Source organism: Limimaricola cinnabarinus LL-001 (assembly GCF_000466965.1).
Classification (GTDB): Bacteria; Pseudomonadota; Alphaproteobacteria; order Rhodobacterales; family Rhodobacteraceae; genus Limimaricola; species Limimaricola cinnabarinus.
In genome coordinates this window covers 1-112684 of the sequence record NZ_BATB01000006.1, presented here as the reverse complement: position 1 = coordinate 112684, position 112684 = coordinate 1, and the positions used below count along the sequence as shown (strand labels likewise).

The 112684-nt window shown below is 67.6% G+C and carries 99 protein-coding genes, 2 tRNA genes, 14 pseudogenes and 1 riboswitch (1 of these 116 cut by a window edge); of the genes and pseudogenes, 41 read left to right on the top strand and 74 right to left on the bottom strand.

The annotated features are described in order from the left end of the window. Positions 1–1411 carry the 3' portion of an efflux RND transporter permease subunit gene (locus tag MBELCI_RS04215; RefSeq protein ID WP_021692910.1) on the top strand. Its footprint begins 1694 nt before the window's first position, so only the last 1411 of its 3105 coding nucleotides appear in the window; the start codon falls outside the window, past its left edge; it ends in the stop codon at positions 1409–1411. Between the two features lie 115 nt (positions 1412–1526). On the opposite strand, the gene MBELCI_RS04210 is transcribed toward MBELCI_RS04215, so the two are convergent. Then, positions 1527–1602 (bottom strand) — tRNA-Lys (locus tag MBELCI_RS04210). Between the two features lie 93 nt (positions 1603–1695). Between MBELCI_RS04210 and dapF the strand changes: the two genes are divergently transcribed. The 3 genes from dapF (at position 1696) to MBELCI_RS04195 (ending at position 4544) form a co-directional block, all read left to right on the top strand. Beyond that, positions 1696–2511 (top strand): diaminopimelate epimerase, encoded by an 816-nt coding sequence (gene dapF, locus MBELCI_RS04205; RefSeq protein WP_021692909.1) that lies wholly within the window; start codon positions 1696–1698, stop codon positions 2509–2511. Continuing rightward, the gene (gene mtaB / locus MBELCI_RS04200) at positions 2511–3770 is read left to right on the top strand and encodes a tRNA (N(6)-L-threonylcarbamoyladenosine(37)-C(2))-methylthiotransferase MtaB (protein WP_021692908.1); all 1260 of its coding nucleotides are present in this window, start codon (positions 2511–2513) and stop codon (positions 3768–3770) included. Before dapF ends, mtaB begins: the two co-directional genes overlap by 1 nt. A gap of 168 nt (positions 3771–3938) precedes the next feature. Continuing rightward, entirely contained in the window at positions 3939–4544 is a 606-nt protein-coding gene (locus MBELCI_RS04195; protein ID WP_021692907.1) for a glutathione S-transferase, read from the top strand. 75 nt (positions 4545–4619) lie between these two features. On the opposite strand, the gene MBELCI_RS04190 is transcribed toward MBELCI_RS04195, so the two are convergent. After that, positions 4620–5267, bottom strand: a complete 648-nt coding sequence (locus MBELCI_RS04190) for an outer membrane protein (protein WP_021692906.1) — start codon at positions 5265–5267, stop codon at positions 4620–4622. Positions 5268–5615: 348 nt separating this feature from the next. Here MBELCI_RS04190 and petA point away from each other — a divergent pair, with 348 nt between their 5' ends. The 3 genes from petA to MBELCI_RS04175 are packed head-to-tail and all read left to right on the top strand — an operon-like array spanning position 5616 to position 8388. Further along, the gene (gene petA, locus MBELCI_RS04185; protein WP_021692905.1) at positions 5616–6176 is read left to right on the top strand and encodes a ubiquinol-cytochrome c reductase iron-sulfur subunit; all 561 of its coding nucleotides are present in this window, start codon (positions 5616–5618) and stop codon (positions 6174–6176) included. An 11-nt stretch (positions 6177–6187) separates the two neighbouring features. Continuing rightward, positions 6188–7531 (top strand): cytochrome b, encoded by a 1344-nt coding sequence (locus MBELCI_RS04180; RefSeq protein ID WP_021692904.1) that lies wholly within the window; start codon positions 6188–6190, stop codon positions 7529–7531. A 14-nt stretch (positions 7532–7545) separates the two neighbouring features. Next, positions 7546–8388 carry a cytochrome c1 gene (locus MBELCI_RS04175; protein WP_021692903.1) on the top strand — a complete coding sequence of 281 codons (843 nt, stop codon included), beginning with the start codon at positions 7546–7548 and terminating at the stop codon, positions 8386–8388. A gap of 176 nt (positions 8389–8564) precedes the next feature. On the opposite strand, the gene MBELCI_RS04170 is transcribed toward MBELCI_RS04175, so the two are convergent. The 3 genes and pseudogenes from MBELCI_RS04170 to MBELCI_RS04160 form a co-directional block, all read right to left on the bottom strand. Then, entirely contained in the window at positions 8565–9260 is a 696-nt protein-coding gene (locus tag MBELCI_RS04170) for a thiamine ABC transporter ATP-binding protein (RefSeq protein ID WP_021692902.1), read from the bottom strand. Then, positions 9247–10781, bottom strand: a pseudogene (locus MBELCI_RS04165) (ABC transporter permease family protein). The gene MBELCI_RS04170 and the pseudogene MBELCI_RS04165 overlap by 14 nt, the downstream one beginning before the upstream one ends. Then, positions 10757–11743, bottom strand: a complete 987-nt coding sequence (locus MBELCI_RS04160; RefSeq protein ID WP_021692900.1) for a thiamine ABC transporter substrate-binding protein — start codon at positions 11741–11743, stop codon at positions 10757–10759. The pseudogene MBELCI_RS04165 and the gene MBELCI_RS04160 overlap by 25 nt, the downstream one beginning before the upstream one ends. Before the next feature lie 35 nt (positions 11744–11778). Beyond that, positions 11779–11877, bottom strand: a riboswitch (TPP riboswitch). A 94-nt stretch (positions 11878–11971) separates the two neighbouring features. Here MBELCI_RS04160 and aroC point away from each other — a divergent pair. After that, entirely contained in the window at positions 11972–13072 is a 1101-nt protein-coding gene (gene aroC, locus MBELCI_RS04155) for a chorismate synthase (protein WP_021692899.1), read from the top strand. 24 nt (positions 13073–13096) lie between these two features. Here the strand turns inward: aroC and MBELCI_RS22480 are convergent. The 6 genes and pseudogenes from MBELCI_RS22480 to MBELCI_RS04135 all read right to left on the bottom strand — a co-directional run. After that, positions 13097–13609, bottom strand: a pseudogene (locus MBELCI_RS22480) (SRPBCC family protein); the annotation flags it as partial. Further along, complete coding sequence (locus tag MBELCI_RS21230; RefSeq protein ID WP_200861249.1) at positions 13609–13965, bottom strand: PRC-barrel domain-containing protein; 357 nt, start codon at positions 13963–13965, stop codon at positions 13609–13611. The gene MBELCI_RS21230 and the pseudogene MBELCI_RS22480, both read right to left, overlap by 1 nt. Before the next feature lie 81 nt (positions 13966–14046). Further along, positions 14047–14913 (bottom strand): annotated as a pseudogene (locus MBELCI_RS04150) (DMT family transporter); the annotation flags it as partial. A gap of 107 nt (positions 14914–15020) precedes the next feature. Further along, positions 15021–15310, bottom strand: a pseudogene (locus tag MBELCI_RS19765) (HU family DNA-binding protein). A gap of 132 nt (positions 15311–15442) precedes the next feature. Then, positions 15443–16917: pseudogene (locus MBELCI_RS04140) on the bottom strand (AMP nucleosidase). 5 nt (positions 16918–16922) lie between these two features. Next, on the bottom strand, positions 16923–18722 hold the full coding sequence (locus MBELCI_RS04135) for an adenine deaminase (protein ID WP_021692896.1): 1800 nt from the start codon (positions 18720–18722) through the stop codon (positions 16923–16925). A 206-nt stretch (positions 18723–18928) separates the two neighbouring features. Between MBELCI_RS04135 and MBELCI_RS04130 the strand changes: the two genes are divergently transcribed. Genes MBELCI_RS04130 through MBELCI_RS04120 form a run of 3 tightly spaced genes read left to right on the top strand, consistent with a single transcriptional unit; the run spans position 18929 to position 21195 of the window. Then, entirely contained in the window at positions 18929–19909 is a 981-nt protein-coding gene (locus tag MBELCI_RS04130; protein ID WP_021692895.1) for a DNA topoisomerase IB, read from the top strand. Continuing rightward, entirely contained in the window at positions 19906–20316 is a 411-nt protein-coding gene (locus MBELCI_RS04125) for a DUF1810 domain-containing protein (RefSeq protein WP_021692894.1), read from the top strand. Before MBELCI_RS04130 ends, MBELCI_RS04125 begins: the two co-directional genes overlap by 4 nt. 24 nt (positions 20317–20340) lie before the next feature. Next, on the top strand, positions 20341–21195 hold the full coding sequence (locus MBELCI_RS04120; protein ID WP_021692893.1) for an SDR family oxidoreductase: 855 nt from the start codon (positions 20341–20343) through the stop codon (positions 21193–21195). Between the two features lie 51 nt (positions 21196–21246). On the opposite strand, the pseudogene dxs reads toward MBELCI_RS04120, so the two are convergent. From dxs to MBELCI_RS04090, 6 genes and pseudogenes are all read right to left on the bottom strand, one after another. After that, a pseudogene (gene dxs, locus MBELCI_RS04115) lies at positions 21247–23186 on the bottom strand (1-deoxy-D-xylulose-5-phosphate synthase). A 16-nt stretch (positions 23187–23202) separates the two neighbouring features. Then, entirely contained in the window at positions 23203–24069 is an 867-nt protein-coding gene (locus tag MBELCI_RS04110; RefSeq protein WP_021692891.1) for a polyprenyl synthetase family protein, read from the bottom strand. Beyond that, a complete protein-coding gene (locus MBELCI_RS04105; RefSeq protein ID WP_021692890.1) occupies positions 24062–24304 on the bottom strand; it encodes an exodeoxyribonuclease VII small subunit in 243 nt (80 codons plus the stop codon). The genes MBELCI_RS04110 and MBELCI_RS04105 overlap by 8 nt, the downstream gene beginning before the upstream one ends. Beyond that, entirely contained in the window at positions 24301–25227 is a 927-nt protein-coding gene (locus MBELCI_RS04100; protein WP_021692889.1) for a histone deacetylase family protein, read from the bottom strand. The genes MBELCI_RS04105 and MBELCI_RS04100 overlap by 4 nt, the downstream gene beginning before the upstream one ends. A gap of 95 nt (positions 25228–25322) precedes the next feature. Further along, complete coding sequence (locus MBELCI_RS04095) at positions 25323–26024, bottom strand: response regulator (protein ID WP_045319687.1); 702 nt, start codon at positions 26022–26024, stop codon at positions 25323–25325. Further along, positions 26024–26530: a MarR family winged helix-turn-helix transcriptional regulator gene (locus MBELCI_RS04090; protein WP_045319676.1), complete on the bottom strand. Its 507-nt coding sequence runs from the start codon at positions 26528–26530 to the stop codon at positions 26024–26026. Before MBELCI_RS04090 ends, MBELCI_RS04095 begins: the two co-directional genes overlap by 1 nt. A 154-nt stretch (positions 26531–26684) precedes the next feature. On the opposite strand from MBELCI_RS04090, the pseudogene MBELCI_RS04085 reads away from it, so the two are divergent. Continuing rightward, positions 26685–27553, top strand: a pseudogene (locus tag MBELCI_RS04085) (branched-chain amino acid aminotransferase). An 86-nt stretch (positions 27554–27639) separates the two neighbouring features. Beyond that, entirely contained in the window at positions 27640–28485 is an 846-nt protein-coding gene (locus tag MBELCI_RS04080) for a formate/nitrite transporter family protein (RefSeq protein WP_021692886.1), read from the top strand. On the opposite strand, the gene MBELCI_RS04075 is transcribed toward MBELCI_RS04080, so the two are convergent. The 12 genes and pseudogenes from MBELCI_RS04075 to MBELCI_RS04015 all read right to left on the bottom strand — a co-directional run bounded on the left by MBELCI_RS04075 (position 28482) and on the right by MBELCI_RS04015 (position 43930). Next, positions 28482–29456 (bottom strand): DMT family transporter, encoded by a 975-nt coding sequence (locus tag MBELCI_RS04075; RefSeq protein ID WP_021692885.1) that lies wholly within the window; start codon positions 29454–29456, stop codon positions 28482–28484. The two genes, MBELCI_RS04080 and MBELCI_RS04075, sit on opposite strands and share 4 nt — an antisense overlap. A gap of 234 nt (positions 29457–29690) precedes the next feature. Then, positions 29691–29876, bottom strand: coding sequence for a hypothetical protein (locus MBELCI_RS04070; protein ID WP_021692884.1), 186 nt, complete (start codon positions 29874–29876; stop codon positions 29691–29693). Positions 29877–29999: 123 nt separating this feature from the next. Then, complete coding sequence (locus tag MBELCI_RS04065) at positions 30000–31217, bottom strand: PQQ-dependent sugar dehydrogenase (protein WP_021692883.1); 1218 nt, start codon at positions 31215–31217, stop codon at positions 30000–30002. Positions 31218–31236: 19 nt separating this feature from the next. Next, a complete protein-coding gene (queG, locus tag MBELCI_RS04060; RefSeq protein ID WP_021692882.1) occupies positions 31237–32301 on the bottom strand; it encodes a tRNA epoxyqueuosine(34) reductase QueG in 1065 nt (354 codons plus the stop codon). 42 nt (positions 32302–32343) lie between these two features. Next, positions 32344–33030 carry an FtsZ-binding protein FzlA gene (gene fzlA / locus MBELCI_RS04055; RefSeq protein WP_045319675.1) on the bottom strand — a complete coding sequence of 229 codons (687 nt, stop codon included), beginning with the start codon at positions 33028–33030 and terminating at the stop codon, positions 32344–32346. Positions 33031–33077: 47 nt separating this feature from the next. Then, positions 33078–33844: pseudogene (gene mtgA, locus MBELCI_RS19760) on the bottom strand (monofunctional biosynthetic peptidoglycan transglycosylase). Positions 33845–33942: 98 nt separating this feature from the next. After that, entirely contained in the window at positions 33943–34947 is a 1005-nt protein-coding gene (locus MBELCI_RS04040; protein WP_021692879.1) for an alpha/beta fold hydrolase, read from the bottom strand. Positions 34948–35131: 184 nt separating this feature from the next. Then, positions 35132–39679 carry a glutamate synthase large subunit gene (gene gltB, locus MBELCI_RS04035; RefSeq protein WP_021692878.1) on the bottom strand — a complete coding sequence of 1516 codons (4548 nt, stop codon included), beginning with the start codon at positions 39677–39679 and terminating at the stop codon, positions 35132–35134. Continuing rightward, on the bottom strand, positions 39666–40385 hold the full coding sequence (locus MBELCI_RS04030) for a hypothetical protein (protein WP_021692877.1): 720 nt from the start codon (positions 40383–40385) through the stop codon (positions 39666–39668). Before MBELCI_RS04030 ends, gltB begins: the two co-directional genes overlap by 14 nt. Positions 40386–40524: 139 nt before the next feature. Then, a complete protein-coding gene (locus tag MBELCI_RS04025; protein ID WP_021692876.1) occupies positions 40525–41964 on the bottom strand; it encodes an NAD(P)-dependent oxidoreductase in 1440 nt (479 codons plus the stop codon). A 157-nt stretch (positions 41965–42121) separates the two neighbouring features. Continuing rightward, on the bottom strand, positions 42122–42928 hold the full coding sequence (locus MBELCI_RS04020) for an undecaprenyl-diphosphate phosphatase (RefSeq protein WP_021692875.1): 807 nt from the start codon (positions 42926–42928) through the stop codon (positions 42122–42124). Between the two features lie 18 nt (positions 42929–42946). Next, positions 42947–43930 carry a complex I NDUFA9 subunit family protein gene (locus MBELCI_RS04015; RefSeq protein WP_045319672.1) on the bottom strand — a complete coding sequence of 328 codons (984 nt, stop codon included), beginning with the start codon at positions 43928–43930 and terminating at the stop codon, positions 42947–42949. A 215-nt stretch (positions 43931–44145) separates the two neighbouring features. Here MBELCI_RS04015 and MBELCI_RS04010 point away from each other — a divergent pair. The 8 genes from MBELCI_RS04010 to MBELCI_RS03975 all read left to right on the top strand — a co-directional run bounded on the left by MBELCI_RS04010 (position 44146) and on the right by MBELCI_RS03975 (position 49020). After that, positions 44146–44232, top strand: a tRNA-Leu gene (locus MBELCI_RS04010). A gap of 31 nt (positions 44233–44263) precedes the next feature. Further along, entirely contained in the window at positions 44264–44875 is a 612-nt protein-coding gene (locus MBELCI_RS04005) for a ribonuclease D (RefSeq protein ID WP_021692873.1), read from the top strand. Further along, positions 44853–45857, top strand: coding sequence for a KpsF/GutQ family sugar-phosphate isomerase (locus tag MBELCI_RS04000; RefSeq protein ID WP_162833745.1), 1005 nt, complete (start codon positions 44853–44855; stop codon positions 45855–45857). Before MBELCI_RS04005 ends, MBELCI_RS04000 begins: the two co-directional genes overlap by 23 nt. Further along, a complete protein-coding gene (lptC, locus tag MBELCI_RS03995) occupies positions 45857–46462 on the top strand; it encodes an LPS export ABC transporter periplasmic protein LptC (protein ID WP_021692871.1) in 606 nt (201 codons plus the stop codon). Before MBELCI_RS04000 ends, lptC begins: the two co-directional genes overlap by 1 nt. Next, positions 46459–46944: an LptA/OstA family protein gene (locus MBELCI_RS03990; protein WP_021692870.1), complete on the top strand. Its 486-nt coding sequence runs from the start codon at positions 46459–46461 to the stop codon at positions 46942–46944. The genes lptC and MBELCI_RS03990 overlap by 4 nt, the downstream gene beginning before the upstream one ends. After that, positions 46941–47702, top strand: coding sequence for an LPS export ABC transporter ATP-binding protein (lptB, locus tag MBELCI_RS03985; protein ID WP_021692869.1), 762 nt, complete (start codon positions 46941–46943; stop codon positions 47700–47702). The genes MBELCI_RS03990 and lptB overlap by 4 nt, the downstream gene beginning before the upstream one ends. Positions 47703–47926: 224 nt before the next feature. After that, positions 47927–48502 carry a ribosome hibernation-promoting factor, HPF/YfiA family gene (gene hpf, locus MBELCI_RS03980; RefSeq protein ID WP_021692868.1) on the top strand — a complete coding sequence of 192 codons (576 nt, stop codon included), beginning with the start codon at positions 47927–47929 and terminating at the stop codon, positions 48500–48502. 53 nt (positions 48503–48555) lie between these two features. Next, positions 48556–49020 carry a PTS sugar transporter subunit IIA gene (locus MBELCI_RS03975; RefSeq protein ID WP_021692867.1) on the top strand — a complete coding sequence of 155 codons (465 nt, stop codon included), beginning with the start codon at positions 48556–48558 and terminating at the stop codon, positions 49018–49020. Positions 49021–49054: 34 nt separating this feature from the next. On the opposite strand, the pseudogene MBELCI_RS03970 reads toward MBELCI_RS03975, so the two are convergent. The 8 genes and pseudogenes from MBELCI_RS03970 to cysQ form a co-directional block, all read right to left on the bottom strand. Beyond that, a pseudogene (locus tag MBELCI_RS03970) lies at positions 49055–50475 on the bottom strand (nodulation protein NodH). Then, the gene (locus MBELCI_RS03965) at positions 50468–52174 is read right to left on the bottom strand and encodes a DUF5927 domain-containing protein (protein ID WP_021692865.1); all 1707 of its coding nucleotides are present in this window, start codon (positions 52172–52174) and stop codon (positions 50468–50470) included. The pseudogene MBELCI_RS03970 and the gene MBELCI_RS03965 overlap by 8 nt, the downstream one beginning before the upstream one ends. Further along, positions 52171–53181: a glycosyltransferase family 2 protein gene (locus tag MBELCI_RS03960; protein ID WP_021692864.1), complete on the bottom strand. Its 1011-nt coding sequence runs from the start codon at positions 53179–53181 to the stop codon at positions 52171–52173. Before MBELCI_RS03960 ends, MBELCI_RS03965 begins: the two co-directional genes overlap by 4 nt. Before the next feature lie 28 nt (positions 53182–53209). Next, the gene (locus tag MBELCI_RS03955; RefSeq protein ID WP_021692863.1) at positions 53210–54397 is read right to left on the bottom strand and encodes a glycosyltransferase family 4 protein; all 1188 of its coding nucleotides are present in this window, start codon (positions 54395–54397) and stop codon (positions 53210–53212) included. A 7-nt stretch (positions 54398–54404) separates the two neighbouring features. Further along, a complete protein-coding gene (gene galU / locus MBELCI_RS03950; RefSeq protein WP_021692862.1) occupies positions 54405–55298 on the bottom strand; it encodes a UTP--glucose-1-phosphate uridylyltransferase GalU in 894 nt (297 codons plus the stop codon). Positions 55299–55401: 103 nt separating this feature from the next. Then, on the bottom strand, positions 55402–56661 hold the full coding sequence (locus MBELCI_RS03945) for a glycosyltransferase family 2 protein (RefSeq protein WP_021692861.1): 1260 nt from the start codon (positions 56659–56661) through the stop codon (positions 55402–55404). Next, positions 56658–57461, bottom strand: a complete 804-nt coding sequence (locus MBELCI_RS03940; RefSeq protein WP_021692860.1) for a 3-deoxy-manno-octulosonate cytidylyltransferase — start codon at positions 57459–57461, stop codon at positions 56658–56660. The genes MBELCI_RS03945 and MBELCI_RS03940 overlap by 4 nt, the downstream gene beginning before the upstream one ends. Beyond that, positions 57461–58255: a 3'(2'),5'-bisphosphate nucleotidase CysQ gene (gene cysQ / locus MBELCI_RS03935; RefSeq protein ID WP_021692859.1), complete on the bottom strand. Its 795-nt coding sequence runs from the start codon at positions 58253–58255 to the stop codon at positions 57461–57463. Before cysQ ends, MBELCI_RS03940 begins: the two co-directional genes overlap by 1 nt. A 162-nt stretch (positions 58256–58417) precedes the next feature. On the opposite strand from cysQ, the gene MBELCI_RS03930 reads away from it, so the two are divergent. Next, entirely contained in the window at positions 58418–59239 is an 822-nt protein-coding gene (locus MBELCI_RS03930; protein ID WP_021692858.1) for an ABC transporter permease, read from the top strand. On the opposite strand, the gene MBELCI_RS03925 is transcribed toward MBELCI_RS03930, so the two are convergent. Beyond that, positions 59236–59844: an alpha-ketoglutarate-dependent dioxygenase AlkB family protein gene (locus tag MBELCI_RS03925; RefSeq protein ID WP_021692857.1), complete on the bottom strand. Its 609-nt coding sequence runs from the start codon at positions 59842–59844 to the stop codon at positions 59236–59238. The genes MBELCI_RS03930 and MBELCI_RS03925 overlap by 4 nt on opposite strands. A 199-nt stretch (positions 59845–60043) precedes the next feature. Between MBELCI_RS03925 and dnaK the strand changes: the two genes are divergently transcribed. The 3 genes from dnaK to radC all read left to right on the top strand — a co-directional run bounded on the left by dnaK (position 60044) and on the right by radC (position 64013). After that, a complete protein-coding gene (dnaK, locus tag MBELCI_RS03920) occupies positions 60044–61966 on the top strand; it encodes a molecular chaperone DnaK (RefSeq protein WP_021692856.1) in 1923 nt (640 codons plus the stop codon). A gap of 82 nt (positions 61967–62048) precedes the next feature. After that, complete coding sequence (gene dnaJ, locus MBELCI_RS03915; RefSeq protein WP_021692855.1) at positions 62049–63206, top strand: molecular chaperone DnaJ; 1158 nt, start codon at positions 62049–62051, stop codon at positions 63204–63206. Positions 63207–63251: 45 nt separating this feature from the next. Then, positions 63252–64013, top strand: coding sequence for a RadC family protein (radC, locus tag MBELCI_RS03910; protein ID WP_021692854.1), 762 nt, complete (start codon positions 63252–63254; stop codon positions 64011–64013). Between the two features lie 21 nt (positions 64014–64034). Here the strand turns inward: radC and MBELCI_RS03905 are convergent, their stop codons facing one another. The 4 genes and pseudogenes from MBELCI_RS03905 to secA all read right to left on the bottom strand — a co-directional run bounded on the left by MBELCI_RS03905 (position 64035) and on the right by secA (position 69505). After that, on the bottom strand, positions 64035–65654 hold the full coding sequence (locus tag MBELCI_RS03905; protein ID WP_021692853.1) for a phosphate ABC transporter substrate-binding/OmpA family protein: 1620 nt from the start codon (positions 65652–65654) through the stop codon (positions 64035–64037). Then, positions 65651–65920: a hypothetical protein gene (locus MBELCI_RS03900; RefSeq protein WP_021692852.1), complete on the bottom strand. Its 270-nt coding sequence runs from the start codon at positions 65918–65920 to the stop codon at positions 65651–65653. Before MBELCI_RS03900 ends, MBELCI_RS03905 begins: the two co-directional genes overlap by 4 nt. After that, a complete protein-coding gene (locus MBELCI_RS03895; RefSeq protein WP_021692851.1) occupies positions 65914–66561 on the bottom strand; it encodes a hypothetical protein in 648 nt (215 codons plus the stop codon). The genes MBELCI_RS03900 and MBELCI_RS03895 overlap by 7 nt, the downstream gene beginning before the upstream one ends. Before the next feature lie 128 nt (positions 66562–66689). Further along, positions 66690–69505 (bottom strand): annotated as a pseudogene (secA, locus tag MBELCI_RS03890) (preprotein translocase subunit SecA). Between the two features lie 185 nt (positions 69506–69690). On the opposite strand from secA, the gene MBELCI_RS03885 reads away from it, so the two are divergent. The 4 genes from MBELCI_RS03885 to MBELCI_RS21195 all read left to right on the top strand — a co-directional run bounded on the left by MBELCI_RS03885 (position 69691) and on the right by MBELCI_RS21195 (position 72434). Then, positions 69691–70533 carry a peptidylprolyl isomerase gene (locus tag MBELCI_RS03885; protein ID WP_021692849.1) on the top strand — a complete coding sequence of 281 codons (843 nt, stop codon included), beginning with the start codon at positions 69691–69693 and terminating at the stop codon, positions 70531–70533. A 2-nt stretch (positions 70534–70535) separates the two neighbouring features. Next, on the top strand, positions 70536–71753 hold the full coding sequence (argJ, locus tag MBELCI_RS03880; protein ID WP_021692848.1) for a bifunctional glutamate N-acetyltransferase/amino-acid acetyltransferase ArgJ: 1218 nt from the start codon (positions 70536–70538) through the stop codon (positions 71751–71753). Continuing rightward, positions 71750–72148 (top strand): (deoxy)nucleoside triphosphate pyrophosphohydrolase, encoded by a 399-nt coding sequence (locus tag MBELCI_RS03875; protein ID WP_021692847.1) that lies wholly within the window; start codon positions 71750–71752, stop codon positions 72146–72148. Before argJ ends, MBELCI_RS03875 begins: the two co-directional genes overlap by 4 nt. A gap of 142 nt (positions 72149–72290) precedes the next feature. Continuing rightward, positions 72291–72434, top strand: a complete 144-nt coding sequence (locus tag MBELCI_RS21195) for a hypothetical protein (RefSeq protein WP_021692846.1) — start codon at positions 72291–72293, stop codon at positions 72432–72434. 83 nt (positions 72435–72517) lie between these two features. Here the strand turns inward: MBELCI_RS21195 and MBELCI_RS03865 are convergent, their stop codons facing one another. From MBELCI_RS03865 to dps, 7 genes are all read right to left on the bottom strand, one after another. After that, on the bottom strand, positions 72518–73063 hold the full coding sequence (locus MBELCI_RS03865; RefSeq protein ID WP_045319670.1) for a P-loop NTPase family protein: 546 nt from the start codon (positions 73061–73063) through the stop codon (positions 72518–72520). Positions 73064–73167: 104 nt separating this feature from the next. Further along, entirely contained in the window at positions 73168–75678 is a 2511-nt protein-coding gene (infB, locus tag MBELCI_RS03860; protein WP_021692844.1) for a translation initiation factor IF-2, read from the bottom strand. Positions 75679–75683: 5 nt separating this feature from the next. Then, entirely contained in the window at positions 75684–76307 is a 624-nt protein-coding gene (locus tag MBELCI_RS03855; protein WP_021692843.1) for an RNA-binding protein, read from the bottom strand. An 8-nt stretch (positions 76308–76315) separates the two neighbouring features. Next, the gene (nusA, locus tag MBELCI_RS03850; protein WP_021692842.1) at positions 76316–77929 is read right to left on the bottom strand and encodes a transcription termination factor NusA; all 1614 of its coding nucleotides are present in this window, start codon (positions 77927–77929) and stop codon (positions 76316–76318) included. After that, positions 77929–78519: a ribosome maturation factor RimP gene (rimP, locus tag MBELCI_RS03845; protein WP_021692841.1), complete on the bottom strand. Its 591-nt coding sequence runs from the start codon at positions 78517–78519 to the stop codon at positions 77929–77931. Before rimP ends, nusA begins: the two co-directional genes overlap by 1 nt. 156 nt (positions 78520–78675) lie before the next feature. Then, positions 78676–79170: a DUF2165 family protein gene (locus MBELCI_RS03840; protein ID WP_021692840.1), complete on the bottom strand. Its 495-nt coding sequence runs from the start codon at positions 79168–79170 to the stop codon at positions 78676–78678. A gap of 239 nt (positions 79171–79409) precedes the next feature. Beyond that, positions 79410–79883 (bottom strand): DNA starvation/stationary phase protection protein Dps, encoded by a 474-nt coding sequence (gene dps / locus MBELCI_RS03835; RefSeq protein WP_021692839.1) that lies wholly within the window; start codon positions 79881–79883, stop codon positions 79410–79412. A 409-nt stretch (positions 79884–80292) separates the two neighbouring features. Between dps and MBELCI_RS03830 the strand changes: the two genes are divergently transcribed. Next, positions 80293–80541 (top strand): hypothetical protein, encoded by a 249-nt coding sequence (locus tag MBELCI_RS03830; RefSeq protein ID WP_021692838.1) that lies wholly within the window; start codon positions 80293–80295, stop codon positions 80539–80541. 182 nt (positions 80542–80723) lie between these two features. Here the strand turns inward: MBELCI_RS03830 and MBELCI_RS03825 are convergent, their stop codons facing one another. From MBELCI_RS03825 to MBELCI_RS03810, 4 genes and pseudogenes are all read right to left on the bottom strand, one after another. Beyond that, the gene (locus MBELCI_RS03825) at positions 80724–82268 is read right to left on the bottom strand and encodes an ABC transporter substrate-binding protein (protein ID WP_021692837.1); all 1545 of its coding nucleotides are present in this window, start codon (positions 82266–82268) and stop codon (positions 80724–80726) included. Positions 82269–82314: 46 nt separating this feature from the next. Then, the gene (locus MBELCI_RS03820; RefSeq protein WP_021692836.1) at positions 82315–83958 is read right to left on the bottom strand and encodes an ABC transporter ATP-binding protein; all 1644 of its coding nucleotides are present in this window, start codon (positions 83956–83958) and stop codon (positions 82315–82317) included. Continuing rightward, positions 83955–85127: an ABC transporter permease gene (locus MBELCI_RS03815; RefSeq protein WP_021692835.1), complete on the bottom strand. Its 1173-nt coding sequence runs from the start codon at positions 85125–85127 to the stop codon at positions 83955–83957. Before MBELCI_RS03815 ends, MBELCI_RS03820 begins: the two co-directional genes overlap by 4 nt. Next, positions 85124–86063 (bottom strand): annotated as a pseudogene (locus MBELCI_RS03810) (ABC transporter permease). The gene MBELCI_RS03815 and the pseudogene MBELCI_RS03810 overlap by 4 nt, the downstream one beginning before the upstream one ends. On the opposite strand from MBELCI_RS03810, the gene MBELCI_RS21460 reads away from it, so the two are divergent. Further along, the gene (locus MBELCI_RS21460; protein WP_235047564.1) at positions 85947–86186 is read left to right on the top strand and encodes a hypothetical protein; all 240 of its coding nucleotides are present in this window, start codon (positions 85947–85949) and stop codon (positions 86184–86186) included. The pseudogene MBELCI_RS03810 and the gene MBELCI_RS21460 overlap by 117 nt on opposite strands. Positions 86187–86244: 58 nt before the next feature. Here the strand turns inward: MBELCI_RS21460 and pip are convergent. Continuing rightward, positions 86245–87236 (bottom strand): annotated as a pseudogene (gene pip / locus MBELCI_RS03805) (prolyl aminopeptidase). Positions 87237–87300: 64 nt separating this feature from the next. Between pip and ubiG the strand changes: the two are divergent. After that, positions 87301–88068 carry a bifunctional 2-polyprenyl-6-hydroxyphenol methylase/3-demethylubiquinol 3-O-methyltransferase UbiG gene (ubiG, locus tag MBELCI_RS03800; protein ID WP_021692832.1) on the top strand — a complete coding sequence of 256 codons (768 nt, stop codon included), beginning with the start codon at positions 87301–87303 and terminating at the stop codon, positions 88066–88068. Between the two features lie 22 nt (positions 88069–88090). Here the strand turns inward: ubiG and MBELCI_RS03795 are convergent. The 4 genes and pseudogenes from MBELCI_RS03795 to MBELCI_RS03780 all read right to left on the bottom strand — a co-directional run bounded on the left by MBELCI_RS03795 (position 88091) and on the right by MBELCI_RS03780 (position 90385). Further along, positions 88091–88532 (bottom strand): annotated as a pseudogene (locus tag MBELCI_RS03795) (MarR family winged helix-turn-helix transcriptional regulator). Continuing rightward, positions 88529–89362, bottom strand: a complete 834-nt coding sequence (locus MBELCI_RS03790; protein ID WP_045319682.1) for a carbon-nitrogen hydrolase family protein — start codon at positions 89360–89362, stop codon at positions 88529–88531. Before MBELCI_RS03790 ends, MBELCI_RS03795 begins: the two are co-directional and overlap by 4 nt. Further along, a complete protein-coding gene (grxC, locus tag MBELCI_RS03785) occupies positions 89362–89631 on the bottom strand; it encodes a glutaredoxin 3 (protein WP_021692829.1) in 270 nt (89 codons plus the stop codon). The genes MBELCI_RS03790 and grxC overlap by 1 nt, the downstream gene beginning before the upstream one ends. Before the next feature lie 34 nt (positions 89632–89665). Then, a complete protein-coding gene (locus MBELCI_RS03780) occupies positions 89666–90385 on the bottom strand; it encodes a ComF family protein (RefSeq protein WP_045319669.1) in 720 nt (239 codons plus the stop codon). Here MBELCI_RS03780 and MBELCI_RS03775 point away from each other — a divergent pair. Together MBELCI_RS03775 and hemH are read left to right on the top strand one after the other, a co-directional pair. Then, positions 90384–91247 (top strand): methyltransferase domain-containing protein, encoded by an 864-nt coding sequence (locus MBELCI_RS03775; protein WP_021692827.1) that lies wholly within the window; start codon positions 90384–90386, stop codon positions 91245–91247. The genes MBELCI_RS03780 and MBELCI_RS03775 overlap by 2 nt on opposite strands. A 115-nt stretch (positions 91248–91362) precedes the next feature. Then, positions 91363–92412 (top strand): ferrochelatase, encoded by a 1050-nt coding sequence (gene hemH / locus MBELCI_RS03770; protein ID WP_021692826.1) that lies wholly within the window; start codon positions 91363–91365, stop codon positions 92410–92412. Positions 92413–92465: 53 nt separating this feature from the next. On the opposite strand, the gene MBELCI_RS03765 is transcribed toward hemH, so the two are convergent. Continuing rightward, positions 92466–93065 (bottom strand): L,D-transpeptidase, encoded by a 600-nt coding sequence (locus MBELCI_RS03765; RefSeq protein ID WP_021692825.1) that lies wholly within the window; start codon positions 93063–93065, stop codon positions 92466–92468. A gap of 164 nt (positions 93066–93229) precedes the next feature. Here MBELCI_RS03765 and dalA point away from each other — a divergent pair, with 164 nt between their 5' ends. Then, positions 93230–93739, top strand: coding sequence for a divisome-associated lipoprotein DalA (gene dalA, locus MBELCI_RS03760; RefSeq protein ID WP_021692824.1), 510 nt, complete (start codon positions 93230–93232; stop codon positions 93737–93739). Between the two features lie 105 nt (positions 93740–93844). Here the strand turns inward: dalA and MBELCI_RS03755 are convergent, their stop codons facing one another. From MBELCI_RS03755 to hslO, 8 genes and pseudogenes are all read right to left on the bottom strand, one after another. After that, positions 93845–94339 (bottom strand): L,D-transpeptidase family protein, encoded by a 495-nt coding sequence (locus tag MBELCI_RS03755; RefSeq protein ID WP_021692823.1) that lies wholly within the window; start codon positions 94337–94339, stop codon positions 93845–93847. 86 nt (positions 94340–94425) lie between these two features. After that, the gene (locus MBELCI_RS03750) at positions 94426–95589 is read right to left on the bottom strand and encodes a class I SAM-dependent RNA methyltransferase (protein WP_021692822.1); all 1164 of its coding nucleotides are present in this window, start codon (positions 95587–95589) and stop codon (positions 94426–94428) included. Further along, positions 95532–95675 carry a hypothetical protein gene (locus MBELCI_RS22470; protein ID WP_369385345.1) on the bottom strand — a complete coding sequence of 48 codons (144 nt, stop codon included), beginning with the start codon at positions 95673–95675 and terminating at the stop codon, positions 95532–95534. The genes MBELCI_RS03750 and MBELCI_RS22470 overlap by 58 nt, the downstream gene beginning before the upstream one ends. Before the next feature lie 11 nt (positions 95676–95686). Further along, entirely contained in the window at positions 95687–97519 is a 1833-nt protein-coding gene (locus MBELCI_RS03745) for an ABC transporter ATP-binding protein (protein WP_021692821.1), read from the bottom strand. Continuing rightward, positions 97516–99366: an ABC transporter ATP-binding protein gene (locus MBELCI_RS03740; protein ID WP_021692820.1), complete on the bottom strand. Its 1851-nt coding sequence runs from the start codon at positions 99364–99366 to the stop codon at positions 97516–97518. Before MBELCI_RS03740 ends, MBELCI_RS03745 begins: the two co-directional genes overlap by 4 nt. Before the next feature lie 81 nt (positions 99367–99447). Beyond that, a complete protein-coding gene (locus tag MBELCI_RS03735; protein WP_021692819.1) occupies positions 99448–100605 on the bottom strand; it encodes a CCA tRNA nucleotidyltransferase in 1158 nt (385 codons plus the stop codon). Beyond that, positions 100602–101236 (bottom strand): annotated as a pseudogene (locus MBELCI_RS03730) (CoA pyrophosphatase). Before MBELCI_RS03730 ends, MBELCI_RS03735 begins: the two are co-directional and overlap by 4 nt. Further along, on the bottom strand, positions 101199–102296 hold the full coding sequence (gene hslO / locus MBELCI_RS03725; protein ID WP_045319679.1) for an Hsp33 family molecular chaperone HslO: 1098 nt from the start codon (positions 102294–102296) through the stop codon (positions 101199–101201). The pseudogene MBELCI_RS03730 and the gene hslO overlap by 38 nt, the downstream one beginning before the upstream one ends. Positions 102297–102323: 27 nt before the next feature. On the opposite strand from hslO, the gene MBELCI_RS03720 reads away from it, so the two are divergent. From MBELCI_RS03720 to msrA, 3 genes are all read left to right on the top strand, one after another. Next, positions 102324–102812 (top strand): NUDIX domain-containing protein, encoded by a 489-nt coding sequence (locus MBELCI_RS03720; protein WP_021692816.1) that lies wholly within the window; start codon positions 102324–102326, stop codon positions 102810–102812. A 34-nt stretch (positions 102813–102846) separates the two neighbouring features. After that, positions 102847–104073 carry an argininosuccinate synthase gene (locus tag MBELCI_RS03715; protein ID WP_021692815.1) on the top strand — a complete coding sequence of 409 codons (1227 nt, stop codon included), beginning with the start codon at positions 102847–102849 and terminating at the stop codon, positions 104071–104073. A 163-nt stretch (positions 104074–104236) separates the two neighbouring features. After that, positions 104237–104875, top strand: a complete 639-nt coding sequence (msrA, locus tag MBELCI_RS03710) for a peptide-methionine (S)-S-oxide reductase MsrA (protein ID WP_021692814.1) — start codon at positions 104237–104239, stop codon at positions 104873–104875. A gap of 2 nt (positions 104876–104877) precedes the next feature. Here the strand turns inward: msrA and MBELCI_RS03705 are convergent, their stop codons facing one another. Beyond that, positions 104878–105471 (bottom strand): HD domain-containing protein, encoded by a 594-nt coding sequence (locus MBELCI_RS03705; protein ID WP_021692813.1) that lies wholly within the window; start codon positions 105469–105471, stop codon positions 104878–104880. Next, positions 105468–106418 (bottom strand): glycosyltransferase family 8 protein, encoded by a 951-nt coding sequence (locus MBELCI_RS03700; protein WP_021692812.1) that lies wholly within the window; start codon positions 106416–106418, stop codon positions 105468–105470. Before MBELCI_RS03700 ends, MBELCI_RS03705 begins: the two co-directional genes overlap by 4 nt. A gap of 144 nt (positions 106419–106562) precedes the next feature. Between MBELCI_RS03700 and ahcY the strand changes: the two genes are divergently transcribed. Next, positions 106563–107954, top strand: a complete 1392-nt coding sequence (gene ahcY, locus MBELCI_RS03695; RefSeq protein WP_021692811.1) for an adenosylhomocysteinase — start codon at positions 106563–106565, stop codon at positions 107952–107954. Between the two features lie 215 nt (positions 107955–108169). Here ahcY and MBELCI_RS03690 read toward each other — a convergent pair whose 3' ends face one another. Genes MBELCI_RS03690 through tsaD form a run of 5 tightly spaced genes read right to left on the bottom strand, consistent with a single transcriptional unit; the run spans position 108170 to position 111380 of the window. Further along, positions 108170–108565, bottom strand: coding sequence for a DUF1761 domain-containing protein (locus MBELCI_RS03690; RefSeq protein ID WP_021692810.1), 396 nt, complete (start codon positions 108563–108565; stop codon positions 108170–108172). A gap of 51 nt (positions 108566–108616) precedes the next feature. Then, entirely contained in the window at positions 108617–109042 is a 426-nt protein-coding gene (locus tag MBELCI_RS03685; protein ID WP_021692809.1) for an EVE domain-containing protein, read from the bottom strand. Further along, complete coding sequence (locus MBELCI_RS03680) at positions 109042–109314, bottom strand: YciI family protein (RefSeq protein ID WP_021692808.1); 273 nt, start codon at positions 109312–109314, stop codon at positions 109042–109044. Before MBELCI_RS03680 ends, MBELCI_RS03685 begins: the two co-directional genes overlap by 1 nt. Continuing rightward, complete coding sequence (locus tag MBELCI_RS03675) at positions 109311–110231, bottom strand: NAD(P)H-dependent glycerol-3-phosphate dehydrogenase (RefSeq protein WP_021692807.1); 921 nt, start codon at positions 110229–110231, stop codon at positions 109311–109313. The genes MBELCI_RS03680 and MBELCI_RS03675 overlap by 4 nt, the downstream gene beginning before the upstream one ends. Positions 110232–110288: 57 nt before the next feature. Continuing rightward, positions 110289–111380, bottom strand: coding sequence for a tRNA (adenosine(37)-N6)-threonylcarbamoyltransferase complex transferase subunit TsaD (gene tsaD / locus MBELCI_RS03670; protein WP_045319678.1), 1092 nt, complete (start codon positions 111378–111380; stop codon positions 110289–110291). A 165-nt stretch (positions 111381–111545) separates the two neighbouring features. On the opposite strand from tsaD, the gene MBELCI_RS03665 reads away from it, so the two are divergent. Both MBELCI_RS03665 and MBELCI_RS20935 read left to right on the top strand, forming a co-directional pair. Further along, complete coding sequence (locus MBELCI_RS03665) at positions 111546–112277, top strand: uroporphyrinogen-III synthase (RefSeq protein ID WP_021692805.1); 732 nt, start codon at positions 111546–111548, stop codon at positions 112275–112277. A gap of 86 nt (positions 112278–112363) precedes the next feature. Next, the coding region (locus MBELCI_RS20935; protein WP_439645917.1) for a hypothetical protein at positions 112364–112684 on the top strand (321 nt) is incomplete at its 3' end.

Sequence of the window (112684 nt, the reverse complement as noted above, 5' to 3'; positions counted from 1 at the left end):
GCAGACCGCCGACAGCCTCGACGAGGGCGTGGCGCAGGTCGAGACGGTCCTCGCCCCCTACCGCGCGGCGGGGGTGGTCGATCTGGTGCAGAGCCTGAGCGGGCGCGGCGGCGCAAACACGGCCTTCATCATCGTCAAGCTCGCCCCTTGGGAAGAACGCGCCACGGCGCAGGCCGAGGTGATGCGCGACCTTTCGGCCCGACTGTCGGGCATCCCCGGCCTCAATGCCCGCGTCATCGGCGGCAACAGCCTCGGGATTCGCGGCGCTTCGGGCAGCGGCTCTCTCGACGTGGCCGTGGCGAGCACCGACCGCGCCGCCCTGCCGGGTGCCGCCGAGGCGCTGCTCGCCGCGATGTTCGACGATCCGGCCTTTACCGCGCCGCAACTGGCCAGCGACGCATGGGAGCCGATGCTCGAAGTCAGTCTCGACCACGAGGCGCTGCGCGATCTGGGCCTCGACGAGGCCGCGGTTTCGGCCACCGTCAACGCGATGCTCGAAGGGGTGAGCGCGGGGCCGGTGTTCCTCGGCGGCGAGGAAATGGAGATCGAGATCGTCCCCGCCGGCCCTGCGATCAACGATCCCGGCGATCTGGCGGGGGTCTTCCTGCGCGCCGAGGATGGACGACACCTATCGCTCGGCAGCGTGGTCACACTCGACACGGTGGTCGCCCCCGCCGACCTCCTGCGCGAGGATTCGGCCCCGGCGCTAGAGCTTCAGGCCGGTCTGGGCGATGGCTACAGGCTGGCCGACGCGGTGGCGCGGCTCGAGACGCTGGCCGCCGAAACGCTGCCCGACGGCACCCGGCTGGTGCTCTTGGGCGAGGCGGCGGCGCTGGGCGAGACCACGCGCGGCTTCGCGATGGTCTTCGGCGCGGCCTTCGTGATCGTGTTGCTGGTCCTCGCAGCGCAGTTCGAAAGCTTCGGCAGCGCCATCGTGATCATGCTGACCGTGCCCTTCGGCCTTGCGGCGGCGGCACTGGCGATCGCGTTCACGGGTGGATCTCTCAACTATTACAGCCAGATCGGCCTCGTCCTCCTTGTCGGGGTGATGGCCAAGAACGGCATCCTGATCGTGGAGTTCGCCAACACGCAGCGCGCCTTGGGCCTCGAGCGCGAGGCGGCGATCCGCACGGCGCTGCGGCTGCGGCTGCGTCCGGTGATGATGACGATGATCTCGACCGTGCTGGGCGCGCTGCCGCTGGTTCTGTCGAGCGGCGCGGGCGCCGAGGCGCGCGCTGCCGTCGGTTGGGTGATCATCGGCGGGCTGGGCATGGCGACGCTGTTCACGCTGTTCCTGACGCCGGCGCTCTACACGCTCATCGCACGGTTCGGCCCCCGCCCCGGGATGCGGGCGCGGGAGGCCGATGACGAGCTGGCCATGGCCGAGCGTGCCGTGGCCAAAAGCGGGTAGGGCTTCGGGCTGCAGTGTGGAATAAAGGAAGAACGTTTCTATCTGACAGCATGCCGCGGCTGGGGAAGGCATGCGCTCCCGCCCCGTCCGCGATCGATGATCCTGGAGTGATCAGTGGTGAGCCGTGCAGGATTCGAACCTGCGACCCACTGATTAAAAGTCAGTTGCTCTACCAACTGAGCTAACGGCCCACTGGGCGGGTCTCTAAGGGGAGTGGCGGGGGGGTCAACCGCAAAATTACCCTTTCTCTGGATTAAGTTCGCTGGCTTTGCTATTGGCCCGCCATGCAGGAAAACACCCCCTCCGGCCTGCCGTTCATGAAGATGCACGGGCTTGGCAACGACTTCGTCGTGATCGACGCGCGCGGGCCCGTGACGGCCGTGACGCCCGACCTCGCGCGCGCCATCGCCGACCGGCATCGCGGCGTCGGCTTCGATCAGCTGGCGACGATCCACGCAGCCAAAGACGCGGATCTGCATCTCGTGTTCTGGAACGCCGACGGCTCGCAATCTGCGGCCTGCGGCAACGCCACGCGCTGCATTGCGGCGTGGGAGATGGCCCGCACGGGCAAACCCGCCCTCGACATCACCACCGAGCGTGGCCGCCTAGCCGCGCGCGATGCGGGCAATGGGTTGGTGGCGGTCAACATGGGCCAGCCGCAGCTGCGCTGGGACGAGATTCCGCTGGCGCGCGAGATGGACACGCTCACCCTGCCGATCGAGGGCGCGCCCACCGCCACCGGCATGGGCAACCCGCATTGCAGCTTCTTCGTGGACGACGTTTCTGCCATCGACATCGAGAGCTTCGGCGCGGCGCATGAGCATCATCCGCTCTACCCCGAGCGCACCAACGTACAGGTGGCGCAGGTCACGGGTCCCGACCGCATCCGCATGCGGGTCTGGGAGCGCGGCGCGGGGCTGACGCTGGCCTCCGGGTCCTCCTCCTGCGCCGTTGCCGTGGCGGCGGCGCGGCGGGGGCTGACGGGCCGGGCCGTCAGCATCGATCTCGACGGCGGCACGCTTCACATCGACTGGCGCGGGGACGGGGTCTGGATGACCGGTCCGACGGCGCATGTCTTCGACGGGGTCTGGAGGCTCTGATGGACCGAAAAGCACCGATCTTCGCCACCATGGGGTGTCGCCTCAACGCCTATGAGACCGAGGCGATGAAGGATCTCGCCACGCGCGCGGGCGTCGAGGACGCCGTGGTGGTCAACACCTGCGCCGTCACCGCCGAGGCCGTGCGCAAGGCGGGCCAAGAGATTCGCCGCCTGCGGCGCGAAAATCCGACCGCGAAGATCATCGTGACCGGCTGCGCCGCGCAGACCGACCCCAAGCGGTTCTCGGACATGGACGAGGTCGACCTCGTCATCGGCAACACCGAGAAGATGAACCCCGAGACATGGAAGGGCATGGCCCCCGACCTGATCGGCGTGACCGAGCCGGTGCAGGTCGACGACATCATGAGCGTGACCGAGACGGCCGGCCACCTGATCGACGGCTTCGGCAGCCGCAGCCGCGCCTATGTGCAGGTGCAGAACGGCTGCGACCACCGCTGCACATTCTGCATCATCCCCTATGGCCGGGGCAATTCGCGCTCGGTCCCGGCGGGCGTGGTGGTCGAACAGATCCGGCGGCTCGTGGATCGCGGCTATGAGGAGGTGGTGCTGACCGGCGTCGACCTGACCTCATGGGGGGCCGACCTGCCCGCCACGCCGCGGCTGGGCGATCTGGTGATGCGCATTCTCAAGCTGATCCCCGACCTGCCGCGCCTGCGCATCTCCTCGATCGATTCGATCGAGGTGGACGAGAACCTGATGCAGGCCATCGCCACCGAACCACGGCTGATGCCGCATCTGCATCTGAGCCTCCAGCATGGCGACGACCTGATCCTCAAGCGGATGAAGCGTCGCCACCTGCGCGACGACGCGATCCGCTTTGCCGAAGAGGCGCGGCGGCTGCGCCCCGACATGACCTTTGGCGCCGACATCATCGCCGGTTTCCCGACCGAAACCGAGGCGATGTTCGAGAACTCGCTCAGGCTGGTCGAGGAGTGCGACCTCACTTGGCTGCATGTCTTTCCCTACTCGCCGCGCCCCGGCACCCCGGCGGCGCGGATGCCGCAGGTCAGGGGGCCCGCAATCAAGGCGCGCGCGGCCCGGTTGCGGGCGGCGGGAGAGCGGGCGGCGCAGGCGCATCTCGCGGCACAGGTCGGCCGGATGCACCGCATCCTCATGGAAAGCCCGCGCATGGGGCGGACCGAGCATTTCGCCGAGGTTGATTTTGCCACCGACCAGCCCGAGGGCCGGATCGTCGAGGCGCGGATCACCGGGGTGGGCGGGAGCCGGCTGACCGCCTGAGCGCGGATCGCCTCGATCGGCGTCCGGCCCTCGCCCCATTCGTGGCAGTGCGAAACCACGCAGTTCGGAGAGCGGCGAAGGAGAGCCCCTCACCGATCTCCTCGCTGCGCCCCTTGCGGGCCGCGAAGGACACTGCTTGACTGCCCGGGGCCAACCGGAGTGTTCCACATGAAACTTCTCACCTCCCCCGCCTCGCCCTTTGCGCGCAAGGTTCGTGTGGTGCTGATCGAGACAGGTCAGGCCGATCAGGTCACGGAGATCGCCGCCGCGACCGACCCGCTTGGCGATCCGGTGGACGTGATCCACGCCAATCCCTTGGGCAAGATCCCCGCATTGGTGCGCGACGATGGCCCTGCGCTTTATGACAGCCGCGTCATCACCCGGTATCTCGACGCCCGCGCAGGGGCGCGCCTCTACCCCGAGGCCCGGATCTGGGAGGTTCTGACGCTCGAGGCGACCGCCGATGGGATCATGGACGCGGCGCTGTCGATGGTGCTCGAGACCCGTATCCGTGCGGAGACCGAACGCTCGGCAAAATGGGTCGAGGGACAATGGCGCAAGGTGGAACGCGGGCTGGATGCGATCGAGGCACGTTGGATCAGCCATCTCGAGGGTCAGATCGACATTGGCCAGATCGCCGTGGCCTGTGCGCTGGGCTATCTCGACCTGCGGCATGGCGGGCGCGACTGGCGCGCGGGACGACCGCAGCTCGCCGCATGGGCCGAGCGCTTCGCAGCCCGTGACAGCATGGTGAACACGGCCCCGCCTGCCTGAGGCGAAAGGACAAGACGTGGCAATCGGGGTGAGCAAGCTGGCCGAAGGCCGAGCCGGGCCTAGCCCCTTGCGGAATCAGAAGTTGAAGCTGACGCCGAGGTTGAGCGCGTTGGTGACGATGTCCGATTCCAGCGTGCCGCCCCCCAAGAGGTCGGCCTCGTTCTGCGAATAGGTGCCCTTGTACTCGCCGAAGACCGACATGCTGTCGGTGACGGAGTAGCTTGCCCCCGCCATCAGCGCGACCGCCGGGCCGGTAAGCTGGTACTCGTCTGTGCGGCCCTCGCCATCGTCATACTCGACCCGCGGCGCCGCGACACCGAAGCCGCCGCCCACATAGGGCGTCAGCCCGTAGGCGGCGTCGGGAAAGCGGCGATAGGCGTTCAATGTCAGGATGTTCAGCCCGTCGGTGAACTCCAACGTATCGAGCCCCTGTTCCGCGCGGGTTTCCGCGTCGGAATAGACCTTGGTATGGTTGAAATCGACACCGAAGCCGAGGTTGTTCTCGCGCCACCAGGTCGCGCGCAGGCCGTAATAGGGCGGCGCGTCGAAGGAGTTGCCCTCCCAGCCGGCGGTAAAATCGCGGTCGCTTGCGGTGCCGGGCCGGTCGACCGTGACGCCCGAATGCGGCGCGCCCTGCACGCCGCCATAGAAACTCAACTCGACCTCGGCATGCGCGAGGGCGGGAAGAAGGATCAGGATCAGCGAAGCGGCAAGGCGGGACATCGGATTGACTTTCGGTCGGACGGTGGCGGACAGGGATCGGCGGTACGGGGCAGGCGCAGCAGACTCGCGCCACTATCACCCGAATCTGGAGATCACAGATACAAACTCCAACAGGGAAACGTTTCAATTTTCCGTTGTCGCATTCCCGCAACGGCAGGCGGGTTTCTCCCCCTTGTCGGTGCGGGACCCAGACCTAGCTCGGCCCTCGGGTGCCCCGCCCTGCGCGGTATTGTCCGCTGGACGGGCGCGGGATTGATGGCTAAACAGCGCCAAAACGCCAAGCGGGTCACGGCCCGCGGTCTTTTGCCGTCCGGGCGACGCCGCCCCAGCCATACCGGAGATCAACCCGTGTCACACGCCGACGATCATCAGGGCACCCGCCGCGATTTTCTCTACTATGCCACCGCCGGCGCGGGGGCGGTCGTAGCCGGTGCCGCAGTCTGGCCGCTGGTCAACCAGATGAACCCCTCGGCCGACGTGCTGGCGCTCGCCTCGATCCGGGTGGACGTCTCGGGCGTCCAGCCGGGCACCCAGCTCACCGTGCTGTGGCAGGGCAAGCCGGTATTCATCCGCTCGCGCACCGAGGAGGAGATTGCCGCATCGCGCGAGGTCGATGTGGCCTCCCTGCCCGATCCGGTGGCCCAGAACGAGAACCTGAACGGCGCCGCCCTCGCGACCGACGAGAACCGCGCGCTGGACGAGACCGGCACATGGCTCGTGCAGATGGGCATCTGCACCCATCTGGGCTGCGTGCCGCTGGGCGAGCAGGGTGATTTCGGCGGCTGGTTCTGCCCCTGCCACGGGTCGCACTACGATACCGCCGGTCGCATCCGCAAAGGGCCCGCGCCGCGCAACCTGCCCATTCCCGTCGCCGAATTCGTCGACGAGACGACCATCAAGCTCGGCTGAGGAGACCCCTGATGTCCGGTATTCCGCACGATCATTACGAACCCAAGACAGGCGGCGAGCGCTGGCTCAACAACCGTCTGCCGGTCCTCGGCCTGCTCTATGACACGCTGATGATCCCGACGCCGAAGAACCTCAACTGGATGTGGATCTGGGGCATCGTCCTGACCTTCACGCTGGCGTTGCAAATCGTCACCGGCATCGTGCTGGTGATGCATTACACGCCGCATGTCGACATGGCCTTCTCGAGCGTCGAGAAGATCATGCGCGACGTGAATGGCGGCTTCATGCTGCGTTACTTGCACGCCAACGGCGCCTCGCTGTTCTTCGTCGCGGTCTATGCGCACATTTTCCGCAGCCTCTACTACGGCAACTACAAGTCGCCGCGCGAGGTGACCTGGATCATCGGCATCCTGATGTACCTGCTGATGATGGGCACCGCCTTCATGGGCTACGTTCTGCCCTGGGGTCAGATGTCGTTCCACGGCACGGCCGTGATCACCGGCCTGTTCGGCGCCATCCCCTTCGTGGGCGAAGCGATCCAGACCTGGCTTCTGGGTGCATCGGCCGTGGGCCAGCCCGCGCTGAACCGCTTCTTCTCGCTGCACTACCTGATGCCTTTCATTCTGGCGGGCCTGACCGTCGTACACATCTGGGCCTTCCACTCGACCGGCAACAACAACCCCACCGGGGTCGAGGTGCGCCGCACCTCGAAGGAAGAGGCCAAGCGCGACACCCTGCCCTTCTGGCCCTACTTCGTGATGAAGGACCTGTTCGCGCTGGCGATCGTGCTGATGATCTTCTTTGCGATCGTCGGCTTCATGCCGAACTACCTCGGCCACCCCGACAACTACATCGAGGCAAACCCGCTCGCGACCCCGGCGCATATCGTGCCCGAATGGTACTTCCTGCCCTTCTACGCGATCCTGCGCGCCTTCACCGCCGACGTCTGGGTCGTGATGTTCGCCGAATGGATCACCTTCGGCATCGTCGACGCCAAGTTCTTCGGCGTGCTGGCGATGTTCGGTGCCATCGCGGTGATCGCGCTCGCGCCGTGGCTCGACACCTCGTCGGTGCGCTCGGGCCGGTATCGCCCGATGTTCAAGTGGTGGTTCGCGCTGCTCGTGGTCGACTTCTTCGTCCTGATGTGGGGCGGCGCAATGCCGGCCGAAGGCATCTACCCCTACATCTCGCTGATCGGTGCGGCCTACTGGTTCGGCTACTTCCTCGTGATCCTGCCGCTTCTGGGCGTGATCGAGAAGCCGCTGCCGATGCCCGCGACGATCGAGGACGATTTCAACGCGCATTACGACCCCAAGACCGGCGGCACCCACACCGTCGTCAAGCCGGCCGAGTGAGAGAGGCAAGACTGATGTTGAAAACCGCCATCCTGGCCGCGATCGCGGCGATGGGCCTCGCCGGTACCGCTATCGCGGAGGCCGAGACGCACATCACGGATTACGACTTTTCCTACGAGGGTCCCTTCGGGGCCTTCGACCAGATGCAGCTGCAGCGCGGCCTACAGGTCTACACCGAGGTCTGCGCCGCCTGTCACGGCCTGAAATACGTCTCCTACCGCAACCTCGCGGATGAGGGCGGCCCCGGCCTGCCCGAGGATCAGGTCCGCGCCTATGCCGCGCAGTTCGAGACCTTCGACGAGGAGCTCGACGACTTCCGCCCGGCGACCCCGGCTGACAAGTTCCCCGAAAGCGCACTGCCCGAAGCGCCCGACCTGTCGCTGATGGCCAAGTCGCGCGCCGGTTTCCACGGCCCCTACGGATCGGGCCTGAACCAGCTCTTCAAAGGCATGGGTGGGCCGGAATACGTCGCTTCCCTGCTGACCGGCTACGAGGAGGCGCCCGCTTGCGCCCCCGAGGATTTCGCGGGCTACTACAACGTGGCCTTCGCCTCGGGCGGCTTCCCCGAGAGCTGTATCGACGACGAAGGCCACCACGAGGTGCCCGGCTCGTGGATCGCCATGCCGCCGCCGCTTCTGGGCGACGACGTGACCTACGAGGACGGCCACGAAGCCTCCGTCGTGGAAGAAGCGAAGGACGTGACCGCCTTCATGATGTGGACCGCCGAGCCCAAGATGATGGCGCGCAAGCAGGCCGGCTTTACCGGCGTGCTGTTCCTCGGCCTGCTCGCGGTGCTGCTCTACTTCACCAACAAGCGGATCTGGCACCGCGCCAAATACGGCCCCCGCGACAAGTGATCGCAAGGGCCTGACGGCAAGAGAGGGCGCTCTGGAAGGAGCGCCCTTTTTTCATGTCAGGACGCCAAAGAAGGGAAAGCTTTGCCCATCGGCGGCGCGCTGAAGCACGGCATGGCCTCGTCACCAATGCGCAAACATGTCCATTGGCCGTAACAGCGGTGTTCCCTGCGCGGGCCTCAGCGTCCCAGATAGGCCCTGAGAGCGGGCGGGGGATCGGCCAGAAGCGGACCCGCCGCCTGGGGCGGGGCGGCGCGGCCCGCATCCACCAGCACGATGTGACTGGCGATACGCGTGGCGTCCTCGGGCGCGTGGCTCACCATCAACACCGTCCTCCCCTCCCCCGCTAACACCTCGCGCGCGAGGTCGAGCATCTCGGCCCGCAGCCCCGGCCCGAGGGCCGCGAAGGGCTCGTCGAGCAGAACCAGCGCGCGGTCCATCAGCAGCACCCGCGCCAGCGCCGCGCGGCTTTGCTGCCCGCCCGAGAGAGCGGCAGGCTTGCGCGCGGCCATGCCGGTCAGGCCGACACGCTCCAGCACCGCGCCGATGGCGTGCCGCCGCGCCGCGTCGAGCCGACCGCGCGGGTCGAGACCCAGCGCGAGGTTGCGCTCCACCGTCAGGTGCGGAAACAGGTTGTTATCCTGAAACAGGATCGAGATCGGCCGACCCGCGGGGGCGATCGGCGTCAGGTCGCGCCCGTCCCAGACGACGCGACCCGCGCTCGGCGCGAGAAAGCCCGCGATGGTGGCGAGCAGCGTCGACTTGCCGCCACCCGACGGCCCCATGACCGCGCAGACCGCGCCGTCCTCCAGCGCCCAATCCGCGGAGAGCGAGAACTCACCCTGCCGAATCTCCAGCCCGTCAAGCCGCAGCATCGCCCCGCCCTCCGTGATCGAAGATCCAGAACAGCGCGAGGCTGAGCGCCAGAAGCACCAACGCCACCCCCGCCGCCTGCTCCATCCGGTAGGCCGACATCAGCCGCACCATCAATAGCGGCAGCGTCGCCTCGCCATCGCCAGCGAACAGCGCGATGACCCCGAGATCGCCCATCGACAGCGCCGCCGTCAGCCCGGCGGCAAAGCCCAAGGGGCGACGCAGGCGCGGCAGGATCAGCCAGCGCAGGCGCGCCCAGCCGGTGAGGCCTAGAGAGGTCGCGAGCCGCCCATGCGCCGCCTCGGCCTGTGCTGCGGCAGGGGCCAGAACCCGCGCTGCGAAGGGCAGCGCCATCGCAGCGTTCACCAGCCCCGTCACGAGCAGCGCCACGTCGCGCGGAGAAACCAGCGGGTAAAGCACGACGAACAGCCCCGTGCCCATCACGAGGCTGGACGCGGCAAGCGGCAGCAGCATCGACAACTGCGCCAGCGCGCCGCCGCGCAGCACCAGCGCCAGCGCCAGCACAAGCGTCAGCGCCGTCGCCCCCAGCGCCACCGAAACCGATCGCAGCGCCGCCGCCCAGATCCCGTCGGGAAGATCCAGCAGCCCCGGCACCCCGCGCACCACGATCATTGCGAGGGGCGCCATGAGGAACAGCGCAGCGAGCGCGATAGCCAAGGCATCGACGCTGCGCCCGCCCGGCTCGAACCGCTCGACCACCCGGTCGAGGCCCGTGCCCAGCGCATCGGGCGCGCCCGCCATGCGCACCAGCAGCGCGGCGGCGGCGCAGAGGCCGAACTGCACCATCGCCAGCACTGCGGCCCGACCCAGATCGAAGTCGAATCGCAGCGATTGGTAGATGGCAAGCTCGACCGTAGTGGCGCGCGGCCCGCCGCCCAGCGTCAGCGCCACCGCAAAGCTTGTCAGGCAGATGAGGAAGATGACCGCAAAAGCCCCCGGCGCCACCGCGCGCAGCATCGGTGCTTCCAGCAGCCGCCCTACCGGCGCCCCAAGAGAGGCGGCGAGGCGGAAGCGCTCGGCGGGAATCGCGATCCAGCCTGAAGGATCAACCGCACCGCCAGCGGCAGGTTGAAGAACACATGCGCCAACACCACCCCGTGCCAGCCATAGACCGACACCGGCCCGAGCCCCGCGAGACCCAGCGCGTCGTTGAGGAGGCCGCCGCGTCCGAACACGCCGATCAGCCCGATCACCGCGACGATGACCGGCAGGATGAACGGCGCGCCCAGAAACGTCACCAGAGCGCCGCGCCCAACGAAGCGCCGCCGCGCCAGCGCCCGCGCCACCGGCACGGCGAGCACGACCGACAGCGCCGCCGAAAGGGCGGCCTGCCAAATGGTGAACCAGATCGCCGAGAGATCGGCGGGGCCGAGCTGTAGGGCGAAGCCCGCGCGCCATGCCACCGCCGCCAGCGTGCCCAGCGTCAGCGTCAGCACCAGCCCGGCGGCGATCGCGCCGGGCCATCTCGCCCATGTACTTATTGCGACAGCCCCTGCCGCCATGCTTCGATCGCGGGGGCGCGCAGCGCGTCGGCCTCGGTCTCGGACAGCCAGATCGCCTTTTCGGGCATGGCGATGTCGCGGAAGGCTTCGGGCCATTCGGCTTCGGGCAGTGCCGAAGGATAGGACCAGTTCGAGGTCGGGATAAGTGATTGGAACGCCTCGCTGGTGACGAAGCGCATGAATTGCTGCGCCAGATCGGGATCGTCGGTGCCCTTGAGCTGGGCCGCCAGCTCGATCGTCATGTAATGCCCCTCCTCGAAGATCGCCGCCGACACGGTGTCGTCCTCCTCGGCGATCGCGTGGTAGGCGGGCGATGTGGTGTAGCTCAGCACCATGTCGACCTCGCCCTCGGTGAAGAGGCCGTAGGATTCGGACCAGCCTGGCGTGACGGTGGTGATCTTGGGCGCAAGCTCGGCCCACTTGGCCTCCGCTTCGTCGCCGAACACCTCCTCGGCCCAGAGCACCAGCGACAGACCCGAGACCGAGCTGCGCGGATCCTGGATGGCGATGCGCAGATCGTCGGGGGCGTTCACCAGCGCCTCGAAGCTGGCGGGCACCTCCTTGAGCGCCTCGTTATCGTAGACGAAGGCGAGGTAGGACCAGTCGAAGGGCAGGAAAACCTCGTCGTCCCACGCGATCGGCAGCGTCAGCGCGGAGGTGTCGACGCCATGCGGCGCGAACAGCCCGGTCTCGCGCGCCTTCCTCATCTCGGTCGAATCAAAACCGATGGCGACGTCGGCCTCCGTGCGCTCTCCTTCGAGCAGCAGCCGCGGCAGCAGATCGCCGGTCTGGTAATCGATCGTGCAGCCGCACTCGGCCTCGAAGGCCTCCTTGATCGCGGGGCCGGGGCCCCATTCGGAGCCGAAGTAGTCGGGGGCATAGACGGTGAGGGTCTTGTCCTGCGCGAGCGCCGGGGTGGCGGCGAGTGCGAGGGTAAGACCCGCGATCAGGCGATGGTGCATGGTCATCCTCCGATGCGGGCGAAGAGCAAGGAGGACGCCTGTCCCGAAACCTTCCCTCCGCCGGTGTGATCCGGTTCAGGTTCAACGGGTCCGCGCGACGCGCATCTCAGCCAGTGGCCCCCCGAGGTGGAGCGGACAGTAGGGCATCGGGGGCCATGCGCAAGCCCCCGGCCTTTCCCCCGCGTCCGCGCCGCGCTACACCGGCCCGGCCACAAGGAGAGCGCGCCCATGTCCCTCAACAGCTTCGGCCACCTGTTCCGCGTCACCACATGGGGCGAAAGCCACGGCCCCGCGCTCGGCGCCACGGTCGACGGTTGTCCGCCGGGGGTGGAGATCACCGAAGCCGACCTGCAGGTCTGGCTCGACAAGCGGCGTCCGGGCCAGAACAAGCATACCACGCAGCGGCGCGAACCCGACGCGGTGGAGATCCTGTCGGGCGTGTTCGAGGGCAGGTCTACAGGCACGCCGATCCAGCTGATGATCCGCAACACCGACCAGCGCTCCAAGGATTACGGCGACATCGCCGAGACCTTCCGCCCCGGCCATGCCGACATCGCCTATCACCTGAAATACGGGCTGCGCGACTATCGCGGCGGCGGTCGCTCCAGCGCGCGTGAAACGGCGGCGCGGGTCGCGGCGGGCGGCGTGGCACGAGCCGCGCTCAAGGCCGCGCTGCCGGATCTGAAGATCACCGGCTACATGGTCCAGATGGGCGAGAAGACGATCGATCGTGCGAAGATCGACATGGAGGAGATCGCCCAAAACGATTTCTGGTGTCCTGACGCGGCTGCGGCGACCGAATGGGCCGACTATCTCGACGCGCTGCGCAAGGACCACAACTCGGTCGGCGCGATGATCGAGGTGACGGCCTCGGGCGTGCCCGCGGGCCTCGGCGCGCCGGTATACGGCAAGCTCGACACCGATCTGGCGGCGGCGATGATGTCGATCAACGCCGTAAAGGGCGTGGAGATCGGCGAGGGCATGGCGGCGGCGGCGCTGACGGGCCGCGACAATGCCGACGAGATCTTCATGGGCGAGAACGGTCCCGAATACGGCTCGAACCATGCAGGCGGCATCTTGGGCGGGATAAGCTCCGGACAGGACGTGGTGCTGCGCTTCGCGGTGAAGCCGACCTCATCGATCCTGAGCCCGCGCCGCTCGATCCGCATCGACGGAAGCCCCACCGAAGTCGTCACCAAGGGGCGCCACGATCCCTGCGTCGGCATCCGCGCCGTGCCGGTGGCCGAGGCGATGATGGCTTGCGTGCTGCTCGATCATTATCTGCTCGATCGCGGCCAGACCGGCGGGCATCGCGGCACCATCGGCTGAACGGCGCGCCAGTTCGGCCGTGAGCGCCCGTGCCCCGCGCGCCATGGCCCAACGGTGATTCCACGCGAAAGCCGGGCCGAGAAGCGGCGCGAGACGGCGCAGCAGCGGCCGCTCGACCCGGACCCGCCAGTCATAGATGGCGAGCGTCCCCGTGCCGTACGGCCGGATGCGCCAGACACCCCTGCCCCGCAGGTCGCCCATGGCAGCGATGACGCAGCCATCCGGGCGCCACGCCACGAGACGCCCCCGCCAAACCAGCCGGTAGGGCAGGAAGCCGCGCGACCGCATTTCCACGATCCGGCCGATCCCGTCGGGACGGCCCGGCTCGAGGATGCGCACCCCGAGATAGACCTCGCCCCACCAGTCGGGAAAGCGTTCGGGCTCGGACAGGAGCGCCACCACGGCGCGAGGCGGGGCCGCGAGCTCCCAACGTGTCACGATATGAAACCGCCCCGCCCGCGCCAGCCCTCGACGCAGGGCATGCAAAAGGCCGCCGGAGCGTGTCCGGCGGCCTCGGGGCCATGTCGGGGGCCGCATCAGATCCAGTAGTAGGGCGCGCCGTAATGGGAATAGGTCGCCTCTTCCCAACGACGATCCTCGTACCAGCGGTCGGGCCGCTCGGGTGCGCCCTGAAGCTGCGTCTCGGTGATGTCGGTGCGGTAGCCGCCCAAACCCGTGTCGTAGTCAAGCTTGGCCCAAGGGATCGGATGATGCTCTTCCCCCATCCCGAGGAAACCGCCAAAGCCCATCACCGCATAGGTGATCTTGCCGGACTTCTTGTCGATCACGAGGTGGTCGATATGGCCGATCTTTTCGCCACCGGCGCCATAGACTTCGGTGCCGTTGACGCGATCAGACGAAATCGTGCTGTGGCTGTCGCTGTAGTCGAACATGATGTCCTCCTGTGCTGTCTCGGAAGTAAAACCAACAGCCCCGCCCGGCTGTTCCACCGGGTTTCGCGATGCGCCGATTGTGGCCGATGGCCGCCGCGCCAGCTGCACGGCGAGGATGCCCGCCGCCACCACCGCCACGCCCAGCGCATCGGTCGTGCCCAGCGCCTCACCCAAAAGAACGGCGGCGATCACGACCCCGAACACCGGGTTGAGGAAATGGAAGGTCGCCGCCTTCACCGCGCCGATCCGTTCGACCAGCACGAACCACACCAGCGTCGCCAGCACGCCTGGCACCAGCACGGTGTAGCTGAAGGCCACGACGAGTGGCCACGACCATGTCACCGCCCAGCTTTCGAAGATCAGCGCCGGTGGCAGCAACGCCGCCGCGCCGACCAGCATCTGCAATCCGACGACCATCATCAGGTTGCCGCCCGACGCCGCGCCGCGCACCACGAGCGTCGCCGTGGCCAGCGCCAGCGCCGCCACGCCGCACAGAGCGACCGCAACGAGGTCGAGGCCGCCCGCCATGCGTCCGCCCATGATGATCGCCACGCCGGCAAAACCCGCCAGCAGCCCGATCGCCGCCACGGGCGGCAGCCGGTCGCGCAGCACCACCCAGCCGATCAATGCCACCAGAAGCGGCATGGTCGAGGCAATGATCGAGGCGACCGACGCGCCGATCCACTGCATCGCCACGAAGTTCAGCCCCAGATAGAGCGCGTTCTGGCACAGACCGAAGATCACCACGCCGCGCCACTGCGCCCGGCTGAGCCGTGCGGTCTGGCGCAGCATCAGCGCGATGCCGATCGCGATGACACCGGAGGCCAGAAACCGCAGCGTCAGCGCGGTGAGCGGCGGCGCATGGGCAACCACCACCCGCGCCGAGGTGAAGGCCGACGACCACATCAGCGCGAAGGCGAGCCCGAGTGCGAGTGACCTGACATCCATCGACAACCTCCCGGCAGCATCGAGCGGGCAGAAACGAGAAAGGGCCGCCCCTCGGGGCGACCCTTTCGTCATTTCGTCCGCACCGCAAGGCCGCGGCGCATCGAGGATCACTCCTCGTTGACGCTGTCCTTGAGCGCTTGGCAATGGTCATCTTGACCACCTTGTCGGCGTCCTTCTTGATCTGCTCGCCCGTCGCGGGGTTGCGGACCATGCGCTCGGGGCGCTCGCGGCAGTAGATCTTGCCGACGTTCGGCAGGGTCACGGCGCCGCCCTGCGACACTTCGCGGGTGATGATGGCGACCAGCGCGTCCAGATGGGCGCCGGCGGATTTCTTGTCGCCGCCGGTCTCGTCGGCGATGGCGCTGACGAGCTGCGCCTTGGTCATCGGTTTGGCCATTCCAGGTCTCCTTACCACAGCCCGCTTGGGGCGTATTCCTGCGCCGCTTGGCGCAACGTGTTGCCTAGACCCACAATGAAACAATCGCCAATGCAAGCAAAAACCGATGTTTCCTTGCGGTATCGGCGGGTTTCAGAGAAAAGCCGTCTCTTCGAGCTACGCAGTTTGCGGCTGTGAATGCGCTCCAGCGGCATTTCGCGCAGCCGCTCCATCGCCCGGATCCCGATCATCAGGTGGCGCGCCACCTGCGTCTTGTAGAAATCCGACGCCATGCCCGGCAGCTTCAGCTCGCCATGCAGCGGCTTGTCGGAAACGCAGAGCAGCGTGCCGTAGGGCACTCGGAAGCGGAAGCCGTTGGCCGCGATGGTGGCGCTTTCCATGTCGAGCGCCACGGCCCGCGACTGCGACAGACGCTGCACCGGGCCGGACTGGTCGCGCAACTCCCAGTTGCGGTTGTCGATGGTCGCCACGGTGCCGGTGCGCATGATCCGCTTGAGATCATAGCCCTCAAGCGCCGTGACCTGCTCCACCGCCTCCTCGAGCGCGATCTGGATCTCGGCCAGCGCCGGGATCGGGACCCAGACCGGCAGGTCGTCATCGAGCACGTGATCCTCGCGCAGGTAGCCATGCGCCAGAACGAAATCGCCCAGACGCTGCGAATTGCGCAGCCCCGCGCAGTGCCCGACCATCAGCCAGGCATGCGGGCGCAGCACCGCGATGTGGTCGGTCGCGGTTTTGGCGTTGGACGGCCCGACGCCGATATTGACCAGCGTGATCCCCTGCCCGTTCGCCCGCTTGAGGTGATAGGTCGGCATCTGCGGCATCTTGGCGGGGATGTGCATCGCGCCTTCGGGATCGGTGATCACCTGATTGTTCGGCCCGACAAAGCTGGTGTAGCCGCTCTCGGGATCGGCCAGCACGTGGCGTGCATAGGCCTCGAATTCCTCGACATAGAACTGGTAGTTGGTGAACAGCACGTGGTTCTGGAAATGCTGCGGGTCGGTCGCGGTGTAATGCGCGAGCCGGGCCAGCGAATAGTCGATGCGCTGCGCCGTGAAGGGGGCCAGGGGCCGTGCCCCGTCGGGATAAGTGAAGCCGTTGCCGTTGACGATGTCGTCATGCGTGGTCGAGAGATCCGGCACGTCGAACACGTCGCGCAGATGAAAATCCATCGCCCCGTCCTGCGGCACCGTCACGGAGGAGTCGTTGGCCACGGCGAAATGCACCGGCATAGGCGTCTCGGAGGCGCCGATCACGACCGGCACGCCGTGGTTCTCGATCAGCAGGCGCATCTGCTGCTTGAGGTAATTGCCGAACAGCCCGGGCCGGGTGACGGTGGTGGCATAGGTGCCCGGCTCGGCCACATGGCCAAAGCTCAGCCGACTGTCGGCCTGTGCGAAGGTCGCGGTGGAAAACCGGATCTCGGGATAGAAGGCGCGAAACCGCGTCTCCGGCACGCCGCCCTTCAGCGTTTCGGTGAATTTCTCGCATAGAAAGCGCGAGGCGCCGTCGTAGATCTCCCTGAGCCGCGCCAGCGCCGCTTCGGGATCGGTGAAGGCCTCGGCGGCGGGGAGCGGGGGGGTCTCGATCTTCAGCGTCTTCTCCATCTCGTTCAGTCCTGTCCTTCGAATGGTCCCGTGATCTCGAAGCGGGTGACGTCCACCAGCCCCAGATCCGATATGCGCAGCTCGGGGATCACCACGAGCGCGAGCAGCGAGTGCTGCATGTAGGCGTTGTTGAGCGTGCAGCCAGTGTCGCGCATCGCCGCGACCATGGCGTCGGCTTGGGCGGCCACCTCGCGCGCGGGCGCGTCCGACATCAGCCCCGCGATCGGCAGCCGCACCAGCGCGCGCTCCGCGTCGTCGCGCCAGACCGTGACGCCGCCGCCGACCTCTCCGAGCCGGTTCGCGGCTTTCGCCATCATCGCGGCATCGGTGCCGACGACGATCATGTGGTGGCTGTCATGCGCCACGGTCGAGGCGATCGCCATGCGGCCTTCATAGCCGAAGCCCTCGACGAAGCCGTTCACCACGCCGCCGGTGCCGCGGTGCCGCTCCACCAGAGCAATCCGCGCGACCGGGCCTTCGGGCATCACGCTGCCCTCATCGACGGGCAGCTCGCGTACCAGCGCCTTGGTCGGGGCTTGGTTCTCGACCACGCCGATCACCCGCGCCCGCACCGTCTCGGCCCCGTCGGGCGCCGCCAGCCTGAAATCATCCGCCTTCAACTCCCGGCCCAGATGCACGGTCCGCCGCGCGCGCTCGGGCCAGTCGTAATGCGGGCATGTGACACGCAGATCACCATTCTCGGCCACCAGCACCCCGCGCGCGAAGACCGTCTCGATCGGCAACGCCTCCAGATCCGAGGTCAGGATCACGTCGGCCCGCCGCCCCGGCGCGATGCTGCCCAGCTCGCGTTCCATGCCGAAATGCGTGGCCGTGTTGATCGTCGCCATCTGCAGCGCCACCAAAGGCGCGCAGCCGCATTCGATCGCGTGGCGCACCACCCGGTCCATGTGGCCGTCATTCACCAGCGTCCCGGAATGACAGTCATCGGTGCACAGCACGAAGTTGCGCGGGTCGAGACCCTTTTCGGTGACGGCGGTGATCTGGCTCTTCACGTCGTACCACGCGCTGCCCAATCGCAGCATGGAGCGCATGCCCTGCCGCACCCGGTCGATGGCGTCGCTCTCGCGCGTGCCTTCGTGGTCGTCGGCGGGACCCCCCGCGACATAGGCGTGGAACGGCACGCCCCGGTCGGGGCTCGCGTAGTGCCCGCCCACGGTCTTGCCCGCGCGCATGGTGGCCGCGATCTCCGAGAGCATCTTGGGATCGCCTGCGACGACGCCGGGATAGTTCATCATCTCGCCCAGACCCACGATGCCGGGCCAAACCATCGCCTCGGCCACGTCCTCGGGGCTGATCTCGTGGCCCGTGGTCTCCAGCCCCGGTGCCGATGGCGCGCAGGACGGCATCTGGGTAAAGATGTTGACGGGCTGCATCAGCGCCTCATCATGCATCATCCGCACCCCTTCAAGGCCCAGCACGTTGGCGATCTCGTGCGGGTCGGTGAACATGGTCGTCGTACCATGCGGGATCACGGCGGCGGCGAATTCGGCTGGGGTGAGCATACCGCTCTCGATATGCATATGCGCGTCGATCAGGCCGGGGATCAGGTAACGATCGGCGGCATCCACCACCTTCGTCCCCTCGCCGATGCAATGGCTCGCATCCGGGCCGACATAGGCGAACCGCCCTTCGGCCACCGCCACCTCCCAACCGTCGAGGATCTCGCGGCTCTGCACGTTCACCAGACGGCCGCCACGGATCACGAGATCGGCGGCTTCGCGGCCCGCGGCCACGGCGACGAGGCGGGGGGCAGCTTCGGCCCAAGATCTGATGGCATGTTCCATCTTCGAATTTCATACCAATGAACCAGCCGCCGCAACCCCGGCCCGGCGGGATGGGAAAGCTGCAAAGCGCCGTGACGGCGGGGCGGCTCCACCCCCGTTCCATGCGCATTTGAGGAATGAGGTGCGCAGCCCCCGCGCGAGAGTGTGATCGCACCCTTCGGAACGGCCCCAGCCCATGCCGCGTTGCACGCCCGAGGAGACCTGTCATGCCGCCCCCCGCCCAGCTCGTCTATTATCCCGATTCAGAACCCGGCATCACCCGCCGACGCTGCGGGCGCGGGTTCACCTATACCGCCCCCGACGGCACCACCATCGCGCGCGGGGCCGAGCGTCGTCGCCTCGACGCGCTCGCGGTGCCACCCGCCTATGAAAGCGTCTGGATCTGTCCCAAGCGGCAGGGCCATTTGCAGGCCACCGGCCTCGACGCACGCACCCGCAAGCAGTACCGCTATCACCCCGACTGGCGTGCTTGGCGCGAGGCGCACAAGTTCGACCATCTCGCGGAGTTCGGCGAGGCGCTTCCCGCGATCCGCCGCCGCATCCGCCGCGACCTGTCGGGTGAGGCGGGGGAGCTCGACTTTGCCATCGCCGCCGTGCTGGCATTGATCGACCGGGTGTCGATCCGCGTGGGCAACCCTGAATACGCCGCCGAGAACCGCACCTATGGCGCCACGACCCTGACGGGGCGGCACATCCGGCTCGACGAAGACGAGTTGCGTCTGCGCTACACCGCCAAGGGCAACAAGAAGGTGGACCGCCACCTCAGGGACCGCCGCCTGATGAAGGTGCTGGGCGAGTTGCACGACCTGCCGGGCAGGCAGCTCATCGGCTGGGTCGATGAGGACGGCACCCCGCATGGCGTCTCCTCGGGGCAGGTCAACGACCGGCTGGCCGAGATCACCGGCTCGGACCACATCACCGCCAAGACCTTTCGCACATGGGCGGGCTCCGAGGTGGCGCTGGCCCGTGCGTTGTCGGACGAGGCGCTTACCATCAAGGGCATGAGCGAGGCCGCCGCGGAGCGGCTTTCCAACACGCCGACCATCGCGCGCAACAGCTACATCCACCCCAAGGTCATCGCCCTACACGACACCGACCCCGAGGAGCGCGCTGCCCTGCTCGAAGACCTCCCCGAGACGGCGGGACTGCGGCAGGCCGAGAGGGCCCTGCTGAGGCTTTTGTCATGAGCCTCGCGCGGTTCATCGAGGCGCAGGAGGGCAGCTATGCGACGGCGCTGTCCGAAATCGAGGCGGGCCGCAAGCGCAGCCATTGGATGTGGTACATCTGGCCGCAGCTGCGCGGCCTCGGCCATTCGCCCATGGCGCAGCACTATGGCATCGACGGGGCCGCCGAGGCGCGCGCCTATCTGGCCCATCCCATCCTCGGCCCTCGTCTTGTCGAGATCAGCCACGCCATGCTCGCCCATGAGGGACGCGCCCCCGAGGACATCCTCGGCGGCATCGACGCGCTCAAGCTGCGCAGCAGCGCCACGCTCTTTGCCGCTCAGCCGGGTGCCGACCCGGTGTTCGCGCGGCTCATCGAAGCGTTCTATGACAGCCCCGACGCCAAGACGCTGGCGCTTCTGGACCCCTGACCGCGCATCGGGCACATAAGGCGCATGACCACGCTTCTCTCCTTCGGCCACGGCTACTCGGCCCGCGCGCTCACCCGCCTGTTGCCCGAGGACTGGCGCGTCATCGGCACCACCCGCTCGCCCGACAGGGTCGAAGCTTTGCGCGCCGAAGGAGTGGAGCCGGTGATCTGGCCCGGCGGCGATCTCATACCGGCGCTTGATGCTGCGACGCATCTGTTGATCTCCGCCGCGCCCGATGCCGATGGTGACCCGGTGCTGCGCGACTGGCAGGATGCCATCGCCGCGCGTGCGAAGCGCTTCGCATGGGTCGGCTACCTCTCGACGACCGGCGTTTATGGCGACCGCGACGGCGGCTGGGTCGACGAGGAGAGCGAGCTGCGCCCCGCGACGAAGCGCGGGCAGGCGCGCGTCGGGGCCGAAGCGGCGTGGCGGGCGATCCCCGGCCTGCCGCTGCATGTCTTCCGGCTTGCCGGCATCTACGGCCCTGGGCGCGGCCCGTTCGAGAAGGTGCGGCAGGGCACGGCCCGACGCATCGTGAAACAGGGGCAGGTCTTCAGCCGCATCCATGTGGATGACATTGCACAGGTGCTCAAGGCGAGCATCGACCGACCCCACACCGGTGCGACCTACAATTTGTGCGACGACGACCCGGCCCCGCCGCAAGAGGTCATCGCCCATGCCGCCGAGCTGCTCGGCCTGCCGGTGCCGCAGGAGGTGCCCTTCGAAGAGGCCGAGATGACGCCGATGGCGCGCAGCTTCTATGCCGAATCGAAGAAGGTGCGGAACGACCGGATCAAGGACGAGCTGAAGGTGACGCTGATCCACCCCGATTACCGCTCGGGGCTGGCCGCGCTGTTGCGCGCCGAAGCCGCGGACTGATCCGCGGCAGCCCGCCGCGCGGGGGCTCGATGCCCCGCGCGGCGGTATCCTTCAGGCGCGCTTGCCGATCACCTCGACGCCGAGCACCGAGAGCACCTTTTCCTCGATATGCCGTGCGGACAGACCGGCAGTCTCGTACATGTCCGAGGGGCTCGCCTGATCGATGAAGATGTCGGGCAGCACCATGGAGCGGAACTTCAGCCCCCGGTCGAACACACCCTCGTCGGAGAGAAGCTGCGCCACATGGCTGCCGAAGCCGCCGACAGCCCCCTCCTCGATGGTGATCAGCGCCTCGTGATCCGCTGCCAGCTTCAGGATCATCTCGCGGTCCAGCGGCTTGGCGAATCGCGCATCGGCGATGCTGGGCGTGATGCCGCGCGCCGTGAGCGCCTCGGCGGCCTTGACCACCTCGGACAACCGCGTGCCGAAGGAAAGAAGCGCCACGCGGCTTCCCTCCCGCACCATGCGCCCTTGCCGACCTCGAGCGGTTCGGCTTCGACCGGGATCTCGACGCCGACGCCTTCGCCACGCGGAAAGCGGAAGGCGATGGGGCCTTCGTCATGCGCCGCCGCCGTGACGACCATGCGTGCAAGTTCGCCCTCATCCGCGGCGGCCATCACTACCATGCCCGGCAGGTTGGCCATGAAGCCTACGTCGAAGCTGCCCGCATGGGTCGCGCCATCGGCACCCACCAATCCTGCGCGGTCGATCGCGAAGCGCACCGGCAGCCGCTGGATCGCCACGTCGTGCACGACCTGATCATAGCCACGCTGCAGGAAGGTCGAATAGATCGCGCAGAACGGCTTCATGCCGCCCGCCGCGAGACCGGCGGCGAAGGTCACGGCGTGCTGCTCGGCAATGCCGACATCGAAGCATCGGCTGGCATAGCGGTCCATGAACCGCGCCAGCCCCGTGCCGTCGGGCATCGCCGCCGTCACCGCGACGATCTTGTCGTCCTTCTCCGCTGCCTTGATCAGGCTTTCCGAAAACACCGATGTATAGGATGGCGCGTTGCTCTTGGCCTTGGCCTGCTCACCCGAGATCACGTCGAATTTGGCGGTGGCGTGACCTTTATCTGAGGCAGCCTCGGCCGGGGCATAACCCTTGCCCTTCTTGGTGATCGCGTGGATCAGGATCGGCCCGTCGGCGCGCGATTTGACCGTGCGCAGCACCGACAGAAGCTGCTCCATGTCGTGCCCGTCGATCGGCCCGATATAGGAAAACCCCAGCTCCTCGAACAACGTGCCGCCGACGGTCATGTGCTTGAACACATCCTTGGCGCGCTTGGCCCCCTCCTGGAACGGCGGCGGCAGGAAGCTGACGGCTCCCTTGGCCAGAGCCTTGAATTCCTGGAACGGCGCCCCTGCATAGAGCCGCGAGAGATAGGAGGACATCGCGCCCACGGGCGGCGCGATGCTCATCTCGTTGTCGTTGAGGATGACGATCATCCGCTTGCCCAGATGGCCCGCGTTGTTCATCGCCTCATAGGCCATGCCAGCGCTCATCGCGCCGTCGCCGATCACCGCGATGCAGTCGCCGACGCTCTCGCCCTCGAGCCCGCGCCCGCCCAGGTCGCGCGCCGCCGCCATGCCCAGCGCCGCCGAGATCGAGGTCGAGCTATGCGCCGTGCCGAAGGGGTCGTAGGGGCTTTCGGACCGCTTGGTGAAGCCCGAAAGACCATCCTTTTGGCGCAGGGTCCGGATGCGGTCGCGCCGTCCTGTGAGGATCTTGTGCGGATAGGACTGATGGCTCACATCCCAGATCAGCCGGTCGCGCGGCGCATCGAACACCGCGTGCAGCGCCACGGTCAGTTCGACCACGCCGAGCCCGGCCCCGAGATGCCCGCCGGTCTCGCTCACCGCCGAGATCGTCTCGGCGCGCAACTCGTCGGCGAGGCGCTTGAGCTCGGCGTCGCTCAGCCGCTTCATGTCCTCGGGGATCTTCACCCGGTCGAGAACGGGGGTGACGGGGCGGTTCGGCGTCTGGGTCATGGCGAGCCCCCTTTGTTCAATTGTCGCGCGCGATAACGAAGCGGGCGGCGTCGCGCAAGGTTCCGGCCTGCGCACCATAAGGCGACAGCGCGTCGCAAGCCGTCTCGATGAGCTCGGCGGCGCGTGTCCGGGCGGCTTCGAGCCCGAGCAGCGACACGAAGGTCGCCTTGCCGGCGCCCGCGTCCTTGCGCAGCGCCTTGCCCATCTTTTCGGCGTCGCCCTCCACGTCGAGGATGTCGTCCGCGATCTGAAAGGCAAGGCCCAGCGCCGCAGCGTAACGCCCCAGCGGACGCGCATCGGCCCCCGCCATCACCGCGCCCGCCTCGGCCGACCAACGGATCAGCGCCCCGGTCTTGCCCTGCTGCAGCTCGGTGATCTGGTCGAGATCGAGCGGTGCGTCGGCGCTTTCGGCCATGATGTCGCGTGCCTGCCCGCCGACCATGCCCGCGATGCCGCCCGCGCGTGCGAGCGACAGGCACAGATCGGCGCGGTGCGGTCCCACCGCCGGATCGGCACAAAGCTCGAAGGCGAGGCTTTGCAGCGCATCGCCCGCAAGAATCGCGGTCGCCTCGTCCCAAGCGACATGCACGGTCGGTTGCCCGCGTCGCAGGTCGTCATCATCCATCGCGGGAAGATCGTCATGCACGAGGGAATAGGCGTGCAGCGCCTCGATCCCGGCGGCGGGCAGACGCGCGGCCTCGCGCGTCACGCCGTGCAACCGCGCGCCTTCGAGCACGAGGAAGCCGCGCAGTCCCTTGCCGCCCATGACCCCGTGCTCCATCGCACGGGCCACCGGCAGGTCGTGACCCGCGAGCCGCTCGCGCAGCAGTGCCTGCGTCTCGCGCCCGGCCTGCGCCAGCGCCGAGCCGAAGCCCTCAGCCATCGAGCGGCGCGGTGCCCTGCGCCTGCCCGTCGGGCGCTTGGGTGATCTTCGCAACCTTCTCCTCGGCCTCGGCGAGCTGCTTTTCGCAGCGCGCCTTCAACTCGGCGCCCCGCTGGTAGAGCGCGATCGAATCGTCGAGCGCGACATCGCCGCGCTCCAGCTTGCCCACCACCTGCTCCAGTTCCTTGATCGCCGCCTCGAAGCTCAGTTCCCCGACGGGTGTCGCATCGCTCATCGCCCGCGTTCCTCCAGTATCCTCACATGGGCGGCCACCGAGGCCGCCAGCGCCTCGAGGTCATAACCGCCTTCGAGCGCGGAGACCACGCGCCCCTCGCACTGCGCATCGGCAAGATCGCAGATCCGCGTGGTGATCGCCGCGAAATCCTCGGCCTCGAGCATCAGCCCGGCCAGCGGATCGGCCCGGTGCGCGTCGAATCCCGCCGAAACGAGAATCAGTTCGGGCGCATGCGCTTCGATCCGCGGAAACACCTCGCGCTCCAGCGCCGCCATCATCCCCGCCCCGTCGCACCCGGCCCGCAGCGCCACGTTGACCACCGTGCCGTGCGGGCCGGTGTCCGTCGGATCGCCCGTGCCCGGATAAAGCGGCATCTCGTGGGTCGAGCAGAACAGGATGCGCGGGTCGTCCTCGACCAGATCCTGCGTGCCATTGCCGTGATGCACGTCGAAATCGATGATGGCGACGCGCGAGAGCCCGTGATGCCCAAGCGCGTGATGCGCGGCGGCGGCGACATTGCCTAGAAGGCAGAACCCCATCGCCGTCTCGCGTTCGGCATGGTGCCCCGGCGGGCGCATCGCGCAAAAGGCGTTGGACGCCTCGCCCGAGAGCACGAGATCCACCGCCCGGATTGCCGCGCCCGCGCCGCGCCACGCGGCTCCGAGGCTGCCCGCCGAGAGCCACGTGTCGGCGTCGATCTGGCGCGTGCCCTGTTCGGGCGTGTCGCGGCGCAGATCGTCGAGATAGGACTTCGGATGCACCCGCAGCAGGTCCGCCTCGGCGGCGAGCGGCGCCTTGACGCGCATCAGGTTCATACCCTCAAGCGCACCGAGCACGGCGTCGAGCCGCGCCACCTGCTCGGGGTGGCCGGGGGGCGTGGCATGGTCGAAACCGTCGGGATGGGTCAGGAGCGCTGTGGTCATGAGAGTGCAGGCAATCCCAGATCGCCGCCGGGCGCAAGCGCCACGATGTCACCGCCGCGCGAGCCGCATTTGTCCTGTCTTCAGCTGCGCCGCACTCAATCCGGCGTCAGCATGTAGCCTTCGCCGCGCACCGTCTGCAGATAGCGCGGCTGGCGCGGGTCGGCCTCGAACTTGCGGCGCAGCCGGGTGATCTGCACGTCGACCGCGCGCTCCTGGCTCTGACCGCCACCGCGGCCCAACTCCTCGACCAGATGGGCACGGGTCACCGGCTCGCGCGGCTGCGCGGCAAAGATCCGCATCAACTGCGATTCGGTGGCGGTCAGGCGGATCTGGCTCTCGCCCTCCCACATCTCGCCGCGCGCCACATCGTAGCGCACCGGTCCAAGATCCAGCATGGCGGGCCGCTCGGGCTCGGGCTCGGGCACCGGTTGGCGTCGCAGCACGGCGTTGATCCTGAGCAGCAGTTCCTTGGGATCGAAGGGCTTGGCGAGGTAATCGTCGGCCCCGGCCTCGAGCCCGGTGATCCGGTCCCCGGTCTCGCCGCGCGCGGTGAGCAGCAGGATCGGCACGGGCAGCGTCTCGCGCAGCGACCGGCAGAGCGAGATGCCGTCCTCGCCGGGCATCATCACGTCGAGGACGATGAGGTCGAAGTCGAGACCCGACAACAGGCGGCGCGCATGGCCCGCGTCGCGCGCCCCGGTGACGAGGTAGCCGTGCCGCGAAAGGAACTTCTGCAACAGCGCCCGCAGCCGCGCGTCGTCATCGACCACCAAGAGATGCGCGAGATCGGTGCTCATCATCCGCCCCTTCCGGCCAAGGCTTCGTACTGGCGGCGGCTTTCGTCGTCCATCATCGCCTCGAGCACCTGCCGGAAGCCCGCCACCGCGACCGGCCCTGCGGTGCGGTAGGCGGCGCGCATCCGCTCGCGCTGCGCATCGGACAGCTCACGTTCGAGCCGCGCGCCCTCCTCGGTCAGATGCAAGTGCCGCTCACGCCGGTCGCGCCGCCCTACCCGCGCCTCGACCAGACCAGCCGCGATCAGGGCGCGCAGCACCCGGTTCAGCGATTGCTTGGTGACGCCCAGAAGCGCCATCAGGTTCGATACGGTGGTGCCGGGCGAGCGGTGGATGAAATGGATCGCCCGGTGATGCGCGCGGCCCATCTCGCGGCCCTCAAGGATGCGGTCGGGATCGGCGGTAAAGCCGCGGTAGGCGAAGAACATCGCTTCGATGCCCTTCCTGAGCTGTTCGTCCGTCAGGAAGAGAAGGCTCGATCCCCCCTGCGGCGCCGGTGCCTCGGCCATGCGCTGTCGTCCCTTCGGTCGTTCGCCTTTGGGTCACAATACGTCAGCCTTGTTGACATTCCAAGAGCGAAGCACTAGCGATTTGCCCCATGAAGCGCAATTTTCGGTCTCGGAGCCCGACTCCGCATCCGAAATCTTGACAGGGAGGCACGCCATGTCCGGTGGCTATGACGATCGCGACGGAAAGATCTGGCTCGACGGCCAGCTTGTGGAATGGCGCGACGCGCAGGTGCATGTCCTGACCCACGCGCTGCATTATGCCTCCTCGGTGTTCGAGGGCGAGCGCTGCTATGACGGCCGCATCTTCAAGGGCGTCGAACATTCGCAGCGGCTGCGCAAATCGGCCGAGCTGCTGGATTTCGAGATCCCCTATTCGGTCGAGGGGATCGAGACGGCGAAATACGCGGTGCTCGAGGCCAATGGCTGGTCCAATGCCTATGTGCGGGCGCTGGCGTGGCGCGGTGCCGGTCCCGACATGGGCGTGGCGTCCTTGCGCAACCCGGTGCGCATGGCCGTCGCGGCCTGGGAATGGGGCAGCTATTACGGCGACGCCAAGATGAAGGGCGCCAAGCTCGACATCGCCAAGTGGAAGCGCCCCTCCCCCGAGACCGCGCCGAGCCAGGCCAAGGCCGCGGGTCTCTACATGATCTGCACGATGTCCAAGCACGCCGCCGAGGCCAAGGGCTGCTCCGACGCGCTGATGTTCGACTATCGCGGCTATGTCGCCGAGCGACGGGCGCCAACATGTTCTTCGTCAAGGATGGCGAGGTGCACACGCCGCTGGCCGATTGCTTCCTCAACGGAATCACGCGCCAGACCGTGATCGCGATGCTCAAGGACAAGGGACTGACCGTGCATGAGCGGCACATCATGCCCGAGGAACTCGAGGGCTTCGAGCAGTGCTGGCTCACCGGCACCGCGGCCGAGGTCACCCCGGTGGGGCAGATCGGCGACTACAGCTTCGAGGTCGGCGCGCTGACGCGTGACGTGGCCGAGAGCTACGAGAAGCTCGTTCGCGCCTGAGCCTGTGTGCGGTCCGCGGTGCCGGGCCGCGCTTTCCGACGGCACCCATCGCCTTACCTCCTCGCGGACAAGCCGCAGGAGACTTCATGGACAACGCCCCGCACCGCGATCCCGAGCATGCCGACCACGTGCGCAACAAGGCCGAGGCCAAGGCCGTCAACGAGGCGAGCCATCTGAGCGCGCGACTGGTCTATCATGTCGTGTTGCGCGAGGGCGAAGAAGAGCTCAAGCGGCCCAACGCAGCGCTGTTCTGGGCCGGCATCGCGGCGGGGCTGATGATCTCGGTCTCGGTGATGGCCGAGGCCGTGCTCAAGGCACATCTGCCCGAAGTGCCATGGGCCGTCTACATCGCCGATTTCGGCTATTGCTTCGGCTTCCTGCTGGTGATCCTGAGCCGGATGCAGCTTTTCACCGAAAACACCATTTCGACCGTCCTGCCGCTGCTCACCCATCGTGACGGCACCACGCTGTGGAAGGTGGCGCGGCTTTGGGCGCTCGTGCTCGGGGCCAATATCATCGGTGCCTTTCTTGCCGCGGCGTTTTTCGTCCACACCTCTGCCCTGCCGCCGGAGATGTCGACAGCTATGGGTGAGATCAGCGTCACCGCCACTTCGGCCGGGGCATGGGAGAATTTCTGGCGCGCGATTCCCGCCGGGATTCTGATCGCGGCGCTGGTCTGGATGATTTCCTCGGGCGATCACGAGTATTTCCTCATCATCACCGCCTTCACATGGCTGATCGCTGCGGGCGATTTCCAGCATGTCATCGCGGGCTCGGTCGAGATGGCGCATGTGGTGCTGTCGGGGGCGGGCGACCTACCCGAACTGCTGGTGCGCTGGTTCGGACCGGTGCTGCTGGGCAATGTGATTGGCGGCACGGCGATCTTCACCCTGACCGCATGGGGGCAGGTCCAGCAGGAAGTACAGGGCTAGCCGTTCGGGCTCATCGCGCGGCGCCCGCGGCCGCGCTCCAGCCCAAGCTTGCGCTCGCGCAGGATGATGGCGATACCGGCCGAGACGATGATCGCGGCCCCCGCGAGCATCGCCGCCGTCGGCACTTCGTCGAAGAGGAAATAGCCCACGCCCAGCGCCAGCAGCATCGAGGCGTATTCGAACGGTGCGATCAGCGAGGCGTCGGCGTAGCGGTAGCTGGAGGTCAGGAAGATCTGCCCCAGCCCCCCGAGAAGCCCCGCCGCGACCAGCAGCGCGAAGGTGCCAGGACCCGGCATGGTCCAGCCGAAGTGCAGCGTCAGCAGCGCCAGCACGCTTGCCGTGGCCGAGAACCAGAAGACGATCGTCGCCGTGCTTTCGGTGCGGGTTAGCTTTCGCACGAAGACCTGCGCCAGCGCCGCGCAAAGCGCGCCGCCCAGCGCCACCACCGCGCCCAGCGTCTCGGCCATGCTGAGAGGATCGGAGGTCACCGTGAGCCGGGGCGACATGACGATCAGCACCCCGACAAGCCCCGCCCCCACCGCCGAAAGCCGGAACAGCCGCACCTCCTCGCCCAGAAACATCGCCGCCAACACCACCACCATCAGCGGTGCGGCATAGCCGATCGCCGTCACCTCGGGAAAGGAGAGTAGCCCCAGCGCGGTGAAGCCGAGCCCCATGGCCGCGGTGCCGACGAGGCCGCGCCACAGATGCCCCATCGGGTTGGGTGTCTCGAGCCCGTGGCGCAGTTCGCCGCGCCACAGGAGCCACGCGATGATGACGGGAAGCGCGAAGAAAGATCGGAAGAACACCGCCTCACCCGGCGGTACCACGTCCGAGGTCGCCTTGATGATCGAAGCCATGGCGACGAAGACGCAGACCGAGGCGACCTTGAACAGGATGCCGCGCATCGGCTGCTGTGCAGGCGAGGTGACGGCATCGGTCGAAGCCGGGGAGGCGCTGGAGCGGGGCATGGGTGTCCTTTCGCCCCGACCCTAGCCCCCCGGCCAGCGGGGGCAAGCAGGCATCGCCCGGCAGGACACCGGTGCCGGAGGCGATGCCCCTGTCAACGAGGGCGCCGCCCGTCCGACCCTGACAAAAGCCAGCGCCACCTCCGGGATCCGGAGGTGGCGCGTCATGTCATCTGGTTCAAGGTCTCTTAGATCTGCCGTTACCCGGCCGATCTTACCCCGACAGAGACACAGGTCTCAGGCCTCGCGACCGCGCTCGATCCGCAGGAACTCGCGTATCCGCGCCGCGCCGCGGGCGCCGAGGCCACGGGCGTGAAGCTGTTTCGTCGCGCGATGCGGGCCTTCCTCGCGCTCGAGCCGCATGTATTCGCGCGCCTTGATCTCGGAGCGGTCCTTGGGCTTGTCGATCACGTGCTTGGTCATCGAAATCTCCTCCCTTGGGGGTATCGCGGGTCTGCAACCTAGCCGATCCCGCCGATTCGGTCTGCATCTTTCGCATGAGCGCCCCGGCGCGCGCCATGCGCCGCCGGGGCTTGGCCTTCACGGTCAGTTCGCCGGGCTCATCTTCAGGATCGCGCCCGCTTCGCTGTCGATCAGAAACAGCACCTCGCCGGATTCGGTGATTTCCACGTCGCGCACCCGGCCATTGCCGCCCGCGAGGGCTTCCTCGCCGACCACGAGGCCTTCCTCGTTGATGTCGAGGCGCACCACCTCACCGGGCACGAGCGAGGCGATGACCAGATCGCCTTCCCATCCATCGAAGGCGCCGCCCTCGTAGAAGGCCATGCCGCCCGGCGCGATCACCGGGTCCCAATAATAGACCGGCTCCTCGATGCCCTCGGCGCGCGGCTCGCCGATGCCGACCGGCTCACCATCATAGCGGACGCCATAGCTCACCTTGGGCCAGCCGTAATTGGCACCCGGCTCGGGGCGGTTAAGCTCGTCGCCCCCCGCGGGTCCGTGTTCGATGGTCCAGTAGTCTCCTGTGGAGGGTTGGATCGCCGCGCCCTGAATGTTGCGGTGGCCATAGGACCAGATCGCGTCCTCGCCTTCCTGGCCCACGAAGGGGTTGTCCTCGGGCACCGAGCCATCTGGATTGAGCCGCACCACCACGCCATAGGTGTTGGTGATGTCCTGCGCCATCTCGCGGTATTCGTCGGTGAAATGCTCGCCCGTGGTGATGAAGACATGCCCTTCGCCGTCGAAGGTGATGCGCGAGCCGTAATGCATCGGCGCGTCGGCGGGCGGGCCTTGAACGAAGATGTCTTCGACATTCTCCAGCGCGGTCATGTCCTCCGACAACGTGCCACGCGCGGCCGCCGTGGCAACGCCGCCATCGACCGGCTTGGCATAGGTGAAATAGACCATGCGGTCGCTGTCGAATTCGGGGCTCAGCGTCACATCGAGAAGGCCGCCCTGTTCGCGCGCGTCGATCTCGGGCAGGCCGGTGATCGGCTCGTGCACCTCGCCCGAGGCCGAGACATGGCGCAACCGACCGGGACGCTCGGTGACGAGGTAGCTTCCATCAGGCAGCGGCGCGATGCCCCAAGGCCGCTCCAGCCCCTCGACAAAGGTCTCGATGGTGGTTTCGGTGGCCTCCATCTTGGGCGCGTTGGCTTGCTCGGGGAAAGCGGGTTCGTAATCGGCGTTGGCCGGACCGCGATCGACGGGCTGCTTGACGCCGCCATGATCGGCATCGGCGAGGGCGAGGCCGGGGATCAGCGCGGCCAGAGCTGCCGCAACAAAAGGCGATATGGACTTCATGTCGGTCTCCCTGTGCTTGTCAGGAACTTGACCTAGCCGCCTTTTCCGCCCCTTCCAGCCGCCTCACGGCCCATTGACCGGCCTCGGCCAGAACCGGATCGGCTTCGGCGGCCAGATCACGGGCCACCCCAAGCAGGCCCCGGTCGCCGGAGTTGCCAATGGCATAGGCGACGTTGCGCAGGAACCGGTCGCGTCCGATCCGCTTGATCGCAGAACCGGAGAACATCTCGCGGAAGGTCGCATCGTCGAGCTTTGCCAGATCGGCGAGCGGCGGCGCATCGACCTTGCCGAAATAGCGCATTTCGGTCGCCTCTTGGGCAAACTTGTTCCACGGGCAGACGGCGAGGCAGTCGTCGCAGCCATAGATGCGGTTGCCCAGAGCCTCGCGAAACTCCTCGGGCACCGGTCCCTTGTGTTCGATGGTGAGGTAGGAAATGCAGCGCCGCGCATCGAGTTGGAAGGGCGCCGGAAAGGCGTTGGTCGGACAGATGTCGAGACAGCGCGTGCAGGAGCCACATTTCTCGACCGCGGGTGCATCGACGGGAAGATCGACGGTTGTGAAGATCGCGCCGAGGAACACCCAGTTGCCGACCGTGCGGCCCAGAAGATTGGTGTGCTTGCCCTGCCATCCGAGACCGGCGGCCTGCGCCAGCGGCTTTTCCATCACCGGCGCGGTGTCGACGAAGACCTTGATCTGTTCGTCGGGGCATTGCTCCAGAAGCCAGCGCCCGACCCGCTTGAGGCGCTTCTTGACGAGGTCGTGGTAATCGCGGCCATGGGCATAGACGCTGATCGCGGCGCGGTCGCGCTGTTCAAGCACCTCGAGCGGATCGTGGCGCGGCGTATAGGCCTCGGCCAGCATGATCACGGAGCGCGCCTCGGGCCAGAGCGCGGCCGGATCGCCGCGCCAATGCATGCGCTCCTCCATCCAGTCCATCTGGCCGTGGCGGCCCTCATCGACATAGGTGGCGAGGCGTCCGGCGGCCTCGGGGATGGAATCGGGACGGCAGATTCCCATCTCGGCGAATCCCTCGCCGAGCGCGGCCTCGCGCAGCCTGTCCTTCAAACCCGGATCCGTCACCATTCCCAGATACGCATCCGGATCGGCGACCCCAAGCGGGGCATCTCAGAAATCAAGATCGGCGTAATGGGCGGGCTGTGGAAAGCCCGGAAGCTGGTCGGCCAGAAGCGAACGGAAGGCCGGGCGCGACTTGATCTTGGCGTACCAGTCCTTGACCGTCTCGGAACGGTTCCAGTCCACGTCCGAGATGTAGTCGAGGCACGACAGATGCGAGGCGGCGGCGAAATCGGCAAGCGACAGCTCGTTGCCCGCGAGCCAGCGCCGCTGGTCCAGCAGCCACGCCATGTAGTCGAGGTGATACTTGATCGCACGCGCGCCTGCCTTGACGTTGGTGCTGTCGGGGTAACCGCCGCCCATGACCTTCTTGAACACCCGTTCGCCCAAGAGCTTCGAGGTCACCTCGCGGTGGAACTTGTCGTCGAACCACGCCACCAGACGGCGCACCTCGTAGCGGGCATCGACCGATTGCGGCAGCAGCGGCGGATCGGGCTGCACCTCTTCGAGATATTCGCAGATCGCGGCGCTCTCCGACATCATGCGGTTGCCGAGCTTGAGCACCGGCACCTTGCCCGCCGGGTTGCGGCGCAGGAATTCGGGATCCTGCTCCCAGTAACGCTCTTCCACGAGTTCGACCTCGATCCGCTTTTCGGCGAGGCTGAGCCGCACCTTTCGCGAGAAAGGCGAGAGCGGGTAGTGATAAAGGCGGTGCGTGGCGGGACGGTTGTTCTGCATGCTCCCCTATCTGCCGCAACTGTCGCGCCGCTTCAATCCCGTGCGCATCACTCGAAGCAGTCGTCTCGCCCGTCGCGCCGGATCGTCGCGGCGCCGTCGAGAATCGCGGCGGCGCGGCGGCGTACGAAGTCCGACGGGTCCGAAGCCGATCGCGCCTTTGGGTCCGGCAGAATCGCGGCGAGGCGGGCGCCTGCACCTCCGACAGGTCGGCGGCGGACACGCCGAAATAATGCGGTGCGGCCCTGCCGACGCCGAACACCCCCTCGTCGAACTCGGCCACGTTGAGATAGGTCTCGAGGATCCGCCTCTTGGACCAGACCGCCTCGACGGCAGGCGTCATCCCGGCCTCGAGCGCCTTGCGAAGCCAGCTGCGCCCCTGCCAGAGATAGACGTTCTTGACCACCTGCTGGCTGATGGTCGACGCGCCGCGATTGCCGCCCGAAGCCATCGCCGTGCGGATCGCCTTGAGGTCGAGCCCCCAGTGCAGGCAGAAATTGGCGTCCTCTGCGGCGACGGCGGCGCGGGCCATGACGGGCGCGATCTCCTCCATCGGCACCCAATCATGGGCGATCTCGCCCAGCCGCGCGCGCTCGGACATCATGTAGGGGGTGATCGGCGGGTTGAAGGTCGAAAACAGCAGAACCAGCGCGCCCGCGAGGCCGACGAGGCCCAGAGCGGCCCAGAGGGCGACGCGCGCGATCCAGCGCGCGGGCGTGCGCAGAGCGGCATCGGCGGGCGTCTCGGCGGCGCTTTTTGCCTTGCGGTTGCGTCGGGCGGCGGAGCCGGTCTTGGAGGTGTTCACGGGTTTGGCCATGCCGCCATAGACCTTGCCCGCCGGGGTCCGGTCAAGCCGAACCTCGGGCCCGTTTCCAAGGAGCGATGCGGTGTCGCATCGCCCCCGCCGCACTCCGTTCAGGCCGCGCGGGGGCGCGGCACGGCCACCTTGTCGATCGCAGCCATGAGGGCATGTGTCGCGGTCTGCTGGATCATATGGCCCTCCCCCGGCAGGCGGTCGAAGCTGCTCTGGGCGATCTCCCCATGCAGCCGGGCCGACTGCGCCTCGCAATCGATCAGCCGGTCCTCGGCACCCGCGACGATGGCGACGGGCATCGATAGTGCCGCGTAACGGGACCGCGCCGCGGCGGCGCGGGGGATCATCATCGCGGTCTCAGCGGCGCTGGCGCGGATCTGCGAGGGGCGCACCGCCATTTCCTTGGGAAACTGCGCGAACTTCGCGGGCACCGGGCGCGGCGCGAAAAGATGCTCCAGCACGGCGGGCCATATCACCCGCGCCAGATGCGGCGAGACGGCATAGCGCAGCACGTCGCCCAGCACCGGCACCGCTGGAGCCGAAAGGCCCACGACATCGGCGCGCGGGCTCGGGTAATAATAACCCGAGGCCAGCACCAGCCCCGAAACCGCCTCCGGAAAGCGGTCGGCGAGCGCGACCGCCACCGAACAGCCCCAGGAATGGCCCAGCACCGTTGCGCGCGTCACGCCGATCCGGCCCAGCGCCTCGTGTAGCAGCATTGCCTGCATCTCGGGCGTCCAGACGGTGTTGCGTGGGCGGGCGCTGTGACCAAAGCCGGGCCGGTCGAAGACAATGACCCGGTGGTGCCGCGCCGCCATGTCGATCAGCCCGCTGCTCTCGAAATCCTGGATCATGCTGCCATTGCCATGCAGCAGCACCAACGCCGGGCCGGTGCCGCGTTCGAGGTAGTGCAGCCGCACACCCTTCACCGTGATGAACCGCCCCATGGGCGGGTTGTCCCGTTCGGCGCGCTTCGCAAGGCGGTGGTTGGCATAGGCCGAGGCCGCCATGGTCGCGATGGCGGTCCCCGCGACGGCGCGGATCTTGAACCGCTGCGCGGCCTTGCGCGAGAGGGAAGCCGGATCTCGTTTGTTCATGGAGGTCATCGGGCACATCCGTTTGTCAGGTTGCCGCCGTCGCGCCGGTGTTCCGGGCTATGTTGCGGTGCGGCATGACTACCCTTGAGGGCCCCGCCGGGTTCCCGCATGGCTGCCATGCCCCTCCCCGCTTGGATGCGAAAGGGCCGGGGCGTCGCCGCCCCGGCCCTTCGATTCTCGACCGCGATTCGCATCACTCGGCGGGCAGCGCCACCTCCTCGACGGTGAGGGGATGCGGGATGTGGCGCAGCATTTCCTTGGGGCAAACCTGCAGGAAGTTGTGCTTCTCGCTGTCCCAATGCTGCAGGATCTCGGCGGCCTTACGGCTCCCGGTCTCGAGCTGGTGACGCTCGATCAGCCCGTGCAGCTCGCGCTCCCAGTGATCGACCGTGACGCCGCAGGTGACGAGCGTCTCGGTGTTCATCAACGGCTCGGCGAGGCCTTCGGGATCGTAAAGATAGGCCATGCCACCGGTCATGCCGGCGCCGAAGTTGGCACCGATCGAGCCAAGGATCACAGCGACACCGCCGGTCATGTATTCGCAACCATTGGTGCCGCAGCCCTCGATCACCACATGCGCACCCGAGTTGCGCACCGCGAAACGCTCGCCTGCGCGGCCGGCGGCAAAGAGATAGCCCGCCGTCGCACCATAGAGCACGGTGTTGCCGATGATGGTGTTCTCGCTCGCCACCAACGGGCTTTGCATCTGCGGGCGCACCACGATGGTGCCGCCCGAGAGACCCTTGCCCACATAGTCGTTGGCGTCGCCGGACACCTCGAGCTTGAGGCCGGGGGCCGCGAAGGCGCCGAGCGACTGCCCCGCCGAGCCGGTGAGCTTGACGGTCAGGTGGTCGGGCTGCAGCTGGTTCCGCATCCCGAAATTCTCGACGATATGCGCCGAGGTCCGGGTGCCGATGGTGCGGAGCGTGTTCTGCACCGCGTATTGCAGCTGCATCTTCTCGCCATCCTCGAGGAAGCGCTGGGCGTCCTTGACGATTTCGGCGTCGAGCGTGTCGAGCACCTCGTTGCGCGGCTTGTTGCGGTCGTAGCGGATGCTCTTGGTGCCATCGACCGTAATCAAGAGCGGGTTGAGGTCGAGATCGTCAAGATGCGCCGAGCCACGCGACACCTGCGTCAGCAGGTCGGCCCGGCCGATCACGTCATCAAGCGAACGCGCGCCGATCGAGGCCAGGATCTCGCGCACTTCCTGCGCGTAGAAGGTGATCAGGTTCACCACCTTGTCGGCGTTGCCCGCGAACTTGCCGCGCAGCGCCTCGTCCTGGGTGCAGACCCCCACCGGGCAGGTGTTGGACTGGCACTGGCGCACCATGATGCAGCCCATGGCGATGAGCGCCGCGGTGCCGATGCCGTATTCCTCGGCCCCCATCATCGCCGCCATGACGATGTCGCGCCCGGTGCGCAGACCGCCATCGGTGCGAAGCGTCACCCGGCCGCGCAGGTTGTTCATCGACAGCACCTGATGCGCCTCGGTGAGACCCATCTCCCACGGCAGGCCCGCATATTTGATCGAGGTCGCGGGGCTGGCCCCGGTGCCGCCATTGTGGCCCGAAATCAGGATCACGTCGGCCTTGGCCTTGGCCACGCCCGCCGCGATCGTGCCGACGCCCGAGGAGGAGACGAGCTTCACCGTCACCTTGGCGCGCGGGTTGATCTGCTTGAGATCGTAGATCAGCTGCGCAAGGTCCTCGATCGAGTAGATGTCGTGGTGCGGCGGCGGCGAGATCAGCGTGACCCCTTCCGTCGAATGCCGCAGACGCGCGATCAGCTTGGTGACCTTCATCCCCGGAAGCTGGCCGCCCTCTCCGGGCTTGGCGCCCTGCGCCACCTTGATCTCCAGTTCCTCGCAGGCGCCCAAGTATTCGGCGGTGACGCCGAAGCGGCCCGAGGCCACCTGCTTGATCTTGGCGCTCGGGTTGTCGCCATTGGCCTCGGGCAGGAAATGCGCCGGATCCTCGCCACCCTCGCCCGAGTCGGACTTGGCGCCGATGCGGTTCATCGCGACGTTGAGCGTCTTGTGCGCCTCGGGGCTGAGCGCGCCCAGCGACATGCCCGGCGTGACGAAACGCTTGCGGATCGAGGTGATGCTCTCGACCTGCTCGATCGGGATGGCCTCGCCCATCGGCTTGATCGCGAGAAGGTCGCGCAGGTGGATCGGCGGGTTGGCCTGCATGGTAGAGGCGTATTGCTTCCACAGCTCATAGGAGGCGCGGTCGCAGGCGGCCTGCATCATGTGCATGGTCGTGGCTTCCCAGGCGTGCTTCTCGCCCGAGCGGCGCGACTTGTAGAAACCGCCGATCGGCAGCGTGCCGAGATCCGCGCCCGCCTTGGTCCAGCCGCGGGCGTGCACCTCTTCGAGCTTCTTCTGGATGCCGGTGAGGCCGATGCCCGAAATGCGGCTGTGCATGCCGGGGAAATACTCGGCGCACATCGCACGGCTGAGGCCCACGGCCTCGAAGTTGAGACCGCCGCGATACGACGAGATCACCGAGATGCCCATCTTGGCCATGATCTTGAGCAGGCCCGCATCCACCGCATCGCGGTAGCGGCGCATGATGTCGGTGAGCGTGCCTTCGAGCAGGCCGCGGTTCAGGCGATCCGCGAGGCTGTCCTGCGCGAGATAGGCGTTCACCGTGGTCGCCCCCGAGGAGATCAGCACCGCGAAGTAATGCGGATCGATGCACTCGGCCGAGCGCACATTGACCGAGCAGAAGGTCCGCAGCCCCTTGCGGGTCAGCCACGAATGCACCGCCGAGGTGGCGAGGATCATCGGCATCGGGACGCGGTCCTCGTCTTGATGCTGGTCGGTGAGCACGATGTGCCCGGCGCCCGAGCGCACCGCGTCCTCGGCCTCGGCGCGGATCCGCTCCAGCCCCGCGCGCAGCCCGTCGGGCGCGCCGCCCGTTGGGAAGGTGCAGTCGATGAAGGCCACCTGGTCACCGAACTGCTCGACCATGGTGTCGAACTCGGCATTGGCGATGAACGGGCTCTCCAGCACAAGGATCTCGGCTTGGCTGGAGCTTTCGTCGAGCACGTTCTTGAGGTTGCCGAACCGCGTCTTGAGAGACATCACCCGGCTTTCGCGAAGGCTGTCGATCGGCGGGTTGGTGACTTGGGAGAAGTTCTGCCGGAAGAAATGCGACAGCGGCCGGTACTTGGTCGAGAGCACGGCCGAGGGCGTGTCGTCGCCCATCGACGCGATCATCTCCTTGCCGTCCTCGGCCATCGGCGCGAGCACCTGCTCCAGTTCCTCGACCGAGTAGCCGGCGGCGATCTGGCGCTTGCGCAGCTCGGGGCCCTCGAACAGCGGCTCCTCGGGCACGTCGCGCAGGATGTCGTTGAGATTCACGACCTTTTCGATCCACTCGCCGAAGGGCTGCGAGGCGGCGAGCTTGTCCTTCATTTCGCTGTCATGGAACAGCCGGCCCTCGCCCATGTCGACCGCGATGAGCTGGCCCGGGCCGAGCGCGCCCTTCTCGACGACGCTGGCCTCGTCCACCGGCACCATGCCGGCCTCGGAGCCCGCGACGAGCAGGCCGTCGCCGGTGACGACGTAGCGCATCGGGCGCAGGCCGTTGCGGTCGAGACCAGCGCAGACCCAGCGGCCATCGGTCATCGCCAGAGCGGCGGGGCCGTCCCACGGCTCCATCACGGCGTTGCAGTAGGAATACATGTCCTGCCACGCCTGCGGCATCTCGACCCGGCTCTTGGACCAGGCCTCGGGCACCAGCATGGTCTTGGCCATCGGCGCGTTGCGCCCGGCGCGCACCAGCACCTCAAACACCGAATCGAGCGCGGCCGAGTCCGAACTGCCCTGCGGCACGATCGGCTTGATGTCCTCGGCCATCTCTCCGAAGGTCGAGGAGGCCATGCGGATCTCGTGGCTCTTCATCCAGTTGGTGTTGCCCTTGAGCGTGTTGATCTCGCCGTTATGGGCGAGCATGCGGAAGGGTTGGGCCAGCCACCATTGCGGGAAGGTGTTGGTCGAATAGCGCTGGTGATAGAGCGCGAAGGCGCTCTCGAAGCGCGGGTCCATGAGGTCAGGGTAGAACACGGCGACCTGCTCGGCCAGCATCATGCCCTTGTAGATCACCGAGCGGCAGGACAGCGAGGCGAGGTAAAGCTCGCGCACGCCCGCGGCGACCGAGGCGCGCTCGATCCGGCGGCGGATGATGTAGAGTTCGCGTTCGAACTGCTCCTCGTCGATGTCCTTCTCGCAACGGATCAGGATCTGCTCGATCTCGGGGCGCGTGGCGTTGGCCTTCTCACCGAGGCAGGTGATGTCGACCGGCACGTGGCGCCAGCCATAGATGTAGTGCCCCATGCGCAGCACTTCGGTCTCGACGATGGTCCGGCAGGTCTCCTGCGCGCCGAAGTCGTTGCGCGGCAGGAACACCTGCCCGACCGCGATACGGCGCTCGGCCATCGGCTCGTGCCCGGTGCGGCGGATCTGGTCCTCGAAGAAGGCGCGCGGGATCTGCACGTGGATGCCCGCGCCGTCGCCGGTCTTGCCGTCGGCGTCGACGGCGCCGCGGTGCCAGACCGCCTTGAGCGCGGCGATGCCCTTCTCGACCACCGCGCGCGACGGGGTGCCGTCGATCGCGACGACGAGGCCGACGCCGCAGGAGGCGTGCTCGTCATCCTCGCGGTAGAGGCCGTGCTCGGCCATGTGCTTGCGCTTGGCCTCTTCCGAGGCGACCCAGGCGTCATCATAGGTGGTCATGGAAGATCTCCTTGGCGATGGGGGCGGGTGCCGACGACATGGTCGCGCCGCAGCCGTGTTTGGGGTTGGACGAGAGGAAACCCGGCTCGCCCGGAAGAATGAATTCGATCGGCGTGTCGTCCGAGGTGAAGCTGCCCTCCGGCCCGGTCACTTCGCTCGTGCCCGACAGGAAGATGCGTCGGGCGCGGTCGATGAACTCGGTGCCGCGGCTGACCCAAAGGACCTCGCCATCCTCGCCGGTGGCGCGTACCTCGTAATCGGTCTGCTCAAGCTCGACGCCGTCGATGGTGACGGTCTCGCCGGTCAGGCTGTCGAAGCCGACATAGCGGGTTTCGCCGACCTGATCCGAGAGGGTCGTGAAATCGAAGCTGTCGGCCCCGGTTTCCGACAGTTCGGTGAAGGAGGCCGGATCAGCGGGATCGGGAGCGAGCGCCTCGCGCCGGTCGGCGCGCGGATAGACGCTCTCGACCCATTGGGTCTCGGCGTCGATGGCACCGAAGTAGCTCACCCCGTCGAGGTCGAGATCGACCCTGCGGCGCCAGCCCTCGGGGTCGCCCTCGCAGGTGAAATGATGCGACACGGTGCAATTCGCGGTCTGCACGGTCAGCGCGGCGGCGCAGCCCTCGGGCAGCGCCACCTCGCGTGGGGCCTGCGCACTGGCCATAGCGGGCCACGCGCAAAGCAGGAGGGCGATCGGCGTCTTCATGGCGGTCTCCGAAACGGGGTCGGCGGGACATGGGTCGTCGGGAACTGTCGGGATCGGGCGACCCCGGCCCGAAGGCCGGGGCATCAGCCCCCGATAACCGGCGCCCCGGGGCGGCACGGGCCAAAGCCCGCGCATGGGCTCACTCGGCGGCGACGCCGGCGCTGGCGGACTGGTCGAGATAATTCACGATCGCGGTGGCGCTGTCACGCCCGTCGCGGATCGCCCAGACGACGAGCGAAGCGCCGCGCACGATGTCGCCCACGGCATAGACGCCGTCGAGCGAGGTGGCGCCGGTGCCGAATTCGGCCCGCACGGTGCCCCAGCGGGTCACTTCCAGCCCTTCGACGCCCCAAAGCGTCGGTAGGTCCTCGGGCTCGAAGCCCAGCGCCTTGACCACCAGATCGGCCTCTTCAAGGTAATCGGCGCCCTCGATCTTCTCGGGCATGCGGCGGCCGGTGGCGTCGGGGGTGCCAAGGCGCATCTTGTGGACATGCACGCCCTTCACTCCCTCGGGGCCGCACTCGAAGCCCTTGGGGGCCGAAAGCCAGACCAGATCGACGCCCTCCTCCTCGGCATTGGCGACCTCGCGCTGGCTTCCGGGCATGTTGGCCCGGTCGCGGCGATAGAGGCACTTCACGCTTTCGGCGCCCTGACGGATCGCCGTGCGCACGCAGTCCATGGCGGTATCGCCGCCGCCGATCACCACGACCTTCTTGCCTTCGGCGTTCAGCTCGCCGCTGTCGTATTCGGGCACGTCGTCGCCGAAATTCTTGCGGTTCGAGGCGGTGAGGTAGTCGATGGCACGCACAACGCCGCCATGCTCGCTGTCGGGCAGGTCGCGCGATTTGTAGACCCCCGTGGCGATCAGCACGGCATCGTGCTTGCCGCGGATGGCGTCGAAGGAGATGTCCTCGCCGACCTTGCAGTTCAGCACGAACTCGACGCCTGATTCCTCGAACTGCTTCGTGCGGCGGTCCACGATCTCCTTCTCGAGCTTGAAGCCCGGGATGCCATAGGTCATCAGCCCACCGACGCGGTCGTAGCGGTCATAGACCGTGACCTGCACACCTGCGCGGCGCAGGTAGTCGGCCGCTGCCAAGCCGCCGGGACCGGCACCGATGATGCCGACGCTCTCGGTGCGCTCGCGGGCGGGACGGATCGGCTGGACCCAGCCTTCGTCCCACGCGGTGTCGGTGATGAACTTCTCGACCGAGCCGATGGTGACGGTGCCGTGGCCCGACTGCTCGATCACGCAGTTGCCTTCGCAAAGCCGGTCCTGCGGGCAGATGCGGCCGCAGATCTCGGGGAAGGTGTTGGTGGCCTGAGAGACCTCGTAGGCCTCCTGCAGGCGGCCTTCGGCGGTCAGGCGCAGCCAGTCGGGGATGTTGTTGTGAAGCGGGCAATGCGTCTGGCAATAGGGCACGCCGCACTGGCTGCAGCGGCTCGACTGCTCGGCCGCCTTGTCACGGGCGAACTCGGCGTAGATCTCCTGGAAATCCTCGCGCCGCGCTGTGGCCAGACGCTTTTCCGGCATGTCCCGCGGTACGGACACGAATTTCAGCATCTTGTTCTCGGCCATGGCTGGTCTCCCTCTGGCTGGGCTCGCGAGTGAGATACAGAAAGGCCGTGCCGTTGAAAAGTCAGCAACACTGACCCATTTATCGCTTTAGCGCGCCTGTCGAGAAATTATTCGGTGCCATGAAGGATTTTTAGGTCAGTATGAAATACCTATGCGCTCATCCAACCAGAAACAGACCGATGAGGGCCGCGACCCCGACGATGATTCGCCACCAACCGAACAGCGCGTAGCCATGACGCGAGACATAGCCGAGCAGCCATTTGACCACGATCGCCCCCGACACGAAGGCCATGGCAAAACCGATGGCGATCTCGTTGAGCGCGCTCCAGTCGAGCACGTCACGGTTCTTGAACAGATCGTAGGCCACCGCCCCGGCCATGGTCGGCATCGACAGAAAGAACGAGAACTCCGCCGCCGCGCGCTTGTTCACACCCATGAGCAGCCCGCCGACGATGGTCGCCCCCGACCGCGAGACGCCCGGCACCATGGCCAGCACCTGAAAGAAGCCGATGGCCAGCGCCGTGCGCACCGGCAACTTCATCGCGTCGTCATGACGCGGGTTGAGCGCCATGCGGTCGACGAAGAGCAGCACGATGCCGCCCAGCACCAGCATCACCGCGATCAGCGCAGGCGTCTCGAACAGCACCGTCTTGATGATGTCATGCGCCAGCACCCCGATCACCGCCGCCGGCAGGAACGCGATCAGCACCGCGGCGATGAAGCGCCGCGCCTGGGGGTCGTGCGGCGCGTCGCGCAGCACCCGCCAAAGCTGCCCGAAATAGAGCGTGAGCAGCGCCAGCACCGCGCCGAGCTGGATCACCACCTCAAAGGTCTTGCCGTTGCTCTCGAAGCCGAGAAAATGCCCCGCGAGCAGCAGATGGCCGGTCGAGGACACCGGAATGAACTCCGTCAGCCCCTCCAGAAGCCCGAGGAGGAGCGGCAGGAGAATCGTCTCTCCGGTCATGATACTATTGTCCGTTCGTTAGTGCGGGCGCAGGTTACGCGCCGATTCCTTGATGGCCAGATACTGCCCCGAGGGACGGAAGCGCCACAGGTAGTCAGGCAGCACAGCCTCCATCGCGATCGGCTCGATGCCTAGATCGCTGAAACCCTTGGCGCCTGTGCCCACGACGTTGTCATGGCGCAGATTGGCGACCTGGTCTGCGGTGATCGGCGCGCGCACCAGCCCGAGGGACAGCATCTGCACCACACCACCAGCGGTGGCCATCAGACGGCCCACGCCGAAGGGCAGCGCCAGCACGAGGCGACGGCGGCGGATGATCCGCAGCATCTGCACAATCAGCTCGCGGAAGCTATGCACGTCGGGCCCGCCCAGCTCGTAGACACCGGGGGCGGCATGGCCGGTCACCGCGAGGGCGGCGGCATTGGCCACGTCGTCCGCATGAACCGGCTGGAACTTCGTGTTGGCCCCGACCACCGGGATCACCGGCGATATCTGCGCCATCGAAGCAAAGCGGTTGAAAAACTCGTCCTCGGAGCCGAACAGGATCGAGGGGCGCAGGACCACCGCCTGCGGCATGTGGCGCAGCACGCCCGCCTCGCCCGCGGCCTTGCTGCGGGCGTATTCGCTCTCGCTCTCGGCGTCGGCGCCGATCGCCGAGACATGCACCATCCGCGCCACCCCCAGCTCGGCGGCGAGGCGGGCGATCCGCTCGGGGCCCTCCTCCTGCACCGCCTTGAAGGTATTGCGGCCTTTTTCGGCCAGAACGCCCACGCAGTTCACCACCGCGTCGGCGCCGGTCATCACGCCGCGCACGCTGTCGTCGTCGCGGATGTTGCAAAACACCGGCTCGACCTGACCTACGACGCCGTAGGTGCGCACGAACAGCGCCTCTTCGGGGCGGCGGCAGGCGACGCGGACGCGCCAGCCCTGCTGCGCCAGACGACGCGTGATATAGCGTCCGAGGAAGCCCGATCCGCCGTAGATGGTCACAAGTCCGGTCATCTGCCCCGCCCTGATAAGGTGAATTGACGCTTCGCGGTTTACCCCCCGGGAGCCACGCGGACAAGCGCCGATCCGGCACCGCTCGCCACGGGCCCTCCGCGCCGCGCCGCCCTCGGTCCCGTCCATCGTCGCCTTCCGCAGGGACAGCAAAATTTCCCGCGGATTGCCCGTTGACACCCCCCGCGCCATTCCGTAGATCGCCCCTCACACGACCTGCCCAGGTGGTGGAATTGGTAGACGCGCTGGCTTCAGGTGCCAGTGTCCGAAAGGACGTGGAGGTTCGAGTCCTCTCCTGGGCACCATCCCTCCTCGTAGATCAACAGCGAGGACATCGTGGCGAACCACCTTTACCAGCAGGATATTCCCGACGATCTCGATCTCGGTCCCGTCGTGGCCATCGATTGCGAGACCATGGGCCTCAACCCGATCCGCGACAGGCTCTGTCTCGTGCAGATGTCGGGCGGCGACGGGCATTGCCACATGATCCAGATCCGGCCCGGGCAGAGCGCGGCACCCAATCTCGTGCGGCTCCTCAAGGACCCGCAGGTGCTCAAGCTGTTCCATTTCGGCCGATTCGACATCGCCGCGATGCAGCACGCCTTCGGCGCCACCGCCGCACCGGTCTACTGCACCAAGATCGCCTCCAAGCTGGTGCGCACCTTCACCGAGCGGCACGGGCTGAAATACCTGCTGCAGGAGTTGGTCGGCGTCGATATTTCCAAGCAGCAGCAGCAATCGGACTGGGGCGCCGAAGAGCTGACCAATGCGCAGCTCGACTACGCCGCTTCGGACGTGCTTCACCTGCACCGCCTCAAGGCCGCGCTCGACGCCAAGCTCGAACGCGAGGGGCGTCGCGAGCTGGCGCAGAGCTGCTTCGACTTCCTGCCCACCCGCGCCGCCCTCGACCTCGCGGGCTGGCCCGATGCCGACATCTTCGCGCACTGAGATGGGCGACGCGGATCAGCCCGCGAGGGATCTGGAGATCGCGCGGCAGGTGATCGCCGAGGAGGCCGCCGGTCTCGCGGCGCTCGCGCGCGGGCTCGATGGCGGCTTCACGGCCGCCGTCGCGGCGATCCGCGCCGCCACCGGGCGGGTGGTCGTCTCGGGCATGGGCAAATCGGGCCATGTCGCGCGCAAGATCGCCGCCACCCTCGCCTCGACCGGCACCCCCGCGTCCTTCGTGCACCCCGCCGAGGCGAGCCATGGCGATCTGGGCATGATCTCCAAGGGCGACGTGGTGCTGGTGCTGTCGAACTCGGGCGAGACGCCCGAACTGGCGGATCTCGTGGCTCATACGCGGCGATTCGGCATTCTGCTGATCGGCGTGGCGGCGCGGCCCCAGAGCACCCTGATGACACAGGCCGACATCGCGATCGCCCTCCCCGCCCTGCCGGAGGCCTGCGGCATCGGCGTGGTGCCCACCACCTCGACCACGATGACGCTGGCGCTGGGCGACGCGATCGCCATCGCCCTGATGCGCGGCCGCGGCTTCACGGCGGCCGATTTCCGGGCCTTTCATCCCGGCGGCAAGCTCGGCGCGCGGCTGGCGCGGGTGCGCGACCTGATGCATGGCGCATCCGAACTGCCGCTGGTGACGCTCGACGCGCCGATGTCCGACACGCTCTTGACGATCACCGGCGCGGGCTTCGGCGTCGTGGGGGTCGTCGATGAGGATGGCGGGCTCGCGGGAATCGTCACCGATGGCGACCTGCGGCGGCACATGTCGGGGCTTCTCGACCATCGCGCCGGCGAGGTCATGACGCCGCGCCCGCGCACCATCCGGCCCGACGCGCTCGCCGCCGAGGCGCTGGCACATATGAACGCGGGCAAGATCACCTGCCTGTTCGTGGTGGACGAGGAGGATGCCGCGCGCCGCCCTCTGGGCATCCTGCACATCCATGACTGCCTGCGGGCCGGCGTGGCCTGATGCACGCGCGCGACAATGCCTATTCGCGGTTCATCGGCCGCGCCAAGGTGCTGCTGCCGCTGCTCGGGCTGGTGCTGCTCTCGACGCTGTTTTTGATCGCGCGCGCGCCACAGGGACCCAGCGAGATCCCCTTTGCCGAAATCGAGGCCATCGCCAACGAGCAAAGGGTCAGCGCGCCGCGATTTGCGGGCACCGCCGAAAACGGCGCGTCGATCTCGGTCGAGGCGGCGACGGTGCGGCCGCAGGCCGAAGGGATCTATGCGATCGACACCCCGCGCGGCGTGGTCGAGACCCCGGACGGGGCACGGATCGAAATGCGCGCCGCGACCGGCGAGATCGACGCCGAGGCACGGCGGCTGCGGTTCGACGGGCCGGTCTCGATCGCAACCTCGATGGGCTACGATGTCGAAACGCCGATGCTCGAAGCCGATCTGGGCACCGGCCGCGTCGTCTCCACCGGCGCGATCACGGTCGACGGCCCCTTCGGCCGCCTCACCGCCGGGGCGATGCGCACCGAGATGCCGCAGGGGACCGCGCCGCGCATGGTGTTCTCCGATGGCGTGCGGCTGCTATATGATCCCGCAAGCCGAGGAGAGAGCCGATGATCCGCACCACCGCCATTGCCGCCCTGTTCACGGGGCTGCTGTTGCCCGGCCTCGCCATGGCCCAGACGCAGATGGCGTTGGGCGGCCTCGCGGCCGACCCCTCGGCCCCGGTCGAGGTCACCGCCGAAAGCCTGAGCGTCGATCAGGCCACGGGGCGCGCCACCTTCGAGGGCGACGTGCTGATCGGTCAGGGCGAGATGAAGATCTCGGCCGCCACGGTCGAGGTGGTCTATGACGAGGCCACCGGCGAGATCGCCCGGCTCGAGGCGGAGGGCGGCGTCACCTTCGTCACCGCGACCGAGGCCGCCGAAGCCGAGAGCGCGGTCTACGACATCTCCGGCGGTACGCTGACCCTCATCGGCGACGTGTTGCTCACCCAAGGGCGCACGGCGTTGTCGTCGCAGCGCATGGAGATCGACCTCGCGGCGGGCACCGCGCAGCTCACGGGCGGCGTGCGCAGCGTCATCGAGCCCGCGCAATGAGCGACCGCCCCGCCCTCGACCTGACGCCCGGATCGGGGGGCCTGCGGGTCACCGGCCTGCGCAAGAGCTACCGCAAGCGCCCGGTGATCCGCGACGTGTCGCTGCATCTCGACCGCGGCGAGGTGGTGGCGCTTCTGGGGCCCAACGGCTCGGGCAAGACCACCTGCTTCTATTCCATCGCCGGTCTGGTGAGTCCCGAAGGCGGGCAGGTGACGATCGACGGGCGCGACGCGACGCTTCTGCCGATGTATCGCCGGGCACGTCTGGGCATCGGGTACCTGCCACAGGAGATGTCGGTGTTTCGCGGCCTCAACGTCGAGGACAATATCCTCGCCGTGCTCGAGATCGCCGAGCCCGACCGCACCTCGCGGCGCGAACGGCTCGAGGAACTGCTGTCGGACTTCTCGATCGGACACTTGCGTCGCGCGCCGGCGCTGGCGCTGTCTGGGGGCGAACGCCGCCGGGTCGAGATCGCGCGCTGCCTCGCCGCGAATCCGCGCTACGTGCTGCTCGACGAGCCCTTCGCCGGCGTCGATCCGATCGCGGTGGGCGACATTCGCGATCTCGTGGCCGCACTCAAGACCCGCGGATTGGGCGTGCTGATCACCGATCACAACGTGCGCGAGACTCTCGGAATCGTTGATCGCGCCTATATACTGCATGACGGCCGCGTGCTGATGTCCGGCACCACCGACGAGGTGGTCCGCGACGAGAACGTGCGCCGCGTCTATCTTGGTCAGGGCTTCCGGATCAGTTGAATGCGGCGCAACGGCGGCGTTGACAAGCGGGGCCGCGATCGGGCGAGATGGGACTCGATGACGCAGACCGACCACTCTTGTCCACAGGTACGGACGGCTCCGACGCGACGGGCCGGACGACACTTGGAGGGCGGGGCCGCTGCCCATCCCCACCCCCTGCCGGCCCGGACCCCTTGCCCGCCTCGCGCGCGCAGGGCCGAGCCGCGCCCCTGAAGGAGATGTCCATGCGCTACCAGATCACCGGCAAACAGATCGAGATCGGCGAGGCGCTGCAGACCCATGTGCAGACCGAGCTTGGCGTGACGCTGGGCAAATACGCCGGTCGTCCGACCGACGCCAATGTCGTGTTCTCGCGTTCGGGCCATGAACATGTCTGCGAAGCCGTGGTGCATCTGTCGACCGGCCTCACCGCGCAGGCCTCGGGCCGCGCCAACGAGATCTATGCCGCCTTCGACGCCTGCTGCGAGAAGATGGACAAACAGCTGCGCCGCTACAAGCGTCGGCTGAAGGACCATCACAAGGCCCGCGCAAACCCGGTTGAACAATCCCTCGCGGGCTCCTATATCCTCGCCGCGTCAGGAGACAGTGACGAAACCGAGCAGGACAGCCTCGCCCCGATGATCGTCGCCGAGATGGAATCGAAGATTCCCGAACTCTCGGTCGGTGAAGCCGTGATGCAACTCGAACTGACGGATTCCCCCGTGCTGGTGTTCCGCAACGAGAAGCACAGCGGGATCAACGTCGTCTACAAGCGCGACGATGGCAATTTCGGGTGGATCGACCCGCGTAACATCGGCTAGGAGGGCGCCAGATCCTGGCTCTCCGAGCCCGCCTCGCAGACAGGGGACTCCATATGCAGATTTCCGAGATCCTTCCGGTGGACGGCGTCAAGATGCTGGCTTCGACCAGCTCCAAGAAACGGCTGTTTCAGGACCTCGGGGATCTCGCGGAGACCTGCTATGATCTGACGCCCGCGCGCGTGGTCGAGGCGCTGCTCGAACGCGAGGGTCTCGGCCCCACCGGCGTCGGCCATGGCGTGGCGCTGCCGCATGCGCGACTCGGCGGTCTCGACCGGGTGCAAGGCCTGTTCATCCGCCTCGACAAGCCGCTCGAATTCGATTCGATCGACCGTCAGCCCGTGGATCTCGTGTTCTGCCTGCTTGCCCCCGATGGCAGCGGCGTCGAGCATCTCAAGGCCTTGGCGTTGGTGTCGCGCACATTGCGCGACACCGCCACCTGCCAGAAGCTGCGCTCCAACGCCGAGGCTGGCACGCTGCATGCGATCCTGACCGAAGGCCCCGCGATTCAGGCCGCTTGACGCCTCGGACGCCACTCCTGCCCGATAGCCCGGCTCAGCTGCGCAGCGGCCGCCAATCCGCAAATCCGAACCGCGCGTAATCGCGCGCATGGACCGCCCGCACCGCCGCTTCGATATCCGCGTCATAGATCGCGACGAGGGCGTCCTCGTGCGGGTCGCTCGCATTCGTCCATGGCGGCGCCTCGCGCCCCGCATGCGCGGCCAGCCTTGGTAGCGCCTGCGCAAGCTCGTCTTCGCGCAAGATCGCGTCGGGGCATTCGAACTCGGCGATCCCCTGCAACAGCATCCTCTGGCTGGCCCAGGCCGCATCGACCCGGACCGCGGTCTGCCCGGCCAGATTGGCCTTCACGAAACCGACGAAGGCGGCGAAGGCGGCGCGGTGATGCGCGGGATCGGGGTCGGGGCCCGCCGCCTCGGACGCGATCGGCAGGTCGTAGCGGCGGCGCAGCGTCTCGCGGATCTCGTGGAAACCGCCCGCCCCCCGGTCGAGGATCCGGTCGCAAAAGGCGGCGTGCAGCCGCGCCACTGGGTGGCGCAGCACCGCGAAGCTGCGGTGACCGGGATGCGCGCCCTGCCACGTGCGCAGCGTCTTTTGCGTGAAGTCCTGGCGCAGCGGCGCGCCATCGAGCGCCTCGAGCCAGCCGCGCAGCGCCGCCTCCGGCCCGGATTTGAGCGGCAGGCACAACAGGCCGCTCTGCGCGGGCGCGATGTAGCTGGGCACCATCGGGCCGCGCCGCGGCTCGAAATTGGGGGTGCGACCCAGATCGAACCGGTCGATCCGCGCCAGCGCCGCCCGCATCTCGTCGAAATTCTCCACCTTCTCGGCGAGGCTTTCGGGGTTCTGCTTCTTGAGGCTGCGATCAAGCCCCTCCAGCCGCGCCGGCACGCCTAGCCAAGCGGCCAGACCGTTGAGCACGGCCAGATCCTGAAGGTCGTCGTAATCGATATAGAAGGCGCTCTGCCCACCGCGCTGCAACGCGCCCATGATACGTAGCTGCGCCTGCCGCAGGCGCTCCAGATGCCGCTCGAAGCCGGTGGCGTCGAAGGCACGCGCTCGGCCCGAGCATGGCGCGCATCGGTGAGCTTCCACTGCCCCGTCGCCGCCGCGATGCGGTGCGAAACGTAGGATTCGGCCGGGTTGCGGGTCAGCACGATCTTGGCGATGCGCGGCGCCTCCATCAGCGGTGCGAAGAGGCGCGGGTCGTGATCGCTGAAGTAGCGAAACCCGTGCAGCCCCGGCGCCGCGCGCAACCGGGCCAGCAGGTCGAGCGGCGCCGCGTCGCGCACGGCCCGGTCCACCCCGAGGATCGGCGCGTCCTTGGGCGATCCGATGAAATGCGGGTTGAAGGCCTCGCCGTGGCAGGTCACGCCGTCGAGCGCGTTGAGATTGCTTTCGAGGAAGTTCGAACCGGTGCGCATCTCGGCGAGCACCACGAAGCTGTCGAAGTCAGGCATTGGGGCGGCTCACCAGATAGGGCTTGGGGGCGGAACGACGGGGACGGGGCGCGGGCCCGGCGGGGATGTCGCCGGTCAGGTAGGGATGCATGCCCAAGTTGCGCATCTCCTGCAGGAACCCGCCGAACCCGTCGAGCGGCAGCATCGGCGGCGGGTCGGGCAGCGCGCCGATGTGGTGCGGCGCGATATCGGCGAGCATCTGCGCCAGCGCCTCGGCGGGGGCCTCCAGAAGCTCGGCCAGCGTCCAGATCCTGATCCGCGCCTTGGCATAGGGTGAGCGCAGCGCGCCCAGATGGTCGGCCTCGGTCTTCTGCAGCCGCGCCGCTGTGTCGCGCAGCTCGGCCACGGGCCGCCCGGAGCGAAACAGCGGCACCGTCCAGGCTCCGGAGATGACGCCGATCCGCGCATTGGGATCCTTGGCGATGTCCCAACTCACATGCTGGCTGTCGCGCGGGCCGAACTGGAACACCTGACGCGCGCCGCGCCCGTTCCAGATCAGGTTGGTGAGAAACCGCCGTGCGTCGTGATCGCGCAGCGCCGCGCTGTCGGACAGCACCCCGCGCCACGGCGCGCCGCCGCCTTCGAAGGCCACGACCTCGGGGGCAAAGAGATGACCATGCACGGTGGCGCCGCTCGCGCGGGCGAACCAGCCCTCGAAGCCCTCGAACAGCTCGGCAAAGCCCTGCAGCACGCCGTAGGGCGCAGCGGTAAAGCCATTCTCCCACCCCTCGTTGGGCAAGCGGCTTTGCATGTAGAGACCGGCACGGCCATGCACCCGCCGCTCCGTCGCTTGGGCAAAGACCCGGTCGATCCGCGCAGGCGCGGGTTCGGCCATGCCCGCCGGATGCCCGCCCGCCGCCATCTCGTCATAGATCGCCTGCGCCCGGGGCCAGATCTTGCGCGCGACGAAGCACTCCGAACGGCGCAGCAGCGGCAGGTGATCGTCGTAGAACAGGTGCGGCTTGCCCTGAAAATCGAACTTGGCCATGGTCAGCGACCGGCTTTCGATCCGCGTGGACCAGCGGCGCGCGAGGCTTTGGAAATAGCTTTCGTCGGGGATCCAGACCCGGGCGAAGTAGAGGTCGAGCGCCGGGCGCTGCGGGTCCGACAGGATCGCCTCCAGCGTCGCGCGCGTCAGGCACCACCATTGCGATCCCATATGCGGCACCAGCCCCTCCGGCAGGCGCCGCCGCACCGCCAGACGCCGCTGCAGCGCCACGTAGCGGTCGAAGGCCCAGCGCTGCCGCTTCCACGAAAACGGAAAGCGCAGGGTGAACCGCTCCTCCGAGAGGCCGCCCACGGTCCATGGCACGTCGGCGACACAGGCGCTCTCGATGAAGTCGGTGTCGCGGCGCGCGGCGAGATAGGCGGTAAGTTCGGCCACCGGGCGCAGTGGCACGCAGGAGCCGGAAGCGAGATAGACATGCTCGACCGAGGCGAAGCTGTCGAGCATCAGCCGCGCGCCCGACTGCGTCGCCGCCACCATGCCCCAGCCGCCCCATTCGCAGCGGTGCCGGTCGCAAAACAGCACCCGGTCGGAGATGTCGTCGAAACCCGCCCGAAACCGCTCGAACCGCGACCGGCGCATGGCGCTGTCGACATGCACCACCACCGGGCAGCCTGACAGCGCCCAGTGCCGGATCACCTCCTCCGCGCGGCCCAGCGCGTTGTGCACGAGGATCACGACGCCGAGGCTCACGCCCAGTTGCCTCGCGACATCAGGCCCAGCACCTCGAGTTGCCGCCAGTTGATGTATCTTTCGCTCCATCGGCACCACAGTTCAGGGTCCGCCTCCAGACCGGCGGCATAGGCCTTGTACTCGGCGCTTGCGGCGTAATGTTGACCCCGTTGCAGCTCCTCGCGGGCCTTGTCGCCAAAGCCGTCGAGGAACTTGGTATGGAGCAGCATGCCGCAGGTCTTCTCGCCGCCCCACTCGTCATAGACGAGGTTGAGCCCGCGCGGCAGCAGCATGTGGGTCGAGCTGACATAGGCGTAGCGGCGGTCCCATTTCACCAGCGGGATCTTGTTGAGCGCGGGCGCGCGCTCGGGCATGTCGGCAAAGAACATCCGTGCGCGCGGCCCGCCCTGAATCCACAAATTGCCGTAGAGCGCGTTGCGCGAGATGCTGTAATTGCCCGGATCGAACCAGCAGGCGATCTCGAGCGGGTCGTCGCCCGCCGCGAAGGGCTGTGCGCCGATCGGCCCCTTGGGGTAGAGATCGAGCAGCATCGCTCCGAAGCTGCGGATCGAGGAAGCGTCGAGCCAGTCGGTCAGCGCCGCGAGCGGCCGCGTGTCGCAGAAGGGATAGATCAGCAGCTCATCGGGATCGACGGTCAGACACCAGTGGCCGTGGCCGTGGCGGCGCATCAGCCAGTTGAGCCAATCGACCCCGAATCGGGCGCGCTTGTAGCTCGCGTCGCTGCGCCACAGAGACACGTCGGGCTGTTCGGCCAGAAACGCCGCGCCGCCGTCATCGCTGCCGTTGTCGACCATGAAGAAATGCGAAACGCCCATGCCCCGGTAATGGTCGAGGAAATGCGGCAGCCGGGCGGCCTCGTTGCGCAGCGTGGTGAAGACGAGGATGTCCGAGGGGCGGATCTGCGTGCTTCGATCGACGACACAAGACAACTCGCGCCGCTTGCGCAGCGCCCGAAGGCGCCATCTCTTGCGCTGCAATCTCAGCCGGTAGGTCTGCCAGGCCTTCAAGCGTCCGTCTCCCCGGCCCGGTGGCCGATCAAAGCCCCCCGAGCGCGCGCTCCACATGTGCCGCCCAGCTTGGCGACAGGACGCGCGGTGGCGGCAGGCGGGGCGGCGCGGCATGCGCCCGGATCGCCTGCTCCCACTGGTAGCGGTCGGCCGGGTCGCAGTAAACGGCGGCGTCGCCCAGCAATTCGCGGCAGATGGCAAGATCGCCACAGATCACGCGGCATCCCAAGGCCTGCGCTTCGAGCGGCGGCAGGCCGTAGCCCTCGGCCAGCGAGGGAAACAACAGCGCCCGCGCGCCGCCCAGCAACGCCGCGACCGCCCCGTCCGAGAGGCCCGGCATCTCGGACACCCCCGGCACGCCCCGGTCGAGCCGCGCAAAGACCTCCGCATTGTTCCAGCCGCGCGCACCGCAGATGAAGAGGCGCGGCGCGTCATCGCCCAGCCGCTCCCAGACATCGAGCAGCAGCGCGTGATTCTTGCGCGGCTCGATGGTGCCCAGCACCACCATGTAGGGGCGGACGAGGTCGATATCGGGCGGCAGCGCGGCAGGATCGGGTCGGGCCGGAGCGACCCCGAGCGGCGCCACCACCATCGGCGGCACCCGCCCCCGTTCGGCCAGCCGCGCCTCGATCCGCGAGGCGGTCACCCGCGCGGTGGCCACGACCCGGTCGGCGTGGCGCGCCACCACATCGAGCCGCCGCCCAAAGCGCGCGACGCTGCCCGGTCCCGCCGCCTGCGGCAGATCGAGCGGGATCGTGTCATGGACCAGCACGACGACGCGCGCCCCCGCGCCGTGCAAAGCGCGCATCACCCGGTTGTCGAGATTGGCGTGGCCGGTGTTGAGATAGACGGCCCCCGGCGGCAGCCATCGGCGCAGCATCCCCGTCAGACCGCGCCGCGAAACGCGTGCCACGGCGAGCGCGCGCACCCGCCCCTGCGCCGCGCGTCGGGCCGGGTCGAGCCGCCGGAACAGCATCGCCACCGGCCCTGCACGGCCCCAATCATGATGATCGAACGCCCGCGCGAACCTCTGCATGCCGGCCCGGTCGAGCAGCGCGAAACCCACAGGCGTTCGCAGCAGGCCGAGAACAGGCCGGGGATCCGCGAGGCAGGCGCTGAGCCAAGCCCTCTCGACCCGGTCGACGCCGGTGGCCATGCGCCCGGCGCGGCTGGCCAGCCGCGTCAGGTCGAGGATCAGCGAGGTCGGCGGGACCAAGCGCCGGTCATTGCGCGGCGTTGCGGATCGCCATCATCTCGTGGAGATACTGGCCGAACTCGTCGCGCAGCTCATCGCGCGCGAGGCCGAAGGCCACGGTCGCCTGCAAGAAGCCCGCCTTGGAGCCGCAATCGTAGCGCTCGCCCGAGAAGCGGTGCCCGAAGACACCGCGCGGGCTGTCGATCTCCTTGGCGATCGCGTCGGTCAGCTGGATCTCTCCGCCTGCGCCTTTTTCGACCGAATCGAGATGCTGCATAACCTGCGGCGACAGGATGTAGCGCCCGATCACGGCGAGGTTCGAGGGCGCGTCGGCGGGCTTGGGCTTCTCGACCATGCCGCGCACCTTCATCGTGTCGCCCTGCCCGGCCTCGACATCGAGCACGCCGTAAGAAGAGGTGCGCTCATTGGGCACCTCCATCGCCGCGACCATGCAGCCACCGGTCTCGCGATGTGCTTCGACCATCTGCTGCAGGCAAGGCTTCTCGGCGGCGATCACGTCATCGGGCAGGATCACCGCAAAGGGCTCGTCGCCGATCAGGTTGCGCGCGCACCAGACCGCGTGGCCTAGGCCCATCGCCTGATGCTGGCGGATATAGGCGATGGCACCCGACGGCATGTAGGTCGACTTGAGCACGTCGAGCAGTTGGTCCTTGCCGTCTTCGGCCAAGCGCGTTTCCAGTTCGGGCGCATGGTCGAAGTAATCCTCGAGCGCCGACTTGCCGCGCGCGGTCACGAAGATGAACTCCTCGATACCGGCGGCGCGCGCCTCGTCGATCGCGTATTGGATCAACGGCTTGTCGACGAGCGTCATGATTTCCTTGGGAACGGATTTGGTGGCCGGTAGGAACCGCGTCCCAAGTCCTGCCACGGGAAATACGGCCTTGGTCACACGTGTCGTCATCTACCTGAATCCTTTGTTCGCGGCGCATCGGGGAGAAGGCGCCCGCTTGAAAACCTTTGCGATCTGCTTCGCAACAACCGTGAACAACCGCAAGACGTTCCTATCATGATGGCGTCATCTCATCAATTCTCGCCCCCTCGGGGTCGCGATGCGTACGTTGCCGCGCCTCCTCGAAGGCGGCGCGCTCGGCAAAACGCCAGCGCCGGAACGCCGGATCGCCGGGCAGCGACGGGCCGAACAGCCCGCCCGACTGCACCCAGACGCCGCGCGGGTCGAACCGGATATGGTGGCGGCGCGCATCGGGCCACAGCACCAGCAGCGTCACGACATGGCCGCGCCCGGCGATCTGCACCGCCTCGGCCATCTGCGCGCGCGCGGTGAAGGGCCGCGCCGAGAGCCAGACCGAGGGCAGCGCGGAGCCGATGTCGCGCAACGGCGAAAAGGCGGGCGGCGGCTCGTCGAGCGGCACCAGCCGCTCCAGCGGTCTGAGCCGTCCCTCGGATACGCCTGCCTCGAAGCTTGCCATGAGGCGTCCCACATCCCCCGGCGCGATCCGGCCCCATTGCATATGGTGCAAAAGCCGCTGCTTCTGGGCCATGCGCTCGGCTTCGATCCGGGCATTGCCATCGAGCCGCGCGCCGTGGCGCCGCAGGAACACCGCGAGGCTCGCTCCGATGTCGGACAGGTCGCGTGGCACCCGGTCGTCGCGGCGGCGGGGCGAGGCGAGATAGCCGTGATGCACCTGCGCTTGCGGCACGATCGCGGTGCGCGCGCCCATGGCCGCGAGCCGCAGGTTCAGGTCGGTCTCGTCGAGATAGAAGCGATAGGCCGGATCGAAGCCGCCCATCGCGGTCAGCACGCCGCGCCGCACCGCCATGTTGGTGCCCTCGGTCTTGATGCCACGCCCGAGCCTGCCGCGCAGCACGATCGGCGCATCGCTCTCGAGCACCAGATCGCGACAGCTGCCGTCGGCGAAGGCCGCGCGCGCCCGCCATTGCCAGCCGAAGTGGCCGGGGCCGCGCACGAAACCGCCCGCTGCGGCCACCGTTTCGTCCTCGAACGGAGCAGTCAGCGCCGCGAGCCAGCCCGGCTCGGGCAGCGCGTCGTCGTCAAGAAAGGCCACCACCTCGCCCGCCGCCGCCTCGATGCCGATGTTGCGCGCGCGGCCGATATTGGCCTCGTCGCAGCGGCGCACCCGAATCCGGTCGCCCCAGGACGCCAGCGCCGCCTGCCCCTCGGCATCGGTGACGACGACGACCTCGAAGGCGGGGTGGCGGCTTTGCGACAGCGCCGTCAGGCACAGCCGCAGCGCATCGGGGCGCCCGCGGCTGGCGATGACGACGCTGACGCGGATCGGCGTCACGCCACCTGCATCTCGGCGAGCATCGCCTCGATGCGCGGCACGTCGGAGGGGTTGTTCAGCTCCCAGAACTGCCGCCCGCGTGCCTCGACCTCGACGCAGAGCATCGGCACCCGGCGTTCGAGAAAGCGCAGCTGCTCCAGCCCTTCGAGCGTCTCCAGCGGCCCCTGCTGCCAGCGGCCATAGGCGGCCAGCGCCGAGGGGCGGTAGGCATAGACCCCGACATGGTGGAACACCGGCGTCGCCTCCTCGTCGGCATAATCGTCGCGCCCGGTGTAGGGGATCACCTCCTTGGAGAAGTAGAGCGCGGTATTGTCGGTGCCGAACACCGCCGTGGTGCCCCCGACCCGGCCCGCGCGGCGATCCTCGCGAAAGCCCTTGAGCGCCGCGGCATCGGCGCGCAGAACCGGCGTCGCCACTTCGGCCACCGGGTGATCGCGCAGATCCTCGATCAGACGCTCCACGAACCATGGCGGGGTCAGCGGCGCGTCGCCTTGCAGGTTCACCACGATCTCGAAGCCGCCGCCCAGCGCGTCATAGGCCTCGGCGCAGCGTTCGGTGCCGTTGCGACAGGCCTCGGAGGTCATCACCACCTCCGCGCCGAAGGCCTCGGCGGCGGTGCGGATCCGGTCGTCGTCGGTGGCGACCACGACGCGCGGGTTGCCGGAAACCTGCATCGCCGCCTCCCAGGAGCGGCGGATCAGGCTGCGCGCCTCCCCCGTCGCCCCGGTCAGCTCGACCAGCGGCTTGCCCGGATAGCGGGATGAGGCGTAGCGCGCGGGGATGACGATCAGCACCGACATCAGGGCTTGGCCAGATCCACGCCGGGGGCGTAAGCGATGAAGAACGGGTTCTCGAAGCCCGGCTTGCCATAGCCCAGCACCGTGTGATCGTCGAAGCGCACGACCTTGCCGCCCGCGCCGCCGAGCACCGCGTGACCGGCCGCCGTGTCCCACTCCATGGTGCGCCCGAGGCGCGGATAGATGTCGGCCTCGCCCGTCGCCACGAGACAGAACTTGAGCGAGGAGCCCGCGCTCTTCATGTCGGCGACCTCGTATTTGCCGATGTAGTCGTCGGTGGCGGCGTCGCGGTGGCTCTTGGAGGCGACGACGCGGAGCGCCGCGTCGGGGGTCGAGACCTTGATCGGCGCGGTGGCGCCCGGCGTGTCCGCATCGAACGGGCCCTGCTCCTCGACCGAAACCCCCGAGGCGTCGGTGTAGAACAGGCGCCCCTTGGCGGGGGCATAGACCACGCCGCGCGTCGGCTGGCCGTCCTCGACGAGGGCGATGTTGACGGTGAAGTCGCCGCGGCGCTGCACGAACTCCTTGGTGCCATCGAGCGGATCGACGATCAGGAAGGTCGAAACGCTCTGGCCGTGGCTGTCGGACTGCTCCTCGGTGACGAGCGGCATCTCGGGGAAGGCGGCGCGCAGCCCGTCCGAGATCAGCGCGTCGGCGGCCTCGTCGGCAGCGGTGACGGGGCTGTCGTCGCTCTTGGCACGCACGTCGAAATCGGGACCGTCATAGATCTCCATGATTTTCTCGCCCGCCTCGATCGCGAGTTTGCGCATCACCTGCGTCAGCCTGTCGAAATCCATATCACCAACCGTCCTTTGACCTTGTACCGCCCCGAAATCGCCATCCGCTTCATGCGATGTTGATAGGTCGGAGCGATCTCCTTATGGTATCCCGTCCGGAGATCGGCAAGAAATTCGTCACCCGTCCGCCGGTCGCGGAACCCGGTCGCAGAGCGAGGTCAGATGTTCCAAGGCGAGCGCCCCCGCGGCACGGGCCGACGCGCAGCCGGATTGGCCGAACTGATCTATCACTCCACCGTGCGCGAGATCCGCAAGGATCACCGCAATGCGCTTGCGGGGCTGTTGATGAACATCGTCCAGACGGTGATCTTCGTGCTCGCCTTCTATCTGATGTTCACGCTGATCGGCGCGCGCGGCGCCGGGCTTCGGGGCGACTTCCTGCTTTATCTGATGTCGGGCATCTTCCTGTTTCTGATCCACACCAAGGCCGTGGGCGCGGTGGTCAAGGCCGACGGCCCCGCCTCCTCGATGATGAAGCACGCGCCGCTCAACACCGCCGTGACCATTTCGGCGGCGGCGCTGGGCTCGCTCTACATCCAGCTGTTGTCGCTTCTGGTGATCCTGTTCTTCTACCACGTGCTGGTGACGCCGGTGGTGATCGAGGACCCGGTGGGCGCGATGGGGATGCTGCTGGTGGCGTGGTTCTCGGGTGTCGGCGTCGGCATGATCTTCATGGCAATCAAGCCATGGCTGCCCGAGTTCACCACCATCGGCGTCTCGGTCTATTCGCGCGTCAACATGATCGCGAGCGGCAAGATGTTCGTGGCCAACACGCTTCCGGGCTACATGCTTTCGGTGTTCGACTGGAACCCGCTGTTTCACGCGATCGATCAGGCGCGGGGCGACATATTCCTCAACTACACGCCGCATTTCACCTCGGCTCTCTATCCGCTCTGGATCGGGCTGATTCTGGTGGCTGTCGGCATGATGGCCGAGTTCTTCACTCGCAAGCGCGCCTCCGCGAGTTGGAGCGCCGGGCGTTAACGCACCACCCGGAGCGTGACGTTGATCCGCCCGCCCCCCGTGATCAGCGTCGAGGATCCTTCGCGCAGCCGGTCGATGCCGTGATGCACCAGCCGCGCCGCGCCGCCCATCACCGCGACATCGCCCGAGCGCAGCCAGATCGAGGCGGTCCTGCCGCCCTTTTCGACCGACCCCACCCGGAACAGCGCCTCGTCGCCAAGCGAGATCGACACCACCGGGTAGGAGAAATCCCCCTCGTCGCGGTCCTGATGCAGGCCCATCTTCGCCCCCTCGCGGTAGAGGTTCACGAGACAGCTGTCGGGATCGACATCCGTGCCCGACACCGCGCGCCAGACCGCCAGGACGCTTTGCGGAATCGACGGCCAGGGGCGGCCGGTTTCGGGGTGCAGTTCTTCGTAACGGTAGCCGCGCCGATCCGCGACCCAGCCCAGCCGGCCGGCGGAGGTCATCCGCACGCTCATCGGGCCGCGCCGGGTGACCGGGCGCATTACCGGGGCGGCGCGCGCTACCTTGCGCAGATCGGCGACCATCGCCGCCTGCGCGTCGGGTCCCAGAAAGCCGGGCAGCACCCGCACCCCCCGCAGGTCGATCTCCTCCGCTTCCATGCGCCGTCTCCCCGTTCGGTTCCACCGAGGTGGCAAAATGGCGCGTCTCGGCCATCGCTGCCAGTTGCAGCCCGAAAACGCCCTCCCTATATAGCCCAGTGATCCGCGGCGGGCTCGTCTCGCCGCAAAATTCCTGTCCGGGGCGGATGCCTCAACGGGTCCGCACCGGAAAACCGCCTAGAGCTAGAGGGTTTTGAACATGGCTAAAGTAATCGGCATCGACCTCGGGACCACCAACTCCTGCGTCGCGATCATGGATGGCTCGCAGCCCCGCGTGATCGAGAACTCGGAAGGCGCCCGCACCACCCCGTCGATCGTCGCCTTCACCGACGATGAGCGTCTGGTCGGCCAGCCCGCCAAGCGGCAGGCCGTCACCAACCCGTCCAACACCATCCACGCGGTCAAGCGCCTCGTCGGCCGCCGCATGTCGGACGCCGCGGTCGAGAAGGACCGCAAGCTCGTCCCCTACAACATCGTGGACGGCGGCAATGGCGACGCCTGGGTCGAGGTGAAGGGCGAGAAGTATTCCCCCTCGCAGATCTCCGCCTTCACGCTCCAGAAGATGAAGGAAACCGCCGAGTCCTATCTTGGCGAGGAAGTGACGCAGGCCGTCATCACCGTTCCCGCCTACTTCAACGACGCCCAGCGTCAGGCGACCAAGGACGCGGGCAAGATCGCCGGCCTCGAAGTGCTGCGCATCATCAACGAGCCGACCGCCGCCGCGCTGGCCTATGGCCTCGACAAGAAGGACGCCAAGACCATCGCCGTCTATGACCTCGGCGGCGGCACCTTCGACGTGACCATCCTCGAGATCGACGACGGCCTGTTCGAGGTGAAGTCGACCAATGGCGACACCTTCCTCGGTGGCGAAGACTTCGACATGCGCATCGTGAACTACCTCGCGCAGGAGTTCAAAAAGGAGCATGGCGCCGATCTCACCACCGACAAGATGGCGCTGCAGCGTCTGAAGGAAGCGGCCGAGAAGGCGAAGATCGAGCTGTCGAGCTCGACCCAAACCGAGATCAACCAGCCGTTCATCTCGATGAACGCCTCGACCGGCACGCCGCTGCACCTCGTCATGAAGCTGACCCGCGCCAAGCTCGAAAGCCTCGTGGGTGACCTGATCAAGGCCTCGATGAAGCCCTGCCAGGCTGCGCTCAAGGATGCCGGCATCTCGACCTCGGACATCGACGAGGTCGTGCTCGTCGGCGGCATGACCCGCATGCCCAAGGTCGTGGAAGAGGTGACCAAGTTCTTCGGCAAGGAGCCGCACAAGGGCGTGAACCCCGACGAGGTGGTGGCGCTGGGTGCTGCGATCCAGGCCGGCGTGCTGCAGGGCGACGTCAAGGACGTGGTGCTGCTCGACGTGACGCCGCTGTCCTTGGGCATCGAGACGCTGGGTGGCGTGTTCACCCGCCTGATCGACCGCAACACCACGATCCCGACCAAAAAGAGCCAAATCTTCTCGACCGCCGAGGACAACCAGAACGCGGTGACGATCCGGGTCTTCCAGGGTGAGCGCGAGATGGCCCAGGACAACAAGATGCTGGGCCAGTTCAACCTCGAGAACATCCCGCCCGCCCCGCGCGGCATGCCGCAGATCGAGGTGACCTTCGACATCGATGCCAACGGCATCGTGTCGGTGAGCGCCAAGGACAAGGGCACCGGCAAGGAGCAGAAGATCACCATCCAGGCGTCCGGCGGTCTCACCGACGAGGACATCGAGAAGATGGTCCGCGAGGCCGAGGAGAACGCCGAGGGCGACAAGAAGCGGCGTGATCTGGTCGAGGCCAAGAACCAGGCGGAGAGCCTGATCCATTCGACCGAAAAGTCGATGGAAGAGCATGCCGACAAGGTCGATCCGACCACGATCGAGGCGATCGAACTGGCGCTGGCCGCGCTCAAGGACGAAGTCGAGGGCGACAACCCCGACAAGATCCGCTCGGGCATCCAGAACGTCTCCGAGGCGGCGATGAAGCTGGGCGAGGCCATCTACAAGGCCGGTCAGGCCGAGGCCGGCGAAGACGAGCCCGCAGAGAGCGACAAGCCGCGCGACAACGACGATGACGGCATCGTGGACGCCGACTTCGAGGATCTGGACGACGACAAGCGGGGCCGCTGAGGCGCCGCGCAAGCTCTGGTCCAAGGAGCCGGCCCGCTGACCGGGCCGGCTCCTTTCCGTTTCCGAAAGGCAGGACGATCCTATGGCAAAACGCGACTATTACGAAACGCTCGGAGTCTCCAAGGGCGTGTCCGCCGACGAGATCAAGAAGGCCTATCGCCAGAAGGCGAAGGAGCTTCACCCCGACCGCAACTCCGACAACCCCAATGCCGAAGAGCAGTTCAAGGCCGCCAACGAGGCCTATGACGTGCTTAAGGACGCCGACAAGAAGGCCGCCTATGACCGCTATGGCCACGCCGCCTTCGAAGGTGGCATGGGTGCGCGTCCGGGCGGCGGTGCGGGCGGCTTCCGCGGTCAGGGCGACTTCGCCTCGGCCTTCTCGGACGTGTTCGACGATCTCTTCGGCGATTTCATGGGCCAGCGCGGCGGCGGCGGCGGTGGCCGCAGCCGGGCCGCGCGCGGCAACGATCTGCGCTACAACCTGCGCATCAATCTCGAAGACGCCTTCGCGGGCATGCAAAAGACCGTGACGGTGCCCACCTCCGTCACCTGCGGCAAATGCTTGGGTTCGGGCGCCTCCGACGGCTCCGAACCCGCGACCTGCCCGACCTGTTCGGGCATGGGCAAGGTGCGCGCGCAGCAGGGCTTCTTCACGGTCGAACGCACTTGCCCGACCTGCAACGGCATCGGTCAGATCATCAAGGACCCCTGCCGGGCCTGTCAGGGCGCGGGACGCGTCGAGAAGGAGAAATCCCTCTCGGTCAACATCCCCGCGGGCGTCGAGACCGGGACCCGCATCCGGCTTGCCGGTGAGGGCGAGGCCGGGCTGCGTGGCGGCCCGTCGGGCGATCTCTACATCTTCATCGATGTGGCCGAACACCAGCTCTTCAAGCGTGACGGCCACGATCTCTACTGCCGCGTGCCCGTCTCCATGGCGGCGGCGGCGTTGGGCGGTGACATCGAGGTGCCGACCATCGATGGCGGCAAGTCCCGCGTGAAGATCCCCGAAGGCAGCCAGTCGGGTCGGCAGATGCGCCTGCGCGGCAAGGGTATGCCCGCCCTGCGCGGTGGCCAGCGCGGCGACATGTTCATCGAGCTCGCCGTCGAGACGCCGGTCAACCTCACCGCGCGGCAACGCGATCTTCTCAAGGAGTTCGACGAGCTTGGCGAGAAGAACAATCCGCAAAGCTCGAACTTCTTCTCCGCCGTGAAGGGGTTCTGGGATTCGATGAAGGGCTGAAACTCTTAAGCCCGTTTTAACCATGCCCGCGAAACACTCGCGGGCATGGTTTCCGATCCTTCCTTCGCCGAACGCCCCCTTCCCTTCGACCGCGACGAGGTGGCCGATGTCGCGCCGTTGCCCAAGGGGCGCGTTCCCTCCTACATGGCCGATCACCGCCGCCGCCTGCGTGAGAGGTTCCTCTCGGGCGGGGCCGACGCCATGCCGGATTACGAGCTGCTGGAGCTGCTTTTGTTCCGCGCCATCCCGCGGCAGGACGTCAAACCGCTGGCCCGCCGCCTGATCGACGCCTTCGGCGATCTCAACCGGGTGCTTGCTGCCCCGCCCCCTCGGCTGAGCGAGATCGACGGCGTCGGTCCCTCCGTGCTCACCGAGATCAAGGTGGTCGAGGCCGTCGCGCACCGCATGGCACGCGCGAAGGTCATCGCGCAGCCCGTGCTATCGGGTTGGGAGCCGCTGCTCGACTACTGTCGCACGGTGATGGCGCATCGCGACACCGAGCAGTTCCGGGTGCTGTTTCTCGACCGGCGCAACGTGCTCGTCGCCGACGAGGCGCAGGCGCGCGGCACTGTCGATCATGTGCCGGTCTATCCCCGTGAGGTGGTCAAGAGGGCGCTGGAGCTGAACGCCTCGGCGCTGATCCTCGTGCACAACCACCCCTCGGGCGACCCGACGCCGTCGGAGGCCGATATCGTCATGACCGGGCAGATCGAGGCGGCGGCGCGCGCGCTCGGCATCACGCTGCACGACCATCTCGTGATCGGCAAATCGCGCGAAACGAGCTTTCGCACGGAGGGGCTGCTTTGAAGGATCGCCGACAGGAGCCGTTTAGCGCAAGGGCGCGACCCAAAGCTCGACCCTGCGATTGATGCCGCGCCCGGTCTCGGTGTCGTCGCAGCCCATGGGCATCGCTTCGCCAAAGGCCGCGACCTCGAGCGAGGCACCGGACGGCATTTCGCCGCCCAAGAGTGACAGCACCGCCGCCCGCACCGCCTCGGCACGCTCGAGCGACAGGTCGTGATTGGCCACCGGGCCGCCGCGCCCATCCGAAAAGCCCGCCAGCAGCAGCGATTCGCCGCTGTGGCGCCCGTCGCGGATCGCTTGGGCAAGCTGCACCACGCGCGAGCGCGACACCGCGTCGAGGGCGGTCTCTCCGGCTTCGAAACGGAAGGTTGTCGACAGCCTCTGGCGCGACCCCAGCACCCGCAGCATCCGCTGCAGATCCTCCAACGCCACGTCGTCGCCCGCCGAGAGTACCGCCCCGGCGATGCGTCCGCCCTGGCTCTCGATCGGGATCGGGATCGGCGCGAGACCGGTGACCCCGGCACGGCGCAGCACGAGTTGCGCCTCGCTCGTGGCAATCCAGGCGAGGAACGCTTCCGCCGCTTCCGGCAGGCGGCGCATGGGGCGATAGAGCACCAAGGGCAGGGTGAGTGGGAAATCCCCCGTGGTGACGCTCTCAGGCCGGGCCGTGCCGCGCAACCCGCAAGGGCCTGTCAGGGCCAATGGCTGCGCCGCACCCAGCCGTCCAAAGGGCAGCATGCCGATCGCGCCGGGATCGGCGACCACGGCGGCGGCAAGCGCGTCGGCATCCGCGTGGCGGACCACCTCGGCCGACAGGCTGCGCTCCATGCGCTCCAGCACCAGCGTCTCAAAGCCCTGCGCCTGCCCGCTCGTCTCGGCCTCAAGATGTAGCCGCACCGGCCCCAGCGCCTCCCCCAGACGCGACCAATCGGTGATCTCGCCCGCGAAAAGCCGCGACAGCTGCGACAGCGACAGCGCCTGCAACCGCCGTCCCGGCGCGACCACCGGCACCAGCGCGTCGAGCCCCACGAGCTGCAGCCGCCCCGGCGCGTCGAGCCGACCCAATCCCGCGTCCCGGGCAAGCGACAGTTCCTTGGCGTCGAGCAACCGCTCGGCCATTGCCATGTCGGCCTCGTTCGCCAGAAGATCGGCGAAACCGTCCTCGGTCGAGGTCAGGCGAAACGAGACCCGCAGCTTCTCCTCGGCCTCCCCCGCTTCCCGCGGCAGGGCGAGGCTGTAGAGCGCGTGGCCCTCATGCGACTCGACGCGCTCGGGCTCCCAGCCTTGGGCGCGGGCATAACCCTCGACCAGAGCGGGCAGCACCAGCTCGCCCAGCCGCGCCGCGCCCGAAAGCCGCAACTCGGGCACCCAAACATCCGGGTCGGGGCAGCTCGCGCCCTCGCAAGTCACACCGGCGAGCGGCAGCGTCAGCTCGCCATGCTCGGTGGCGATCCGCAGGTAGCGTCCGTCATAGCCCAGAAGGCTTCCGGTGAGGTTCAGCGTGCCCGAGCGCGAGGTAAGCCGCACCTCCCGATCCGGCTCCTGCGCCAAGAGAGCTTGCGGCGCGCACCCGAGGACCGCGCCCAAGGCCACGCGGCGTAACGTCTTGAAGATCGGGGGAAAGGCGGGTTTTCTGAGCGTCATCTCGACGCGAGTGTCAGCCCCGGCTCAAGGTTTTGCAAGACGAGAAGCTCGCCTAGCGCATCGCAGCCCGGAAGCGTGACCTCAAGGTCGAGGCTGGCCAGACCGCCCTTGCCGTCGCTGCGCACCATTTCGGCCTGCATTGGCGTGCCGCAATTCTCCGCCGTCACCTCGATCTCGACCCGCAGGCCGCGCGTTTCGCCGACCGGCGCGCTGTAGATCTGCGCCAGATGCGCCTCGGGCGCGGCGGCATGGCCCAAGGCTACCATGACGGCGCCCGTGCCCGAGTCCGTAGTAGAATCCGCAGGGGCATCGAGCTCAGATCGCCCGCGCCGCCGGGCCTGCCGCCCGGCGCCAGCGCATGCAGCGAGATCCCGTCGCTGTCGCGCCATTGCAGCGCCACGCGCTGCCACTCCTGCATGTCGGGCAGATCGACGGAGGCGATGGCGGTCTTGCCACCGGCCTCGGCCATGAACACGGCCTGCGCCGAAAGGGCGGGAAACAGCGCCTCGGCCCGGCCATCCCCGTCGGTCAGCAGGGTCACGGTCAGCCCTTGGTGGCGCAGCATCACGCGGGCCATGGGCGCGCAGGGGGCCTTGAGCTGCAGAGCGGCCATCGCGCCGGAGCGCGGCTCGGCCGACAGTGACAGGCCGCAACCCTCCCCGCGCGGCACCGACAAGCGTGCCAGCGGCACAGGGGTGCGCATCGGCACCGGCCGGTCGAAGGCCGCGGCAGCGAGAGGCGGGCTGTCGGGCAAGGAGCCGATCAGGATGGGCGGTTCGGGAAAGGTCTGCGGAAGCTCGACCGGCGTCGCCGAGGCGCGCGACACACCGCTTTCCATGAACTGGCCGATCGCCAGCGCGGCGGTGGCGCAGGCACCCGCGGTCGCAAGAAAACGCAAAACAGCCATGAGACGATCCCTACCCATCTGGTCGGTCCAGACTAGGCGGGGCAAAAGGCCGGCGCGCGACGGCAAGCCGGCCTGTTGAGGGAGTCATCCGGGCAAAATCAGGGCGCGCCCGACAGGCACGCCTCTTTTCAGAGCTTGCCGTGGCAGTGCTTGAACTTCTCTCCCGACCCGCAGGGGCACGGCTCGTTGCGCGACGGGCTGCCCCAGGTCTTGGGGTCGCTCTCGTCGAAGTTCGCCCGTGCCGGGGCGGTCGAACTGGCCAAAGCGGCAGGCGCCGCGCCAGCGGTGGCCAACTCCGGCGCGGCCTGCGGCCGGGGCGCCTGCGCGGTGGTCGCCGCATCGGCACCGGCCGCGCTCACCCCCGCAGCACCCGCCGCGCCAGCGCCAGCGGCCGTCGGGGCCGCCGGGTTGCGGGCCGCTTGCGCCTGCATCGCGCGCTGCAGCATCGCCTGCTGCTCCTCCTTGGAGATTGGGCGCACCTGCCCGAGCTTTTCGGTCACCTCGGCGCGCAGCCCGTCGAGCAGCCCCTCGAAGAGCTGGAAGCTCTCGGTCTTGTACTCGTTGAGCGGATCGCGCTGCGCATAGCCGCGGAAACCCACCACCGAGCGCAGGTGTTCGAGCATCAGCAGGTGTTCGCGCCACTTGGCGTCGATGGTCTGCAAGAGCACCTGCTTCTCGATGCTCTTCATGGTCTCGGGACCGAAGGCTTCGGTCTTGCGGGCCATCAATTCGTCGGATGCCTTCTCGAGCCGTTCGCGGATGATCTCGTCGTCGACGCCCTCTTCCTCGGCCCATTTCATCACCGGCACATCGATGCCGAGCTTCTGGAGCGACTGGGCATAGAGCCCTTCGGTATCCCATTGGTCGGCATAGGCCTTGGGAGGGATGTGGGTCGCGACGAGGTCCTCGATCACCTGATGGCGCATGTCGGCGACGATCTCGGAGAGGTCCTTGGCCTCCATGATCTCGCGGCGCTGGGAGAAGATCACCTTGCGCTGCTCGTTCATCACGTCGTCGTATTTCAGGAGCTGCTTGCGGATGTCGAAGTTGCGCCCCTCGACCTTGGCCTGCGCGCGCTCGAGAGACTTGTTCACCCAAGGATGCACGATCGCCTCGCCTTCCTTCATGCCGAGACCCGACAGCACCTTCTCGAGGCGCTCCGAGCCGAAGATCCGCATCAGGTCGTCTTCGAGCGACAGGAAGAACGAGGAGCGGCCCGGATCGCCCTGACGGCCCGAGCGGCCGCGCAGCTGGTTGTCGATGCGGCGGCTTTCGTGGCGCTCGGTGGCGAGCACGAAGAGCCCCCCCGCTTCGAGCACGGCCTTCTTCTCGTCGGCGTGCTCGGCCTCGATCCGCGCGCGGATCTCGTCGGGGTTGGCCTCCGGGTCGGCGGCCAGCGCTTCAAGCACCTTGAGCTCGACATTGCCGCCAAGCTGGATGTCGGTGCCCCGGCCGGCCATGTTGGTGGCGATGGTCACCGCGCCGAGCTTGCCGGCATCGGCGATGATCTGTGCTTCCTGCTCGTGCTGGCGGGCGTGAGCACGTTATGCGGGATGCCCTCCTTCTCGAGCATCTGGCTCAGGAACTCGGACTTTTCGATCGAGGTGGTGCCGACGAGGATCGGCTGGCGCTTTTCATGCGACTCCTTGATCGCCTTCACCACGCCCTCGAACTTCTCGCGGGCGGTGCGATAGACCTGATCGTGCTCGTCGATCCGCTGAATGGGTCGGTTGGTCGGCACCTCGACCACGCCGAGGCGGTAGATCTCGTGGAATTCGTCGGCCTCGGTCAGCGCGGTGCCGGTCATGCCGGCGAGCTTGTCGTAGAGCCGAAAGTAGTTCTGGAAGGTGACGCTCGCCAGTGTCACGTTCTCGGGCTGGATCTCCAGCTCCTCCTTGGCCTCGATCGCCTGATGCAGACCGTCCGACAAGCGGCGGCCTTGCATCATGCGGCCCGTGAACTCGTCGATCAGCACGGCCTGCCCGTCGCGGACGATATAATCCTTGTCGCGGGTGAAGAGCTTGTGCGCCCTGAGCCCCTGATTGACGTGGTGCACGATGGTCGTGCTCTCGGGATCATAGAGCGTCTGCCCCTCGGGCAGGATGCCGAGCGCGAGCAGCCGCGCCTCGAGGAACTCGTTGCCCTCGTCGGTATAGGTCACCGAGCGGGTCTTTTCGTCGAGCGTGTAATGCGCCTCGGTCAGGTCGGGGATCACACGGTCGATGCTGCGATAGAGATCCGAGCGGTCCTCGCTCGGCCCCGAAATGATCAGCGGCGTGCGCGCCTCGTCGATCAGGATGCTGTCGGTCTCGTCGACGATCGCGAAGTTGTGGCCGCGCTGGTTCATCTGCGCCAGCTCGGACTTCATGTTGTCGCGCAGGTAGTCGAAGCCCAACTCGTTGTTGGTCGCATAGGTGATATCGGCGGCGTAGGCGCCCTTCTTCTCGGATTCGGGCTGCTGGGGATAGATCACCCCGGTGGTCAGACCCAGCGCACCATAGACCTTGCTCATCCATTCGGCGTCGCGCTTGGCGAGATAGTCGTTCACCGTGACGACATGCACGCCTTTGCCCGATAGGCCGTTGAGATAGGCCGGGAAGGTCGCCACGAGGGTCTTGCCCTCGCCGGTCTTCATCTCGGCGATGTTGCCCTGATGCAGGAAGATGCCGCCCATGAGCTGCGTGTCGAAGGCCCTGAGCCCCAGTGCGCGGCGCGCCGCCTCGCGGCAGTTGGCAAAGGCCTCGGGGAGAAGGTGGTCGAGGCTCTCGCCCTTCTCGACCCGTGCCTTGAACTCGGCGGTCTTGGCCCTGAGGCCCTCATCGTCCAGCGCCTGGAACTCGGGTTCGAGCGCGTTGATCTGATCGATCAGCGGTCGCGTGGACTTGATCTTGCGGTCGTTCGGCGTGCCGAAGACCTTCTTGGCCAGCGATCCGATACCCAGCATTGGCGATTGTCTCCTGCCGTCGTGACTTGATCTGCAAGGAGGTCGCTTGTCGCCCCCGCATGTGGGGCATAGATAGGGCGCAAGTGCCGCCCTTTGCCAGCCCATCCGGCGATGTAAGGGGCGGGAGACCGAGTGTCAACGTCGCGCCCGGGACGCGGTCCCCGCGCGGCCAGGAAGGAAACCACATGATCCGTACGTTGCCCGTCGCCGCCCTGATGGCCGGCCTCGCCTCGATGGCCTCCGCGCAGCAGGCCTCGGATGTCGTCGCCACCGTGAACGGCACCGAGATCACGCTGGGCGAGATGATCATCACCCGCAGCCAGCTGCCGCAACAGTACCAACAGCTCCCGCCCGAGACCCTGTTTCAGGGCATTCTCGACCAGCTGGTGCAGCAGCAGGTGCTCGCCGACACGCTCGAAGACACTCCGGTCCGGGTCGAGCTGGCCCTGCAGAACCAGCGCCGCTCGCTGCTCGCGGGCGAAGCGATCAACTCCATGATGGGCGAGGAGGTCTCCGAAGAGGAGATTCAGGCCGCCTATGACGAGGCCTTCGCCGATGCCGAGGCGACGCAGGAGTTCAACGCCAGCCACATCCTCGTGGAGACCGAGGAAGAGGCGCAGGCGGTGATGGAGCGGCTTGAGGCGAGCGAGGATTTTGCCGAAATCGCCAAGGAAGTCTCGACCGATCCCGGCTCGGGCGCGCAAGGCGGCAGCCTCGGCTGGTTCGCCGAAGGCATGATGGTCGAGCCGTTCCAGAACGCCGTGGCCGAGCTTGAGAAGGGCGAGACCACCGAAACGCCGGTCGAGACGCAGTTCGGCTTTCACATCATCCGCCTTGATGACACCCGCAGTCAGAAGCCGCCCGCCCTCGAAGAGGTGCGCGACGATCTCGCCAGCCAGATCCAGCAGAGCAAGATCGAGGAGCGTCTGGTCGAGCTCGAGAGCGAGGCCGAGGTGGCCCGCCCCGAGGAGGGCGCCTTCGACCCGGCCCTGCTGACCGACCTCGGTCTGCTCGAAGAGGGCAACTGATCATGGCCGGTCCGGTCTCGCCGCTGGCGCCCGCCGCCTTTCCCGCCCTGCCCGAGATCGCGGGCGTGCGTTTCGCCTCGGTCGCGGCCGGGGTGCGATACGCGAACCGGACCGACGTGATGCTCGCCGAACTGGAGCCGGGCTCGGCGGTGGCGGGGGTGTTCACGCGCTCCTCCACCCGCTCTGCCCCGGTCCGCGACTGCGAGGCCAAGATCGGCGCGGACACCTCCCGCGCCGCCTTTCTCGTCAATTCCGGCAATTCCAACGCCTTTACCGGTCAGGCGGGCGAACGCTCGGTGGCCGAAATCTGCGCCGCCGTGGCGCAGGCCACCGGCATCGACGCCGCGCGCGTCTTCACCTCCTCGACCGGCGTGATCGGTGAGCCGCTGCCGCATGAGCGCATCGTTGCCAAGCTGGGAGAGCTGAACGCCGCGCTGGAGCCTGCGGGCATCGAGGGTGCCGCGCGCGCCATCATGACCACCGACACCTTCCCCAAGGGGTCGACCGAAACCGTCTCCATCGACGGCAAGCCGGTGAAGATCGCCGGCATCGCCAAGGGCTCGGGCATGATCGCGCCCGACATGGCGACGATGCTGGTCTATATCTTCACCGATGCATTGATCGACCAGCCCAAGCTGCAGGACCTTCTGCGCGAGATCACAGACCGAACCTTCAACTGCATCACCGTCGACAGCGACACCTCGACCTCGGACACGCTGCTGATGGCCGCGACCGGGGCCTCAGGCGTCAATGTCACCGGCAGCGCCGATTTCGCGGCCGGGCTGGAGCGGGTGATGCTCGATCTCGCGCATCAGGTGGTGCGCGACGGCGAGGGCGCGACCAAGTTCGTGGAGATCCGCGTCACCGGCGCGGCTTCGGACGACGACGCCCGCAAGGTCGCCATGGCCACCGCCAATTCGCCGCTGGTGAAAACCGCGATCGCGGGCGAGGACCCGAACTGGGGCCGCGTCGTCATGGCCGTGGGCAAATCCGGTGCCGAGGCCGACCGCGACCGGCTCTCGATCCACTTCGGCGAGATCCTGGTGGCCCAGAACGGCTGGGTCAGCCCCGCCTATGACGAAGAGAAGGCCGCCGCCTACATGAAGGGTCAGGAGATCGTCATCGACGTCGATCTCGGGCTCGGCTCCGGCGAGGCCGTGGCCTGGACCTGCGATCTCACGCATCGCTACATCGACATCAATGCCGACTACCGCTCGTGAAGATCGTCCTCGTCTCGGCGGTGGCGTTGATCGACGCCGATGGCAGGGTGCTGCTCGCGCAGCGCCCCGAGGGCAAGTCGATGGCCGGGCTGTGGGAGTTTCCGGGTGGCAAGGTCGAGCCGGGCGAGAGCCCCGAGGCCGCGCTGATCCGAGAGTTGCACGAGGAACTGGGCATCGACACACAGGAGAGCTGCCTCGCGCCGCTCACCTTCGCCAGCCATGCCTATGAGAGCTTCCATTTGCTGATGCCGCTCTTTGCCTGCCGCCGCTGGCAGGGCCAGCCACATGGGCGCGAGAATCAGGCGCTGGAATGGGTGCGGCCGAACCGCCTGCGCGATTATCCGATGCCGCCAGCCGATCTGCCGTTGATTCCCGTGCTGCGCGACTGGCTGTGAGGTTCCCGAACCGGGCACGTGCAAACGCTGCGTCAGAACAAGGCAATTGGTTCCATATGTCGTCAAATATTTGTCAGCTACAGTAGGTTGTTCATAAATCACCGCCTATAGTGGACTCACCATTGATTATATGGAGTCCATTATGCTGCAAACCATCCTGATCGGTAGCTGCATCTCGGTGCAGGGCCTTCTTGTCAAACAGCTCGCGAACGGCCGGATGCTGGTCCGTGTCGGTGAACGTCTCTATGAGGGGCGTCCCGCCAACAGTGGTCCCCAAGCCGCCTGAGGCCCTTTCGCGTATATAATTTCACGAGTATCCGAACGCGAAAGGGACGGCCCAAAGCCGTCCCTTTTCAATTTTCCCAGCTCTCAGCGATGCGGCAGACCGAGATTCCCGCTTGCCACCGCTTCGGAGAGCCCGCCCAGATAGTCCGCGACCTCGCGCCGACTTCGCAAATGGTGGCGATCCTTGTCCTCGGGAACCTGCCCGTAAAACCAGCACAGCTTCGACCGCTGCGACCGGCGCGTGCGCCAGATGTATCGCACGAACTCGCCATTGAAGCGTTCCGGGCATCCCGGCGGCAGCTCCGGACGGCTGCGTCCCCAGTTGCTCAGGCTGCGCCACAGCACCCGCCGCAGACGCAGACCCAGCGGCAGATCGAGCCAGATCACCGTATCGGCACGATCCAGCCGTGCTTCCCATGTCGATGAATGTCCGCCTTCGAAGATCCATTCGGGCCGCGCATGAACTCCGGCGCACAGCCGGTCCTTTTCTGCGCGCGGTCGCTCGACCCAGCCGGGCGCCCAATGGATGGCATCGATATGCACGACCGGCAGATGCGTGATCTCGCCCATCCGCCGCGCCAGCCATGATTTGCCCGAACCGGGCTGCCCGATGATCATCACCCGTTTCATCGGGTCTGAACTACGATCCCGGCCGTTCCCGTCAACTCTGCAAACGCGAAGGGGCGGCCCGAAGGCCGCCCCTTTTTTTGTGTTCAGTGGATCGGATGATCGGATCAGAGCGACCGCTCGACCGATTCCCGCTCGAAGATCTCGATGACATCGCCGGGGCGGATGTCCTCGTGGTTCTCGAAGGCCATGCCACATTCCTGACCCGACTGCACTTCGGACACTTCGTCCTTGAAGCGCTTGAGGGTCTTGAGCGTGCCCTCGTGGATCACGACGTTGTCGCGCAGCAGGCGGACACCGGCGGAGCGGCGCGCCACGCCTTCGGTAACGAGACAACCCGCGACCTTGCCGACATTGGAGACCTTGAAGACCTCCTTGATGCTGGCATAGCCGATGAACTTCTCGCGGATCTCGTTCGACAGAAGGCCCGAGGCCGCTTGCTTCACGTCGTCCACGAGGTCGTAGATCACACTGTAGTAGCGGATCTCGACGCCCTTCTGGTTCGCGGCCTGACGTGCAGGCGCGTTGGCCCGGACGTTGAAGCCGAAGACCGGAGCGCCCGACGCCTCGGCGAGGCCGATGTCGCTCTCGGTGATCGCGCCCACGCCCGAATGCAGCACCCGGACCCGGACCTCGTCGTTGCCGATCTTTTCCATCGCCTGAACGATGGCCTCGGCCGAACCCTGCACGTCGGACTTCACCACCACCGGCAGCTCGGAGACGTTCTTGTCTTCCTTGGCCTTGGCCATGAGCTGCTCGAGGGTCGTCGCGGCACCGGCTGCGGCGCGCTTCTCCTTGGCGGCGTTGGCGCGGTATTCCGCGATCTCGCGGGCCTGCGCCTCGGTCGCGACGACGTTGAGAACGTCGCCCGCCTCAGGCGTGCCGTTGAGACCCAGCACCTCGACGGGGACCGAGGGACCGGCCTCCTCGACGCGCTCGCCCTTGTCGTCGACCAGCGCGCGGACCTTGCCCCACTGCTCACCCACGACGAAGATGTCGCCGCGCTTGAGCGTGCCGTTCTGCACGAGGACGGTCGCGACCGGGCCGCGGCCCACGTCCAGCTGCGCCTCGATCACAGCGCCCTGCGCCGGACGGTTCGGGTTGGCCTTCAGCTCGAGGATCTCGGACTGCAGCGCGATCGCCTCGAGCAGCTGGTCCAGACCCTTGCCGGTGATCGCCGACACCTCGACGTCCTGCACGTCGCCGGACATCTTTTCGACGATGACCTCGTGCTGGAGCAGGTCCGTGCGGACCTTGTCGGGGTTGGCGTCGTACTTGTCGACCTTGTTGATCGCAACGATCATCGGCACCTTGGCGGCCTTGGCGTGGTTCAGCGCCTCGATGGTCTGCGGCATCACCGCGTCATCGGCCGCGACCACCAGCACCACGATGTCCGTCACCTGCGCGCCACGGGCGCGCATCGAGGTGAAGGCCGCGTGGCCGGGCGTGTCGAGGAAAGTCAGGCGCGTGCCGTTGGCGGCTTCGACCTGATAGGCACCGATATGCTGGGTGATGCCACCGGCCTCGCCCGAGACGACCTTGGTCTTGCGGATCGCGTCGAGCAGCGAGGTCTTGCCGTGGTCGACATGGCCCATCACGGTGATGATCGGCGCACGGTCGAGCAGGTCCTCTGGCTTGTCCTTGACCTGTTCGATCACCTGTTCGACGTCGGCATCCGAGACGCGGACGACGCGGTGGCCGAAATCCTCGATGATCAGCTCGGCGGTGTCGGCGTCGATCGACTGGTTCTGCGTCGCCATGATGCCGTTGTTCATCAGCGACTTGACCACGTCGGCCACGCGCTCGGCCATGCGGTTGGCAAGCTCGCCCACGGTGATGACCTCGGGCAGCTGCACGTCGCGCACGACCTTCTCGCGCTCGACATGGCCGCCCATCGCCTTCTGGCGCGCGCGCTCCTGCTTGCGCTTCATCTGGGCCATGGACCGCTGACGGCCGCCTTCGCCCGACAGCGCCTGGTTCAGCGTCAGCTTACCCGAGCGACGGTTGTCGACCCCGCCCTTGGCGGCGGGCTTGGCCTTCTTGTCGGCGCGGGCGTCGCGATCGCGATCGCCGGCCTTGCGGGGCGCGGAGTTCGGACGCTGACCGCCTGCGGGCATCTCGCCGGGCGCGGCGGCAGGCTGGGCCGCGGGCTGCTGCGGCGCGGGCTGGGAGGCACGGCGCGCGGCTTCCTCGGCCTCGCGCTTCTTGCGCTCCTCTTCCTCGGCCTTGGCCTTGAGCGCCTCTTCGCGCTCGCGGTCCTCGCGTTCCTTGGCCTCGATCTCGGCGCGGCGGCGCTCACGCTCTTCGGCACGGGCAGCCTCCTCGGCGGCGCGCTTCTCGGCCTCTTCGGCCTCGCGCGACCGGGCGAGGGCGAGAGCGCGCATCCGGCGCTCGAGTTCGGCCTCGCTGATTCCCGCCGGGCGCTTGGAGGGATCGCCCCTCACCACGCCGGTCGCGGCCGTGCCTTGTGCCGCGCCACCGGGCTTCGGCACCACGACGCGCTTGCGTTTGGTCTCGACCACGACGTTCTTGGTCCGGCCATGACTAAAGCTCTGCTTGACGTTCCCCGGACGGGACCCGTGCAGACCAAGAGGTTTCTTGCCGTCGGTATCGCTCATCAGATTTACATATCCTTCCCGGAGGCCGTATCGCCGCCGTTGCTCTCTCGCAGACCGCGCAGTTTCGCGGCCTCCTCTACAACACGGTCGCTGAGTCCGCCAGCAGCGAGCGCGCCGTGTATCACACTTTGCCGGCCGAAAGCCAAACCCAATTCGTCCGAGGTCAGGCAGCCGTAATATCTTGCCCCCGTAGGGGTCCACAATTTGCTCTTGCCGCGTTCGGAGCCATCCGAGGCCTGCAACAGCACGCGGACGTGATCGCCCGCGAGCGCCGATTTCACCTTTTCGAAGCCCGCGATCGCGAGCCCCGCCTTGCGCGCCAGAGCGATCAGGTCGACGACGCGGCGCGCCTGCTGGCGCTCCACCTCGGCCGCGAGACCCTCCGGCACCGTCACCGGCATCTTGGCGGCGCGGGCGAACTGCCCGCGCTTGGCCGTCTCGATCACCGCCTTCTCGGCGGTGACGTAGATCCCCCGCCCCGGCAGTTTGCCGAGGATGTCGGGAACCACCTGGCCGTCGGGACCGATCACGAAGCGGATCAGTCCGGATTTCGGCTGCACGTCACCCGTGACGATGCATTTCCGCTCCGGCCCGTCGGCCCGCTCCGCTTTCATTCCACCACGACCCATCTCTTGCCTCAGGCCTCTTCTTCGTCGTTCGCGGCGGCGGCAGCCTCATCGGCGGCAAGCTCGTCGGGATCGACCCAGCCGAGCGCCACGCGCGCGGTCATCACCAGTTCCTGCGCCTCTTCGAGGCTGACCTCGAAGGGCTCGAGCACGCCGTCATCCTTCACGCGCTCGCCGCCTTCGGTGGTCCAGCCGCCGGCCAGTTCCCAATCGGCGCAGGTCGCGAAGTCCTCGAGCGTCTTGACGCCGTCCTTGGCCAGCGCCTCGACCATCTGCGGGCTCAGACCCGGGAAGCCGATCAGGCTGTCCTCGGCGCCAAGCTCGCGGGCGCGCTCCAGCGCGGCCTTGTTCTGGGCGTCGATGTAGTCGCGGGCCCGCGCCTGAAGCTCGGCGGCGGTGTCGGCGTCGACCCCGTCGATCACCAGCAGCTCATCCTGATCGACATATGCGACCTCATCGAGATTTGTGAACCCCTCGGAGACGAGAAGTTGCGCAAAGAACTCGTCGAGGTCGAGCGTGTCCATGAACAGCTTGGTGCGGGTCTCGAACTCGGCCTGACGGCGCTTGCTCTCCTGCTCTTCAGTCATGATGTCGATGTCGAGACCGGTGAGCTGCGAGGCCAGACGCACGTTCTGACCGCGACGGCCGATGGCGAGCGACAGCTGCTCCTCGGGCACCACGACCTCAATGCGCTCGGCCTCCTCGTCGAACACGACCTTGGAGACCTCGGCGGGCTGAAGCGCGTTGACGAGGAAGGTCGGCATGTCCTCGTTCCACGGGATGATGTCGATCTTCTCACCCTGAAGCTCACCGACGACGGCTTGCACGCGAGAGCCGCGCATGCCGACGCAGGCGCCGACCGGGTCGATCGAGTTGTCATAGGAGATCACGGCGATCTTGGCGCGGCTGCCCGGGTCGCGGGCCACGGCCTTGATCTCGATGATGCCCTCGTAGATCTCGGGCACTTCCATCTTGAACAGTTCGGCCATGAACTCGGGCGCGGTGCGGCTGAGGAAGATCTGCGGGCCACGCACCTCGCGGCGCACGTCCTTGACGTAGCAGCGGATCCGGTCGCCGGGGCGGTAGGCCTCGCGGCCGATCTTCTCGTTGCGGCGCAGCACGGCTTCGCCGGCGCCGGGAAGCTCGACGACGATATTGCCGTATTCCTCGCGCTTGACGGTAGCGTTGATGATGGTGCCGGCGCGATCCTTGAACTCTTCGTACTGGCGATCGCGCTCGGCCTCGCGGACCTTCTGCAGGATCACCTGTTTGGCCGACTGCGCGGCGATGCGCCCGAGCTCGACCGGGGGCACCTCCTCGACGAAGGTGTCACCGATCTTGGGATCGTCGAGATAGAGCTTGGCCTGCTCGACGGTCATCTCGGCCTGGTAGTTCTCGAGATCCTCGTCGGCGACGACGGTGCGTACGCGGGTAAAGCGGGCGCGGCCGGTCTTGCGGTCGATGTTGACCCGGATGTCCATCTCGGCGCCGTAGCGCGACTTGGCGGCACGGGCGAGGCTCTCCTCCATCGCCTCGACCACGAGGATCGGGTCGATCATCTTCTCGCGCGCGACCGCCTCGGCGGTCTGCAATAGCTCGAGCTGGTTTGCGGATGTGATGGCCATCAGTCGTTCTCCTCATCACCATCAATGATGGTTTCAACATCGTCGAATTGGGTCTCGTCGATCTGGCCCGCATCCTTGCGCGAGCGCAGCACGTCGCGGATCAGCTCGTCGGTCAGCACCAGCTTGGCGTCCGAGAGCCACTCGAACTTCAGACCGATGGTGACCGTCTCGCCGGCCTCCTCGATCTCGATCAGCACCTCGCCGTCCTCGACGCCCGCCAGCTCGCCCTTGAAGCGGCGGCGGCCGTCGATCAGCTCCTCGGTCTCGATCTTGGCCTCGAAGCCCTTCCACTGCTCGAAATCCTTGAGCCGGGTCAGCGGCCGGTCGATGCCGGGCGAGGAGACCTCGAGCGTGTAGGCGTCGATGATCGGGTCCTCGACGTCGAGCACGGCCGAGACGGCGGTGGAGATCTGGCCGCACTCGTCGACCTCGATCGTGCCGTCGGGCTTCTGCGCCATGATCTGCAGGGTCGAGCTCTTGCCCGACATCAGGCGCACGCGCACCAGCTCGAAACCCATGTCAGCGATGACGGGCTCGATGATCTCCTGGACGCGGCGGTCGATCGCCGCCTTGGCGATGAGGTCGGACATGAGGTCCTCCAAGCACAAAAAAACGGGCCAGCGGCCCGTCGATCTTTCCCGGTGGGCGCCGGTTGTGGAGGCCGGCGCGCCGCTGTTCTGAGGGGGATATAGGGGGGTCGGCACGAGTCTGCAAGTGTCGCGTGACACGGACCCCCCGGAGCCCTGTCAGATCGCATCCTCGTCGGGCTGCATCACGAAGATGATCACCGCCAGAATGGTGATGTAGAAACGGAAAGCCGGCTGCTGGCCATTCCAGATATCGGACTGCCACATCAGGAACCATTCCGCCCCGATCGCCATGAAGCCGACAAACCAGACCAGAAAACCGGTGGTCGCGCCCAGCACGGCCCAGCTCTTGGCCGCGTGGAAATCCCGCGCCGGCGCGCGCAGCGCCATGAGCAGCCGGATCGCGCCGATGCCGAGGAGCAGCGCGGTCAGCCCCTCGCCCGCGATGATCAGCCAATAGCCCGCATGCCACATCCATTCGGTGGTGATCGCGCGGCCCATCAACGCGTTGCCCTCGAAGGTGGTGTCCATCGACAGCACGTGCTGCACGAAGGCGAAGTTCGAGCCGTAATCGACGATGTTGTTGAGCGTGACGAGGAAGGCGAAGAGGGCGAGGCCGAGCAGCATCGCGATCTTGGAGAGACGCAGGGGCATGAAGGTCCTTTCGGGCAGGTCGGGTGACGCCGCCGGCACCCGCCTGAGGTGAAAGGCACCGGAAACGCCGCCGACTAGAAGTGGCATCGCGCCGAACTGTCCAGCGTGCAAAACCCCATGCCCCGCAGGCCGTTGCCCGATTGCTCCGCCGGGATCGGCCGGCCGCTTTGCCCCGCACGGAAACGGCCCGCTCTCCTATTGAGGAGAGCGGGCCGTCCGGTCGTTCCGAAAGGTGGCGATCAGGCGTTGGCGCCGATGAACCACGCGTCCTTGTCGAGCGTGCGGCTCACTTCGGTGAACAGGTCGGCGGTGTCCTCGTCACCGGCGTCGCCCGCCTCTTCCATCGCCTTGCGAACCTCGCCGCCGACGAACATGTAGCGCAATTTCAGCTCCTCGACGTGCTGCTTGATGTCACTCACTTCCACCGGATAGGCGTCCATCTCGGCCTTGTCGGCGGCGACCTCGACGGTGCCGCGGGCGAAACCACCCAGAATCACCGCGCGCTCGGCCATCAGATCGGCGCCCTCGCGCAGCCGGTCGGCCGCCTCGTCGAGCAGCTCATGCACGCCGATGAAGCCCGGACCCTTGAGGTTCCAATGCGCCTGCTTCACCGCCAGCGTCAGGGCAAGCATGTTGACGAGGTTCTTGTTGAGCAGGTCGACCATCTGGGTGCGGACGTCCTGATTCAGCTCTCCTGCGAAATTCTCGGGCATGGGTATCCTCTCTCAAAGCGAGATTGCGTGCGTTGTCTTGCCAACGCTCGTGCAAGGGCCCGGTTCCTGCCTGCGTCCCGCGCGCATGAGGAGAGCCGCGAAGCCGCGCCGTTTGCCGCAACGGACCCGAAGCGAAGCAGAACCGGTTCACCGGTCCGGCCGCCTTTCCAGCCCCAGTGCCGGGGCCCATGGGCAGGAGCGCCGATGCGAGGGCGCATGCCATGCACCCGACGCATGCCCGACCCCGATCGAGCGAAAGCTCTTCGACAGTTTCATTTGGTGTGCTACCTGAGCCGCCCCGGCGAAAAACGCTCCGACCCCGTCACGGCTGCCAATACTGGCGCGCCTGACGCTGCGGCGCGCATGCCGGTGCCGCACAACCCCGAACAGCCCGCAAAGGAGCGCTCCCATGGAAGCCAGACTGCTCGCTGCCCTCATCCTGCTGCCAGTGACGGTGATCATCATCCTTGCCGGCATTCATGAATACCGACGCTACAAGTCGGAGGGCCGTGCGAATTACGGCCTCGCCTACGACGAAAAGACCGGAACGACCTATGTGACCGGAATCTCGGAGGATGAGGAAGCCTTCGATCCCGGTGATTTCGATCCCAGCAACTATGACGAGCTGAAGAAGAAGGCCGATGATGACAAGGCATAGGGCCTGCGCGCTTCACGCCGGATAGAGGCGCCCCGTTTTCCGGCTCTCGGCCCGACAGGGTCGCCCGCCCCCGGCCGCTCGCATGACGGCCCGGCCTACCGTATCCACGATGCGAACGAAAAACGCGCCACCCCCGGGGGAGCGGCGCATTTCGTCGTGCGAGATGGCGGCCTAAGGGCCGATCAGGCCATCCACCACCGTTCGCAGATGCGGTTGCTGTCGAGGTCGAAGACGTTGCCGACCACCTCGGGGTGGCCGAGCTTGGTGTTGTAGCCGTCGACGAAGTTGGCATACATCGGGATCGCCGTGGCGCCCTCGCTCGAGCACAGGGCCTGCATCTCGTGATACATTTCGCGGCGCTTGTCGCTGTCGAGTTCGGCGCGCGCCTCCCTGAGCAGGGTCTGGAAGCGCTGGTCCTCCCAATGGGTGTCGTTCCACGCGGCCCCGGCCTCGTAGCCCAGCGTGAACATCCAGTCCTCGGTCACGCGGCCCGACCAGTAGGAGGCGCACCACGGCTTCTTGATCCAGACGTTGGACCAGTAGCCATCCGCCGGCTCCTGCACGACATTGATGTCGATGCCGCAGTCGCGGGCGCTCGCCTGATACAGAAGGCCTGCGTCGATCGCCCCCGAAAAGGCCGCCTCGGAAACCGAGAGGTCGATGCTCAGGCCATCGAGACCGGCCTCCTTCAAGAGCGCCTTCGACCTGTCGGGGTCATAGGCGTTCTGCTCCAGCTCGGCATGGTAATACTGGTTCGCCGGGCCGATCGGGTGGTCATTGGCGACCGCGCCATGGCCCATCAGGATCTTCTCGACCAGCTCCTCGCGCCGCACCGCATGCTTGAGGGCCTTGCGCACGGTGACGTTGTCCATCGGCGAGAGATCAGTGAGCATCGGGAAGGTGTAGTGCTGGTTGCCCGTCACCTCATTGAGCGCGAGCTGCGGGTTGGCTTTCAGGAGCGGCTCGACCTGGAACTCCACGTTGTTCACCGCGTCGACCTGGCTGGTCATCAACGCCGTCATCCGGGCCGAGCCGTCATTGATCGCGATCACCTCGATCTGGTCGAACCAGCCTGCCTTGCCGTCCTTGTAGTGGCCGTCAACACGGCTCAGCAGCGTGCGCACGCCGGGATCGAAGCTCTCGACCTTGTAAAGCCCGGTGCCGATGCCCTGCGCGATCGCCTCCTCGACGTTCTGGTGCGGATAGATCAGCAGGTGATAGTCCGACATCAGAAACGGGAAGTCGGCATTGCCCGCCTCGAGCACGAACTGCACCTGATGCTCGCCGAGCTTCTTCATCTCGGTGATCGGGTCGACGATCGGCCTCGCAGCCGATTTCGCATCCTCATCGAGATGCAGCTTGAGCGAGGCGATCACGTCGTCGGCGGTGAAGGCCGCGCCATTGTGGAAGGTCACGTCCTGCCGCAGATCGAAGGTCCATGTCTTGGCGTCGGGGGTCGATTCCCACGAGGTCGCAAGCTCGCCCACCAGCTCGCCATTGGCGGCGATCTCGGTGAGGCAGTCGAACACCGCGCCATGGGCGGTGAGGATCATGTAGGTGTCGGAATGGGTGCGCCCGTCCCAGCTGTCGGAAGTGTTGGCGCCCGCGAGGCCGAGCTTGAGCGTGCCCCCGCGCGACTGCGCGCGCAGCGGCAGGCCGGTGACGGACAACAGGCCTGCGGCGGCCCCGCTTCTGAGCAATCCCCGGCGGCTGATCTGTGGCAGCATGTCGTTCTCCCTCTTGGTTTCTTTTGGCCTCACGGGGCCGATTCGCTCACATCTTACCCGTTGCCGCCTCGCCCAGCGCCTCAACTCCCCGTTCGGCCAGAAGCTTGTCGAGCCAATCGGGGTCCATCTCGGGCACCGAAGACAAAAGCAGGTCGGTGTAGGGGTGGTGCGGCGGCGTGAACATCGCGGTCTTGGGGCCCTGCTCGATCACCTGGCCCTCCTTCATCACCACCACCTCGTCGGCGATCGCCTTCACCGTGGCGAGGTCGTGGGTGATGAACATGTAGGACAGGCCCAGCTCGTCCTGCAGCCGCGCCAGAAGCTTGAGGATGCCTTCAGCCACCAATTGATCGAGGGCGCTCGTCACCTCGTCGCAGATGATGAGACGCGGCTCGGCGGCCAACGCGCGGGCGATGCCGATACGCTGCTTCTGCCCGCCCGACAACTCGCCCGGCAACCGGTCGCGAAAAATGGCCGGATCCATCTCGATCTGGTCGAGCAGCTCGTCCACGCGGACCCGCAGGCGGCGTCCCCTGAGCCCGGAATAGAAGCGCACCGGCCGGCCGATGATCTGCGCCACGGTCTGGCGCGGGTTCAGCGCGGTGTCGGCCATCTGGTAGATCATCTGGACCTGCCTGAGCTGGTCCTTGGACCGCTGGCGGTAGCCGGGCGGCAGCGCCTCGCCCTCGAAGCGCACAGCCCCACCCTTGGGCGGCAGCAGCCCGGTGATCACCCGCGCGGTGGTCGACTTGCCCGAGCCGCTTTCGCCCACCACCGCGACGGTGCGGCCGGGATGGATGTCGAAGGACACCTTCTCCAGCACCACTTGTTCGCCATAGGCCGCCGTCACCCCCTCGACCGAAAGGATCGGCACGCTGTCAGGGCCGGGCGCGGGCTTTTCGGGCCGGTGATAGCCGCGCACCGCCCAAAGCGACTTGGTATAGTCCTCGCGCGGGTGCTCCAGCATCTGCCGCGTCGGCGCGGTCTCGACCTCGTCGCCTCTGAGCAGCACCTTTATGCGATCCGCCATCTGCGCCACGACGGCGAGGTCGTGGGTGATGTAGATCGCCGAGGTGCCGAACTGGTCGACGATGTCGCGGATCGCCGCTAGCACCTCGATCTGCGTGGTCACGTCGAGCGCGGTGGTCGGCTCATCGAAGATGATGAGATCGGGGCGGCAGGACATTGCCATCGCCGTCATAGCGCGCTGCAATTGCCCGCCCGAGACCTGATGCGGATAGCGAAACCCGATCTCCTCGGGGTTCGGCAGGCGCAGCTTGCGATAAAGTTCGATCGCAACCTCGACGCTTTCGCCGCGCCCGGACACGCCGTGGCGCACCGGCGCCTCGACATGCTGGTCGATCAGCTTGTGCGCGGGGTTGAAGCTCGCCGCCGCCGATTGCGCGACATAGGCGATGCGGCGGCCCAAGAGCGAGCGCTTCTCCTCGGTCGAGGCGGTCATCAGGTCGATGCCGTCGAACACCACCGCGCCGCCCGAGATCCGCACCCCGTCGCGCACATAGCCCATCGCGGCGAGGCCCAGCGTCGATTTGCCCGCCCCCGATTCGCCGATCAGCCCGAGCACCTCGCCACGACCCAGCGTCAGGTCGATGCCATTGATGATCGGGTGCCATGCCTCGTCCGAGCGGCCCTCGATCCGCAGATCGCGTATTTCCAGAAGCGGCGTCACGATTTCAGCCCCGAGGCGCGGTGCAGCATCCAGTCCACGACGAAGTTCACCCCCACGGTCAGGATCGCAATGGCCAGCGCCGGCAGGAGCGGCGCCAGCGCCACCATCGGCGCGAAGGCCGCGAAGTTGATGAACTGCGCGAGGTCGCGGACCATGGTGCCCCAATCCGCCAGCGGCGGCTGGATGCCGACGCCAAGGAACGAGAGCGAGGCGATGGTCAGGAACACGAAGCAGAACCGCAGCCCGAACTCGGCCAGAAGCGGCGCCATGGCATTGGGCAGGATTTCGCGGAACACCAGATGCCCCATGCCCTCGCCGCGCAGCTTGGCGGCCTCGACGTAATCCATCACCACGATCCCGATGCCGACCGAGCGGGAGAGGCGGAACACCCGCGTGCTGTCGATCACCGCGATGATCAGCACCATGTAGAGCGTCATCAGCCCGCGCGCCCCGTCGGCCCAGACGCTCGCGATGGTGAGCAGCAAAAGCGCGAAAATGAGCGAGGGGATCGCCATCAGCACATCGACGCCGCGGCTCAGCACCTGATCGAGCCAGCCACCCACGACGGCGGCCAGAAGCCCCAGCGAGCCGCCGAGAAGGAACGCCAGCAGCGTCGTCGCGAAGGCCAGCCCCACGGTGTTCTGCGCGCCGTAGATGAGCCGCGAGAGGATGTCGCGCCCGATCCGGTCGGTGCCCAGCGGAAAGGCCGGATCGCCGCCCATCGCCGGGTCGCCGCCCGGCACCACGTTGGCAGCACCCAGCACCGCCTCCTGTCCGTAGGGGGCGATCCACGCGGCAAAGATCGCGACGATGGCATAGATGAGGATCACGAGGATGCCGAAGGCCGCCGTCAGCGGCATCTTGCGAAACTGCCGCCTCAACCGCTCCGGCCCCAGATGCCGCCCCGCAAGGCGAAAGACGAAGGCCGCGGCGGCGCAGAGGAAAAAGCCCATCACCGCCCAGCGGAAATAGACGGCACCCGGCTTCATCCAGAGCCAGACCCCGCCCGCGATAGCGGCGAGCGCCAGCGCGTAGCCGAAGGCCACGCCATAGGACATGTCGCGGTAGCGCGGCGCGTTGCCGCTCAGCCTGCGCGCCACACAGAGGCCGATCCATGCCAGCGCCGCGATGGCGGCGAGCGCGCCGATGGCCCAGATCCAGAGACTCATTTGGGGTGCCTCAGACGCGGGTTCGAGATGATCGACAGGATGTCGGCGGTGAGGTTCAGCAAGATATAGGCCGCCGCAAAGATCAGGCAGCAGGCCTGCACCACAGGGATGTCGCGCAGCTTCACGCTGTCGACGAAGAGCTGGCCGATGCCGGGATAAACGAAGACCACCTCAACCACGACGACGCCGGTGACAAGATAGGCGAGGTTGAGCGCCACCACGTTGACGATGGGGGCCAGCGCGTTCGGGAGCGCGTGTCGCCAGATCACCCGCAGGGGCCGCATCCCCTTGAGCCGCGCCATCTCGATATAGGGCTGCGCCATCAGGTTGAGGATCGCGGCGCGGGTCATGCGCATCATGTGCGCGGTGACCACCAGCGTCAGCGTCAGAGCAGGAAGCAGGGTCTTTTCCAGCCTTTCGCCAAAGCTCATGCCGGGAAAGATGTTCGACAGCGAGGGTAGCACCGGGTTCACCACCGCAAACAGCAGGATCAGGATATAGGCCAGAAAAAAATTCGGGGCTTGAGATCGAGGACAGCGTCGCGATGTTGGCGCCCTTGTCGAAGGCGGTATCGCGCCACAGCGCGGCGAGGATGCCCAGACCCACCGCCATCGGCACGGCGATGGCCGCCGTCACGCCCGCGAGGAACATGGTGTTGGCAAAACGCGGCGCGATCTGCGCCAGCACGGTGGCCGAGGGGTCCACCCGCCCGGTGAAGCTCGCGAAGTTGGCCTGTGCGAAGCTGACCCCGAGATCACCGCGCGCCGCGTCCCAGAGCCATTGCACGTAGCGGACCGGTAGTGGCTGATCGAGGCCGAGTTGGGTGCGGATCGCCGTGACCGCCTCGGGCGTCGCGGACTGGCCCAGCACGGCCTGCGCAAAATCGCCGGGAAGCAGGTTCACCGCGCCGAAGATCACCGCCGAGACGATGAGCAGCGTCAGAAGGCCAAGCGCCAGACGCTGCAGGACGATGCGTATCACGCTCCCCAAGCTGTCGAAGTCTCCCCTGTGGCCCGGGACATGGGCCGCTCTGGTGCGGTTCCGCACCTTCTTGATTGACTTCAGGTTAGCGAAGCTTGGGGAGCTGTAAAGCCTTGTGAAGATTACCTTGCGTCGCTCAGCCGAAGATCGGCCCCTCGTTGCCACGGCCCAGCGCGTCGGTCGCGCGCACCAGTTCGGCCGAGATGCCCGGCTCGGACAGCGCATGACCCGCACGGGGAATCATCTTGAGCCGCGCGGCAGGCCAGAGTGCTGACAGCCGGTGCGCCCCGGAGGCGGGCAGATCATGTCATAGCGCCCCTGAACGATCAGCCCCGGGATCTGCGCGATCCGGTCCATCCGTTCGAGGATGCCCTGCCCCGGTGCGAGAAAGCCGCGATTGTGGAAGTAGTGGTTCTCGAGCCGCGAGAAGGCGCGGGCATATTCAGCCGGACCGTCGCCCAGCGGCCCGTCATTGTCGATCGAGGCCAAGGCGTTCTCCCACGAGGCCCAGCTTCTCGCATGGCGCAACTCGCAGCCTGCATCGCCCGAAAACAGCCGCCGGTGATAGGCGGCGATCAGGTCGTCATGCTCGGCCTGAGGGATCGGCGCGGTGAACCGCTCCCACAACTCGGGCCAGAACTGTCCCGCGCCGCCGCCATAGAACCATTGCAGCTCGGCCTCGGTCATCAGGAACACGCCGCGCAGGATCAGTGCCGCGGCCCGCTCGGGGTGGGTCTGCGCGTAGATCAGCGCCAATGTCGCGCCCCATGAGCCCCCGAACAGCACCCATTGCTCGATCCCGAGCATCTCGCGGATATGCTCCATGTCCGAGACGAGGTGCCACGTCGTGTTGGCCTCGACGCTGGCATGGGGCCGCGAGCGGCCGCAGCCGCGCTGGTCGAACAGGATGATGCGCCAGGCCGAGGCGTCGAAATAGCGCCGCATCGCTGGGCTGCATCCGCCGCCCGGACCGCCATGCAGCACCACCACCGGCTTGCCGTCCGGGTTGCCACATTGCTCGACATAGATCCGGTGCCCATCGCCCACCTCGACCATGCGCTGGTCGAAGGGCTCGACGGGGGGATGAAGATGCGCGATGGCGCGGCGGTGACCTGAGACCTTGTCCATGCCCGACCTATATAGGCACAAGCACCACGCCGTCACCCGCCCGCGACGAAGAAGGATCGAAACCATGCCGCAGACCGACCCCGCCCGCTCCACCGTCGATGCGCAGGAGGTCGCCAAGTTCGAGGCGATGGCCGCCGAATGGTGGGACGAGACCGGCAAGTTCAAGCCGTTGCACATGCTCAACCCCTGTCGGCTGGGCTACATCACCGACCAGATCGCGGCGCAGTTCGATCGCGATCTGTCCCGGAACAGGCCCTTCGAGGGGCTGCGCCTGCTCGATATCGGCTGCGGCGGCGGGCTATTGTGCGAACCGATGGCCCGGCTCGGCGCAGAGGTGATCGGCGCGGACGCGGCGGCGCGCAACATTCCCGTGGCGCGGCTCCATGCCGAGCAGTCGGGCCTCGAGATCGACTACCGCCACACCACTGCCGAGGACATGGCGGCGGCGGGAGAGCGGTTCGACGTGGTCCTCAACATGGAGGTGGTCGAGCACGTCGCCTCGCCGATCGACTATCTCACCGCCTGTCACGACCTGCTGCGCCCCGGCGGGCTGCACATCTGCTCGACCCTCAACCGCAACGCCAAGAGCTTCGGCATAGCGATCCTCGGGGCGGAATGGGTGATGCGCTGGCTGCCCAAGGGCACGCATGACTGGAAGAAGTTCATCACCCCCGACGAGCTTTACGACCTGCTCAAACGCGCCGGGCTGGCGCCGGTGGACCGCAAGGGCATGGTATTCAACCCGATCTCCTGGAGCTGGTCGCTGTCGGAGCGCGACCTGTCGGTGAACTACGTCACTTCGAGCCTGCGGCCCGAGCGGATCACGCTCTGATCATGGCCTAGCGGGTGACGCTCTAGTCCACGTCCGAGAGCCGAAGCCTGAGCTCGCGCAGCACCGGAAGCGCCGCGCGGGCGCGCTCGGCCCCGACCCGCTCGACCACCTCGCAACGATCGGCGTGATCGCGGCCACGGCGGCATTGCGCGCCTCAAACCCGGCAGGCTGATCGCCACCATCTTGCGGCGCGCGTCGTCCCAGTCGGGGCGGATATGCACCCAGCCCGCCCATTCGAGCTTGCCCAGCGTGTTGGTCATCGCCCCGCGCGTCAGGTGGAACGTCTTGGCGAGTTGCGCCGGACTGCGTTCGGTCCCCGAAAAGGCGAGGTGGTTCAGCACCGAGAAATGCGACAGCTCCATGCCCTTGGGCAGCACCTTGGACATGGTGTTGCGCGCCAGCTGGTCGACGGCCAGAATCTCGCTGAACAGCGTGATGGCGAGGTTGTCGACAGGCTGGCTCATGCGGGTCCATCATAAGGGCGATCATGCGCGAGCGAGGGCACCCGCCGTCTCGCTTGTGCCACTTCGGCGAGGTCCAGATCAACGATGGTGATGCCGGTTGCCGTACCGGCATCGACGATCACCGCGCCCCACGGGTCCACCGCGAGGCTATGGCCCCATGTCTCGCGCGCCCGCCCCTCGGTCGCGGCGTGCCGCCCGGTCTGCGCGGCGGCGAGCACGAAGGACCCCGTCTCGATCGCCCGGGCGCGCAGCAGCGTTTCCCAATGCGCGGCGCCGGTAACCGGAGAAAAGGCGCTGGGCACCAACAGGATCTCGGCCCCGGCCTGTGCAAGCGCCCGGTAGAGTTGCGGAAACCGGAGGTCGTAGCAGATGCTCAGACCGATTGCGGCCAGCGGCGTCCGGGCCAGCACCGCGCGGTCGCCGGGCCGGTAGCCGGCGGATTCGCGGTAGGTCTCGGTTGCGCTCACCTCGACGTCGAACATGTGGATCTTGTCGTAGCGCGAATGGACCGCCCCGTCCGGGCCGATCAGCAGCGACCGGTTGGCAAAGCGCCCGTCGGCCTCGTCGGTCCTGACCGCGACCGAGCCCAGCGCCAGCCAGACCCCGGCCTTTGCCGCCTCCTCGCGCATGGCCGCCAGCATCGGATCCTCCGCCTCATGGCACAGAACCTCAAGCTGCCTCGCCCGGCTGGCCGAGACGCAGTTGCTGACCTCGGGCGTGCAGATCAGCTTTGCGCCCTGCGCCACCGCGTCGCGGACCATCCCGCGCAAGATCGAGAGGTTGCGCGCGGGATCGTCCGAGGCGGTAAGTTGCAGGAGCGCGGCGCGGATCACTTGCCCAGCAAGGGGTCGAGACCGCCGCGCCGGTCGAGCAGCGCCATGTCGTCATAACCGCCGACATGGGTGTCGCCGATGAAGATCTGCGGCACAGTGCGCCCGCCATTGGCGCGCTGCGTCATCTCGGCGCGGCGCTGGGGCGCGGCCACGACGTCGATCTCGGTATAGGAGACGCCCTTTTGCGCCAGCAGCCGCTTGGCGGCGTGGCAATAGCCGCAGGTGGGCGAGGTGTAGATTTCGATCTGTGGGGTCGCGTCGGGCATCAAGGCCTCCGGTACATGAGTGGTTTCCCCTGATCTAGGGGTCCGGGGCCGCGCGGGCCAGTGCCGCGACGTATATCTGTGCCGCACCCGCCGCGCGGGCGGCCTGCGCGCAGGCGGTGAGCGTGGCGCCAGAGGTCAGCACGTCATCGACGATGAGCACCGCCCGCCCCCGCATCCCGGCCCCGCGCCGCGGATGCGCCCGGATCGCGCCATCGAGCGTCGCGCGGCGGGCCTCGGCGTCCTGGCCGCCGAGCGAGGCGGTGGGGCGGTGCCGCCAGAGCGCGTCGGGCCCATGCGCGCAGCCCAGCGCGCGGGCGACCCCCGCGGCCAGCAGCGCCGACTGGTTGTAGCGTCGCCGCCAGAGCCGCGACCGGTGCAGCGGCACCGGCACCACTAGCATGTCGGGCCGCGCCAGATCCGCCACTGCCCGCGCCATCCAGAGCGCCATCGGCGCGGCGAGATCGGTGCGGTCGCCATGCTTGAGCCCCAGCACCAGCCGCCGCGCGCCGTCGCGGTAGCGCAGCACCGCCCGGCCCTGCGACCATGGCGGCGGAGCTGACATGCAGGCGTCGCAAACCAGCCCCGGCTCGGCCTCTCCCGGCAGGGGCCGGGCGCAGAACCCGCACATCGCCCCGCCCAGAAACGGCGTGTCGCGCCAGCAGGCGCCGCAAAGCGCGAAATCCTCCTCGGTCATTTCGCCGCAGCCCATGCAGGCGGCGGGGTAGATCGCCCTCAGGACGCTTTGCATTCCCATGCTGGACCCCTATCTCGGGCGCATGTCACAGACCCAGACCACGGCCCAGCGCCCCGCCCTGTTCGACCGCCGCGCCCTTGCCCGGCACCGCGCCCGCGCCGCGCGCGATCCGGCCCTGTTCCTGCAGGAGGCCGTGGCCGACGACATCGAGGATAGGATCGCCGAGGTTAACCGATCCTTTAAAGACGTGTCCGTGGTCACGCCCTGGCCCGATCTGTGGGCCGCGCGCCTGCCGCGGGCCCGGATCGTGGCCGATGCCGAGACGCTCGATCTCGTTCCCGCCTCGCAGGATCTCGTGATCCACGCGCTGGCGCTTCACTGGGCCGAGGACCCCATCGGCCAGTTGATTCAATGCGCCCGGGCGCTGCGTCCCGACGGGCTTTTGATCGCGACGCTGTTCGGCGGCGAGACGCTGGCCGATCTGCGCGCCGCCCTCACCGCCGCCGAAACCGCCGTCACGGGGGGGCTTTCGCCCCGAGTGGCCCCGATGGGCGAGATCCGCGATCTCGGCGCGCTCCTACAGCGCGCGGGGCTGGCGCTCCCCGTGGCGGACGGCACGCCCTATGATGTCAGCTACGAGACGCCGTTCCACCTGATGCGCGATCTGCGGGCCATGGGCGAGAGCAACGCGATGGCGCACCGCCTGCGCCGCCCGACGCGCCGCGCCGTTCTGGCCGAGGCGGCGCGGCTCCATGCCGAGACCAGCGCACGCCCCGATGGCCGCGTGGGCGCCCGCTTCGAGGTGATCACCCTTACCGGCTGGGCCCCTTCCGCCGATCAACCCCAGCCCTTGCGACCGGGCTCCGCGACCCGAAGCCTCGAAGAGGCTCTGCGCCGCGCCCGCGACGATAGCGCCGATTGACCCCGAACCGCGGGACCGCGAGGCTGCACCGGCGCGCGAACCGGTTGCCGGCCCCGCGTTGCCGCTACCTTACTCTCGACATACCCAAAGACTGCTGCAGCCCCGAGGACAGACGATGCTCGACGCGACCCGACCGACCCATGCCCCCGCCGATCACCCGGCGCTGCCGAAATCCCGCGTCGGCATTCTCGTGGCCAATCTCGGCACGCCCGACGGCACCGATTACCGCTCGATGCGGCGCTACCTGTCGGAATTCCTCTCCGATCGCCGCGTCGTCGACACCAACCCGCTGATCTGGCAGCCGATCCTGCAGGGCATCATCCTGTCGAAGCGGCCGCAGAAATCCGGCGCCGCCTACCGTTCGATCTGGAACGAGGAGTTGAACGAGAGCCCGCTCAGGACCATCACCCGCGCCCAGACCGAGGCGTTGCGCGCTCGCTTCGAGGCAGAGCATGGCGACGCAGTGCAGGTCGAGTTCTGCATGCGCTACGGCAATCCCTCGACCAAGTCGGTGGTGCGCCGCATGGTCGAGAACGGCTGCCGCAAGATCCTGTTCTTCCCGCTCTACCCGCAATATGCCGGCGCCACCTCCGCCACCGCCAACGACGCCTTCTTCAAGGCGCTTTCCAAGGAGAAGTGGCAGCCCACCGCGCGGGTGGTGGACCCCTATTTCGACCGGCCCGACTATATCGAGGCGCTGGCCAATTCGGTGCGGCGCGCGCATCCGACGCCCGAAAGCCGCCCCGAGGTGCTGGTCTGCTCCTATCACGGGCTGCCCAAGCGCTACCTGCTGGAGGGCGACCCCTATCATTGCCAGTGCCAGAAGACGACGCGGCTGCTGCGCGACGCGCTGGGCTGGGAGGAGACGCGGGTGGTGAACACCTTCCAGTCGGTCTTCGGGCGCGAGGAATGGCTCAAGCCCTACACCGTCGAGGAGGTGGCGCGGCTCGCCAAGGAAGAGGGTACGCGCAGGATCTCGGTCTGCGCCCCGGCCTTCTCGGCCGATTGCATCGAGACGCTCGAAGAGATCAACGAGGAGATCCGCGAGAGTTTCGAACATGCAGGCGGCGAGAGCTTCACTTACATTCCCTGCCTGAACGAGCATCCCGAGCATATCGACATGCTGGAACGGGTGATCCGCGAGAACCTCTCGGGCTGGATCTGATACGAAAAAGGGGGCCCCAGCGGCCCCCTTCCTGCATCCGTCTCTATTCGATCTCAGATCAGCATGACCTGCGTGCCGATGGTCGAGAGCGAGAACAGCTCGGCGATGTGCTCGTTGTAGAGCCCGATGCAGCCATTCGAGGAACGCCGCCCGATCTTGCGCGTGTCGTGGGTGCCGTGGATCCGGTAGTATTGCCAGGTCAGCCACATCGCATGGCTGCCCAGCGGGCTGTCGGGACCGGCGGGGATGTATTCGGGCCATTCGGGGTTGCGCTGGCGCATCTCGGGCGTCGGGCGCCAGTCGGGGCCCTCGACCTTCTTGATGATCTCGGTGCGGCCCAGACGGGTCAGGTCGGGCGTCAGCGGCACCGAGCTGGGATAAAGCCGATAGATGCTCTCGTCGGCGCTCCAGAAATGCACGGCCCGGCTCTGGGTATCGGCAAGGATCGCGCCGTTGCGCAGATCGGCGAAATAGGGCCGCCAGTCGAGCGCGCGGAAGCTCGAGACGTTGCGGCTCACGGAGGACGAGATGTCGCCTTCGATCTCGGTGGAGCCGGACAGGGCCAGCGCCGGGCTGGCCAGCACGGTCGCGCCGAAGGCGGCAGTGGCGGCAATGAAGCCGCGACGGTTCAACGCTTTGGGGTCATGACCCATGCGAATCTCCAGAGCAGGGGGTGACGTCACCAGAATCTCGTAGATCGCGTTTGCGTGAGGCGCAATTCACCGAAACGTCAACTTGGCGAGGCCCCGCCGATCCCGTTTGATCTGTCGCGCCGCTGCCGCTATCAGGCGAGAGTTCTGGACCTCACAGGTGACGCATGCAGCGACGCGAGCTGATTCTCGGCCTTCTTCTCACCGGCCTTTCGGCCTGCGCGGCGCCCACGGGCCGGATCGGCCCCGACGGCTTGCCGCTGCCGCAGGTGTACCGAATCAGGCCGGAGGACGAGGCGCAGATCCCCTACCGGATGCTCGACGGCGTCAACACGCTGCGCCAAGCGCGCGGGCTGTCCATGCTCACCCTCGACGCGCAGCTCAACGCCGCCGCCGCCACCCATTCGCGCGACATGAGCGTGCAGAACCGGCCTTGGCATTTCGGCTCCGACGGCTCGTCCCCGGTGGACCGTCTCCGGCGCGTCGGGTTCTCGGGGCGTCTGGTGGGCGAGACGATCTCGGAAACCTACGAGACCGAGCTCGAAACGCTCGCCTCGTGGATGGAGGAGTCGGCGACGCGTGACGTGATCCTCGACCCGTCGGCGACCCGCATGGGCCTTGCGTGGTTTCAGGAACCGGCAGGCAAGATCTGGTGGACGATGGTGCTCGCGGCCTGAGGCTGCCGCCATGTCAGGGACCGGATCGTTCTGGAACCTGTATCGGACATGAAAAAAGGGGCGCTGCGGCGTCCCTTTCTCGTGTTGGCCGATGCCGAACCCCGCTCAGGCCTTGACGAAGACCGGGGTGTAATCACCAACCATCGAATAGATTTCCTCGACCTCGTGATTCATCACGGCGATGCAGCCCGCGGTCCAGTCCTTCTTGCCCTCGACCACGCTGGGCGTGCCGTGGATGAAGATCTCGCCGCCCGGGCTCTTGCCATAGGCTTCGGCAAAGGCGCGATCGTTGGCATTGGGATAGGAGATACCGACCGAGAGGTGATAGGCGCTGTTGGGATTGCGCCGGTCGATGATGTAGGCGCCTTCGGGCGTCTTGCCGTCGCCTTCGAACTGCTTGTGACCGACGGGGGCGAAGCCAAGCTGGAAGGGATAGGTCTTGATCGCCTTGTTGCCGCTGAGCAGGTAGAGTTTGCGCTGCTGCTTGAAGGCCATGATCGAGGTGATCTGAGGCCCATCATAGCTCAGCACCCGGCGGCCCGAACAAGCTGCGAGAAGCGCCGGCGCGGCGAGGAGAAACTTGCGTCTGTCGATGGTCATGCTGCCCACTGTCCCGGTCTGAAGCCGTTTCGGCGAATTTAGCGGATCCGTGAAATCCCGCCTAGGGGGAGCCTCGCGCATCATGGTTAGAACCGGGTGAATCGTGTCGCCAATTCCACATGCGGCGACCAGCGAAATTGGTCCACCACGGTCACAGGACCCATCTCGAACCCCTTGTTCACAAGGGCTTTGGCGTCGCGCGCAAAGCTCGACGGGCTGCAGGACACCATTGCGATCACATTGATTTGAGATGCGGCGAGAGCGGCCACCTGCGCCTGAGCGCCCGCGCGCGGCGGGTCGATCACGGCGGCATCGAATCGCGACAGCTCGTCCGGCAGGAGCGGGCGGCGGAACAGATCGCGCGTCTCGGTGCTCACGCGCTTGAGCCCCGGCACCCCGCGCCAGCCCCGATCGAGCGCCGCCAGCATCGCGGCCTCCCCCTCGACGGCGTGAATCTCGGCCCTTTCGGCCAGCGGCAGCGAGAAGGTGCCGCATCCCGCAAAGAGATCGACGATGCGCGCGGCCCCGCCCACGGAGGCACGCACGCAGTCCAGCAGCGCCGCCTCGCCATGCGCGGTGGCCTGAAGAAAGGCGCCGGGCGGCGGCACGACCCGCGCGCGGCCCATCATCTGGACGGGCGGCTCGAGTTCGGCCACGATCTCGTCGGCCCAGACCAGCCGCGCAATCCCCGCCTCGCGCGCGATGTCCGGAAGCGCGATGCGCAGCGCCTCGGTCAGCTCCTTGTCGGTGTCGATATGCAGATCGGGGCCCGCTTCGCTGGCGGTCACGGTCAGGCCCGCCTCGCCCTTGCGCGATGCGGCAAGTGCCGCGATCCGCTCCAGCGCCGGGATCAGCGCCGTGAGTTCGGGCAGCAGCAGGCGGCAGCCCGGCACCTCGATCACCGTGTCGGAGGCACGGGCGTGAAAGCCCACGAGCGCGCCCTTCTTGGTGCGCCGCCCAGCGAGACGGGCACGGCGGCGGCTGTCGGCGGGCGAGGTGAGAACGCGGGCGATCTCGCCCGTCAGCCCCTGGGCGCGCAGCGCGGTGCGCACGATCTCGGCCTTCCAGCCTTCGACGAAGCCGTCGGAGGCGTGCTGCATGGCGCAGCCGCCGCAGGCCTTGAAATGGCGGCAGGGCGGTGCGATCCGCTCGGGCGAGGGGGTGACGATCTTCGCAGCCTCGGCCGTGAGCATCACCACTTCGCCGGGCAGGGCGCGCGGCACGAGAGTGCCGTTCTGCGCGCGCCCCATGCGTGATGCGTCACCCTCTCGATCGTCACCTCGCCGCGGGGCGCGGGATCGGGTTGCGGGGTCTTCGGCGGCAGGGTCTCGGTCATGGCGTCCTCTCTTACTCGGCGGCCTCCTGCCCGAGGAACCCGCCCGATTGGCGGCTCCAGTAGCGGGCATAGACCTCGCCCAGATCGAGCAGCGCATCATGCGTGCCCGCCTCGACGATGCGGCCGCCTTCCATGACCACGATCCGGTCCATGCGCGCAATGGTCGAAAGCCGGTGCGCGATGGCGATCACGGTCTTGCCTTGCATCGCCTGTTCGAGCGCGGCCTGAATCTGCGCCTCCACTTCGCTGTCGAGCGCCGAGGTCGCCTCGTCGAGCACGAGGATCGGCGCGTCCTTGAGCATGGCCCGCGCGATAGCGATGCGCTGGCGCTGCCCGCCCGAAAGCTTCACGCCGCGTTCGCCCAGATGCGCGTCGTAGCCGCGCCGCCCCTTGAGGTCCGCGAGATCGGCGATGAAGCCATGCGCCTCGGCGCGCGAGGCCGCCGTCTCGACCGCCTGCTGCGACGCGTCCGGATGACCGTAGCGGATGTTGTCGCGGGCGGAGCGGTTGAACATCGCCGTGTCCTGCGTGACCATGCCAATCTGTCGGCGCAGGCTTTCCTGCGTCACACCCGAGATGTCCTGCCCATCGATGGTGATGCGACCCTGTTCCACGTCATAGAGCCGCAAAAGCGCCGCCACGAGCGTCGATTTGCCCGCGCCGGAGGCCCCGACGACGCCGATCTTTTCGCCCGGCGCGATGTCGAGATCGATGCCGCGCAGCCCCCCGACCCCGCCGCCATAGGTAAAGCGCACGCCTTCGAAACGCACCGCGCCCTGCCGCACCGCCAGATCGCGCGCACCGTCGCGGTCGGTCAGCCCATGCGCGGGCGACAAGGTGTGGATCGCGTCCTCGATCTCGCCGAGATTCGAGTAGATCGTCATCAGCGTGAAGCTGACCCAGCCGGTCATCTGCGCGAGGCGCAGCGAGATCGCGCCGGCGGCGGCGATGTCGCCGGGCGAGGCGGCGCCACGGCTCCAGAACACCAGCGTCGCGCCGGTGACGATCACCGGCAGCGTGCCCGCCAGCGCCATGAGCCAGAACCGGAACCCCGCCGACACCTTGCCAAAGCCCAGCGACCGCTCGCGGAACTGGTGCATCGCGTCGATCGCGGCGCGGTCCTCGTGATCGGAATGGCCAAAGAGCTTCACCGTCTTGATGTTGGTGATCGTGTCGACGACCTGCCCCGTCACCATCGCGCGTGCCGCCGCCCGGGCGGTCGAGGTGGCGCGGATCTTCGGCATGTAGGCGCGGATCAGCAGGACATAACCCACGAGCCAGAGCGTCAGCAGCCCGGCGGTCAGCGTGTCGATCGTCAGAAGCAGGAAGGCCGAGCCGATGAGCGAGGCCAGCGCGAAGAAGACGGTCTGGATCGTGTCGACCGTGAGATCGGTCGTCGCCCGCGCCGCCTGCATCTGTTTTTGCGCGATGCGGCCCGCGAAATCGTTGTCGAAGAAGCTCACCGCCTGACCCAGCGTGTGCCGGTGCAGGCGCGACAGCACGAGGGTGTAGATCGACGGCGACAGCACCACGCTCTGCATCAGCCCCGACAGCCCCATGACGATGGGGCGCAGGATCACGAAGAAGGCCGCGACGCCCAGAAGCAGCCCCATGTTGCCTGCGAAGAACCCGCCCGGCTCGGCCGCGAGCGCGGTGTCGATCACCCGGCCCAGGATCAGTGCCGAGAGCACCTCGAGCACGCCTGCGGCGACCGAGACCAGCGCGCTTGCCCCGGTGACGGCGAAGCTGCCCGAAAGCGCCCAGCGCAGGAACGGCACGAGCGCGCCCGGTGGCGGCCCCTTGGCGGGGCGGAACGGGGCGATGAGCTTGGAGATGTCCTTCATTCGGCGGCCTCCGTGGCGTCCATCCCGAGAAATCCGCCGGACTGTCGCTCCCAGAACCGGGCATAGATGCCGCCCCGCTCCAAGAGCGCGTCATGCGTGCCGTCCTCGACGATGCGCCCCTCCTCCATCACCAGCACCCGGTCCATCCGGGCGATGGTCGAGAGCCGGTGCGCGATGGCGATGACGGTCTTGCCCTCCATCATCTCGTAGAGCGTGCCGAGGATCGCCGCCTCGACCTCCGAATCCAACGCCGAGGTCGCCTCGTCGAGCACGAGAATCGGCGCGTCCTTGAGGATCACGCGCGCCAAAGCGATGCGCTGCCGCTGCCCGCCCGAAAGCTTCACGCCGCGCTCGCCCACCTGCGCGTCGTAGCCCGTGCGCCCCTCGCCATCGACGAGATCGAGGATGAAGTCATGCGCCTCGGCCTGACGCGCGGCGGCGATCATCTCGGCCTCTGTGGCGTCGGGGTGGCCATAGAGGATGTTTTCGCGCACCGAGCGGTGCAGCAGCGCGCTGTCTTGCTGCACCATGCCGATGGCCTGCCGCAGGCTGTCCTGCGTCACGCCCGAGATGTCCTGCCCGTCGATCTCGATCCGGCCCCTTTCGGGGTCGTAGAACCGCAAAAGCAGCTTCACGAGGGTCGATTTTCCCGCACCCGACGCGCCGACGAGACCGATCTTCTGCCCTGCCGGAATTGTCAGGTCGAGCGGCCCGACGCCGCCCGCATTCTGGCCGTAACGATGGCCGAGGTCGCGCGCCGCGATCTCGCCGCGCGTCACCGTGAGCGGGTGCGCCGTGGCGTCGTCGATGAGGGTGATCGGCTGGGCGATGGTCTTCATGCCTTCGGCGATGACGCCGAGATTCTGGAAGAAGTTGGTCACCGCCCACATGATCCAGCCGGTCATCGCGTTGAGCCGCAGGCACAGGGCCGTGGCGGCGGCCACGACGCCGACGCTGGCGGAGCCGGAGATCCACAAGTAGAGCCCCCAGCCGACCACCCCGACGATCAGGAGCCCGTTGAGCACCGACAGCGACACGTCCATGATCGTGAAGAGCCGCATCTCGCGTTGGAAGGTGGCGCGAGCCTGCTCGATCACCGATTTCGCGCCTTCGAGTTCGCGGTCGTGATGCGCGAACATCTTGACCGAATGGATGTTGGTATAGGTGTCGACGACGCGGCCCGTCACGGCGCTGCGCGCGTCGGAGGAGGCCTCTGAGGCCGGGCCGATCCGCTTCACGGTCCAGCGCATCAAGGCCGCATAGAGCCCGAACCAGATCACCAGCGGCAAGAGCAGCATCGGGTCCGCCTCGCCCAAGAGGACGGCGGCGCCGACGACATAGGCCAACGCGAAGGTGATCGCGTCGAAGACCTGGAACACCACCTCGCCGGCGGCGGGCGGCGTCTGCATGATCCGGTTGGCGATCCGGCCGGCAAAGTCGTTCTCGAACCAGCCGACCGACTGTCGCAGCACGTGGCGATGCGCGCGCCAGCGCAGGGTGGTGCCGAAATTGGGCAGGATCGCATTGTTGAGCAGCAGCACGTGCAGGGCCTGAAACGCCGGGCGCAGGATCAGGATGAAGGCCGCGACGAGCAAAAGCTCGGCCCCGTGGCGGGCCAGAACCGTCTCGGGCGTGGCCTGGCCCAGAAGGTCCACGAGGCGGCCCATATAGGCGATGAGCCAGATCTCGACCACGGCCACCACGACCGATAGAACGCCGGTGACCCAGAAGATCCGCGCGAAGGGCCGCGCGTATTCCTTCAGGAACGGCCAGAGCCGGGAGGGCGGACGGTCGGTCTGCTCGTACTCCCCATACGGGTCGACGAGGGTTTCAAAGAAACGGAACATGGATTGTCTCGAATGCGTGCCAGCAGCATATAAGCCGGTTTGCCCCGAAGGAAAACGCGCATACGCGGCAAGCCGCGCAACCTAAGAGAGAAGCGCGTCGCGACCCAAGGCAAAGCCCGAGGCGATCCAGCGCGCCTCGATCTCGCGCAGCGCCTCGCCCAGTGCCGGGCCGGTGATCCGTGGCATCAGGTCCGCCGCCTTGACCGGCAACGATGCCCGTGCGCCCACCTCCATGGTTTCCCGTGAAACAGGGTCAATCTCGCGCCCCGACAGCGCCGCGTTCAGGGCCAGCACGTCGAGACCCCGCCCGGCGCCGAGCCTGTAGCCAAGCTCTCCCGACCCCCAGCCCGACCCCATCGCGTCGCGCAGCGCCTGAAGCCCGGCCTCCTGCGCCCGGCTCAGCCGCAGGCACGCGGCCACCTCCTCGCCCCCCACGAGCGCCAGCCGACGGATCGGATCGGGGGCGAGGCCCGCCTCCTCCTCGACATGGACCAGCACCGAGAGCGGGTCCGACGCGCCGCCCGGAAGCACCCGCATCAGCACGCCGGACATCGCCATCGAGGCGACTGCGGGCGCCGGGTCGGGCGCGGCCATGAGCTTGAGCATCTCGGCACCGACACGCTCGCGCGAGAGCGCCTCGATCCCCTCGGCCAGACCGGCGCAGGCGGCAAGGCCGTCGGCGTCGATGCCACCCTCGGGGGCGCCGTACCAGGCGTGGAAACGAAAGAACCGCAGGATGCGCAGGTAATCCTCGCGGATGCGTGCCTCGGCCTCGCCGATGAAGCGCAGACGATGCGCGGCGAGATCGGCAAGACCGGTGCCGAGCGGATCGACCACCTCGCCGCGCGCATCGGCATAAAGCGCGTTCATCGTGAAATCGCGCCGCGCCGCGTCCTCGGCGATGTCGTCGGAATAGGCGACCGTGGCGCGCCGCCCGTCGGTCTCGACATCACACCGAAAGGTCGTGACCTCGATCGGGGTGCCGCGGGCCACGACGGTGACGGTGCCATGATCAATGCCGGTGGGCACGGGTTTCAGGCCCGCCGCGCGCGCCAGCTCCATCACCCGCTCGGGCCGGGCGTCGGTGGTCAGATCGAGATCCGAGACCGGCGCGCCCAAGAGGGCGTTGCGCACGCAGCCGCCCACGAACCAGGCCTGATGGCCCGCCTCCTCCAACATCCGCGTGACGGCGCGCGCGGGCGCACCCGCAAGCCAGTCCGCCTCGATCCGCTCGCTCATTCCCGGGTCATCCTCTCGGCCAAGCTGCGCAACATGCGCGCCGTGGCGCCCCAAATGTAATACGGACCCCACGCACCACATAATAGTGCCGCCGACGCCCCTGCCAACGCCGCCCCTCTATACGAAAGTGGTAGGGATTGGCGAGATGTGCCAGAGGAACCGAAAATACCTCGGCCACTTCGCCCGCCTCCGGCACCGGATCGAAGGCCCCGCGCAAGATCCCGACCACCGGCGTCACCGAGAACCCCGTCACCGTCTCGTGCGCCGGAAGCGTGCCCAGCACCTCGACCCGCTCCGGCGGCAGGCCGATCTCCTCATGCGCCTCGCGCAGTGCGGCGCCCACGGGGCCGTCATCCACCGGCTCGACCTTGCCGCCCGGAAAGGCGATCTGGCCGGGGTGATGGCGCAGCCGGGCCGAACGCTTGGTCAGCAGAAGACGCGGCGCGCCGCCATCGAGATGCACCGCCACGAGCACCCCCGCCTGCCGCAGCACCCGACCTTCGGGGACCGGCAGACGGGGGTCGATGTCGTAATCCGACGACAGATCGCCCGGATGGCTCAGCGCCCGAAGGAGCCGCGCCTTGATGTCGGGTTCAGCCCCGTCCACCGGCCTGCTCACCGGCCTGTCCATCGGCCTCGGCCTCATTGGCCTTGGCATCCGGCCCTTCGGTCGCCTCGAACCCGAGCGTGTTGGGCGCGAACTCGTAATGCGCCCCGCAGAACTGGCAATCGGCGGTGACGATGCCTTCTTCGGTGGTCATGTGTCCGATGTCCTTGGCCGAGTAGATCGACAGGCTCTGGCGCACCTTCTCTTCCGAGCAGGTGCAGCCGAACTGCACCGGCTGCGCCTCGAAGACCCGCGGCCCTTCCTCGTGGAACAGCCGGATCAGCAAGTCCGTCGGTGTCACGCTCGGCCCGATCAGCTCGAGCTGATCCACCGTATCGAGCAGCACGTTGGCGCGGGTCCAGTTCTCGCCCTCGTCCTCGTCGAGGATGTCGGCGGCCTCAAGAAGCCCCTCCTCGCCCGAGCCGCCCTCGGCGGTCGCGGCGAAGGGCGAAGCCTTGGGCATCTTCTGCAGCATCACGCCGCCAGCGCGCCAGCTTTCGCCGCGGCCTGGCTCGGTGGATTTGCCGAAGGTCAGCGAGAACCGCGTCGGCAGCTGCTCGGACTGCGCGAAATAGGTCTCGGCGCAGGAGGCCAGCGTGTCGCCGGTGATCGGCGTGATGCCCTGATAGGGCGCCATGCCCTGCCCCTGATCGATCAGGATCGCGAAATAGCCCTTGCCGATCAGCGAAGAGGGCTCAGCCCCTTCGTCGAGACGGTTCTCGTCGAAGCTGGCCCAGGCGCGGATACGGGCCGGGGCGCCCTCCTCGGTGGGGGCGTAGTAATCGGTGGCGATCAGCCGCGCCGGCCCGTCGCCGCGCACCTGAAGCGACAGCTTCCAGCGCAACTTCACGGTCTGGCCGATCAACGCGGTGAGAAGGGTCATCTCGGCCACCAGCGCCTCGATCTGCGCGGGGTAGTCGTGCTGCTCCAGCACCCGGTCGAGCACGCCGTCGAGACGCGCGACCCGGCCCCGGATGTCGGACTGGTCGAGCTGGAAGGGCAGGACGGTGTCGTCCCAGGCAATGCGGGCGCGAGGCTCATGGGGTTTCCTTGCGTGTCGGGGATAGGCATACCGCGACCATATAGGAAGCTTGTCGGGAGACAAAAAGGGATGATCCGGCGCTATGGCGAACAGGTGCGGCGCGGCCAGAGATACCGGCTGCGGGTCGGGGTCTACGCGATTCTCGAACGCGGCGGCGATCTGCTGCTGACCTGCAAGGAGGACGACCCCTCCGACATTCAGCTTCCCGGCGGCGGCGTCGATCCGGGCGAAAGCACCCTGCAGGCGCTGCATCGCGAGGTGTTCGAGGAGACCGGCTGGCGCATCGCCGCGGCGCGCCGCATGGGCGCGTTCCGGCGTTTCGTATTCATGCCCGACTACGACATGTGGGGCGAGAAGCTGTGTCACATCTATGCGGCGCGCCCGGTGCGCCCGCATGGCGCCCCCACCGAGGCGGGGCACCGCGCGCTGTGGATGCCGATGCGCGACGCGGCCCCCCGCCTCGGCAATGCGGGCGACCGCGCCTTCGCGCGGGCCTTTGCCCAAGGCCGCGCGCGCGTGCCGCGCCCCGCGCTTGCCCCAACGGCCGAAAGCCTTTAACGCACGCCCCTGAACGCCCATACGGAGAATGCCCATGGCCGCCCAGCCCGCCCCGAAGAAGGTCGTCCTCGCCTATTCCGGCGGCCTCGACACCTCGATCATCCTGAAATGGCTGCAGACCGAATATGGCTGTGAGGTGGTGACCTTCACCGCCGATCTCGGTCAGGGCGAGGAGCTGGAGCCCGCGCGCAAGAAGGCCGAGATGATGGGCGCCACGAGCATCCACATCGAGGATCTGCGCGAGGAGTTCGTGCGCGACTTCGTCTTCCCGATGTTCCGCGCCAACGCGCTCTACGAGGGGCTCTACCTCTTGGGCACCTCGATCGCCCGACCGCTGATCTCCAAGCGTCTGGTCGAGATCGCCGAGGCCGAGGGCGCCGACGCCGTGGCCCATGGCGCCACCGGCAAGGGCAACGATCAGGTCCGCTTCGAACTGGCGGCTTATGCGCTCAACCCCGAGATCAAGGTGATCGCGCCGTGGCGCGAATGGGACCTGACCTCGCGCACCAAGCTTCTGGAGTTCGCCGAACAGAACCAGATCCCGATCGCCAAGGACAAGCGCGGCGAAGCGCCCTTCTCGGTCGATGCCAACCTTCTGCACACCTCCTCCGAGGGCAAGGTGCTCGAAGATCCGGCCGACGAGGCGCCCGAATACGTCTACCAGCGCACCGTCGCCCCCGAGGAGGCCCCGAACGAGCCCGAAATCATCGAGATCGGCTTCGAGAAGGGCGATGCGGTGTCGATCAACGGCGAGGCGATGAGCCCGGCCACGATCCTGACCAGGCTCAACGAGCTGGGCGGCAAGCACGGTGTAGGCCGCCTCGATCTGGTCGAGAACCGCTTCGTGGGCATGAAGTCTCGCGGCATCTACGAGACGCCCGGCGGCACGGTGCTGCTCGAGGCGCATCGCGGCATCGAGCAGATCACGCTCGATAGCGGCGCGGGTCATCTCAAGGATTCGATCATGCCACGCTATGCCGAGCTGATCTACAACGGCTTCTGGTTCAGCCCCGAGCGCGAGATGCTGCAGGCGCTGATCGACAAGAGCCAGGAGCACGTCACCGGCACCGTGCGGGTAAAGCTCTACAAGGGCTCGGCCCGCACCATCGCCCGCTGGTCCGATCACAGCCTCTATTCCGAGGCGCATGTGACCTTCGAGGAGGACGCCGGCGCCTATGATCAGGTCGACGCCAAGGGCTTCATCCAACTCAACGCGCTGCGTCTGAAGCTGCTCGCGGCTCGCAACCGCCGGGTGAAGTGAAGCGGCGGCGCCGGGCCTTCTGGCGCGGCGCCCGTCCCCTGCTTGGGATTTGAGTATTTCGAGTGTAAAGTGGACCCGCCCGGTCCGCCTTGGTCACGCAGCCTTGTCTGGGCCGTGATCGACGGATGCGTCACCATTCCGGCCTGTTCGCGATGGAGACGACATGATCCGCACATCCCCCGTTCTCGCCGCCGCGCTGGCGCTCATGGCCCCGATGGCGCAGGCGCAGTCCACCCAGACCATCACCGTGGCGGGCGGCTGTTTCTGGTGCGTCGAAGCCGATTTCGAGAAGGTCGACGGGGTGATCGAGGCGGTTTCGGGCTTTGCCGGCGGCGACACGTCGAACCCGACCTACGAAGAGGTCACGGGCGGTGGCACCGGGCATTACGAGGCGGTCGAGATCACCTATGATCCGAGCAGGATCGACGCGCGCCGGCTCTATGACTTGTTCTTCCGCTCGATCGATCCGACCGATGCAGGCGGACAGTTCTGCGACCGCGGCCCCTCCTACCGTACCGCGATCTTCGCGGACGCGCAGGACAAGCCCGCCGCCGAGGCCGCCAAGCAGGCCGCGCGCGACGCGTTGGGCCGCGAGATCGTCACGCCGATCCTCGGCGATGCCTCCTTCTACCCCGCCGACGCCTATCATCAGGACTACTACAAGAGCGCCGAGCGCCTCGCCGTCTCCTCGGTCGGGCTCTTCGTGCCGAAATCCGAGGCTTACAAGCGCTACCGCGAGGGCTGCGGCCGCGACGCGACGGTGAAGGCGCTCTGGGGGTCCGAGGCGCCCTTCGCGAAGTAATCCTAAAGGCCCGAGATCAGGCTCTCGTGGCGCGCGACGAACGCCTCTCGCGTTTCGCGCGGCGGCCTGAGCCGGATTTCGAAGCGCACGGCGAGATCGCGGTCGAGCCGTCCGAACAGGCGGTCGGCCTCGGCCGCGGAGAACCCCGCGATGCACACGGCCTCGAGCCAGGCCGAAACCTTGTCGGCGCGCTTGATCCGGCGCTTCAGCTCGGCGGGCAGCACCGCAGGCAGGCCGAAGCGCAGGTGGATCGCCGCCGTCAGCCGTGCGTCGAGCGCGGCATATCCCGGCCCCACCGCCGCCTTCACCGGCGAGATCATGTCGCCGATCACGTATTCGGGCGCGTCGTGCAACAGCGCCGCCAACCGCTGGCCCGCGGGCGCGCCGGGGTGGCAATATGCGAAGATCTCCTCGACCAGAAGCGAATGTTCGGCCACCGAATAGGCGAAATCGCCCCGCGTCTGCCCGTTCCAGCGTGCCACGAAGGCCAGCCCATGCGCGATGTCCGAGATTTCCACATCCATCGGCGTCGGGTCCAGCAGGTCGAGCCTGCGCCCCGAGAGCATCCGCTGCCACGCCCGCGGCGCGCGGCTCATGTCAGCACCGTAAGGTCGTTCGCAAAGCGCGCGAAATAGCGCTCGGTGCGCCCCGCGCCGCGAAAATGCGCCCAGGCGAGGGCGCGCGCCCCGCCCGGCACCGCCATCGGCCCGGCCCCCGGCACGGGAGCCGTCCGGTTGGGAAAATGTCGCTCCATGAACTGCGCCAGCGCGGCGGCGAACTGCGGCGGCAGCCGGTCCTGCGGATCGGCCCAAGGTTTGGCGGGACCTATGAAATGCACCACATGCGTCTCGAGCATCGCCTCGAACAGCCGTGAGGCGCGCGTGTACTGCCAGTTCCACACCGGGGACATTTCGGCCCAGCTCCCCTGCAGCACGGCGTTGAGCAGGGTCTGATCCTTGTGCTGCATCCGCCCGGCATGCCGCGCGCCAAAGCTCAAGGCGCGGTCCAGCATTCCGCTTTCGCGCCAGGCCTTCACGTCGATCAGCATCACGCCCGCGTTGAAATAGGCCCCGTTCGACAGGCCCAGCGCCCTGAGATCGGCCGGATGGCGGCCGGGGCTGCGCCATTGCTGGTTGTCGCGCACCGCCGCCGCCGGGCGGCCGTGAAGGTTCACGCGCAAGAGCGCGCCGAAATCGCCGCCACGCAGGAAGACGTCACTGTCGAGATAGAGGATGCGGTCATAATCGGGCGCCAGCGCCTCGGGTACCGCGAGCCGCAGATAGGTCGAAACGGTGCGCCGCGCGTCGAGGCCGAAGCCGTCGAACATGCCGCCCGCATCGATTGCGCAACGCCGCAGATCGAGCGTCGCGGGCAGATCGAGTGGGGTGTCGGCGCAGATGACGATGTCGAAATCCCGCTCTGGGGCGAGCGCCGCGAGCTGTGCGGCCGCGAAGGCGGCATAGGGCAGGTAGTTGTCGTCACAGCAGAACACCACCGCGTGGCGGTGCCGGGCCGGCCTGTCGCTTTCGACGCTCACACGCATCCGCACGCTCCTTGGGATGGCTCGATGATCGGGATGCGCTACCACGCGGCGCGTCCTTGCTTCAATCTCGCCGCGATTGCCAGATCGGGCTCGTGGGTGTTACGCCTGAGGCACGCTCTCTTTTCTTCGCGCAAGGAGGCCCCCATGGCTCCGGACCATGTCGTCAAGGACATCTCGCTGGCCGATTGGGGCCGCAAGGAGATCGCGATCGCCGAGACCGAGATGCCGGGGCTGATGGCGCTGCGCACGGAATACGGGCCGAGCCAACCGCTCAGGGGCGCGCGGATCGCGGGCTCGCTGCACATGACGATCCAGACCGCGGTGCTGATCGAAACGCTGCGCGCGCTGGGGGCCGAGCTGCGCTGGGCCTCGTGCAACATCTTTTCGACGCAGGACCACGCGGCGGCGGCCATCGCGGCGGGCGGCACGCCGGTCTTCGCCGTGAAGGGCGAGAGCCTCGCCGAGTACTGGGCCTATACCGACCGCATCTTCGATTTCGACGAGGGCGCGAACCTGATCCTCGACGATGGCGGCGACGCCACGATGTACATCCTCTTGGGCGCGCGGGTCGAGGCGGGCGAGACCGGGCTTCTCGACCTGCCGCGCTCCGACGAGGAGGTCTGCCTGTTCGGCCAGATCCGCGAGCGGCTGACCCGAAGCCCCGGCTGGTTCACCCGTCAGCGCGACGCGATCCGTGGCGTCTCCGAGGAGACGACGACCGGCGTGCACAGGCTCTACGAGCTGCACAGAAAGGGTCTCTTGCCGTTCGTGGCGATCAACGTGAACGATTCGGTGACCAAGTCCAAATTCGACAACAAGTATGGCTGCCGCGAGAGCCTCGTCGACGGCATCCGCCGCGCCACCGACACGATGATGGCCGGCAAGGTCGCGGTGGTCTGCGGCTATGGCGATGTAGGCAAGGGCTCGGCGGCGAGCTTGCGCGGCGCGGGCGCGCGGGTGAAGGTCACGGAGGTCGATCCGATCTGCGCGCTGCAGGCGGCGATGGATGGCTATGAGGTGACGCTTCTGGAGGAGGAGGTGGCGACCGCCGACATCTTCGTCACCACCACCGGCAACCGCGACGTGATCCGCATCGAGCATATGCGCGAGATGAAGAACATGGCCATCGTCGGCAATATCGGCCACTTCGACAACGAGATCGAGGTGGCGAGCCTGCGCAACCACAAATGGACCAACATCAAGGACCAGGTGGACCTGATCGAGATGCCTTCGGGCAATTCGATCATCCTGCTCTCCGAGGGCCGACTTCTGAACCTCGGCAACGCCACGGGGCACCCCTCCTTCGTAATGTCGGCCTCCTTCACCAATCAGGTGCTGGCGCAGATCGAGCTCTGGACTCGGGGGGACGCGTATCGTCCGGGCGTGTTCGTCCTGCCCAAGGCGCTCGACGAGAAGGTGGCACGGCTGCATCTGGAGCGGGTGGGCGCAAGGCTCACCGAACTACGCCGCGAACAGGCCGAATATATCGGCGTCCCGGTGGAAGGGCCGTTCAAGCCCGAGCACTACCGCTACTGAGCGCCGAAGACGCGAAAGCGGCAGGATCTTAACGGATTGCGGTCGATTGGAGACGAGTTCTCCACAAGCATGTGTTGCCTCGAATCGATGAACGGCCTACCGCTCCTTTCGTCGGCCAGGATGGCCAGACCCCAGAGTTTCGAGGTTCCGCCGGGTGGGAGTCCGCGGGGGAAACCGGGGGGTGCTGGCATGGATGGTCGCCCCCCCGAAACCCCTCAGAACAATCCGAGCACCAGCCCCATCGCGGCGCAGCCCAGCGTCGCGTAGCCGCCGTCGATCACCGCGAGAGACCAGGGCCGGTTCGCATAGCCGGTGTTGAGCGTGATCCACGGCGCGATGAACAGAGCGCCGATCGCCACACCGCCGAAGAAGCCCCCCGCCGCGCTGTCGATCCCCGCGAGGCCGAAGCCGTAGCGCATCGTCGCCGCGACGATCAGCATCGCCACGAAGGACACGAGGTAGGGCAGCGGCGCGTCCGAATTCCGAGGCTTGCCATCCGCGCCCATGGCCACGCCCGAGGCCGCCATCCATGGCTGGGCCAGCATCATGTACCACGCCGCACCCAGCGCGAAGGACGCGAGCGCCGCGAGCAGGATCGAGAGTATCGCCATCCGTGGACCCTCCGGTGTTTCGACCAGCATGGCCCGGATGGCGCTTTCGCGCTACGCCTCGGCCAGAGTTCCCGCCAGTTCGTGGATCACGCGCCACTCATCCTCCGAAACCGGCTGCACCGACAGGCGCGAATTGTTGACCAGCACCATCTGCGACAGCCGCGGCTCGGACTTGATCTCGTCGAGGCTCACCTCGCGCCCGAGCTTGTAGAGCGCGCGGATGTCGACGCATTCCCAGCGCGGATCACCCGCCTTGCTGTCGGGATGGATCGTGGCGCAGACCTCGACCACGCCCACCGCCGCCTTGCCGATGTTCGAATGATAGAAGAAGCCGCGATCGCCGATCTCCATCTCGCGCATGAAGTTGCGGGCCTGGTAGTTGCGGATCCCGTCCCACTCCTCTCCCGCCTCGCCCCTGGCCACCTGCATGTCCCACGACCAGACGTTCGGCTCGGACTTGAACAGCCAGTAGCGCATTAACCGATCACCTTCTTCCAGGCGCGGATCTCGACGCTGTCGAACAGGCCGGCGCGGGCATAGGGGTCGTTCTCGGCCCAGTCGCGCGCCGCCGCCATGTCGGCCACGTCGAGGATCACGAGCGAGCCGTCCATCTCGCCGCCCTCGCTCAGAAACGGCCCCGCCATCAGCACCACGCCGGTGGCTTCGATGTATTCCAGATGCGCCTCGCGGGTCTCCTTGCGGATCTGCAGCGCGTCGGGCTTGTCGCGGGTGATCAGGGCAAAGCTCATTCTCGTTCCTCCTTGAGGGGTCTGTTGATCAGCGCGTCGAGCGCCTGAAGCGGTGTGAGGTCGCCTGCGACCATGCGCGCGGTGACCGCCGAGATCGGCAAGTCGAGCCCGCGCCCGGCGGCAAGATCGGTGACGGCGCGCGCCGTGGCCGCGCCCTCGACCGTGGTGTGGCTGTCGAAGCTCTCGCCCCGGCCCAGCGCGAGACCATAGCGGTAGTTGCGCGACAGCTCGGACGAGCAGGTCAGCACCAGATCGCCGAAGCCCGACAGGCCCATCAGGGTGTCGGGCCGCGCGCCCAAGCTCGCGGCGAGGCGCTGCATCTCGGCAAAGCCGCGGGTCATCAGGGCGGCGCGGGCGCTGTCGCCCAAACCCGCGCCGATGCAGGCGCCGCAGGCGATGGCGATGACGTTCTTGAGCGCGCCGCCCAACTCCGCGCCGATCACGTCCGCCGTGCGATAGAGCCTGAGCGTCGGGGTCGAGAGCGCGGCCTGCAGCGCGGCACCACAGGCCTCGTCGGCACAGGCCAGCGTCAGCGCCGTCGGCAGGGCCCGCGCGATGTCGGCGGCAAAGCTCGGACCCGTCAGCAGGGCGGGCGTGGCCGATGGCACGGCATGGGCGATGATCGCCGTCTGGCCGGTGAGGCTGGTGAGATCGATGCCCTTGGCGCAGGCGACGAGCACCTTGCCCGAAAGCGCGTCGCGATGGGCGGTCACGAAGCCGCGCGTGGCCTGCGCGGGCAGTGCCAGCAGGATCGTGTCGCAATCGAACAAGGCGGCGAGATCCGACACCGGGTCGATCCGCGCCGGAAGGTCGATCTCGGGCAGCCGCTCCGCCTGCCGAGTGGCGCGCATCCGCTCCACCGCGCCCGTATCGCGCGCCCAGAGGGTCACGTCGCGCCCCGCCTGCGCCAGCGTCACGGCAAGCGCCGCGCCAAAGGCCCCGCACCTGCAACTCCGATCCTCATGCCCCGATCCTCATGCCTTGGCTCCCTTGCGCCCCGAACCGATCATCGGCGCCGCCTCCCCGTCGAGAGGCCAGCGCGGCCGCGCCGACAGGTCCAGCCCGTCCGCCTCGCCCGCCGCCAGCCGCGCCAGACCCGCATGGGCGATCATCGCCGCGTTGTCGGTGCACAAGGCCAGCGGCGGCGCCGCGAACTCGACCCCCGCCTCGGCGCAAAGCGCCGTGAGCGCGGCGCGGATCGGCCCGTTCGCCGCCACGCCCCCCGCCACGGCAAAGGCCGGGCGGTCGGGCGACATCTCGAGATAGAGCGCCAGCGCCCGCCGGGTCTTTTCGCGCAGGATCTCGACCACCGCCTTCTGGAACGCCGCCGCGAGATCGGCCCGCGCGGCCCGCGTCAGACCACCCGCCGCGGCCATTTCGGCGTCGCGCGCCCTGAGCAGGGCCGTCTTCAGACCCGAGAACGACATGTCGCAGCCGGGCCGGTCGAGAAGCGGGCGCGGCAGCGCGATGCGGTCCGCGTCGCCCTGCCGCGCCTCGATCTCGACCGCCGGGCCGCCGGGTTGCGGCAGGCCCAAGAGCCGCGCGGTCTTGTCGAAGGCCTCGCCCGGCGCGTCGTCGATGGTGCCGCCCAGACGCCGGAACCGGTCCTCGCCCTCGACCACGAGAAACTGGCAATGTCCGCCGGAGACCAGCAGCATCAGGTAGGGAAAGCAGAAGCCATCGGTCAGCCTCGGCGTCAGCGCGTGGCCCGCAAGGTGGTTCACCCCGATCAAGGGCAGGCCCGTGGCCGCCGACAGCCCCTTGGCCAGCATGACGCCCGACAGCACGCCGCCGATCAGGCCCGGCCCGGCGGTCACCGCGATTCCGTCGAGATCGGACAGTGCCAGCCCCGCCTCGCCCAGCGCCGCCTCGACGCAGTGATCGAGCACCTCGGCATGCGCGCGCGCCGCGATCTCCGGCACGACGCCGCCGAACTGCGCATGCAGCGCCGTCTGGCCGCGCACCACCGAGGACAGGACCGTGGCCCGCCCTTCCGTCCGACGCACCACCGCCGCCGCGCTGTCGTCGCAGCTCGATTCGATGCCGAGAATGGTAAGTGTGGCCATGTCCGCCCCGCTTGCGCCCGCGCCCACCGCAGCTACCATCCCGGTTCGATCTGAACAATGCCGCGCGGGGCCATCCGCTGAGCCGCACGCGGCCACGAGAACGGGCACGGTAACGGGTCGAGCCGGGCGCGTGCCGGCGCCGGACCGGGCCGAAAGGGGAGCAAGATGACCGATCCGATCCTGCTGCTGACCCGGCCCGAAACGGCGGCGCGGCGCTTTCTGGCCGAATTGGAGGTCGCGGCGGGGCGGCATCTGCGGGCCGTGATCGCACCCTTGCTGCGGATCGACGAGATGACGCCGCCCCGTCCCGCGACGCCCCCCGCCGTCCTCATCCTGACCTCCGAGCGCGGCGCGCTGGGGGCCGCGCGGATGGGCTATGCCGGCCTGCCCGCGTGGTGCGTCGGGCCGCGCACCGCGCAGGCCGCGCGGGCGGTCGGGTTGGAGCCACGCGCCGGGGGCGGCACCGCCGAGACGATGCGCGCCGCGATCCTCGCCGCCCCCGAGGAGGGGCCGCTTTTGCATCTGCGCGGCGATCACCAGCGCGGCGACCTCCCGGCGCGGCTGCGCGCGGCGGGGCGCGACTGCGGTGATGCGGTGGTCTATGCCCAGACCACCTGCCCGCTCTCCGCCGAGGCGCGCGCGCTGCTCGACGGCGCGGTGCCGGTGGTGGTGCCTGTGTTCTCGCCGCGCAGCGCCGCCCTTCTCGCCGAATGCGCCCCTGTGGCCGCGCCACTGGCCCTCGTGGCGATCAGCGCCGCCGCCGCGCGGGCGCTTGCGCCGCTCGGAGGGGTGGTCACGCGGGCCACGCATCCCGAGGCGATCGCGATGATCGACGCAACCCTTGTGGCCCATGCGACGTTCGGTTCCATGACACAATCCGGTGGCAGCGGCGCTTGAGGCGACGCACGGGGCGGGCTAGGGTCTGCAAATGCTGCGGCGGCATGGAAAATTCCGGCGCATTCGGGGACGGAAGGGACAGGGTTTTGGCACGAAAGACGACAGGCACCCCGGGCAGGCCGGCTGGCGCGAGGACGGATGCGCCAGGGCGCTCTGGCAGCGCCGGGGCGAATGACAGCACCGGCAAGACCACCGGCAAGCCGACCTCCGAGACCGACAAGCGGTCCTCGGCGACGACCGGCCAGCAGCCATCGCCCGGCGCCGATACCAGCCCCGCCGCCACGAAGGCCACGGGCCCCGACGCGCCCTCCAAGACCGCCACGTCACCCGGCGCCGCAAGCGCTGCGGTTGATCTCGGCACCACCGGAACCCCGGGCAAGACGATTGCTCCGGCCACTCCGGCCACT

Bases quoted from the DNA above. Each gene is read 5' to 3' on its own strand.
- dapF (WP_021692909.1), top strand. From the start codon at position 1,696: ATGCAGGAAAACACCCCCTCCGGCCTGCCGTTCATGAAGATGCACGGG.
- mtaB (WP_021692908.1), top strand. From the start codon at position 2,511: ATGGACCGAAAAGCACCGATCTTCGCCACCATGGGGTGTCGCCTCAAC.
- MBELCI_RS04195 (WP_021692907.1), top strand. From the start codon at position 3,939: ATGAAACTTCTCACCTCCCCCGCCTCGCCCTTTGCGCGCAAGGTTCGT.
- MBELCI_RS04190 (WP_021692906.1), bottom strand. From the start codon at position 5,267: ATGTCCCGCCTTGCCGCTTCGCTGATCCTGATCCTTCTTCCCGCCCTC.
- MBELCI_RS04180 (WP_021692904.1), top strand. From the start codon at position 6,188: ATGTCCGGTATTCCGCACGATCATTACGAACCCAAGACAGGCGGCGAG.
- MBELCI_RS04175 (WP_021692903.1), top strand. From the start codon at position 7,546: ATGTTGAAAACCGCCATCCTGGCCGCGATCGCGGCGATGGGCCTCGCC.
- MBELCI_RS04170 (WP_021692902.1), bottom strand. From the start codon at position 9,260: ATGCTGCGGCTTGACGGGCTGGAGATTCGGCAGGGTGAGTTCTCGCTC.
- MBELCI_RS04160 (WP_021692900.1), bottom strand. From the start codon at position 11,743: ATGCACCATCGCCTGATCGCGGGTCTTACCCTCGCACTCGCCGCCACC.
- aroC (WP_021692899.1), top strand. From the start codon at position 11,972: ATGTCCCTCAACAGCTTCGGCCACCTGTTCCGCGTCACCACATGGGGC.
- MBELCI_RS21230 (WP_200861249.1), bottom strand. From the start codon at position 13,965: ATGTTCGACTACAGCGACAGCCACAGCACGATTTCGTCTGATCGCGTC.
- MBELCI_RS04135 (WP_021692896.1), bottom strand. From the start codon at position 18,722: ATGGAACATGCCATCAGATCTTGGGCCGAAGCTGCCCCCCGCCTCGTC.
- MBELCI_RS04130 (WP_021692895.1), top strand. From the start codon at position 18,929: ATGCCGCCCCCCGCCCAGCTCGTCTATTATCCCGATTCAGAACCCGGC.
- MBELCI_RS04125 (WP_021692894.1), top strand. From the start codon at position 19,906: ATGAGCCTCGCGCGGTTCATCGAGGCGCAGGAGGGCAGCTATGCGACG.
- MBELCI_RS04120 (WP_021692893.1), top strand. From the start codon at position 20,341: ATGACCACGCTTCTCTCCTTCGGCCACGGCTACTCGGCCCGCGCGCTC.
- MBELCI_RS04110 (WP_021692891.1), bottom strand. From the start codon at position 24,069: ATGGCTGAGGGCTTCGGCTCGGCGCTGGCGCAGGCCGGGCGCGAGACG.
- MBELCI_RS04105 (WP_021692890.1), bottom strand. From the start codon at position 24,304: ATGAGCGATGCGACACCCGTCGGGGAACTGAGCTTCGAGGCGGCGATC.
- MBELCI_RS04100 (WP_021692889.1), bottom strand. From the start codon at position 25,227: ATGACCACAGCGCTCCTGACCCATCCCGACGGTTTCGACCATGCCACG.
- MBELCI_RS04095 (WP_045319687.1), bottom strand. From the start codon at position 26,024: ATGAGCACCGATCTCGCGCATCTCTTGGTGGTCGATGACGACGCGCGG.
- MBELCI_RS04090 (WP_045319676.1), bottom strand. From the start codon at position 26,530: ATGGCCGAGGCACCGGCGCCGCAGGGGGGATCGAGCCTTCTCTTCCTG.
- MBELCI_RS04080 (WP_021692886.1), top strand. From the start codon at position 27,640: ATGGACAACGCCCCGCACCGCGATCCCGAGCATGCCGACCACGTGCGC.
- MBELCI_RS04075 (WP_021692885.1), bottom strand. From the start codon at position 29,456: ATGCCCCGCTCCAGCGCCTCCCCGGCTTCGACCGATGCCGTCACCTCG.
- MBELCI_RS04070 (WP_021692884.1), bottom strand. From the start codon at position 29,876: ATGACCAAGCACGTGATCGACAAGCCCAAGGACCGCTCCGAGATCAAG.
- MBELCI_RS04065 (WP_021692883.1), bottom strand. From the start codon at position 31,217: ATGAAGTCCATATCGCCTTTTGTTGCGGCAGCTCTGGCCGCGCTGATC.
- queG (WP_021692882.1), bottom strand. From the start codon at position 32,301: ATGGTGACGGATCCGGGTTTGAAGGACAGGCTGCGCGAGGCCGCGCTC.
- fzlA (WP_045319675.1), bottom strand. From the start codon at position 33,030: ATGCAGAACAACCGTCCCGCCACGCACCGCCTTTATCACTACCCGCTC.
- MBELCI_RS04040 (WP_021692879.1), bottom strand. From the start codon at position 34,947: ATGACCTCCATGAACAAACGAGATCCGGCTTCCCTCTCGCGCAAGGCC.
- gltB (WP_021692878.1), bottom strand. From the start codon at position 39,679: ATGACCACCTATGATGACGCCTGGGTCGCCTCGGAAGAGGCCAAGCGC.
- MBELCI_RS04030 (WP_021692877.1), bottom strand. From the start codon at position 40,385: ATGAAGACGCCGATCGCCCTCCTGCTTTGCGCGTGGCCCGCTATGGCC.
- MBELCI_RS04025 (WP_021692876.1), bottom strand. From the start codon at position 41,964: ATGGCCGAGAACAAGATGCTGAAATTCGTGTCCGTACCGCGGGACATG.
- MBELCI_RS04020 (WP_021692875.1), bottom strand. From the start codon at position 42,928: ATGACCGGAGAGACGATTCTCCTGCCGCTCCTCCTCGGGCTTCTGGAG.
- MBELCI_RS04015 (WP_045319672.1), bottom strand. From the start codon at position 43,930: ATGACCGGACTTGTGACCATCTACGGCGGATCGGGCTTCCTCGGACGC.
- MBELCI_RS04000 (WP_162833745.1), top strand. From the start codon at position 44,853: ATGCCGACATCTTCGCGCACTGAGATGGGCGACGCGGATCAGCCCGCG.
- lptC (WP_021692871.1), top strand. From the start codon at position 45,857: ATGCACGCGCGCGACAATGCCTATTCGCGGTTCATCGGCCGCGCCAAG.
- MBELCI_RS03990 (WP_021692870.1), top strand. From the start codon at position 46,459: ATGATCCGCACCACCGCCATTGCCGCCCTGTTCACGGGGCTGCTGTTG.
- lptB (WP_021692869.1), top strand. From the start codon at position 46,941: ATGAGCGACCGCCCCGCCCTCGACCTGACGCCCGGATCGGGGGGCCTG.
- hpf (WP_021692868.1), top strand. From the start codon at position 47,927: ATGCGCTACCAGATCACCGGCAAACAGATCGAGATCGGCGAGGCGCTG.
- MBELCI_RS03975 (WP_021692867.1), top strand. From the start codon at position 48,556: ATGCAGATTTCCGAGATCCTTCCGGTGGACGGCGTCAAGATGCTGGCT.
- galU (WP_021692862.1), bottom strand. From the start codon at position 55,298: ATGACGACACGTGTGACCAAGGCCGTATTTCCCGTGGCAGGACTTGGG.
- MBELCI_RS03940 (WP_021692860.1), bottom strand. From the start codon at position 57,461: ATGTCGGTGCTGATCGTCATCCCCGCGCGCTACGCCTCATCCCGCTAT.
- cysQ (WP_021692859.1), bottom strand. From the start codon at position 58,255: ATGGATTTCGACAGGCTGACGCAGGTGATGCGCAAACTCGCGATCGAG.
- MBELCI_RS03930 (WP_021692858.1), top strand. From the start codon at position 58,418: ATGTTCCAAGGCGAGCGCCCCCGCGGCACGGGCCGACGCGCAGCCGGA.
- MBELCI_RS03925 (WP_021692857.1), bottom strand. From the start codon at position 59,844: ATGGAAGCGGAGGAGATCGACCTGCGGGGGGTGCGGGTGCTGCCCGGC.
- dnaK (WP_021692856.1), top strand. From the start codon at position 60,044: ATGGCTAAAGTAATCGGCATCGACCTCGGGACCACCAACTCCTGCGTC.
- dnaJ (WP_021692855.1), top strand. From the start codon at position 62,049: ATGGCAAAACGCGACTATTACGAAACGCTCGGAGTCTCCAAGGGCGTG.
- radC (WP_021692854.1), top strand. From the start codon at position 63,252: ATGGTTTCCGATCCTTCCTTCGCCGAACGCCCCCTTCCCTTCGACCGC.
- MBELCI_RS03905 (WP_021692853.1), bottom strand. From the start codon at position 65,654: ATGACGCTCAGAAAACCCGCCTTTCCCCCGATCTTCAAGACGTTACGC.
- MBELCI_RS03900 (WP_021692852.1), bottom strand. From the start codon at position 65,920: ATGGTAGCCTTGGGCCATGCCGCCGCGCCCGAGGCGCATCTGGCGCAG.
- MBELCI_RS03895 (WP_021692851.1), bottom strand. From the start codon at position 66,561: ATGGCTGTTTTGCGTTTTCTTGCGACCGCGGGTGCCTGCGCCACCGCC.
- MBELCI_RS03885 (WP_021692849.1), top strand. From the start codon at position 69,691: ATGATCCGTACGTTGCCCGTCGCCGCCCTGATGGCCGGCCTCGCCTCG.
- argJ (WP_021692848.1), top strand. From the start codon at position 70,536: ATGGCCGGTCCGGTCTCGCCGCTGGCGCCCGCCGCCTTTCCCGCCCTG.
- MBELCI_RS21195 (WP_021692846.1), top strand. From the start codon at position 72,291: ATGCTGCAAACCATCCTGATCGGTAGCTGCATCTCGGTGCAGGGCCTT.
- MBELCI_RS03865 (WP_045319670.1), bottom strand. From the start codon at position 73,063: ATGAAACGGGTGATGATCATCGGGCAGCCCGGTTCGGGCAAATCATGG.
- infB (WP_021692844.1), bottom strand. From the start codon at position 75,678: ATGAGCGATACCGACGGCAAGAAACCTCTTGGTCTGCACGGGTCCCGT.
- MBELCI_RS03855 (WP_021692843.1), bottom strand. From the start codon at position 76,307: ATGGGTCGTGGTGGAATGAAAGCGGAGCGGGCCGACGGGCCGGAGCGG.
- nusA (WP_021692842.1), bottom strand. From the start codon at position 77,929: ATGGCCATCACATCCGCAAACCAGCTCGAGCTATTGCAGACCGCCGAG.
- rimP (WP_021692841.1), bottom strand. From the start codon at position 78,519: ATGTCCGACCTCATCGCCAAGGCGGCGATCGACCGCCGCGTCCAGGAG.
- MBELCI_RS03840 (WP_021692840.1), bottom strand. From the start codon at position 79,170: ATGCCCCTGCGTCTCTCCAAGATCGCGATGCTGCTCGGCCTCGCCCTC.
- dps (WP_021692839.1), bottom strand. From the start codon at position 79,883: ATGCCCGAGAATTTCGCAGGAGAGCTGAATCAGGACGTCCGCACCCAG.
- MBELCI_RS03830 (WP_021692838.1), top strand. From the start codon at position 80,293: ATGGAAGCCAGACTGCTCGCTGCCCTCATCCTGCTGCCAGTGACGGTG.
- MBELCI_RS03825 (WP_021692837.1), bottom strand. From the start codon at position 82,268: ATGCTGCCACAGATCAGCCGCCGGGGATTGCTCAGAAGCGGGGCCGCC.
- MBELCI_RS03815 (WP_021692835.1), bottom strand. From the start codon at position 85,127: ATGAGTCTCTGGATCTGGGCCATCGGCGCGCTCGCCGCCATCGCGGCG.
- ubiG (WP_021692832.1), top strand. From the start codon at position 87,301: ATGCCGCAGACCGACCCCGCCCGCTCCACCGTCGATGCGCAGGAGGTC.
- grxC (WP_021692829.1), bottom strand. From the start codon at position 89,631: ATGCCCGACGCGACCCCACAGATCGAAATCTACACCTCGCCCACCTGC.
- MBELCI_RS03775 (WP_021692827.1), top strand. From the start codon at position 90,384: ATGCTGGACCCCTATCTCGGGCGCATGTCACAGACCCAGACCACGGCC.
- MBELCI_RS03780 (WP_045319669.1), bottom strand. From the start codon at position 90,385: ATGGGAATGCAAAGCGTCCTGAGGGCGATCTACCCCGCCGCCTGCATG.
- hemH (WP_021692826.1), top strand. From the start codon at position 91,363: ATGCTCGACGCGACCCGACCGACCCATGCCCCCGCCGATCACCCGGCG.
- MBELCI_RS03765 (WP_021692825.1), bottom strand. From the start codon at position 93,065: ATGGGTCATGACCCCAAAGCGTTGAACCGTCGCGGCTTCATTGCCGCC.
- dalA (WP_021692824.1), top strand. From the start codon at position 93,230: ATGCAGCGACGCGAGCTGATTCTCGGCCTTCTTCTCACCGGCCTTTCG.
- MBELCI_RS03755 (WP_021692823.1), bottom strand. From the start codon at position 94,339: ATGACCATCGACAGACGCAAGTTTCTCCTCGCCGCGCCGGCGCTTCTC.
- MBELCI_RS03750 (WP_021692822.1), bottom strand. From the start codon at position 95,589: ATGGGGCGCGCGCAGAACGGCACTCTCGTGCCGCGCGCCCTGCCCGGC.
- MBELCI_RS22470 (WP_369385345.1), bottom strand. From the start codon at position 95,675: ATGACCGAGACCCTGCCGCCGAAGACCCCGCAACCCGATCCCGCGCCC.
- MBELCI_RS03745 (WP_021692821.1), bottom strand. From the start codon at position 97,519: ATGAAGGACATCTCCAAGCTCATCGCCCCGTTCCGCCCCGCCAAGGGG.
- MBELCI_RS03740 (WP_021692820.1), bottom strand. From the start codon at position 99,366: ATGTTCCGTTTCTTTGAAACCCTCGTCGACCCGTATGGGGAGTACGAG.
- MBELCI_RS03735 (WP_021692819.1), bottom strand. From the start codon at position 100,605: ATGAGCGAGCGGATCGAGGCGGACTGGCTTGCGGGTGCGCCCGCGCGC.
- MBELCI_RS03720 (WP_021692816.1), top strand. From the start codon at position 102,324: ATGATCCGGCGCTATGGCGAACAGGTGCGGCGCGGCCAGAGATACCGG.
- MBELCI_RS03715 (WP_021692815.1), top strand. From the start codon at position 102,847: ATGGCCGCCCAGCCCGCCCCGAAGAAGGTCGTCCTCGCCTATTCCGGC.
- msrA (WP_021692814.1), top strand. From the start codon at position 104,237: ATGATCCGCACATCCCCCGTTCTCGCCGCCGCGCTGGCGCTCATGGCC.
- MBELCI_RS03705 (WP_021692813.1), bottom strand. From the start codon at position 105,471: ATGAGCCGCGCGCCGCGGGCGTGGCAGCGGATGCTCTCGGGGCGCAGG.
- MBELCI_RS03700 (WP_021692812.1), bottom strand. From the start codon at position 106,418: ATGCGTGTGAGCGTCGAAAGCGACAGGCCGGCCCGGCACCGCCACGCG.
- ahcY (WP_021692811.1), top strand. From the start codon at position 106,563: ATGGCTCCGGACCATGTCGTCAAGGACATCTCGCTGGCCGATTGGGGC.
- MBELCI_RS03690 (WP_021692810.1), bottom strand. From the start codon at position 108,565: ATGGCGATACTCTCGATCCTGCTCGCGGCGCTCGCGTCCTTCGCGCTG.
- MBELCI_RS03685 (WP_021692809.1), bottom strand. From the start codon at position 109,042: ATGCGCTACTGGCTGTTCAAGTCCGAGCCGAACGTCTGGTCGTGGGAC.
- MBELCI_RS03680 (WP_021692808.1), bottom strand. From the start codon at position 109,314: ATGAGCTTTGCCCTGATCACCCGCGACAAGCCCGACGCGCTGCAGATC.
- tsaD (WP_045319678.1), bottom strand. From the start codon at position 111,380: ATGGCCACACTTACCATTCTCGGCATCGAATCGAGCTGCGACGACAGC.
- MBELCI_RS03665 (WP_021692805.1), top strand. From the start codon at position 111,546: ATGACCGATCCGATCCTGCTGCTGACCCGGCCCGAAACGGCGGCGCGG.